Genomic DNA, 111306 nt, shown 5'->3' with positions numbered 1-111306 from the left:
GCCTCACCGATGCAATCGACTTCCCCTATTGCCTGTTCCTGGCCTCCGGCGGCCACACCCAGATCGTCGCAGTCGCCGGCGTCGGCGACTATGTCAGGCTCGGCACCACCGTCGACGACGCGATGGGCGAGGCGTTCGACAAGGTCGCGAAGATGCTGGGTCTGCCCTATCCGGGCGGACCGCAGGTCGAGCAGGCCGCGCGCAACGGCGACGGTCAGCGCTTTGCCTTCCCGCGTCCGATGCAGGGCCGCAGCGATGCCAATTTCTCGCTGTCCGGTCTGAAGACCGCCGTGCGCAACGAGATCGGCCGGCTCGGCAAGGTGAGCGAGCAGGACATCGCCGACCTCTGCGCCAGCTTCCAAGCCGCGGTGCTGGACTCGACCGCCGACCGCCTGCGCGTCGGCCTCGATCTGTTCAAGCAGCGTTTTGGCGCGCCGACCGCGCTGGTGGCCGCCGGCGGTGTCGCCGCCAACCAGGCGATCCGCGGCGCACTCGACGATGTCGCGCAGCAGGCCGGCACCCGCCTGATCATGCCGCCGCCGGCGCTGTGCACCGACAATGGCGCGATGATCGCCTGGGCCGGGCTGGAGCGTTTGGCGCTAGGGATGGTGGACGGCATGGACGCCGCGCCGCGCGCGCGCTGGCTGCTGGATGCCAATGCCAGCGTGCCGGGCAAGTTCGCGAATACGCGGGCGGGGTTTTGAGGGTGGCGGAGTTGCTGGCTGAACTCAGCCATCGGTTGAGCCGTGCTCCTGCACATCGTGACGCAAGCTGGTGCGCAGGACGCGGTGCACTCCCCTCCCCGTTGCGGGGAGGGGTCGGGGGTGGGGGTGGCCCCACAAGGATTGTCGCTCGTGGCACCCTCCTCCCCAGCCCTCCGCCACAAGGGAGGAGGGAGCGCAGCGGCGCTTGCGGCGCATGACCCACGTCCAAACCATTTCCATCGTCGGCGCCGGCGCGTGGGGCACGGCGCTCGCCGCCGTCGCCGCGCGTGCCGGCCGTGATGTCACGCTCTACGCGCGCGACAGCCACCACGCCGCGCGCATCTCTGCTGCCCGCGAAAACCCGCGACTGCCCGGCATTCCGCTCGCCCCCAGCATCGCCGTGACCGCCGATCTCGCCGAGGCCGCCCGCGCCGACGCCGTTCTCATCGTTGTCCCCGCCCAGCATCTGCGCGGCGCCGTCATGCATCTCGCGCCGCTGCTCCGTCCGGGCACGCCGCTCGTCGCCTGCGCCAAGGGCATCGAGCACGGCACCCATAAATTCATGACCGAGGTGATCGCGGAGGCCGCGCCGAACGCGATCCCGGTGATCCTGTCCGGCCCGAGCTTCGCCGACGACGTCGCGCGAGGGCTGCCGACCGCGGTGACGCTCGCCGCGCCCGACGAGGCGCTCGCGGCCGACCTCGTCCATGCGCTGGGTTCGCCGACCTTCCGGCCCTATCATTCGACCGACGTGCGCGGCGTCGAGATCGGCGGCGCCGCCAAGAACGTGCTGGCGATCGCCGCCGGCATCGTTGCCGGCCGCAATCTCGGCGCCTCGGCGCTGGCGGCGCTGACCACGCGCGGCTTCGCCGAGTTGGTGCGGCTCGGCCGCGCCTATGGCGCGCGCAGCGAGACGCTGACCGGCCTGTCCGGCCTCGGCGACCTGATCCTCACCTGCGCTGGTCCGCAATCGCGCAACTTCGCCGCCGGCCTCGCGCTCGGCCGCGGCGAGCCGCTCCCTGCTGGCAAGCTCGCCGAGGGGCAGTACACCGCGCCGGTGCTGGTCGAACTTGCCACCTCGCGCGGCGTCGAGATGCCGGTGGCACAGGCGGTCGCCGCCATTCTCGCCGGCACCGTGACGATCGATGCCGCGATCGAGGCGCTGATGATGCGCCCGTTCAAGGCGGAGGAGTGAGCGGTGTAGCGCGACTCCACGCCGCTGATCATGCAGCCATCTCCGCCGTCTTGCCCGCGCTTGTCGCGGGCATCCATGTCTAAGATAATATGGCTGGCGGTGAGACGTGGATGGCCGGGCCTTTGACGTGCTTCGCACTCTTGCCCGGCCACGACGAATGGAAAGAGAACGGAACTATGAACTACTGGCTGGTGAAATCCGAACCCTCGGTATGGTCGTGGGACCAGCAGGTGGCGAAGGGCGCGAAGGGGGAGGCCTGGACCGGCGTGCGCAACTACACGGCGCGGCAGAACCTGGTGGCGATGAAGAAGGGCGACCTCGCCTTCTATTATCATTCCAACGAGGGCAAGGAGATCGTCGGCATCGCCGAGATCATCAAGGAAGCCTATCCTGATCCGACCGACAAGACCGGCAAGTTCGTCTGCGTCGACATCAAGGCGCACAAGCCCTTCAAGACCCCGGTGACGCTCGCCGCGATCAAGGCCGACAAGATGCTGAGCGAGATGGCGCTGGTGAAGCAGTCGCGGCTGTCGGTGCAGCCGGTCACGCCTGCGGAATGGAAGCACGTCTGCAAGCTGGGCGGCGTGTAGGGGCGCAAGGGCTTGTGAGACGCGCAAGGCGTTAGCGCCATTCGTGGTAGCTCCGGACCCGCGGCTGCCATGGGTAGGCTGCGTCCTTTCAGACGCCGCGCGATGATGCTACGTTCAGTTGTGGCAGGGAGCACCTGCTTCCTGCTCCATACCGAACAGGAGACCGGCATGTCGGACAGCGTCTACAAAGTCATCGAGCTGATCGGTACCAGCAGCGAATCGTGGGAAAAGGCGGCCGCGAACGCGGTCGAACAAGCTGCGAAAACACTCCGGGACCTGCGCGTTGCAGAAGTCGTCAAGCTCGACATGCAACTCGATGCGAAGGGGAAAGTCGAAGCCTATCGGGCCAAGCTCAACGTGTCGTTCAAGTTCGAAGGTTCGTGAGTTGAATTGACCCTCGACTTCCGTCGAATCTTCCGTCGGCCGATGGACGGGCAGCGGGATCGAGCTTCCGAGTCCGGCGTCATGCCCCGCACGAGGGGCATGACCTTGTTCCGTGATTTCGGTTCGGCGTCCCGGAACGCCGCGCGGCAGACGGCTGCCGCCGCAAGCCTGTCATGCGCGAATTGCCCGTCGTGTTAGTTTGTCGCACGCTGCCGGCATTGCACCGTCGGGCAAATCACCTGCACATTTCCGCACGTCCCTGCTGCCGCATGAGGGACGTTTCGCGACCGTCACGGATCGTTGGCAGTGGGATGCGATGGGCGTGGGTCGACGCAGCGTGAGCTGATCGCGCGGACGAACGGCGATGCACGCACGGTCAAGTCGCGCGGTCCTGATATCCCGACGCTGATATCAAGCGGGTGCCGATGCCCTCAGCGTGTCGCGCTCGTGATGGTGGCCAGCAAGCCGGCGCACCAGGGAGAACGCGAAGCAGCCGTTAAAACCAATCGCGCAGGGAGGGCCGGGTGTGTTCGGCCAGACCTGTGGTACCTGCCGCCAGCATTTTCTTTCGCTGGCGGGCCACGGGCGCGGCCAGCGCCCGGCCTTCCCTGCGCCCTCTGTTTGAGGAGGGCGGTAGTTTCAGCACAGCTCGGGCGCATCGTGTCGCGAGAACGAGATCGTTCGCCTTCGAGCTGCTTGTCGAGGCAACGCCGGGACCGCCAACCACAGCTGTCGTCCCGGGCAAGCGCGAAGCGCGCCGACCCGGGATCCATAACCACAGGGTTCAGTTGTCTTGCACGGGACTCGCAGCCTGCCTCTTACAAACATCACGCGGTATGGATCCCTGCGTTCGCAGGGACGACATCGGCTATTTGGCGCGCGCTCGGCCCTCACGATCCAAACAAAAAGAAAGGGGCCCCAGCTTGCGCTGGAGCCCCTCAACGGTCAGGGCATTGCCGGGTATTTGCCCGAACCGAAGTTGCGGACCTGGTCGCGTACGACCAAGTCCCGGGAGAACTCAGTAGTTGTAGGCGCGCTCGCCGTGGTCGGTGATGTCGAGACCCTCGCGCTCCTGCTCCACGGTCGGGCGCAGGCCGATAATCACGTCGACGACCTTGTAGAGGATCGCCGAGCCGACACCCGACCACACCAGCGTGGCGAGGACGGCCTGGATCTGCGCCAGCATCTGCGTGGCGAAGTCGTAGGTGCCGGCGTTGTTGCCGGTGATGTTGGTGTAGTCGGTGATGCCGACGCCACCCAGAGCCGGGTTGACCAGGATGCCGGTGGCCAGAGCGCCGATGATGCCGCCGATGCAGTGCACGCCGAACACGTCGAGCGCGTCGTCATAGCCCAGCGCGTTCTTCACGGTGGAGACGAAGAACAGGCAGACCGGGGAGACGATCAGGCCGAGCACCAGCGCGCCGATCGGACCGGCATAACCGGAGGCCGGGGTAACGGCGACGAGACCGGCGACCGCGCCCGAGCAGATACCGAGCAGCGACGGCTTGCCCTTGACGGCCCATTCGCACAGCAGCCAGGACAGCGCCGCACCGGCGGTCGCGACCATGGTGTTGACGAAGGCCAGCGCGGTGACGCCGTTCGATTCCAGGTTGGAGCCGGCGTTGAAGCCGAACCAGCCGACCCACAGCAGCGCGGCGCCGATCATGGTCATGGTCAGCGAGTGCGGAGCCATCAGCTCCTTGCCGTAGCCGGTGCGCTTGCCGATCAGGACGGCGCCGACGAGGCCCGCGATGCCAGCGTTGATGTGCACCACGGTGCCGCCAGCGAAGTCGAGGGCACCCGCCTGGAACAGCCAGCCGGCGTTGCTGCTAACTTCGTCGAGCTTGGCCTGGGCGGCGGTCTTGGCGGCAGCGTCGCCAGCGGCAGCGAGAGCCTTGGCGGCGGCAGCAACGTCATCCGGCGCGGGCACGTACCAGACCCAATGCGCGATCGGGAAGTAGATGAAGGTCACCCACAGCAGCACGAACAGCATCACTGCCGAGAACTTGATGCGCTCGGCGAAGGCGCCGACGATCAGGGCCGGGGTGATCATCGCGAAGGTCATCTGGAACACGAAGTAGGCGAACTCCGGAATCACGACGCCGTTCGAGAAGGTCGCGGCGGTGGAGTTGGCATCGACCCCGTGCAGGAAGGCCTTGGCGAAGCCGCCGACATATTTGGTCATGCTGCCGCCGTCGGTGAAGGCGAGCGAGTAGCCGTAGAGCGTCCAGACCACGCCGACCATGGCGACGATCGCGAACACCTGGGTGAGGACCGAGGCCATGTTCTTGGTGCGGACGAGGCCGCCATAGAACAGCGCGAGGCCGGGGATGGACATCATCAGGACGAGCGCGCTGGACACGAGCATCCAGGCGACGTCGCCCTTGTTGGGAACGGGGGCGGCTGCGGCAGCGGCGGCAGGCGCGTCCTCGGCGAACGCCACATCGACGAGGCCTGCGACGCAGAGCCCTGCAATTGCGAGCGTAACCCATCCCGCGCTGGTTGGACGCTTGAACGTCATTTTATTGTACTCCGTAAGTGTTCTGGTTTGAGCGCGAAATCAAAGGGCCGCAGCGTCCGCTTCGCCGGTGCGGATACGCACGGCGTGGTCGAGGCTGATGACGAAGATCTTGCCGTCGCCGATCTGGCCGGTCTTGGCGGCCGAGCTGATCGCATCGATGGTCTTGTCGACCTGGTCGGAGGGGATCGCGACCTCGATCTTGATCTTGGGCAGGAAGCTCACCGCATATTCGGCGCCGCGGTAGATTTCCGTATGACCTTTCTGACGGCCGTACCCCTTCACTTCCGTCACCGTGAGACCATGAACGCCGATGGCGGTCAGGGCGTCCCGGACTTCTTCGAGCTTGAATGGCTTAATGATCGCCATAACAATTTTCATGGGTCCTATCCCCGCTTGGGCCCGGCACGGACGTTACCGAGCGCTTCCTGTCGACTGAGGTTCACCACGCGGAGAAATCTTCACGACGCGGGCACAGCCGGGAGCGATAGAATCAAATGCCGTGCCAGACGGCTGGTCAGGGCTAACGAGCGGTGAATCCTGGCCTTTTCACCCCTCGGGAGGGGCAGCAGGGGCTGCGCTATTCCGTCGCGCTCAAGGAATGGGCAGGCATGCGCAAAAGTTGCGCATGTCAGGCTCAAGACACAATGCTGCTCAGCGCGCGGGCAGAATCCTGCGGCGCCGAACAGGTCAATTGGCGTCAATTGCTGCAGCTATTGCAGCGCCTCGCCATGCTGGGAGATGTCGAGTCCTTCCAGCTCGTGCTCACGCGACACCCGCAGCGGCACGAAGGCGCTGACCAGCTTCAGGAGCCCCCAGGTGACGCCGCCCGACCACACCAGGGTGACGGCGACGCCGTAGAGCTGGGCCGTAAGCTGCTTCGGGTTGCCCTCGATCAGCCCCGTCGTGCCGCCGATCGCGGCGGTCGCGAACACGCCGGCCAGCACGGTGCCGGTGAGGCCGCCGACGCCGTGGACGCCGAACACGTCGAGCGAATCGTCATAGTTGAAGCGGTGCTTCAGCGAGGTGCAGGCCCAGTAGCAGATGATACCGGCGAGCGCGCCGATCACCAGCCCATGCCAGGGGGCGACGAAGCCGGACGCGGGCGTGATGGTGCCGAGGCCGGCCACCGCGCCGGAGATCATGCCGAGCACAGACGGCTTGCGCCGCGTCGACCATTCCAGCGCGCCCCAGGTGACGGCGCCGGCGCAGGCGGCCAGATGCGTCGTCAGGATCGCCATCACCGCATGCGCATTCGCGCCCAAAGCCGAGCCGCCATTGAAGCCGAACCAGCCGACCCAGAGCAGGCCGGTGCCGACCACCGCGAGCGACAGATCGAACGGCGAGAGGTTCTCGCTGCCGTAGCCCTGGCGCCGTCCCATCACCAGCGCCGCGACCAATCCCGCGGTGCCCGCGGAGAGATGCACGACGAGACCGCCGGCGAAGTCGACCACGCCGGCCTGCGCGAGAAAGCCGCCGCCCCAGATCCAATGCGCCAGTGGCACATAGACGAAGATGAACCATGCGATGCTGAACAGGAGGTAGGCGGAGAAGCGCATGCGGTCGGCGACCGAGCCCGCCACCAGCGCCACCGTGATGATCGCGAACGTCATCTGGTACAGCATGAACAGCGACTCGGGGATCGTCTTGGCGCCGGGATGGACGCTGTCCATGCCCATGCCGGCGAGGAAGGCGCGGTCGAGCGAGCCGATCCAGGTGCCGTCGCCGACGAAGGCCAGCGAGTAGCCGAATGCGACCCACAGGATCGAGATCAGCATCACGGCTGCGAGGCTCTGCGCCATCGTCGCCAGTACGTTCTTCTTGCGCACCATGCCCGAGTAGAACAGCGCCAGACCCGGAATGGTCATCATCAGCACCAAAGCGGTGGCGACGATCATCCAGGCGGTGTCGGCCGGTTCGATCGTGGACGGCGCTGCGGCCGCTGCTGGCGTGGTGAAGGCAATCGCTCCCGCTGCAGCCAATGCTGCAGACGCGCGCAGGCTACGAGACGCGCTGGTCTCCATGACAGTCCCCCCGGCATGTCAGATGTTAGGATTTTGCAGTCCGCCGCGCCGTTGCGGCGGGCGTGCAGCCGTTGCGGCTGCTTGACGGGCTTAGAGTGCGTCGGTGTCGGTTTCGCCGGTGCGGATGCGGCGGGCATGATCGATCGGCGTCACGAAGATCTTGCCGTCGCCGATCTGGCCGGTGCGCGCGTGCGTCGTGATCACCTCGACCGCCTTCTCGGCGATGTCCGAGTTGACCGCGATCTCGATGCGCAGCTTGGGCAGGAAGTTCACGATATATTCGGCGCCCCGGTAGATCTCGGTATGGCCCTTCTGGCGGCCGTAGCCCTTGACCTCGGTGACGGTCATGCCGTGGACGCCGATCGCGGTGAGGGCCTGGCGCACCTCGTCGAGCTTGAAGGGTTTGATGATCGCGACGACGAGCTTCATGGGCGGGCCTTGGTTTCCTCAGGTAGAAGCCGCCTGTTTCGGAGGCAGGCTTGGGATGGCCGTTTTGGCCTGTTCCTAGGCAAATGGCACAAAATCAGCGCAGCGTTAAGCGAAAACGTCAAGGAGTGACGGATATCACTGAACGGAACGCGACATCGCCCGACAGACTGAAGACGTTTTCCTGCCATCCTCCATTCAAGGACATCCCATGTCGAATCGTTCCTGGTATTACGCGGCGCAAGGCCAGCAACAGGGCCCCATTTCGGAAGACGAACTGCGCGACCTGATCGCCCGGGGTGTCGTCACGGCCGAGACGCTGCTGTGGAGCGACGGCATGGCCGGCTGGGAGAAGGCCGGGCGCATTCCCGGCCTGATGTCGGGCGTGCCGAGCATCTCCCCCGGCGTCCCGCCCGCGTTCGAGGCCGGCGTGCCTGCGTCGGGCGGCGCGCTCTCGGTCAAGCTCGACACCTGGTCCTATCTCGGCTGGACGCTGCTGTATGTCGTCGGCCAGTTCCTGGTGGTGATCACGCCCTGGACCGCTGTCTATCTCTACCGCTACGTGATCGAGCGGATGCGGGTGCCCGGCCGGCCGAACCTCACCTTCACCGGCCAGCCGCTCGACATCTGGTACGTCTTCATCGCCATGGGCGTGCTGGCCTATGTCGGCCTCAGCGACCGGCCGATCCTCAACCTGATCTCGCTGGTTGCCCCGGCGTTCCTGGGCTGGATGGTGCTGCGCTGGCTGCTGAGCAACCTCGCCTCGAATGGCGAGCGGTTGCCGATCCATTTCGAAGGCAGCCCCGTCGTCTATGCCGGCTGGTACCTGCTGATGATCGTGTCGGGCATCACCGTCATCGGCTGGGCCTGGGTGCTGACCGCCTGGATGCGCTGGGTCTGCCGCAACATCCAGGGGACGCGGCGCGAGGTCGTGTTCACCGGCTCGGGCCTGCAGGTGCTGTGGCGCACCTTCGCGTTCGTGCTCGGCTGCTCGGTGATCATTCCGATCCCGTGGCTGCTGCGCTGGTACAGCGCCTGGTACGTGTCGCAATTCGCGGTCGTCCCGCGGACGGCACAGCCGGTGTGATGCGGCTAGGCGCGGCGCTCGCGGATCGAGCCCTCCTGCGCCACGGAGGCGACCAGCGTGCCGTCGGGCTTGAAGATCGAGCCGCGGGTGAGCCCGCGGCCGCCCTGCGCGCTCGGCGAATCCTGCGCATAAAGCAGCCATTCGTCGGCGCGGAACGGCCGGTGAAACCACATCGCGTGATCCAGCGAGGCCGGCATCATGCGCTTGTCGAACAAGGTGCGGCCATAGCGCGCCATGACCGCGTCGAGCAGCGAGAAGTCCGAGGCATAGGCCAGCGCGCACATGTGCAGCGCCGGATCATCGGGCAGCTTCGCCGCCGTCTTGATCCAGACGTTGATGCGGCCATCCTCGATCTTCTGGCCGAAGTACCGGTTCAGTTCGACGGGGCGCAGCTCGATCGGCCGGTCGGATTCGTAGTAGCGGCGGATGAAGTCCGGCATCCTTTGGAAGACTTCCTGAAACATCGGCTGCTTGGAGATCTCCTCCGCCGTCAGCTTCTCCGGCGGCGGCACGTCCGGCATCTTGTCCTGGTGGTTGAACGCGCTCTCCTCGTCGCTGTGGAACGACACCATGATCGAGAAGATCGCATTGCCGTGCTGGATCGCGGTGACGCGCCGCGTCGCATAGCTCTTGCCGTCGCGCAGACGCTCGACCTGGTAGATGATCGGCACCTGCGGGTCGCCGGGCAGGATGAAGTAGCAGTGCAGCGAATGCGGCAGCCGGCCCTCGACGGTGCGGCAGGCCGCCATCATCGCCTGGCCGATCACCTGGCCGCCGAACACGCGCTGCCAGCTCGTCTTCGGGCTGTTGCCGCGGAACAGGTTCACCTCGATCGGCTCGAGATCGAGGATCGAGATCAGGTCGATCAGTCCCTTGGACATGGCGTGGTGCTTTCGCTGGCTCGGCCGGCCGCTCCGGTCCCGTTCTCGCGGGATCAGGCATCCGGAATTGATGGCCTCGGGGGGCAGCCCTTGGTTCACGCCCCTGTTTCGCCCAGCTATAATCCTCCCGCAAGAGTAACTGTGAGCAGGGTGGCATGACGACACAGCGAAGCATTGTCATTTGTGGCGGGGCCTTTGCCGGCCTAGCGCTCGCGCTCGCGCTTCGGCAGGGGCTCGGTCCCGAAGTGCCGGTGATCGTGGCCGATCCGGCGCTCGCCAACCGGCCGAGCCGCGATCCACGCGCCAGCGCCATCGTCGCGGCGTGCCGCAAGCTGTTCGATGCGATCGGGGTCTGGGCGGACGTGGCGCCGCAGGCGCAGCCGATCCTCGACATGGTCATTACCGATTCCAAGCTCGAGGACGCGACCCGCCCGTCGTTCCTGACGTTCGCGGGCCAGGTCGAGGCCGGAGAGCCGTTCGCGCACATGGTCGAGAACCGGCTCTTGATCGACGCGCTGGTGCGGCATGCGGAGGCCGCAGGCGTCGAGCTCAAGGCGATGCCGGTGACCGGCTTCGTGACGCGGGCCGACGGCATCGCGGTGACTCTGGGCGACGGCAGCCAGCTCGAGGCGAGCCTGCTGGTGGCCGCTGACGGCGCGCGTTCGAAGCTGCGCGAGCGCGCGGGCATCCAGACCCATGGCTGGGACTATGACCAGTCCGGCATCGTCGCGACCATCGGTCATGAACGCGACCATGGCGGCCGCGCCGAGGAGCATTTTCTGCCGCCCGGACCATTCGCGATCTTGCCGCTGACCGGCAAGCGCTCCTCGCTGGTGTGGACCGAGCGGCGCGCCGAGGCGAAGCGCCTCGTCGCGCTCAGCGCGGATGAATTCCATGCCGAGCTGGAGAAGCGCGCGGGTCTGCATCTCGGCGAGTTGAAGGTGCTCGACCAGCCGCGCGCTTTTCCGCTGTCCTACTTCGTCGCCCGCTCGTTCATCGCGCCGCGGCTGGCGCTGGTCGGCGACGCCGCCCATGTGATCCACCCCATCGCGGGGCAGGGGCTCAATATGGGGCTGAAAGACGTCGCCGCACTGGCCGAGGTCGTGGTCGATGCGGCAAGAATGGGGATCGATCCGGGGCAGGTCGATGTCCTCGAACGCTACCAGCGCTGGCGCCGCTTCGACACGATGGCGATGGGCGTTGCCACCAATTCGCTGAACTTCCTGTTCTCGAACAAGTCGACGCTGTTGCGGGCCGTGCGCGACATCGGCCTTGGCATCGTCGATCGCGCGCCGCCGTTGAAGGAGCTGTTCATCAAGCAGGCCGCGGGCCTCACCGGAGAGATGCCACGGCTGCTGAAGGGTGAGGCGCTGTAGAGCATGATCCGGAAAAACGGGAACCGGTCTTCCAAAAAGATCATGCTCGAACAAAGAGCTCAGCGCGGGCCTGCGGCGGCGATGAAGCCGGCGACGGCCTCGACCATGTCGGGGTCGAGCGGACGGTCGGGGTCGTTGTAGGAGGCGAGGTTCTCGTCCTCGTTGGCGACGTCGACCAGGACGTGGTTCATCTCCGGCAGCCACAGCGACTTGGCGGCCGGCGCGGCGGCGGCGAGCGCGACCATGTCGAGGCGTGCGATCTGGTGGTCGCGGGCGCCGCCGACGATCAGAATCGGGATCGTGAGCTGCTTCAGTGGATCGATCGGGTCCTCGGCAAAGGCGGAGCCGATGCTGGGCTGCATGCTCGGTGCGACCGGCAGCTCGGGCGGTGGCGGGTCCACGACCTGCCCGGCCATGATGGCGTCGATCGCCTTGGCGACCGGCTCCATCTTCGCGGCCGGCAGCTTCTTCTCGAGCTGCGCCTTCAACAGGTCGCCCTGCCGCCGCGCCGATGTGGTGAGCAGCACGAGGCGGTCGACCGGGGTGCGGCGGGCGGTGAGGATGGCGACCAGGCCGCCCTCGCTGTGGCCGACGAGAACGATGCGGGCGAACTTGCCGCGCAGGAAGTCGACCAGCGCGGCGGCGTCGTCGACGTAGTCCTTGAAGCGGAAGTCCTCCGGCTTGCCGAACTCCGCCTTCCAGCCGCGTGCGCCGCGCTTGTCGTAGCGCAGGCTGGCGATGCCTTGGGTGGCGAGCTGCTCGGCGAGCTTCTTCAAGGTCGCCGGCTTGAGCTGCGGCCCATTGCCATCCCGGTCCGTCGACCCGGAGCCGGCGATCAGCAGCGCCACCGGCGGGCGCTCGACACCCGCTGGCGTCGTCAGGACGGCGTCGAGTGCGCCGACGCGAACGGCGCTCTCCTCGGCCGAGACCCCCGAAGCGAGGGCCATCAGCGCCACGGCGAGCGCACAGCGGATCACGACGGGCCGCATCGGTCAGTCGATCTTCCGCGCTTCCTCGGGCAGCATGATCGGGATGCCATCGCGGATCGGGTAGGCGAGCTTCGCCGACCGCGAGACCAGCTCCTGTTTCGCCGCGTCGTATTCCAGTGGGCCCTTGGTCATCGGGCAGACCAGGATCTCGAGCAGCTTGGGATCGACGGAATTGGCGGGGCGTTCGAGCGGGGCGTTCATGGCAAGGGTCTCCGGCGGGCGCCTCTGTAGCATAACGTCCGCTCGCTTGTCGTGCTTCAAGGCTTGTGCCGGGCGATCCGGATCAGCTCGTCGATGACCGCGTCCAGTTGCTCGGCCGGCAACGGCCGATCCGACAGCGCGTGGCCGAGGAAGGTCCAGTACAGCACCTGGGCGCGTGCGCGCGCGATCGCCGGCACTAGTCCCTCGGCCGCAAGCAGGCTCTCGACATAGCCCAGCCGGCGCCTGTCGATGGCTTGGACAGCCTGCCGCGCGGCGGGGTCGGATCCGGCCCAGTTGCGCACGGCGCGCTCCAGGGTGAGCTTGACGTTGAACGCGCGGCGGAGGAGCACGGCAATGGCCGGCTGGTCGCCGGCGTTCGCCTCCACCCCGGTGATGATCTGCTCGGCCGCAATCTCCCGCCACTTCTTGAGGAGGGCCGCGTGAAACCCGGCCACATCGGCGAAATGCCAGTAGAAGCTGCCGCGCGACACGCCCAAGGCTTTTGCCAGCGGCTCCGCCTTCAGCGCGGTGAAGCCCCGGCTGGCCAGTACCTTCAATCCCTGTGTCAGCCAATCGTCGGCCGAGAGCTGATCGGTCATGTCGTCACCATGAGACGACCATACACAGCTGTATTGACGACTGCCAGGGCTTCGTGCATTGTCCATACATAACTGTATGGAGGCGTGCCATGCGCGATGCGCTGCTCGTGACCGCGGGGCTGATGGCGATCACCGTCGCCGTGATCCACGGCGTGCTCGGCGAGACGACGGTTTTCGCGCGTGCCACCATCTCGCCGGAGCGGCTGCGAACCCTGCTGCGGCTGGTCTGGCAGACTGGCACGGTGGCGTGGATCGGCTGTGGCGTGCTGCTCGCCGTCGCCCCGCAAATGGCGTCGGAGTCGGCGCGGCATTGGACGGTGACCACGGTCATCGTCGTGTTCGCTTTCGCCGCAGGCGCCAATGCGCTGGCGACGCGCGGGCGGCATTTCGGCTGGGTCATGCTCGCCGGCGTGGTCAGTCTCGCCATCGCCGGCTACTGACGCGGCGAATCCCGGTCCACCGCAGCGCCGCCACGTACCCGGCGAGAGGAAGGCATCGCGACGCTCCGTAACCGCCGCGTCGCCTCAACTGCTGTTCGGCCGCACTCCGTACACCGCGAGGCCACTGCCACGACACATTCGCCAAGAATGGTTCCAACTTAGAAGGAGTCTCTTTGCAGACACGGCGACGAGCCGCTTAGCTGTTCGTCGTCGCGAACGGGTGCCCGGCGTCGACATCGATCCGGGCGCGCAACCGTTCTCCGATTTGCTTGTCTGGATAGGAGAGGGGACGGATCGATGTTGGTCGACGTGGTGCGGAAGTTGGTCGTCGTAGGTGGAAGCGTCGGCGTGCTGCTGATGGCAGCGCAGGCGCACGCCGGGGGATCGAGCGAGATCTGCCTCACCTATGCCAATGGTCAATTCGAGCCCAAGGAGCCGACCGTTCCTGCGGACGCGCCGCTGACCATCCGCGTCAGGAACATGGAGGGCAAGGCCATCGAGTTCGAGAGCGAGACCCTGAAGGTCGAGAAGGTGATCGCGGCCAACAGCGAGGCGGTGCTCAACGTCCGCGCCATGAAGTCCGGGCGCTACGAGTTCTATAACGACTTCAACGAAAAGGCCCGCGGCTTCGTCAACGTCCAATAGGTCCAGATCCCATGCTCGCCGCCCTGATCATCGTCTTCCGCGAAGTGTTCGAAGCCGGCCTGATCGTCGGTATCGTGCTTGCCGTCACCAGCGCGGTTCCGCATCGCCTGCGCTGGATCGGCGCGGGGTTGTTCGCCGGCCTGGTCGGCGCATGCATCGTCGCGGCGTTCGCGGGAACGTTGACTCAGCTCTTTGAAGGCATGGGGCAGGAATTGTTCAATGCGGGGATCCTGTCGGCTGCCGTGATCATGCTGACTTGGCACAATGTCTGGATGGCCCGGCACGGCCGCGAGATGAGCACCGAGCTGCGGACGATGGGCCAAGCGGTGGCCGAAGGCGCCAAGCCGCTGGTCGCGCTGGCGACCGTGATCGCCATCGCCGTGTTGCGCGAGGGCAGCGAGGTCGCGCTGTTTCTCTATGGGGTGGCGGCCTCCGGCGACGGCAGCGGGCGGGCGTTACTCGGTGGCGGCGTCCTTGGCCTGCTGCTCGGCGTTGCCGTCTGTCTCGCGACCTATCTCGGCCTGATGCGCATCCCGCCGCGCGCGCTGTTCAAGACCACCACCGTGCTGATCACCCTGCTGTCGGCGGGAATGGCCGCGCAGGCGGTGTTCTTTCTCGCCCGCGCCAACTGGCTGACAACGTTCGACCATGTGGTGTGGGATTCGAGCGCGGTTCTGCCCGAGCGTGGCGTCGCCGGGCGGACGCTCAAGGCTCTGATCGGCTATACGGATCAGCCTACCGCGATGCAGCTCGCAGTCTACATCGGGGTGATCGTCACCACCATCGCACTGATGCGCCTGACGGCGGCCCCGCCAGCGCCGCGCGCGGCTCCCGCCGAGTGATCATTGCAGCGGCGGATCGCCCGAGGTCCGCTTCTTGGCGAGATCCATCTCGGTCACGGCGATGAGGATTTCGGCGCGGGTCTTCAGGTCCGGCGCCTCGAGCATCGCCTGCTTCTCCGCCGGACCATAGGGCGACATCATCGCCAGCGCGTTCACGAGCGCTTCGTTCGGCGCCGCTTCGATGCCGGCCCAGTCGACCTTGAGATTGTTCGCCTTGAGGAAGTCGGTGAGAACCGCGAGCAGCGCTTCGCGGTCCACCGCGTCTTCACCCTTGCGCGCCGTGAAATCATCGACGAACGGGAAATAATCGACCTTGCACTGCCGATAGGGCGTGAGCACCGTCATTTCCTCGACCACCTTGAAGCGGGACACGCCGGTGAGCTCGAGGATGTAGCGGCCATCGCCGGACTCGGCGAGCTGCGTGATCCGGCCGACGCAGCCGACCTTGAACAGCACCGGGCGCTCCTCGCTGGAGGAGTGCGTGACGTCGGGCTGGATCATGCCGATGAGCCGATGGCCGTCACGAAGCGCATCGTCGACCATCGCGAGATAACGCGGCTCGAAGATGTTGAGCGGCATTTGGCCGCGCGGCAGCAGCAAGGCTCCCGCCAACGGAAACACCGGAACGATCTCCGGCAGCTCGGCGGGACCGCGATATTCGGCATTGATCGGCATGCGATACCTCGTGTCCGCTGGAACGAGCGCGCGTCCCGTCCAGCCGGGTTACGAAAACAGGATCGTCGACAGCCGCTTGCGGCCCTCGATGGTGGCCTCGTCGGCGCCGCCCCAGGCTTCGAAGAACTGCACGAGCTGCTTACGCGCGCCGTCTTCGTTCCATTTGCGGTCACGCTTCACGATCTCGAGCAGCTGGTCGGTGGCTTCCTTCCGCTTGCCCGCGGCGTTCAGTGCGGTCGCCAGGTCAAAACGCGCCTGGTGGTCGAGCGGATTGGCGGCGACCTTCTGTTCGAGCTCGCCGACCGGCCCGAGCGACTGGGCCTGCTCTGCCAGATCGATCGCGGCCTGCACGGCGGAGACCGCCGAATCGCTGCGCTTGGAGTCCGGGACCATCGCAAGCGTCTGCTTGGCCTCGTCGATCGCGCCGAGCTCGACCTGGCACTTCGCAAGCCCGGCGATCGCGGGGATGTTGGCGGCATCGATCGCGAGCACCTCGGCATAGATCTCAGCCGCGCCGGCCGCATCGCCTTCAGCGAGAACCGCTTCGGCTTCCTTGAGGATTTCGGCGATGTCGGGCTCGCCGGCGCCGGGAACGCCCTTGGTGATCTTTTCGATGAAGGCGGCGACCTGGCTCTCGGGCACCGCACCCATGAAGCCATCGGCGGGTCGTCCGCCGACGAACGCGATCACGGCCGGAATCGACTGGATTCCCATCTGGCCGGGAATGGCCGGATGCTCGTCGATGTTCATCTTGACCAGCTTGACCTTGCCCTTGGCGGCCTTGACGGCTTTTTCCAGGATGGGCGTCAGCTGCTTGCACGGTCCGCACCACGGCGCCCAGAAGTCGATGAGGACCGGCTGCCGCTTCGATTCCTCGATGACGTCCTTCACGAAGCTCTGCGTCGTGGTGTCCTTGATCAGATCCGGCACCTGCGGCGCCGGTCCGCCGCCCTGCTCAACAATGGTCACGGGGTCCCTCGTCCGAAAAATTCCGATGGACGGCGACCGGGAACCGGCCGCCGCCGCGCCTCAATACACGTTTTCTCTCACTTTAAGTGGCGGTCCAGCTGGAAATTTCAATCAGCGCCCATCGCGGCCCGGTGATGGGCAGGTTTGGGCCCGGTTCGGCCGGCCCCGACCGCAAAAATTTGAACGTCGTCGGCGTACGAAACCTGTCGCAGACCTGTTGCATTCGTCCGCGGCATTTGGCATAGGTCTGCCCGTCGCTGGCGGCCACGCCGCCAAGGCGTCACGGATGCGGGTGTAGCTCAGTGGTAGAGCACGACCTTGCCAAGGTCGGGGTCGAGGGTTCGAACCCCTTCGCCCGCTCCAAAAATTCCGCTCCGTTCCCCTCTCGCCTTATGCCTCATCATTTCGTCGGCGGGGATTTGTCCCAGGCCGCGAGCGCGTCGGCGAATACCCGATCTCCACTGGGACCTTTGCCGATTGCGAGGATGCCGCGGCGCTGGTTCGCATAGACGACCGGGATGTCGAACCATTCGCGCCGTGCGAGCAGCTCCTCGTTGCGCGCGCGATCGGCCTCGACGTTGGACAAGCCCACCAGGAACGAATCTTCGGTGATCTTGACGGAAAGCCCGGCAAGCGGCGTCCCGCGCGACTTCTCATCCGCCTTCATCAGCATTCCTGGGACGCTGCTGATGCCGCCACCGACGAAATCGGCAGCGGGCCTGAATGTGAGCTCGGCGACATGGCTGGCCGGCAGGCTGGGATCGTCGTTGCGGCGCAACTGCAGGCTGACCTTCAGTTTGCGCTCGGGAATGTCGATCTCGCCACGGATCACCGGCGTGGGCCGTCCCGATTGTGCGTTCTTGACCGTCTCCGTCCGCCAGGTGACCGAGCCGGAATAGCGCTTACCCTTGGGGTCGGAGAGATCCTCATCATACAGCACGGCAAGTCCGGGCGTCCGCGCATCTGCCGCGTCGGACGATGCGGTCGGGCTCGAAACGGGAGCGCTGCTCCGGGCGGCGGCGGGGCCAGCGGGCTGCGCTGGCTTCGCCGCAGCGGCGCTCAGTTGAGCGCCGCCGTCGATCGACGTGAACATCACGAGCGGCTGCTGCGCTCCGCCCGTGGCACGCTCCACCGCCGCATTGGTCTGGTTGAAGGTCTCGATCAGGCGTTGGCCTGGCTGCTGCAGCGCCTCTGCAAGGGCGGCGGCGAACACGCCGTGACCGTCCGGGCCGCGCTGTCCCGCCGTCCCGGCCTGTGCGGCAAAGGAGATCACGGTCCGTGCGGAAACGTCGACCGGGACGAGGCCGGCGGCAAGACCGGCGATGCCGCGCCCGGCGAACGGATTGGAGCGGAAGGCGTCGAGAATGATCACGTTCTGCCGGGGGCCCGATCCGCCCAGCTCGCGCAGAATCGCAGTCAGGTCGCGCAGTTCGGTGCTGAGATCCGCAGCTTTCGCCGGCGCCGCGTCGACCGGGACGAGATAATCGGCGCCGCCCAGGTTGAGCCCATAGCCGGCATAATAGATCAGCGCGACATCGGCGTCGGCGATCCGGCCCTTGAACTCGGCAAGCGCGCGATCGAAGTTTCGCCTGTCGAGGTCGATCTGCGCGGCACCGCCGCTCAGGGTGAAGCCGAGTCGCGACAGGCTGTCGGCGATCAGCCGGGCATCCGCCGCCGGCTCGTCCAGCAGCGGTGCGTGCTCGTGGATGGCGTTGCCGATCACCAGCGCCACCCGCTTGTCGGCGGCAGCGGGCCCGGTCGAGATCAGGATCGCGCCGACGACAAGGATGGTTGCAGGCAGCAGCTGTCCAACTCGGCCGATCACCCGACGCATGCCAACGATCTCCTGTCACCCGATCTGCGACGATTTTACCGCATTTCGAACAAAGCAGGAACAAGAATCGTGGCAGGAAAGAGAAATTGCCGTGGGCTGTCGGCGGCCTAGACGACCACCGGCGTGCGCACCCGGCCGGCATCGCCGAACACGCGGAGATAACGGGCGATCTCGGCGGGATCGCCGGTCGCCTTCTCCGGGTTGTCGGACAGCTTCACGGCGGGGTGCCCGTCTGCCGACGTCACCTTGCAGACCAGCGAGATGGGATCGAGGTCGACCGAGCCGTCCGGCGAGCAGCCGACGAAATCGTTGGTCAGGTTGGTGCCCCAGCCGAACGACAGCCGGACCTGGTCGGAGAACCGATGATGGATCTGCTCGATCGATTCGACGTCCATCGCGTCGGAGAACACGAGCAGCTTCTGCTTGGGATCGCGCCCCTTCGATTTCCACCAGGCGATGATCTCCTCGCCGGCCTGGATCGGTGGCGCGCTGTCGGGACGGAAGCCGGTCCAGTCGGCGACCCAGTCGGGTGCGTCGCGCAGGAAGGCCTTGGTGCCGAATGCGTCGGGCAGCGCGATCAGCAGGTTGCCTGCGTAGGTCTGCCGCCACTGGTCGAGAATGCGATAGGGCGCGAAGCGCAGCTCGTCATCGTCCTTGGCGAGCGCCGCTGCCACCATCGGCAGCTCGTGGGCGTTGGTGCCGATAGCCTCGAGGTCGTTGTCCATCGCCAGCAGCACGTTGGAGGTGCCGGTGAACGACGGGCCGAGACCTTCCTTGACGGCCTCGACGCACCAGCGCTGCCACAGGAAGCCGTGGCGGCGGCGGGTGCCGAAATCCGACAGCCGCAGCCCCTCGAGCTTGCGCAGCCGCTCCACCTTGGCCCACAGCTTGGCCTTGGCGCGGGCGAACAGCACGTCGAGCGCGAACCGGCCCTGGCCCTTCATGGCCTGGCGCGAGCGCAGCTCGTTGACGATCGCGAGCGCCGGGATCTCCCACATCGTGGTGTGGGTCCAGGGCCCGTGGAAATGCAGCTCGTACTGGCCGTCGGACTTGCGCAGCTCGTATTCGGGCAGGCGGAAATTGGCGAGCCAGGCGATGAACTCCGGCGAGAACATGTGGGTCTTGCCGTAGAAGGTGTTGCCGGCCAGCCAGATCAGCTCCTTCTTGGCGAAGCGGATGGTGCGGGCGTGGTCGAGCTGGGCGCGCAATTCGCCCTCGTCGATGACGTCGCCGAGCCGCACCCGCCGGGTCCGGTTGATGACCGAGAAGGTCACCTGCTGACTCGGGTAGAACTCCCGAATCATCTGCAGCATCAACAACTTGTAAAAGTCGGTGTCGAGCAGGCTGCGCACGATCGGGTCGAGGCGCCAACCGTGATTATAGGTTCTGCTCGCGATGTCTGTGATTGTCATGTGACCGTTTTACAGCGCTGGCCGCAAACCCGCCACTGGGCTTGTCGGAGGAGGCCCTCGTGGCGCGGCGGCATCCTTGCTCGGGGGTCGTGGCGGCGATTAGCGCGCCAGGAGCGGCACGCCGGGATCGAACGCCAGCACCGCTTCGGCCCATTTCGCGACGCGGAGCACGTGGAGGTCGTTGCGATAGGGGCCGGCGATCTGCACGCCCAGTGGCAGGCCGTTGTTGCCGAACCCGGCCGGCAGGGAGATGGCCGGCGCTCCGACGAAGGTCCAAGGGGCGCAATATTCGGCGTCTCCGGTCCAATCCAGGCCGCGCGGCGCTTCGCCGAAGGCCGGCAAGGTGAGCACTGCGTCGAAGCCGTCGAGCTCAGCGGCGAGCGCCTTCTGCCTGAGGGCTTGGGCCGCCTTCGCGGCGAGATATTCCATGGCCGTCTTGCTTCGCCCGCTCTCGACGTGGCCCTTCATGACCTCGCTGACCCGGTCGGGATAGCGCGCGATCAGATCGGAGAAGATCGTGGTCGCCTCGCTGAGCATGATCGTGGTGATCGCATCCCAGTTCACCGCGTCGAGCTCTCTCAGTTCGATCTCGTCGATCGTCGCGCCGGCGCTGCGCAGCTTGTCGACGACCGATTCGAACACCGCCTTCTGCTCGGCCTCGGCGCGCTCCCATTTGGCGAAGCGCACCACCGCAAGCCGTGGCGTGCGGAGCGGCGTGGGGCCGTGGTCGATGTCGACGGTGAAGCCCGGCAGCGGCCGGCCGTGGCGATCATCGGCGCTGGTGCCGGCCAGCAGAGAGAGGGCCAAGGCCACGTCGTCGACGCGGCGGGCGAAGAAGCCGACATGGTCGAGCGACGGGCTGAGGGGATGCACGCCGACGCGTGGAATCGCGCCGAAGCTCGGCTTGAAGCCGACGACGCCGTTGAACGCCGCCGGTCGGATCACCGAGCCGAGCGTCTGTGTTCCCAGCGCCAGCGGCACCAGGCCGGCCGCAACGGCCGCGGCCGATCCGGACGATGAGCCGCCCGGCGTATGCTCGGGGTTCCATGGATTGACGGTCGGACCTGGATGACGCCAGGCGAATTCGGTGGAGACCGTCTTGCCGAAGATGGTTGCGCCGAGATTGCGCAGTCGCTCGACCACCCATGCGTCCGCATCCGGCACGTGATCACGGTAGATCTGCGAGCCGTTGGTGGTCGGCATGTCCGAGGTGGCGATGATGTCCTTGATGGCGACGGGAATTCCACCGAGCGGGCCGGTCTTTGGAGCGACATCCCGCGGCAGATATTCGAATGCTTTCAGCCGCGGCTCGATTGCCTGCGTCTTCTTCAAACAATCTTCACCATAGGCGGTGGCCGCTGTCGGATCGGCTGCAAACCGTCGCAGCAGCTCGAGAACGCCGGCACCGGCCTTTGGCGTGGACACAGGGATACGCTCGGACATTCATCGATCCTGTCGACTTGATCTCATTGCCGCGCGGTGAACGGTCGCAGCCGGTTGTTCCGATCCTATCGGGTGTTCAAGCGCACGCCAATCGTCCGGCCGATCGGAGCATATGAATACAGCGCATGGCGGCAGGCCCGTGCCGCGTGGCGCACAATCGCGGATGCGGCGCAGGCGTGAGCATGGGCATGCGCATCCAGTATGAGATGAGTGGAACGGCATCTCTTGAGCCTCGCGCGAACCTGGCAGCAATCCGCTTCTCACCCGCTCAGGATGTGCTACCATTTTCGAGCAGGACCACTGGTGTGGTCGGCCAAAGGACGTCTTCAGATACGTTCCGAATAGTAGACGCAGCCACATGAGCTGCCTCATGGGAGTGAAGCGATGACATCGGCTTTTCACCGAAGCATTCTTGCGCTTGCAACAATCAGTCTTCTCGCCGGCACCAGCATCGCCGGCGCGCAGCAGCAATCCGATCAGGGCAAGGGCCTGAAGAAATACGAATCAGGCACGAAGGAGTTCTGGACGCATCCGCCGGACGACTGGTTCCTCGGCGACGAGACCGAGGCGCAGAAGGGGCTGGCGCCGCCATCGGGCCCGCCGACCGGCGCCTCCGATGCCGAGCTTGCGAAGATCGTCAAGCAAGTGAAGCTGCCGGACGGCTTCAAGATGGAGGTCTGGGCGTCGGGCGTGCTCGCCGCGCGGCAGATGGCGTGGGGTGACAAGGGCACGCTGTTCGTCGGCTCGTTCGGGCTCGGCAACGTCTATGCGATCAGCGACAAGGGCGGCAAGCGCGAGGTCAAGACGGTCCTCAAGGGCTTGAACATGCCGACCGGCCTTGCCTTCCAGGACGGCAATCTCTACGTCATCGCCGTCGACAAGCTGATCAAATACGAGAATGCCGAGGCCAATCTCGACAATCTCGGCCAGGGCAAGGTCGTCTATGACGACATGCCGTCCTATGCGGCGCATGGCTGGAAATACATCGCGGTCGACAAGGAGGGCTGGTTCTATATTCCGTTCGGCCCGCCCTTCAACATCGGCATTCCGCCGACATCGGTGTCGCAGATCCGCCGCGTCGATCCACGCACCGGCAATGCCGAGATCTGGGCGCTCGGCGTCCGCAACAGCGTCGGCGGCGACGTCGATCCGCGCACCGGCCGCTACTGGTTCACCGAGAACGCGCGCGACTGGGTCAGCGATGAACTGCCGAGCGACAAGCTCAACATGATCTCGAAGATCGGCGAGCATTTCGGCTATCCCTATTGCCATCAGGGTGACATGCCGGATCCGAAATTCGCGATGGGCCACAAGTGCTCGGAGTTCACGCCGCCGGTGCTGAACCTCGGTGCGCACGTGGCGCCGCTCGGCATGAAGTTCTACACCGGTGACCAGTTCCCGGCGGAGTACAAGAACAACATCCTGATCGCCGAGCACGGCTCCTGGAACCGGCACAAGTACCAGGGTGCGCGGATCATGCGCGTCATCGTCGGTCCCGACGGCAAGGACGCCAAGCAGGAGGTGTTCGCTTCCGGCTGGCTCGAAGGCGACCAGGGCTATCTCGGCCGTCCCGACGACATCATCCTCGCCAAGGATGGCTCGATCCTGGTGGCGGACGACTGGGCCGGCGCGATCTATCGCATCAGCTACGAGAAGAAATGAGCTCGTCGTGAAAGCGGGGCTGCGCGCTGCCTTACGGCGGCCGCAGCCCCAACTATTTTGACAGTCGCGCGTTGACCGGGGGCGAGGTACCGCTCATCGACCGAAGGCCGGTCCGCGCGCCATAGCAATGATGGGAGCGAGAACCCCCGCGATGACTCCAGGGACCTCCAGAATGTGCCAGGCAGCAGCGGCCGCGCTGGCGCTCATGCTCGTGCTTGCGGCGCGTCCGGCCGACGCCGCCGATCTCGAGGCGGGCAAGGCCAAGGCACAGCTCTGCGCCGGCTGTCACGGCGATAACGGCATCTCGCAGACCGAGAACATTCCCTCGCTCGCCGGCCAGCAGGATCAGTTCATCCAGTGGCAGCTCGTGTTCTTCCGCGCCGGCACACGCAAGAACGAGGCGATGAAGCCGATCGTCGATCAGCTCACCAACGAGGACATCCGCAATCTCGGCGCCTATTTCGCCTCGCTGCAGCCGGCCAAGGCGCCGCCCGACAATGATCCGGATCTGTCGGCCAAAGGCGCGCAAGCCGCCGCCGGCCGCCGCTGCGCCTCGTGCCATCTCGACAGCTATGCCGGCACCAAGGGCGTGGCGCGGCTCGCCGGCCAGCGCGAGGAATATCTCGTCAAGGCGCTGCACGACTACAAGAGCGGCCAGCGCGTCGGCGGCAGCCAGGCGGCGATGACGGATGTTGCCTATCCGCTGAGCGACGAGGAGATCACGGCGCTGGCGCATTATCTGGCGCATCTGTAGCTGGGACGCCGCCCAGATCACAATTGTCGTCCCGGCCTCGCGCCGGGACCCATACCGCGGAGGCTATCGAGGGACGGCGGTGAGAGTGACCTGCTTCACTACGGGCGGTGGCTATGGGTCCCGGCGCGAGGCCGGGACGACATCGGAGTCTGTGGCGCCGTCGTGCCTGACCAACGGTTCGGCGAACACCGAGGCGACACCAAGAGCTACTTGTCCCGCTGTGCCTCATAGACCTTGAGCTGGGTATAGGCGATGCGCAGCCGTGGCACCGGGACCTTGGCGGCATCGGCGCGGGCGACGAGATCGCCGATGACGTGATCGGCCTCGACCGGCAGGCCGGCGCGGAGATCGCGGAACATCGAGGCGGTCATCGGTGATCCCTCCGCCGTGAGCATGCCGGAGACACGCTGGAAGAAGGCGCCAGCCGGAGGGTAGCCGGCGGCCGCAGCGGTGGCGCTGCATTCGTCGAGCATGCCGAGCAGGAAATCCTTGCCGCCCGGCGCGGTCAGGATCACGCCGACCGGCCCGCGCATCAAGGTGGTCGACGCGGCGAGCGAGGACAGGAACACCCACTTCTCCCACATGTCCTGCATGATGTTCTCGCTGGCCGACGCATTGAAATTGCCGCGCTGGAAGATCTCGAAGATCGCGCGGACGCGCTCCGACGATCCGCCGTCGCGCTCGCCGAAGCTCAGCGACTGCATCGGCTGCAGCTGCACCACCTCGCGCTGCTCGTTCAATGTCGCGGCGATGGCGCAGAGCCCGCCGAGCACGCGCGCGCGCCCGAACCTGGCGTCGAGCACGTCGAGGTGCTTCATGCCGTTGAGCATCGGAATGATCGCGGTGTCAGGTCCCACCGCCGGTGCAAACGAGCCGATCGCGTCGTCGAGATCGAAGGCCTTGCAGCTCAGCAGGACGACGTCGAAGTGCTGCTTCAAACCATCCGCCTGCACCGTCCGCGGATTGGGCAAGGTGACGTCACCGGTCGGACTGCGGATCACGAGGCCGGCGCTGGCGAGTTCAGCCGCGCGCCGCGGGCGGACCAGGAACGTGACATCGGCTCCGGACTGCAGCAGCCGGCCGCCGAAATAGCCGCCGATGGCGCCGGCGCCGACGACGAGGATACGCATGGGGGTCTCTCCGTTAGCAAGGCTGCATCATGACGAAGCGCGTGGCGAATGACGAGTGGTGAATAGGGATGGCCACCATTCGCTACTCGCCACTCCCTATCGCCCCTACCACTTCTCGCCAAACGGCCGGATCTCCATTTCGAAGGTCCAGGCGCTCTTCGGCTGCTGGTAGAGCTGCCAATAGGCGCCGGCAACCGAGGACGGCGGCATCAGCAGGTCCGGATTGTCCAGCGCCTCCTGGCCCCAGAGCTGGGCGCGGCGCTCGCGCACCCAGGCGGTGTCGACGCCGGAATCGATGATCAGATGGGCGACGTGGATGTTCTGCGGCATCAGTTCGCGCGCCATCGCCTGCGCCACCGCGCGCAGGCCGAACTTGGCGGAGGCGAAGGCCGCATAGCCGGAGCCGCCGCGCAGCGAGGCGGTGGCGCCGGTGAAGAAGATCTTGCCGCCACCGCGCGGCAGCATCAGCCGGGCCGCCTCACGCCCGGTGACGAAGCCGGCCCAGCACGCCATCTCCCAGACCTTGCGGAACACGCGGTCGGTGGTCTCCAGGATCGGGAAATTGACGTTGGCGCCGACATTGAAGATCACGACCTCCAGCGGCGCATGCTTGTCGGCGTCGTTGAGGAAGGCGGTGGTCTCGTCCTCCTTGCGGGCATCGAGCGAGCGCGCCACGATCCGCCCGCCGGCGCTCTCGACCTCCGCGACCAGCGGCGCGAGCTTGTCGCCATTGCGGCGGCCGGCGAACACCGTGAAGCCTTCGGACGCGAACTTCTTGACGATCTCGGCGCCGATGTAGTCGCCGGCCCCGACGACCGCGACGGTGGCGTTGCGCTGCTGCATGCTTGCTCTCCGTTCTCCCGAGGCGTCATTGCGAGGAGCGAAGCGACGAAGCAATCCAGTCCTTCGTCGTGGCTCTGGATCGCTTCGCTCACGATGACGGCGATTACCTTCCTAGGATGTAGTCCTCGACGTCGCGCAGCTGTTCCTTGCCGAAGAACATCTCGTTGCCGACGAAAAAGGTCGGCGAGCCGAACGCGCCGCGCTCGACGGCGGCTTGCGTGTTCTCCACGAGCCTCGCCTTGACCTCGGGCTCCTGGGCGCGGGCGAACAGCTTGGCCCCGTCGAGCCCGGAGGATGTGATCGCGGCGATCGCGATCTCGGGATCGTCCATCTTCTTCGGCTCGCGCCACATGTGGTGGAACGCCGCGTCGACATAGGCCTCGAACACGCCCTCGAGCTGGGCGGCGATGGCCGCGCGCATCAAGTTCAGCGTATTCACCGGGAAGTACGGATTCCAGACCCAGGGCTGCACGTGGTAGCGCTTGAGGAAGCGCTGCGTCTCGACCTCGTGGAACTCACGCTTGTTCTTGATGCCGGCGAGCGACTCGGCGGGCGACTTGTTGTTGGTCGCCTTGAAGATGCCGCCGAGCAGCACCGGGACATAGTAGAACTGGACGCCGATCCGCTTCACGATCGCCGGGATCGCCTCGTGGCTCAGATAGGCGTTGGGACTGCCGAAGTCGAACATGAATTCTGGCGCTGGACGGCTCATGGGCGGTCTCCTCGGTTTTTCGCATTGTGGTCCAGCGCAGCAGCCCCGTCCAGGGTTTTATGACGGTCATCATATTCCAGCGGCCGGAAGACGCCGGTGGTGCGTCAGATCATCCGGCGCACCGTCCGCTTGCGCCATACCAGGAGATAATAGCTCATCTGCAGCAGCATCATCGCGGCGAACGTGATGGGATAGGCGAGCCAGACGCCGTCGAGCCCGATGCTGCGGCTGAGCCAGGTGGCGGCGGGCACCTCGATCGCGGCGATCGCAAACGCCGAGATCGCCAGCGGCATCCACACCGTCCCGGAGGCGCGCATCGCCGACGAGAACGTGATGGACATCCCGAACAGCACGGAGCTCCACAGCACGATATGCAGCGAATGCTGCGCCACCTCGATGACGGCAGGGTCGGTGATGAAGAAACCCATCAGCACCCGTGAGAACAGATAGCCGATCGCGACCAGGCCGCCGGTCAGCACCACGTTCATCTCGATGCCCGTCCGCACGATGTCGCCGATCTGCTCGGCCTGCCCGCGGCCGATCGCCTGGGCGCCGAAGATCGAGACCGAGATCGCGATCGACAGCGCCGGAAACTGCACATAGCCCAGCACCTGGTTGACCGCGCCATAGGCCGCCGTCGCGTCCGAGCCGAAGCCGTTGACGAGGCCGATCAGCACCATCTCGGCCAAGGACATCACGATCATGCCGATCGCGGCGGGGATGCCGAGCCGCAGCACCGCCCGCAGCAGCTTCGGATCAGGCAGCATGCCCTGCAGGAAGGCCGCATCGATCGCCAGCGGATGCTTGCGCCGGCGCAGATGAACGTGGAGCCAGGCCAGCGTGGTCAGGGTCGAGATCGCCGACGCCCAGGCGGCGCTGGCGACGCCGAGGACGGGCGCGCCGAGCCAGCCGCGGATGAACACCGGGGTGAGCACCAGCCCGAGCGTCGTCGATGCGGCGAGCGAGGCCAGCGGCGTCACGGTGTCGCCGACGCCGCGCATCTGCGACGACAGCAGGATGTAGGCGAAGGTCAGCGGCATCGTGATCATCATGATGCGGGCATAGCCCGCGGCTGCATCGAGGATGTTGGCGGGCGTGGCGAGCGCGGTCAGCAATTCGCGGCTGAACAGGCCGCCGAGCACCGCGATCAGCCCGCCGAGCAGCAGCGCAATGGTCAGCGTCGTGCCGGCGACCTGCTTCACCTTGGCGGGCTCGCCGGCGCCCCAGGCCTGTCCGATCAGAACGCCGGCGCCCGAGCCGAGGCCCATGACGAAGGAGACGAAGAAGAACATCGCCGGGAAGAACACCGAGACCGCGGCGAGCGCATCGACGCCGATCATCTGGCCGAGATAGACATTGTTGATGGTGCCGAACAGCGATTGCAGGGTGTTGCTCAGCATCATCGGGACGACGAACATCAGGAACGGCTTGCGCAGCGAGGCGGTTGGCGACGACACGGCATGGTTCTCCGTCGACCGCTCTTCATTCGGAGTACGGTCGCGTTGCGAGGAATTGGAATGAGAGCCGCCGCGAACGGCCGCTCTCGCTGGCTGTTGAAATCAGCCGATCTCAATCGGCCCTGTGGCGATGCGCGAGCGCCACCGCATGGTCGCGGATGTCGGCCGGCCAGTTCGCGATCAGCGCGGCGAAGCGGCCGAGATCGCCGGCGAACAGCGCCCGGGAGGCCTCCTCGAATTGCGGCAGGTTGCTGCCGATCCCCGACATGAAGTGATAGGCCGCGTCACGCGCCTCGCGGGCGCGGTCGGTGTCGCCGCTGACGCGGCGGGCGTCGTGGACCAGCTTGCGCAGTGCCACCGAGGCGCCGCCCGGCTGCGCGTTCAGCCAGTCCCAGTGCTGCGGCAGCAAGGTGACCTCGCGGGCGACGACCCCGAGCTTCGGCCGGCCGCGGCCGCGCGGCCCGCTCGGCGGCTGGTCTGCGACCGCGCCGGCGTCGACCGGCAGGCGCGCCAGGATCTCCCGATCGCTGCCGCGCAGATCGAGGTCGATCGGCTGCCCGGTGCGGTCGTTGAAGATCACGATCGGCTCGGTGTTCGGCGCGGCGTGTTTCAGCACCAGCGCCACCTTGGGCAGCGGCCCGGCGGCGACCCGGGTCTGGCCGGCAAACGCGGTGAAAGTGTCCATGGCTTGGTCCCTGTGATGCGCCTAATAAGACCCGGGTGAAATTAAAGTCAATATTACCCGGATAATTATTGTGGCCGCCTCCAGTGCCGAGGACGCCTCGCCGAACCCATCCTGTCCTGCTACGGAACGGCGCCCGCCACCCGATCCGTCCCTGGGAACCCCATGCTGACCGTTCACCACCTCAACAATTCCCGCTCGCAACGCGTGCTCTGGCTGCTCGAGGAGCTCGGCGTGCCCTACGAGATCATTCGCTACGAGCGCCAGCCGGACATGCGCGCGCCCAAGGAGCTGCGCGCCATCCATCCGCTCGGCAAGTCGCCCGTCATCACCGACGACGGCAACACGGTCGCGGAGTCCGGCGCGATCGTCGAATATCTGATCGAGACCTATGGCGAGGGACGGCTGATCCCGCCGCCGAAGACGCCGGAGCGGCTGCGCTATTCGTACTGGCTGCACTACGCCGAGGGCTCGGCGATGCCGCTGCTGCTGCTGAAGCTGCTGTTCAACATCATGCCGAAGCGCGCGCCGGCGCTGCTGCGCCCGATCGTGCGCAAGGTGTCGAACCAGGCCTTGAGCACGCTGGTCAATCCGCAGTTGAAGCAGCACATGGCGTTCTGGGAAAGCGAGCTGCAGAAGAGCGAGTGGTTTGCGGGCGATTCGTTCACCGCGGCCGACATCCAGATGAGCTTCCCGCTGCAGGCGGCGGCATCGCGCGGCGGCCTGGAGCAGGGCCATCCGCGGGCGATGGATTTCCTCGCCCGCATCGAGGCACGGCCGGCCTACAAGATCGCGCTGGAGAAGGGCGGGCCCTACGAGGTCGGCCGCTGAGCGCTATTTGGCGGCCGTCGCCGGCGCCGCGGTCGCCGCAATCACCTCGCGCACCAGCCGGGCGACGCCTTTGATGTCGCCGTCTGGATCCACGGAATCGCCGAGCCGGACCACCACTATGCGCTGGCTCGGCATGATCACGAGCCGCTGGCCGAGCAGGCCGAAGGCGAAGAACGCGTCGGCCGGGATGCCGGCGCGCGCCCGTCCCAGCGCGTGAAAATGCTGGCTGCGGTTCGTCCACAGTCCCGCGCCATAGTCGGTGTCCAGCGTTGCGGTCGCCGACATCGCCACCCAGCCCTCGGGCAGGATGCGCTTGTCCCCGGCGACGCCGTCACCGAGATAGAGCAGCCCCAGCTTCGCCCAGTCGCGCGCGCTCGCCAGCATGTTGCCGTAACCTTGCAGCGTGCCGGTGCCGTCGAACTGCAGCGTCGCGCTGCGCATGCCGAGCGGATGGAACAGCTCGCGCCACGCGAGTTCGATCGCCTGCTCGGGACCGCCGGCGGCATCGCGGATGATGCGTGCCAGGATCTGGGTGCTCGCGCTCGAATAGGCCCAGCGCTGGCCGGGCGGCGCGATCAGCGGCGCATGCACCGCGAACGCCGCCATGTCGCGGTGGATGTCCATCTGGCTCGACGGGTCGAAGCCGGAATTGGTCTCGTCCAGCGCCAGGCCTGATGTCATGCGCATCAGCTGCTCGATGGTGATGTCGTGGCGCGGATCTCCGGCTTCGCGCCATTCCGCGACCGGCGCCGGGACCGACGGGCTCAGTCTGCCCTGCCGGGTGAGGATGCCCAGCAGCGCATTGGTGACCGTCTTGGTCATCGAGAAGCCTAAGAGCGGCGTATCGACGCTGATGTTCGGCGCATAGCGCTCCGCGATCAGGCGACCGTCCTTGACAACGACGACCGCCTTGGTGCGGCGGAACGGCGGGTTGGCCGGCTCCTCGAAGGCGTGATCGAGCGCCGCCTTCAGCGCGGGATCGCCGGGCTCCACTGCAGCGCCTTCCGCCAAGTCGGGCAACGCGGGAGCGGGCGCCGCGGCACGCAGCGCAGCGACGTCGGTGTGAGGCACGTAAGGCGGCTTCTGGCCCTGGAGCGTCACGCAACCGAGACCGTCATGATACGTGGCCCGGGTGGCGTGCAGGCCGAGCAGCGACGCCTCCACCATGCGCATGTCGGGCTCCACCCGGTAGCGCATCACGGCCCGCAGCCGGCGCAGACCGGGCCGTTCCATGGTCTCCGCAAACACCGTTTGCGGATCGAAGCCGGAGACGTAGGTCTTGGCGCAGATCATCTCGGCGACCGCGCTGGTCGCGACGCGCAGCGCCCGGTCAGGCCGATAGGTGAGCCACCCCGCCACCAGCAGGGCCGCAAACACCAGCAGACCGACCACGAATCTTCGCAAATGCACCAGAACGTCCGACACCGTCTCGCGGGCGAGCCTCGCTGCGCCCTGGTATGCTTCTAACGCGCCTCGGTCACCACGCCAACGGAGGGAAGCGCGTGCAGGGCCCCGCCGGGCGGCGGCAAATCGTCATCCGGGGCCGCGATGTCCGACATCGCCTGGGAACCGGCGCCTCAGCGCCCGGCTGCGGTGGAGCCCTTGCTGCGCGGATCCGGCGCGCCGACGAATCCATCCGACGTCACCAGGATGGAGTTGGCCGAGGTCCGTCCCATCGGCTCCTCGAGCTTGTGACCTCGGGCGCGCAGACCGGCGAGCACGTCCTCGGCAAAACCCTTCTCGATTCGGACCTCGTCGGGCATCCATTGGTGATGCAGGCGAGGCGCGGTGACGGCCTGGCGGACGTCTATCCGATAGTCGAGCACGTTGACGATCACCTGCAGCACGGTCGAGATGATGCGGCTGCCGCCCGGCGAGCCGGTGACGAGCACGGGCTTGCCGTCCTTCAGCACGATGGTCGGCGACATCGACGACAGCGGCCGCTTGCCGGGGCCTGGCAGATTGGCCTCGAAGCCGACCAGGCCGAAGGCATTCGAGGCGCCGGGCGCGGCGGTGAAATCGTCGAGCTCGTTGTTGAGCAGCACGCCGGTGCCCTCGGCGACGAGGCCGACGCCATAGGGGAAGTTCAGCGTGTAGGTGTTGCTGACGGCATTTCCGTCATTGTCGACGACCGAAAAATGCGTGGTGTTGCTGCCCTCCCGCAGCGGCGTGGTGTTGAGCACGTCGCCGGCGCTGGTGGCGTGCGCGGGATCGATCCCGGCGCGCTGGCGCGCGGCATAGTCCTTCGACAGCATCGCGCGCACCGGCGCGTCGACGAAGGCGGGGTCGCCGAGATAGCGCGCGCGGTCGGCATAGGCGCGCTTCATCGCCTCGATCAGCAGATGCAGCGAGGCGGGCGAGCCCTGCTTCAGCTCAGCGAGCGGAAAGCCCTCGAGGATGTTCAGCATCTCGACCAGCACGGTGCCGCCCGAGGACGGCAGCGGCATCGACACGATGTCATAGCCGCGATAGGTGCCGCGCACCGGCGTGCGCAGCACCGGCTGGTAGGCCTTGAGATCGTCCGCTGTCATGATGCCGCCGGCATCCTGGATCGCCTTGGCGAGCTGGTCGGCGACCGGCCCTTCATAAAATCCGCGCGGGCCCTGCTCGGCAATGGCGGTGAGCGTCGCCGCCAGATCGCGCTGGATCAGCCGGTCTCCTTCCCTCAGCACCGTGCCATCGGGACGGATGAAGATCGCGGCCGATGATTTCCATTTTGCCAGCCGCGGCGCCATCATCGGCAGGGTGACGGCAACGTCGTCGGCGACGGGGATGCCGTCGCGCGCCAGCACGATCGCCGGATGCAGCACCTGCGCCAGCGTGAACTTGCCCGAGCCGTATTTCTCCAGCGCCAGCGCGAGACCTGCCACCGATCCGGGGACGCCGATCGACAGCGCCGAATCGCGCGACTTGACGTTGTCGGGCTTGCCATCGGCGCCGAGGAAGATGTCGCGCGTGATCGCGGCGGGACCGGTCTCGCGATAGTCGATCGCCACGTCCTCGTTGGTCCTGGCGATGTGGATGACCATGAAGCCGCCGCCGCCGATGTTGCCGGCAACGGGATAGGTGACGGCCATCGCAAAGCCGGTGGCAACGGCGGCATCGACCGCGTTGCCGCCCAGCGCAAGGATGCGCTGGCCGACTTCGGCCGCGATCCGCTCCTGCGCCACCACCATGCCATGTGCGGGCGGCTGCGCCGGCGCGGTGATACCGGGGGGCTGCGGGATATCGAAGGTTTGCGAATCCAGCGCCCGCGCGGGCAGGCAGCCGGCCAGCAACAGCATGAAACCCGCAAGGAGCCGTCGTCGATCAATCGTGAACGTGGTCATCGCAATTCTGCCGTTGCTGACATCCGCCTGGGATCGTCAGATGTTATAGGGCCGCGTCGCCGGCGTAAAACGCAACGCCGTGATCGTCGCGAGATGCGACGCTGTGATTGCAGAGGATTTTCGAATGGCCGTCATCACGATCGAGACCTCTGGTCCTGCCGACGGCCGAATCTATCCCGGGCGCGCGGCCGTCGTCAGCTGGATCTTCTTCGATTGGGCGGCGCAGCCCTACTTCACGCTGATCACGACCTTCGTCTTCGCGCCCTATTTCGCGGCGCATGTCGCGCCGGACGCGGCGAGCGGCCAGGCGCTGTGGGGCTTTGCGACCGCCGCGGCCGGCATCGTCATCGCGCTGCTGTCACCGGTGTTCGGCGCCATCGCCGATGCCACCGGGCGCCGCAAGCCGTGGATCGCGGCGTTCGGCGCGATGCTGGTGATCGGCGCCTCGCTGATGTGGATCGGGCGTCCCGGCGCGCCCGAGCTGATCCCGCCGCTGCTCGCGGCCTATGTGATCGCCACCATCGGTGTCGAGTTCGCCACCGTGTTCAACAACGCGATGATGCCGACCCTGGTGCCGCCGGAACGCATCGGCCGGCTGTCCGGCACCGGATGGGCCACCGGCTATGTCGGCGGCATCCTCTCGCTCGTCATCGTGCTCGGCTTTCTCGCCGCCAATCCCGACAGCGGCCGCACGCTGTTTGGATTCAAGCCGCTGTTCGGGCTCGATCCCGTGAGCCATGAAGGCGACCGCATCTCCGGTCCGCTCACCGGGCTCTGGTTCATCGTGTTCGTATTGCCGATGTTCCTGTTCACACCGGACTTTCCGGCGCGGCACCGGCTGCGCGCGGCCGTGGGCGAGGGGCTTGGTCAACTGAAGCAGACGCTGCGCAGCCTGCCGCAGCAGCGCGACGTTGCGCTCTTTCTCCTCGCCAACATGATCTACACCGATGGGCTGGTGTCGCTGTTCGCTTTCGGCGGCATCTATGCCGCCGGCACGTTCGGCTGGAACACGATCCAGATCGGCACCTTCGGCATCATCCTCGCCGCCGCCGGCACGTTCGGCGGCTGGCTCGGCGGCAAGCTGGATGACTTTCTCGGGCCGAAGCGCGTGATCGCCGGCAGCATGACGCTGCTGCTGCTCGCGATCATCGCGATTCTCATGGTGAGCCGTGATTCGGTTCTGTTCATTTCGGTTACGCCGGCCGTGCCGGGCGGCCCGCTGTTCGCCTCGCTGCCGGAGCGCGCCTATCTCTTGCTCGGCTGCGTCATCGGCGCCTGCGGCGCGCCGCTGCAGGCGGCCTCGCGCTCGCTGCTGATCCGCATGGTGCCGAAGGAGCGCGTCGCGCAGTATTTCGGTCTGTTCGCGCTCACCGGCAAGGTGACGTCGTTCATCGGCCCGCTGCTGATCGGCACCATCACCGCGGTCACTGCGAGTCAGAAGGCCGGCATGGCCGTGCTGGTGCTGTTCTTTGCGGTGGGGCTAGTGTTGCTGGCGCGGGTGAATGCAGGTGGTCGTGCGGGGCAGGGCGCCTGAAACTTGCTCCGCCGTCATTCCGGGGCGCCCGCAGGGCGAGCCCGGAATCCATACTCACGATCGTGGTTATGGATTCCGGGCCTGCGCCTTGCGGCGCATCCCGGAATGACGGCGGAGATTGTGGGCGCAATCAGTGCCGGAAGTGCCGCACGCCGGTCAGCACCATGGCGATGCCGTGCTCGTCAGCCGCCTTGATGACCTCGTCGTCCTTCACGGAGCCGCCGGGCTGAATGACCGCGGTGGCGCCGGCCTCGATGCAGGCGAGCATGCCGTCGGCGAACGGGAAGAACGCGTCGGAGGCGACCACCGATCCCTTGGTCAGCGGCTCGGCGAGCTTGAGCGCGCTGGCCGCATCCAGCGCCTTGCGCGCGGCGATGCGCGCCGAATCGACCCGGCTCATCTGTCCCGCGCCGATGCCGACTGTCGCCGACTCCTTGGCGTAGACGATGGTGTTCGACTTGACATGCTTGGCGACGCGGAAGGCGAAGCGCAGGTCGCGCAGCTCGGCTTCGGTGGGGGCGCGCTTGGTCACCACCTTCAGCTCCATGTCATCGACGACAGCATTGTCGCGGCTCTGCACCAGCAGGCCGCCGGCCACGGTCTTGGCGGTGAGGCCGGCTTCGCGCGGATCGGGCAGGGCGCCGGCGAGCAGCAGCCGCAGGTTCTTGCGCGCTGCGATCACCGCGATCGCCTCCTCGGTCGCGTCGGGCGCGATGATCACCTCGGTGAAGATGCCGGTGATCGCGTGCGCCGTGGCGGCATCGAGCTTGCGGTTCATCGCGATGATCCCGCCGAACGCCGAGGTCGAGTCACAGGCCAGCGCCTTCTGGTAGGCGGTGACGAGATCGGGCCCTTCGGCGACACCGCAGGGATTGGCGTGCTTGACGATGACACAGGCGGCGGTGCGCGCCGGGTCGAACTCGGCGATGCACTCATAGGCCGCGTCGGTGTCGTTGATGTTGTTGTAGGACAGCTCCTTGCCTTGCAGCTGGCGCGCGGTGGCGACGCCGGGACGGCGGCCGGGCAGCGCGTAGAAAGCGGCGTGCTGGTGCGGGTTCTCGCCATAGCGCAGCGACTGGATCAGCTTGCCACCGAAGGCGCGGTAATCGGGCGCGTCGTTCTGGATGGTGGCGGCGAACCAGTTGGAGATCGCGGCATCATAGGCGGCGGTGCGCGCATAGGCCTTGGCGGCAAGCCGGCGGCGCAGCAGCAGCGTGGTCGAACCCTCATGCCGCGCCAGGTCGTCCAGCACGGCGTGATAGTCGTTGACGTCGACGACGACGGCGACGTCCTCGTGGTTCTTCGACGCCGCGCGGATCATCGCCGGGCCGCCGATGTCGATGTTCTCGATGCAGTCGTTGAACGGGGCGCCGCGTTCGACCGTGGCCTCGAACGGGTAGAGATTGACGACGAGCAGATCGATCGGCGCGATGCCGTGGGTCTTCATCGCCTCGGCATGCTCATCATTGCCGCGGATCGCGAGCAGTCCGCCATGCACCTTCGGATGCAGCGTCTTGACGCGGCCGTCCATCATCTCGGGAAAGCCGGTGAGGTCGGAGACGTCCTTCACCTTGAGGCCGGCATCGGCAATCGCCTTGGCGGTGCCGCCGGTCGAGACCAGCTCGATGCCGCGCGCGGCGAGCGAGCGGGCGAAGTCGACCAGGCCGGTCTTGTCGGATACGGAAAGCAGGGCACGGTGAACGCGACGAAGCTGATTGGTCATGGGCAGAGTCCTTGTGCAGGAGTTCAAAATGCCCAGGCGCACGGCGTCAAATCCCGCGCTCCCCGATGGTGCTCCATCCAAAGTCGCCAGTCGCGCGAGAGCGGGCCTCATATCAGCTTTTGCCGCCCGCGACAACGGGTGGCCGATCGAACGATCACCTTGGCCGCACGTCTCACGATGAGCCGCCCGAACGTCGGCCGCGTTCCGAGGGCCCGCCGAAGGCGGACGTCTCGACGGACGGTGATGTGAGATGATCTGAGAAGCGAGAGCCAGGGTGTTACAGCGGCAGCTCAGGCTCTCTCCGCCCGTTGCGGCGCCCGTTGGTCTCGGTCGGGGACGTCGACGAGCGGACGAAGCTCCAGCGGATCGACGGGGCCTGCTGCGCGTCCTGCCGGATCACCAGTTGCGTGGTGCGGCGCGGACCGTCATTGCCGGCGAGAAACACGCTGTCCTCGAGGTCGACGCGATCGTCGAACGTCTCGAACGTCCAGACCTCGCGATTGGGTAGCACCAGCATGGCGCCGCGGCCGTCGCTGAGCCGGCTGGCCTTGACGGCCGGGTGCAGGTGGAAGCGCAGCGCGTAGTCCGATCCGCCGCCGCGGAGCCGCGCGCCCTGCGCCGGCGTCACGGTGTCCTCGCCGTCGAGCCGCGAGCCGTCCTCGGCCGCCACCAGCACGCGACGATGGATCAGGCCGAATTTCGCCGCGTAGCCGTTGTGCGAGGTCGACAGCACGGTGCCGTCGGGCACGATCTCGCGGAAGTTCTCGACCCGCGTCGGACCCGATACGATCGGCGCGCCGTGCAGCAGGCGCTTCATCGCCGACATCTCGACGAAGGTGCAGGACGAGGTGTTGTGGTAGGTCAGCGTCGAATGTGCCACCGTGCTGCGCGCAAAGGCGCGCCAATTATCGCGGCCGGTCGACGGCATGCCGCAATTGATCACGATGCGGCACGGTCCGGAGGACATCTCGAAGGCGAGGCAGCCGGCATGGGCCTCATGGCTCAGATGCGGTGGCGGCGGCGGACCGGTATCGACGATCACCGTCATCGGTCCGGCGTCGAGCCGCTGGAAACCGGAATGCGGCATGCTCGCCATCGGCGTGCCGTGGGTGTCGTCGTAGGCGAGCAGGGTCGCCAGCAGGTCGGACGGGGTGCCGCCCATGCCATTGAACAGCGCCATGTTGCCGTCGCCGTGGCGGAAGAAGCGCAGCATCGGCATCATGCGGTCGATGGCGTTGAGCAGCGCCGGCGGCGGGGCGATGTTGCGGGCCGCAAACGTCTGCCGCAGCGGCAGCAGGTCGATCAGCAATTCGATCAGCGCGCCCGGGTTGCGCGAGACGTGGCCGCCATCGGGCAGGATCTGCCGCTGCAATTCGTCGGAGAGTTTCCGGGTCGCGCTGCGGATGTGCTTGGCCTGGTTGGCGAGGCACAGCGCGGCGTAACACAGTGCGATCAGCACCTGCAGCCGCGGCGCGCCATCCGGGATGTCGATCGTCGAATAGCGCAGATAGCGGATCTCGCGGGTCAGCCCGCGCAGATAGCGGCGGTAGAACTTGCCGTCGGAATCGGCCAGCACCAGCGGCGCCTGCGACAGCAGCGAGATCACCCGCCGCGCCAGCACGTCGGCGCGCCGGCTCAGCGGATGGCGGCCGATCTGGTTGGTGATCCAGTCGTCGACCAGAGCACGGGCATTGGCGCGGGTCAGCGCGGTGTCGGCTGCGCGCAGATGTCGCAGCCAGCCGAAGCCGAGCAGGGCCACCTCCCAGTCCTCGGACGGCGGCTCCAGGTCGAAGATCGAGCGGCCATGGCAGGTCACGATCTTGCCGGCGAAGACGAAGCGGCCGGCGTAGATCTCGGCCGCCCGCGTCGCGTCCGACGTGCGCAGGTCATGCGGCGCAATGATGAGTCGGTCGGCGCGACCGGGCCACAACCCGGACACGGATACCGATACACCGCTGACGTTGGACATCAGGCTGCGCGCAAAGCGGCCCATCACCAGCGTCGATATGCGTCTGCGTTGAGCGGCGGACACGCCAAGCCTTGGATTCAGAGGGGGATTCGGTTGCGCATCCTTCATAGATCGCAACTGCCGCCGATACACCATTTTTGGCCCCGGTGCAGCACCATCGCGGGACCAGAATCTGGTGCAAAATCAGGATTTAACGGACTAACGCAACGCCGACGCCCTTAAAGCCCGGCCGACGCAGGGCCGGCGCACGGCGCACGATGACACGCTCACGGCCGCCGCTCCAGTCTCGCCGCATAAAAACCATCGAGACCGCCGAGCCGGGGGTCCTGGTGCGGCAAATGGCAGGGCAGCGTGCGCAAGTCGCCGGCCGGGGTGACCAGCTCTGCCAGTCCCGCCACCTCGCCGGCGGTGACGGGGACGCGGCGCAGCTCGGTGGTTTGGGCCAGCACGCGCTCGACCACCTGCTCGCCCTCCTCGGGCTCCAGCGAACAGGTGCAGTAGACCAGGGTTCCGCCCGGCTTGATCAGGCTGCCCGCCCTGGTCAACAGCCGCGCCTGCAAGCCCGACAACGCGGCGATGTCGGCCTCGCTGCGCAACCAGCCGACGTCGGGATGACGCCGAATCGTGCCGGTCGAGGTGCAGGGCGCATCGAGCAGCAGGCCGTCGAAGCCGCCGCTGTCGGCGGGCTGCCATTCGGCGGCGTCGGCCACGACCGTCTCGGCGGTCAGCTGCAGCCGGGTCATGTTGTCCTTCAGCCGGTTCATCCGGGCCGGCGACCGGTCGACCGCGGTGACGCGGGCGCCGGCATGGGCGAGCTGAGCCGTCTTGCCGCCTGGCGCCGCGCAGAGGTCGGCGACGGCCTTGCCGCTGATGTCGCCGAGCAGGCGCGCAGGCAAGGCGGCGGCGGCGTCCTGCACCCACCATTGTCCCTCGGCGAAGCCCGGCAGCACCGTCACCGAACCATGCAGCACGGTGCGCACGGTGCCGGTCGACAGCACCTCGCCATGCAGCCGCGACGCCCATTGCGCCGGGTCCGACTTCACCGTGAGGTCGAGCGACGGCTCCTGGCCGAGCGCCGCGGCGATGTCCCTGGCGGTCGCTTCGCCATAATGATCGATCCAGCGCTTGAGCAGCCAGGGCGCGATGTCGAGCGGCTGACCGGCGGCATCGTCGAGCAGGGTTGCGCCCTCGCGCGCGCAGCGCCGCAGCACCGCGTTGACGAGCCCGGCATATTTCGCTGCGCGGCGGTCGGCCTGCACCAGGCGGACGGAGAGGTCGACGGCAGCGTGGTCAGGAACGTCCATCCAGAGGATCTGGGCGGCGCCGATCAGCAGCGCGCTCTGCGCCCGCGGCGCGTCGGTCGGCACGCCGCGATCCAGCAGCCGCGACAGCACGTGACCGAGCGTTCCAAGCCGCCGCAAGGTGGTGGCGACCAGCCGGCGCATCAGCGCGCGGTCGCGGTCGGCCAGATGCTTCAGTCCGGGATGTGCGCCGGTCCCGTCGAGCTGATCGTCGAGGGTGCGATGCTTGTGCAGCACGCCGTCGACCACGTCGGCGGCGATGCGCCGTGCCGCCAGGCCTGGGACTTCGGAAGGGGTCGCAAAACGCGGCGGAGGCATGCCTGGGAATTACTCGCGAAAGAAGAAAGGCAGTTCCGCGACCATCGGGTGCATGCCATCAGCTTGCGGGTCCTCTGTCACCGGAATATGCCAAATGTAAGAATCGGCTCTGCTTTTATTAGCCCTGTTTTTTCATGGGTGGGCACACGATCTGATGAGGTCGGGAACGAACCGGTTCAATGGTGGAATGGTACGATGAGCAACGAGCCCGAGAATGAGCCCAGGAGTGAACCGAAGGGCAAGGCCGCTTTGGCCGTGGTCGCCAGCAATGAGTCGCCGCGCAAGCCGCTGACGCCGGCCGCGCAGCGCGCGCTGGCCGAGGCTGAGGAACGCCGCCGACTGGCAGCACAACAGACGAAGCCGATGCCGACGGAGTTGCAGGGGCCGAAAGGGCCGGAGCCGACCCGGTACGGCGACTGGGAGAGAAAGGGACTCATCTCGGACTTCTGACGGGATCTCGGCGCGCGGCTTGCGTTGTTCGGCGCCGGGGTTGCCGGTCCCGCGTTCTCCGCACTCGCGTATCGCAGCGGTGACTCAGCGCGTGACCACCACCGTCGTGCCGATCGACACGCGCTCGTAGAGGTCGGTGATATCCGGGTTGAGCATGCGGATGCAGCCGTAGGACACGTAGCCGCCCACCGAATTCGGCACGTTGGTGCCGTGGATCGCATATTCGCCGCCGGCGAGCGTCAAGGCGGCAACGCCCATCGGATTGCGCGGCGAGCCGCCGGGAATGACGTCCGGCAGCTCCGGCTTGTCGCGCTTGACGTCGGCGGGCGGAGCCCAGGCCGGATTCTTGTACTTGCCGTCGATCTTGGTGGTGCCGGCCCATTGCCGGCCGGCCTTGCCGACGCCGACCGTGTAGCGCAAGGCGTGGCTGCCATCGAGCACGAGATAGAGTTTCCGCTCGCCGGTCCTCACGACGATGGTGCCCGGCGAAAAGTCGCCGGCGACGGCGACCAACTCGGGACGGGCCGACGCAGAGCCGGCCGTCGTGACCATGGTTCCGATCACCGACGCGGCCAGCATCGCCGCCTTCATTGTCAGCCTGACCGCCCCAGTCCGCATGGTCATCCCCTCAGCCGGTTCCGCGGCGCCTGCTCCCCGGCCGGGAGCACGCAGATCGCATGAGGAAAGGAAAACTCCGTCTGCGAGTAAATGACCTGAAAACAACACTCCCGCGGAATCAGCCGCGGGAGTGCGATGAGACTTGACGATTGCGGCGAACGCGCTTGGCGCCCGCGGGGCACGGCGTGCTTACGCCTGCTTCTCCTTGCGGTTCTGCCGGTGCTGGACGAGATCATCGACCACGCCGGGATCGGCAAGGGTCGAGGTGTCGCCCAGCGCGCCCGGCTCGTCCTCGGCGATCTTGCGCAGGATGCGGCGCATGATCTTGCCGGAGCGGGTCTTGGGCAGGCCGGGGGCGAACTGGATCTGGTCGGGCGAGGCGATCGGGCCGATCTCCTTGCGCACCCAGGCAACGAGCTCCTTGCGCAGCTCCTCGGTCGGCTGCTCGCCGGCCATCAGGGTGACATAGGCGTAGATGCCCTGGCCCTTGATGTCGTGGGGATAGCCGACCACGGCGGCTTCCGACACCTTGGGATGGGCAACCAGCGCGCTTTCCACCTCGGCCGTTCCCATGCGGTGGCCGGAGACGTTGATGACGTCGTCGACGCGGCCGGTGATCCAGTAATAGCCGTCGGCGTCGCGGCGACAGCCGTCGCCGGTGAAGTACTTGCCCTTGTAGGTCGAGAAGTAGGTCATCTCGAACCGGGCATGGTCGCCATACACCGTGCGCATCTGGCCCGGCCAGGACCGGGTGAGGCAAAGATTGCCCTCGGTCGCGCCTTCCAGCGTCTTGCCGTCGGCATCGACGATCTCGGGCACGACGCCGAAGAACGGCCGCGTCGCGGAGCCCGGCTTCAGTCTGGTCGCGCCCGGCAGCGGCGTGATCAGGATGCCGCCGGTCTCGGTCTGCCACCAGGTGTCGACGATCGGGCAGCGGTCGTCGCCGACGACGCGGTGATACCACTCCCAGGCTTCCGGATTGATCGGCTCGCCGACCGAGCCGAGCAGGCGCAGAGACGCGCGCGAGGTCTTCTTCACCGGCGCGTCGCCGCTCTGCATCAGCGCGCGGATCGCGGTCGGCGCGGTGTAGAAGATGTTGACCTTGTGCTTGTCGATGACGTTCCAGAACCGCGAATTGTCCGGATAGTTCGGCACGCCTTCGAACATCAGGGTGACGGCGCCATTGGCCAGCGGCCCATAGAGGATGTAGCTGTGACCGGTGACCCAGCCGACGTCGGCGGTGCACCAGTAGACGTCGCCCTCGTGGTAGTCGAACACGTATTGATGCGTCATCGCGGCGTAGACGAGATAGCCGCCGGTGGTGTGCAGCACGCCCTTGGGCTGGCCGGTCGAGCCCGAGGTGTAGAGGATGAACAGCGGATCCTCCGCATTCATCGGCTCGCACGGGCATTCGGTGGTCACCATCTCGGCGGCCTCGTGGTACCAGAGGTCGCGGCTCGGATTCATCTCGATCTTGCCGCCGGTGCGCTTGACCACGACGACCCAGTCGACATTGTCGACCTTGTTCAGCGCTGCGTCGACATTGGCCTTGAGCGGCACCTTGCGGCCGCCGCGCAGGCCCTCGTCGGCGGTGATGATGATCTTGGAATCGCAGTCCTTGATGCGCTGGGCGAGCGAGTCCGGCGAGAAGCCGGCGAACACCACCGAGTGGATGGCGCCGATGCGGGCGCAGGCCAGCATCGCATAGGCGGCCTCCGGGATCATCGGCAGATAGATGGTGACGCGGTCGCCCTTCTTGACGTTGCGGTTGCGCAGGATGTTGGCCATCCTGCACACCTCGTCGTGCAGCTCGCGATAGGTGATGTGCTTCGACTGCGAGGGGTCGTCGCCTTCCCAGATGATCGCGGTCTGGTCGCCGCGGGTGGCGAGATGGCGGTCGATGCAGTTATAGGCGGCGTTGAGGACGCCGTCCTCGAACCATTTGATCGAGATGTTGCCGGGTGCGTAGGAGACGTTCTCGATTCTCGTCGGCGCCTTGACCCAATCGACGCGCCTGGCCTGCTCGGCCCAGAAGCCGTTGGGGTCCTTGATCGAGCGCGCGTACATCTCCTGGTACTTCGCGTCGTCGACAAAGGCGCGTTTCGCCCACTCGGCCGGAACGTCGTAGATCTTCTCGGACATTTCACACCCTCCACATGCGGCCTGCCGTCGATCCCGCGCAGGCCATCGTTGTTCCCACTATGCGTCCGCGTAACCGGCGGCGACAAGGCAAGACAAGTAGGACCTTCGGCGGGGAGGCGGTCTGAGCAGGATCAAAGAATTGTGCGCGGAGGTTGCGTGCGCCGGCCGCGCCTCGGAGATCGCTACAGTCTGCAGCATCAAGGTTACCCGGAATCGGGGCGGGTACCGGTATTTTGAAACCGCTTTGCCCAAAATTAGGGACTCGCTATCCGGCCCGTCACGCCCTAAATCGCCTTGAAGCTGTGGATAACCCGGCCGGAACCAAACCGGACTCCGGGGCATTGAGCGGATGAAAACGACGGCAGGGCGTCTAAAGCAATGATGGACCAGCAGAATTTCGAGAGCCCGCGGGTCGGCCCGGCCGATCCCGAGGTCGCGCTCGCGAAAGCGCTGGGCCAGTGGCCGCCCAAGCCGCCGCGCCGCAAGCTGAGCTTGAAGGATCTGGCCCACGCCAAGACCGCCGACGCGCAAGGCAATGCCAAGACCTCGGTCGAGGAGCTCGCCAAGCGCATCGGGCTGAAGCTCGGCGACCAGACCGCGCTGACCATCCGCCGCATCAGGCGGGGCAAGAGCTATACCTTCATCCGCGCCAACGGCACCCCGATCCGCCACGCCGGCACCATCCGCCGCCTGCATGCGATGGCGGTGCCGCCGGCCTATCGCGAGGTGCGCTACGCCCCCGATCCGAACCTGCATCTGCAGGCGGTTGGCGTCGATGCCGCCGGCCGGCTGCAATACCGCTATCACGCCGACTGGGAGAAGGTGCGCGAGCATCGCAAGGCGCATCGCCTCGCCAAGCTGGTCGGCGCGCTGCCGCGCATCCGTCGCGCGGTGTCGAAACATCTCGCCGGCGACCAGCCGACGCGCGAGTTCGCGCTCGCTGCTGTCATCGAGCTGATCGCGCGCACGGCCATTCGCCCCGGCAACGAGTCCTATGCCCGGCTGAACGGCACGCGCGGCGCCACCACACTGTTGAAGTCGAACGTCACGCTCGAGGATGACTCCCTGGTGCTGACCTTCAAGGCCAAGGGCGGCAAGGCCGTGCGCAAGGAATGCGACGCCGCCAAGCTGGTGCGGGCCGTCGGCATTTTGCGCGGCGTGCCCGGCCGTCGCATGTTCCAATACCGCGACGCCCAGGGCGTGGTGCGCGCGGTCTCGACCACACAGGTCAACGCCTTCCTGCGCGAGATCGCCGGCATCAAGATCTCGCTGAAGGATTTCCGCACGCTGATGGCCTCCGCCGTGGCGCTGGAGACCTTGTCGCGGATCACGCCGGCGGCGAGCGCGCGCGGCCGCAAGAAGCAGATCCTGGAAGCGATCCGCGCCGCCGCCGACGAGCTCACCAACACGCCGGCGATCTGCCGCAAGAGCTACGTGCACGACACCATCGTCACGGCGTTCGAGGACGGCATCCTCGAACGCTTCGCCGCCACCATGAAGGGCCAGCGCTCGCAGACGCGGCGCGAGCAATTGCTGGCGCAGGTGGTGACGGCGGTCTCGGCCTGACGCCGCAATTCATCAAGCCTGGCAGCGCGGCCCGATCTTGGCCGACGCAAGGAAGCGGGCGATCGGATCGAGCTGCCGGCACGGCGCCGCCGCGCTCTTCACCGGCGCGGCCTCGCGCTTGGCCGGCCGCAGCACGGTCGACTTGCTGGCCGGCTTGGCGCGGCGGGCAGCCGACGCACCACGTCCCTCCGCGCGCACGGCCCGCGAGAGCAGCGGCAGCCGTGCGCCTTCGTTGAGATCGAGCGGCGGTGTTTCGAAACTGCGATCGGACTCGTTCAACGTATCAACGCCGGGAATGGGCTCGCGGATCAGCGACGACGTCGCTTCGCCCGCGATGTCGCCGGGCGATACCGCGGCAAGCACCATCTTCGTTGCAAGCAAGCAGCAGATTATCACGAGGCAGAACCCCGCAATCCAGATCGTTCTGTTCACTGTAGGAAACCCCCGCCGATCGCGCCGGACAGTGCGGGACATCCCCTTCCCGCAGCCGGCGCCGTGCCGACCAATCAACCTTAAGAAAGTCTTACTCGCAATGTTTTCGGCAGGTTCGGCCGGGCTCGGCTCGCATTGTAGTTAATGGCGACGATGATCGGTCATCGGCGTCGGCCAATGACCGACAGAGAGCTGATCAGTTCGCAGCAGGCTGCGACATTGCGGCGCGGATCTCGTTCAATGAGTCGGCGAGACGATCTCGATCGCCGCAGGTTTCACGGATCACGTTAAATTATGCGCCGAAACTCGCTTCCGAACGTGGCGTAGCTCGGCCTGACACGACGCAAGAGCACATCCGCTCAAGATCAGCATCGGTGTCGCAGTCGAACTCATCACGCGGCTCTGCCGCCGCCTTTCATAGGGAGCTACCCATGTCCAAGCGCATTGCCTTTCTCGCTGCCGCCGCCTTCAGCGCGCTGTCGCTGACCTCGACCTTCGTCGCGCCGGCGCGCGCCGAGGAGAAGACCGTGATGGTCGGAGGCGCGGCGATGTATCCGTCGAAGAACATCGTGCAGAACGCGGTCAACTCGAAGGATCATACGACGCTGGTCGCCGCGGTGAAGGCCGCCGGCCTCGTGCCGACGCTGGAAGGCAAGGGACCGTTCACGGTGTTCGCGCCGACCAATACCGCGTTCGGCAAGCTGCCGGCCGGCACCGTCGACAGCCTCGTCAAGCCGGAGAACAAGGCGACGCTGACCAAGATCCTCACCTATCACGTCGTGCCCGGCAAGCTCGAGGCGTCCGACCTGAAGGACGGCCAGATGCTGAAGACGGTCGAGGGCGAGCAGCTCACCGTCAAGCGCGAGGGCAAGAACGTCATGATCGTCGACGCCAAGGGCGGCACCTCGATGGTGACGATCCCGAACGTCAACCAGTCGAACGGCGTCATCCACGTGGTCGACACCGTGCTGATGCCGGCTTCCTGAGGCCCGGCGCGACACCGGACACATCCGTTTCTTCCTCCTCCTCCTCGCGGATGTGACCAGGAGCGAGCCGGGCCGCCCCCGGCTCGCTTTTTTGTGAACGCGATAGTTTCTGCGTATCGTTTTGATCGGCGCCGCGGTGTAACGGAGCCCGCCGAGCCGGCGTATAATTGGCGTGACGAATGCAAGCGACGTAAATGCAAGCGACGGAGCCGACCGCCATGACGAGCGCCACCACCAGCGCCCCTTCGACCCTCGCGGCGACCGGGGGACCTGTAACCGGAGTCGCGACCAAGGTCGTTCAGCCGGCCTGGGTGCGCGTCATGCATTGGATCAACGCCGTCGCGATGATCATGATGATCATGTCGGGCTGGCAGATCTACAATGCCTCGCCGCTGTTCGACTTCCGCTTCGACCGCAGCTTCACGCTCGGCGGCTGGCTCGGCGGCGCGCTGCTGTGGCACTTCGCGGCAATGTGGCTGCTGATGCTGAACGGCCTTGCCTATCTCGTCACCGGTCTGGCCACCGGCCGGTTCCGCCGCAAGCTGCTGCCGATCTCGCCGGCGTCCGTCATCGCCGACCTCAAGGCCGCGCTGACCTTCAAGCTCGCCCATGACGACCTCACCGTCTACAACGCGGTGCAGAAGCTGCTCTATCTCGGCATCATCTGCGTCGGCATCGTCGTCGTGCTCACGGGCCTGTCGATGTGGAAGCCGGTGCAACTGCACTGGCTGGTGAGCCTGTTCGGCGACTATCCGGCGGCGCGCTACGTCCATTTCGTCTGCATGGCGCTGATCTGCGCCTTCCTGGTGATCCATATCCTGCTCGCGCTGCTGGTGCCGAAGAGCCTGCGCGCGATGATCATCGGCCGCTGAGAGGAGAGACAGCCATGGCGAAACGTCCGTTCTTCATTCCCGGCGTCGACAAGCGGCTCCTGATCAAGGACTCGCTGAAGGTGATGCCCGATCTCACGCGGCGCCGCTTCATCACCGGTGGCGCCAGCCTCGGCGCGCTGACCTTGCTCGCCGGCTGCGACGTCGTCGACGGCGACACCGCCGAGGAGCTGCTCAAGAAGGTCTCGAAGTTCAACGACGCGGTGCAGGCCTGGATGTTCAATCCGGATGCGCTGGCGCCGACCTTCCCGGAGAGCGCGATCACCAAGCCGTTCCCGTTCAATGCCTACTACACGCTCGACGAGGCGCCGGAGATCGACGCCGCCGACTGGAAGCTCGAGGTGCGCGGCCTCGTCGACAACAAGAAGTCGTGGACGCTGGATGAGCTGCAGGCGCTGCCCCAGGTGACGCAGATCACGCGCCACATCTGCGTCGAGGGCTGGAGCGCGATCGGCTCCTGGACCGGCACGCCGCTGCGCGACTTCCTCAAGCTGATCGGCGCGGATATCAGTGCGAAATATGTCTGGTTCAACTGCGCCGACAAGGACGGCTACAACTCGCCTTTGGACATGCGCACCGCGCTGCATCCGCAGACCCAGATGACCTTCAAGTTCGCCGACCAGATCCTGCCGCGCGCCTACGGCTACCCGATGAAGATCCGCGTGCCCACCAAGCTCGGCTTCAAGAACCCCAAATACGTCGTCGCGATGGAAGTCACCAACGACTACAAGGGCGGCTACTGGGAGGACCAGGGGTACAATTCGTTCAGCGGGAGTTGATCTCCCGCCAATCGAGCCCGGATGGCAGCCGCAATCTCCGCTGTCGTCCCTGCGAACGCAGGGACCCATAACCACCGGCCGTGATGAGGCAGGCAACTACCAGCCAGATCCCTCGATAGCGTCCGCGGTAGGGGTCCCTGCGTTCGCAGGGACGACACCGTCGATCAGGCTCGATCGGCGCGCTTCAACTTACCCTGCAGCGCCGCCATTGCCGCGCCCAACAGCAACAGCGCCGCCGACACATTCAACGCATAGGTCAGGCTCCCCATCGCATCGGTGATCGCGCCGACCGCGAACGGACCCAACGTCTGGCCGACGCCGAACGAGATGGTCAGCGCCGCGATCGCGCGCGGCCAAGCGGCTTGCGGCAGGTTGAAGCGCACGAAGGCCGTCGTCGCGGTCGTCACCGTCGAGAACGCGATGCCGAACACTGCGGCCGACAAGGTCAGCATGACGGGCGAATGGCTGAGCGAGGGCAGGGCGGCGCCGATCGCGTTGATGGTGAGGATGAGGGCGGTGGGCCAGCCGCCGCGATCGAGCGCCAGCACGCGCCGCCACACCCAGGGCGTGGTGAAGCCGGCGAGGCCAATGAGGCACCAGAAGCCGGATTGCGCCGCGGCGCCGCCGCCGAGGTCGCGGACATAGGCAATCATGAAGGTAAGATAGGCGATGTAGCCCGCGCCATAGAGGAAGTAGCCGAACAGATAGATCGCCATCGGCCGCAGCGAGACGCGGTCCGCGCGCGTCTCCGGCATGGCGGCGTTCGCTGGAAGCCGCATCAGCAGCAGCGGCACGATCAGCATTGCGCCGGCGCCTGCGAGCACCGCCCACACGATCCACCATGAGCCGGGCCCGAACGCCTGCAGCACGAACGGCGCGATCAGGCCTGAGATGACGATGCCGAGCGGCGGCCCGGCATAGAACAGGCTCAGCACGAAGCTCGCCTGCGCCGGCCGCGCCAAGGCGACCCGCGCCGCCACCGCGCCGCCGGCCACCAGCGCCACGCCGGCGCCGATGCCGGTCACGAGCCGCGCCAGGCTGAGCGCAATGAAGTCGCCCGTCATGGCGCAGACGACGAGAGAGACCAAAGCCGCCAGCGTGCCGCCGCGCACCGCGGTCAGCCCGCCGAACCGCCGGGCCGTCTGCGCGGCGATCAACGCCCCGATCAGATAGCCGGCGGCATTGACCGTGTTCATGAAGCCGGCCGCCGAATACGACCAGTGCAGCGTGTCGCGCATGTCCGGCAGCACCAGCGCATAGGCGAAGCGGCCGATGCCGAGACCGATGATGGGACCGAGCGACAGCGTGAGGTTGGTCAGCGCCGGGTGGGCCGGCGGCGGATCGGAACGGGAGATCGGCAAGACATGCTCCGGCGTGGCGCATATCCGGCAAATCATGCTGCTCGGCCGCCAGTTTCGAGCACAGTACAGCCTTGCCCGGCGCGACAGAAGGCGGGCGGCGGCAATGGTGGCTTGCCAACCGCGCAGGAGCGCTTTAGCACTCCGCCGATTTTGCAACTCTCGTCATTGCCGGGCTGCTGTCCCCGACCCATCGGGGCGAGCCGGCAATCCAACCAAAAGATGACGGATGTCCGGGCTCAGGCCCCGGCATGACAAGCCCCGTGAGGACAACGACCATGGCGACCCAGAAGCTCCTTTTGCTGCCCGGCGACGGCATCGGCCCCGAAGTGATGGCGGAGGTGAAGCGGCTGATCGGCTGGCTCAACGCCAAGGGGCTCGCCTCGTTCGAGACCGAGGACGGGCTGGTCGGCGGCGCCGCCTATGACGCCCACGGCGCCTCGATCTCGGAGGCCGACATGGACAAGGCCAAGGCGGCGGACGCCATCATCTTCGGCGCCGTCGGCGGTCCGAAATGGGACGGCGTTCCCTATGAGGTCCGCCCCGAGGCGGGCCTGCTGCGCCTGCGCAAGGATCTCGGCCTGTTCGCCAATCTGCGTCCTGCCGTGTGCTACCCGGCGCTCGCCGATGCCTCCAGCCTGAAGCGCGAGATCGTCGAGGGCCTCGACATCATGATCGTGCGCGAGCTCACCGGCGGCGTGTATTTCGGCGAGCCCAAGACCATCACCGATCTCGGCAACGGCCAGAAGCGGGCCGTCGATACCCAGGTCTACGACACCTATGAGATCGAGCGCATCGCCCGCGTCGCCTTCGACCTCGCGCGCAAGCGCCGCAACAAGGTGACGTCGATGGAGAAGCGCAACGTCATGAAGTCGGGCGTGCTCTGGAACGAGGTCGTCACCGCGGTTCACAATCGCGAATACAAGGACGTCACGCTCGAGCACCAGCTCGCCGATTCCGGCGGCATGAATCTGGTCAAGTATCCGAAGATGTTCGACGTCATCGTCACCGACAATCTGTTCGGCGACATGCTGTCGGACATCGCGGCGATGCTGACGGGATCGCTCGGCATGCTGCCGTCGGCTTCGCTCGGCGAGGTCGACGCCAAGACCCACAAGCGCCGCGCGCTGTACGAGCCGGTGCACGGCTCGGCGCCGGACATTGCCGGCAAGGGTCTCGCCAACCCGATCGCGATGCTGACGTCGTTCGGCATGGCGCTGCGCTACTCCTTCGACATGGGCGCGCTCGCCGACAAGCTCGACGCCGCCATCGCCGCCGTGCTCGCCTCCGGCCTGCGCACCGCCGACATCAAGGCCGAAGGCTCGACCCCGGCCTCGACCGCGCAGATGGGCGAGGCGATCATCAAGGAGCTGGAGAAGCTCACGGCGTAGTTGGAGCCGAGGTTCCGCCGCGCCGAAGGTGCACTCCCCTCCCCCTTGCGGGGAGGGGTCGGGGGGTGGGGGCCCGCACCCAGTGAGCCCCGCTTGAGGCACCGTCTCACCTGCCCAGACGATTACTTTTCGTCGTTGCACGTCTCGACCCGAACTCATCACATCAAGTATCGCCCGGGGACCCCCACCCCCGACCCCTCCCCGCAAGGGGGAGGGGGGCTCACCGTCGTTGTCGAGATAGCGCAAATTCAACGCACGACGTGTTCGATCGCGCCACCGGGCGCGTCGTCGCTATTCCGCGGTCGCGTCCTGCAGGCGCATCGCAAGGCCTGTCGATTTTACCTATAGACTTTCATCCCCGGATGAATAGCCTGACCCCAACGCCGCGCCATTGAATGGACGCGGGCTCGCACGCGTTCGACATGATGCGTGCGAAGGCCGGGGAGGATGAATGTGATCGCGCTTGCGATGCGATATGTCGCTCGCCGTGCATGGTGTCGTCGCCAATGTCGCGACCACCGCCCCGTGGCGATTCTACGCAACCTCCCTCACCACAAACGCTGACGCATGACTGCGCCGCTCATCTCCGTTCACGGGCTGTGCAAGAGCTTCCCCGGCGTCCGGGCGCTGCACAATGTCAGGTTCGAGCTGCGCGCCGGCGAGGTCCATGCCGTGATGGGCGAGAACGGCGCCGGCAAGTCGACCCTGATGAAGATCCTCGCCGGCGTCTACCGCAAGGACTCCGGCGAGATCATCTACGACGGCGCCAGCGTCGATTTTGCAGGACCGCGCGAGGCGCAGGCCGCCGGCATCGGCATCATTCATCAGGAGCTGCAACTGATGAACCACCTCACGGTGGCGCAGAACATCTTCATCGGGCGCGAGCCGATGAAGGCGTTCGGGCTGCTGCTCGATGAGGACAGGCTCAACCGGCAGGCGGCCGAGCTGCTTGCCCAGCTCAATCTGTCGATCGACCCGCGCACGACAGTCGGCGGGCTGACGGTGGCCAGGCAGCAGATGGTGGAGATCGCCAAGGCGCTGTCCTTCAACTCGCGCGTCCTGATCATGGACGAGCCGACCGCCGCGCTGAACAATCGCGAGATCGCCGAGCTGTTCAAGATGATCCGCGCCTTGAAGGCACGCGGCGTCGGCATCGTCTACATCTCCCACAAGATGGACGAGCTGAAGCAGATCGCCGATCGCGTCACCGTGCTGCGCGACGGCGAGTATGTCGCGACGGTGCCGGCCGAGACCACCACGATCGAGACCATCATCGGCATGATGGTGGGCCGCACCTTGGGCGACGCGCGCGTCGCGGGCACGCAGCCCGCCGGCGCGATCGCGCTGGAGGTGCGCGGGCTCAACTGCGGGCCGCTGGTCCGCGACGTCAGCTTCACCCTGCGCAAGGGCGAGATCCTCGGCTTTGCCGGCCTGATGGGGGCCGGCCGCACCGAGGTCGCGCGCGCGATCTTCGGCGCCGACGCCGTTCCGTCCGGGGATATTCTCGTCGACAATCGCAAGGTGACGATCCGCTCGCCGGCGCATGCGGTCGCCCACGGCATCGGCTATCTCTCCGAGGACCGCAAGCGCTTCGGCCTCGCCACCGGCATGGACGTCGAGTCCAACGTCGTGATGTCGAACCTCGCGAACTACCTTGCAATGAAGTTCATGCTCAGGAAGCGCGCGATCCGCGATACCGCCGGCCGCTTCATCCGGATGCTGAACATCCGCACGCCTTCGGCGTCGCAGCAGGTTCGCCTGCTTTCCGGCGGCAACCAGCAGAAGATCGTGATCGCCAAATGGCTCGATCGCGATTGCGACATCCTGTTCTTCGACGAGCCGACCCGCGGCATCGACATCGGCGCCAAGAACGAGATCTACCGCCTGCTGCGCGCGCTGGCCGACCAGGGCAAGGCGATCGTGATGATTTCCTCGGAGCTTCCCGAGGTGATCAGGATGAGCGATCGCATCGTCGTGATGTGCGAGGGCCGCATCACCGGCGAATTGTCGCCGGACGAGGCCACGCAGGAGCGGATCATGCAGCTGGCCACCCAGCGCGAAACCATGAAGGCAGGCTGACGGCATGAGCGACCCCGCATTGGTCAAGGATCAGGTCAAGGATGGCCTCGCGCCGAGTGGCGCGATGGCGGCGCTGCGGCGCCGTCTGCTCGGGCCCGCAGCGCTGCAGAAGCTGCTGGCGTTCGCGAGCCTCGTGCTGCTGCTAGCCTATTTCAGCTTCGCGTCGCCGGCGTTCATGCAGACCGACAACATGATCAACATCCTGCAGGCGACCGCGGTCAACGGCGTGCTGGCGATCGCCTCGACCTTCGTGATCATCACCGCCGGCATCGATCTGTCGGTCGGCACGCTGATGACCTTCTGCGCGGTGATGGCCGGCGTGTTCCTCACCTATTGGGAGCTGCCGATGTGGACCGGCATCGTCGCGGCGATCGTGACCGGCGCGCTCAGCGGCGCGCTGTCGGGCACGGTCATCACCAAGATGAAGGTGCCGCCGTTCATCGCGACGCTCGGCATGATGCTGGTGCTGAAGGGGCTGGCCCTGGTCGTCTCCGGCAGCAAGCCGATCTATTTCACCAACACCGAGAACTTCTCGATGATCTCGCAGGACTCGCTGCTCGGCACGCTCGTGCCGGCGCTGCCGATTCCCAATGCAGCCCTGATCCTGTTCGTGATGGCGGTGCTGGCCTCCGTCGTTCTCAACCGCACCGCGCTCGGCCGCTACACCTTCGCGATCGGCAGCAACGAGGAGGCGGTGCGGCTCTCCGGCGTCAATGTCGACCGCTGGAAGATCATCATCTACGGCCTCGGCGGCGCCATCTGCGGAGTCGCGGGACTGCTGATCGCGTCGCGCATCAACTCCGCCCAGCCGGCGCTCGGCCAGGGCTATGAGCTCGATGCGATCGCTGCCGTCGTGATCGGCGGCACGTCGCTGAGCGGCGGCACCGGCACCATTCTCGGCACCATCATCGGGGCCTTCATCATGAGCGTTCTGACCAACGGCTTGCGCATCCTCTCGGTGGCCCAGGAATGGCAATTCGTCGTCACCGGGGTCATCATCATTCTCGCTGTTTACGCCGACATGCTCCGTCGAAACCGCGCCTGACCCTTCAAGGAGGACCAGCGACCAGCACCGCTCCGACGTCGCGCTGAAGACTGCGCTGCCCGCCGACAGCGAGCGGCGACGACCACGATCATCACTGTAACGACAAGGTCACTGAAGAGAACAGAGGAAACACCAATGTTGAGCAAGCATCTCCTCGGCGTCGCGCTCGGCGCCCTCATGGTCGCGGGAGTGTCCGCGAGCGCGCGTGCCGATGATGTCTACATCCCCCTCGTCTCCAAGGGCTTCCAGCACCAGTTCTGGCAGGCGGTGAAGCTCGGCGCCGAGCAGGCCGCGAAGGCCGCCAACGTCAAGATCACCTTCGAAGGGCCGGAAACCGAGGCCATGGTCGACAAGCAGATCGACATGCTCTCCGCGGCGCTCGCCAAGAAGCCGCAGGCGATCGGCTTCGCCGCGCTCGATTCCAAGGCCGCCATTCCGCTCCTGAAGAAGGCGCAAGCCGCCAAGATCCCGGTGATCGCCTTCGACTCCGGCGTCGACAGCGACATTCCGCTGACCACCTGCACCACCGACAACCTCGCCGCGGCGGGCCTCGCCGCTGACAAGATGGCCGACATGATCGGCGATGCCGGCGACGTCGCCGTGGTCGTGCACGACCAGACCAGCCGCACCGGCATCGACCGTCGCGACGGCTTCCTCAAGCGCATCAAGGACAAGCATCCGAACATCAAGATCGTCAGCGTGCAGTATGGCGGCGGCGATCAGCTCAAATCGACCGAGATCACCAAGTCGATCCTGCAGGCCAATCCGAACCTCAAGGGCATCTTCGGCGCCAATGAGGGCTCGGCGATCGGCGTGCTCAACGGCGTCAAGGAGATGAAGAAGAAGATCGTCGTGATCGGCTACGATTCCGGCAAGCAGCAGAAGGCCGCGATCATGTCGGGCGAGATGGCCGGCGCCATCACCCAGAACCCGATCGGCATCGGCAGTTGCACCGTGGAGTCAGCGGTCAAGGCGTTGAAGGGCGAGAAGCTGCCGAAGGTCACCGACACCGGCTTCTATTGGTACGACAAGTCCAACATCACCGACGCGAAGATCGCGGCTGTGCTGTACGATTGAGACCGGTGCGAGGTCGGGCCGGGCGATCGCATATGATGATCTGAGTTTGCGGCGGTCCATCTCCGCGTCGTCATGGCCGGGCTCGTCCCGGCCATCCACATCGCGAGGCATCCTGGGAAGGACGTGGATGCCTGGGACAAGCCCGGGCATGACGGAGTAGCCAACTCGCACGCTTGCTTGTCGCGACTGCTCGTCGGGCAAATCAGATCAGCTCTCGGGTGCGATCGATGGCGATTGACGGAGGTTGCCGCTCGTCCCGTGGCTCTATTCCCTTCGCGGCGAAGAACTTATTTCGCCCGCGATTTCAATCTCCTCCGCTTGATCAGTCGGCCTCCGCCAAAAATTCCACTTTCGTTTTTCCAGAATCCATGGTCTTCTCCCTCCATCCCGCTTCGCTTGCGAGGGACGTTTCGCGATCGTCACGAGGCGTGAGGCGGGAATGCGGTGGCCGCGAGGGCTCGCAGCATGTCCTAGGGGCATGCGGACGAACGAGACTCTTGCGGACGTGAAGCTGCGTGGTCCTGGCGCCCCGATGCTGGCGCCAAGTCGGAAGGGCGATGATCCCGACGACGACGGTGGCTAACAGGCCGGACACCGGGGAGAGCGTAGAGTAAGCGTGAAAACCATCGCGCAGGGAAGGCCGGGTCGATTCGGCTGTACCTGTGGTTCCTGCCCCGTGCATTTTTTCCGCACGGGGGCCACGGGCCTCAGCCGAGGCCCGGCCTTCCCTGCGCCCTCGCTTCCGATGAGGGCGGACATCAATGCATCACTCGGACGCATCAGCGCCGCGAGAACATAGCTGCATGTTTCCTGATCGCCATGCTCGTGCCCCGTGGGTAGCCAGCACGCTCCGGCGCCTTGGCCACTCCTCACAAACAAAAGGCCGGGCGGGGCCCGGCCTTGATGATCTGACGATGCGGCCGCCCTCAGTAGGGGATCGGAATCCGGGTCGGATAGCCACCGAGATCGGACGGCGCCATCAGCGGCTGACGGTCGATCGGGCGGTTCAGGTTCTCGCGGGCGAACGACGGATAGCCGACGGCCGGCGGGAACGCGTAATCCGAGAACTTGCGGTCGCCCGGCAGCACCTCGGTGCCGCCGTCGAGGAACGAGCGGCGGGTGATGTAGATGCGGGTGCGCGGGCCGGACTGGTAGGAATAGTTCGGATTGCCGCTGCTATAGGTGGTCGTCACGCGGCGCTTGGTGGTGGCGGCATCCGCCGAGGTGGCGGCAAGAGACGTGACGGCAAGGCCCGTCGCGGCGATCACCGCCAAGGCCATGACCCGGGTCGCAGCAGGAAATTCGATCATCACGTCCTCTTCCTCGCGCCAAAAGGGGCGGGCGCTCGCCATGCGCATGATTTGGCCCGCACAATATCTGGGTCGGCTGTGGCATCACAAGGTCATTCCCGCGGCCGCATCGAAGATAAATTCCCGCTGTGGCGGGAAAGTTGCATCAAAATCCGTCACTTGGCTGCCGATGTGGACGCCCGAATTGGGCGCGGTCACGCCCAGCAACATCCGGACGCAGGCAGACATTCACAAGGCGCCGCGCAGCCTCGGATTGGCGGTCGACGTCACCCAATCGGCGCTGCCGCTGGCGATGGCGGGTTCGTCGCAGCCGCCGTGCCGCTGATCGGACCCCATGAACAGCTGGCTCAGGGCCCGGTGCTGGTCGGGCGCCAGCAGGGTCAGCCGGTTGAGCATGCACCCGACCATGGCGCGGCGCATCGGCATCGTCACGCCCTGGCACGACCAGCCGGAGATCCGCAAGCTCGGCTCGGCGATGGTCTTGAGAAAGCCGAGGCAGGCTCCGGCGCCCTCGGGAGCCCCAGCCCGGCGAACCAGACTGACGGGGCCGAACCGGCTGTCGATCACGCCGGCGGTCTCGAGCTCGGAGGCGGAGTTGCGCCCCATCCGGACCGCGAGATCGGCCCGGGGATCATGCCTTGCATCGCGCTCCGATCCGAACCGGTAGACCTCGAGCTCGGCAGCGGGGCGATCGGCGGGTTCGCCCCAGCGCAACACGTCCTTGCGGCCGCCTTCCGGGTGGATGAGCACGGTGTAGGTGGCGGTCCTGTCGGGCTGGTCGGTGAGACGAAGCGAGAACGCCGGCACTGCGGCGTCGGCCAAGGTCCAGCCGGCACGGCCGGGCAAAGCGTCGCCGTCGTCGAGATGATTCCAGCCGGCCACCCCGAGCATGGCGATCAGCGCCAGAGCCCCCACATAGGCGAACAGGCGCGCAAATGTGCCGCAGACCTCGTCCGCGAAGCCCTGGAGCCCCTGCAGGACGGACGCGGATCGGGGCGCTGCGGCTGTTCTGGCCGAATCGGACTGCATCGGATGCGAGACATCGTGGTAACGTTGTGTCAGGGACGTTTCTCGCATAGAAGCGCTGCCGCTTCGGTTTCCGCTGACACGCGCGGCCGGCCAAATTTCTTCGGAGAGTGAACGATGGGTTACAAAGTCGCAGTGGTCGGCGCGACCGGCAATGTCGGACGGGAAATGCTCAATATTCTCGACGAGCGGCAATTCCCGGCGGACGAGGTCGTCGCGCTGGCCTCACGCCGCAGCGTCGGCGTCGAGGTGTCCTATGGCGACCGCACGTTGAAGGTCAAAGCGCTCGAGCACTACGATTTTGCCGATGTCGACATCTGCCTGATGTCGGCCGGCGGTTCGGTGTCGAAGGAGTGGTCGCCCAAGATCGGCGCCGCCGGCGCTGTCGTGATCGACAACTCGTCGGCTTGGCGCATGGATCCCGACGTGCCGCTGATCGTGCCGGAGGTGAATGCCGACGCCGCCGCCGGCTTCAACAAGAAGAACATCATCGCCAATCCGAACTGCTCGACCGCCCAGCTCGTCGTCGCGCTGAAGCCGCTGCACGACAAGGCCAAGATCAAGCGCGTCGTGGTGTCGACCTATCAGTCGGTGTCCGGCGCCGGCAAGGATGCGATGGACGAATTGTTCTCGCAGACCAAGGCCGTCTACACCAACGACGAGCTGGTCAATAAGAAGTTTCCCAAGCGCATCGCCTTCAACGTCATTCCGCAGATCGACGTCTTCATGGAAGACGGCTTCACCAAGGAAGAGTGGAAGATGATGATGGAGACCAAGAAGATCCTGGATCCGAAGATCAAGCTGACTGCGACCTGCGTGCGCGTGCCGGTGTTCGTCGGTCACTCCGAAGCCGTCAATGTCGAGTTCGAGAATCCGATCACGGCGGACGAGGCCCGCAACATCCTGCGCAATGCGCCGGGCTGCCTCGTCATCGACAAGCACGAGCCGGGCGGCTACGTGACGCCCTACGAGGCGGCCGGTGAGGACGCGACCTATATCAGCCGCATCCGCGAGGACGGCACGGTCGAGAACGGCCTCGCCTTCTGGTGCGTGTCCGACAATCTGCGCAAGGGCGCGGCGCTGAACGCGATCCAGATCGCGGAGGTCCTGATCAACCGCAAGCTGATCACGGCCAAGAAGAAGGCGGCCTGAGCGGAGACGTCGTCAGGGTGAGGCGCGGAACGCAATGAGCGAGAAGACGACGCCGGACGCCGCCAGGCACGCGCCGGGTCCGCTCGAGCGCGGGCTCGAAGGCTTCCTGTTCAAGAGCCGCTGGCTGATGGCGCCGTTCTATGTCGGCCTCGTCGTCAGCCTGGTCGTCCTGCTGTTCAAGTTCGTGCTGCTGCTGTGGGAGAACATCGTCCATCTGCCGACCGCCAAGGAGAGCGACATCATCCTCGGCGTGCTCAGCCTGATCGACGTCTGCCTGACCGGCAACCTGGTGCTGATCGTGGTGTTCTCCGGCTATGAGAACTTCGTCTCGCGCATCGATCCCGGCGGCCATCCCGACTGGCCGGAATGGATGACCAAGGTCGATTTCGCCGGACTGAAGCAGAAGCTGCTCGCCTCGATCGTCGCGATCTCGGCGATCCAGCTCTTGAAGGCGTTCATGAATCTCGACGCCGGCTACGACTCGACCAAGCTCGCCTGGCTGGTCGGCGTGCACATGACCTTCGTGGTGTCGACCCTGATGTTGGCGCTGTCGGACCGCTGGTCGGGTGACCATTGATGGGCGGCGAATAGCGAGGCGCGAATGGCGAATAGGGCAGGTGAACTACTCGCTACTCCCCATTCGCTATTCGCCAGCGCGCGCGCTCTTGAATTCCTTGCTGGCCTTGTCGAGCACGAACAGCGAGCCCTCGGAGACGCCGAAATAGGCGCCGTGGAGCTGCAAATCACCGGCCTCGACGCGGCTGCGCACGAATGGGAAGGTCATCAGGTTCTCGAGGCTGCGGAACACCGCGGCCTTCTCGATCCGGGTGACGAAGTCCTGGAAACTCTCATGCGTGCGCTGTTCGACGACCTCGCCGGGCTTGATGAACATCGACATCCAGCGGCCGATGAAGTCGCCCGGGGACAGCGGCGCCGCCTTGTCGACGAAGGCGCGGATGCCGCCGCACTGGGCGTGGCCCAGGATGACGATGTGCTTCACCTTCAGCACGGTGACGGCATATTCCAGCGCCGCCGACACGCCGTGCGCGTTGGCGTCCGGCTGATAGATCGGCACCAGGTTTGCGATGTTGCGCAGCACGAACAATTCGCCGGGGCCGACGTCGAAGATCACCTCGGGCGAGACGCGCGAGTCGCAGCAGCCGATCACCATCACTTCGGGCGACTGGCCGCGCTCCGAGAGTTCGAGGTAACGGCTCTGTTCGGTCGGCAGGCGTTGGGTGGCGAAGGCGCGATAGCCTTCGAGCAGGCGTTGCGGAAACGAGATCATGGGCCTTGCCTAAACACATGCGGCTTCCGGGAACAAGCCTTTCGGGCCGGCCCCCGAAATGGTATCGCGGGCCGCGTCGATAAACCAAGGGAAACGCCGAAATGATCCGCCCGCGCCGCAGTCTCCTGTTCATGCCCGGCTCCAATGCGCGCGCGCTGGAGAAGGGGCGGAACCTGCCGGCCGACGGGCTGATCCTCGATCTCGAGGATTCGGTGGCGCCGGACGCCAAGGCCGCCGCCCGCGACCAGATCGCCAAGGCGGTGGCGGCCGACGGCTACGGCAAGCGGGAACTGCTGATCCGGATCAACAGCCTGGATACGACGTGGTGGCGCGACGACGTCGCCATGGCCGGACAGGCGGCGACCGACGGCATCCTCGTCCCCAAGGTGTCGACCGTCGAGGACCTTCGCCTGGTCACGGATCGCTTGGCCGAGGTCGGCGCCGATCCCGCGCTGAAGGTATGGGCGATGATCGAGACGGCGCGTGCCGTGCTCGATGCCGATCTGCTCGCGGCCACCGTGCACGAGGAAGGCTCGCGGCTCGCCGGCTTCGTGTTCGGACCCAACGACATCTCGCGTGAGACTCGCATCCGGATGCTGCCGGGCCGCTCCACGATGCTGCCGATGATCAGCCACTGCATCCTGGCGACGCGCGCCCATGGGCTGGAGATTCTGGACGGGCCTTACAGCGATTTCGCCAACACCGACGGATTCGCTCAGGAATGCATCCAGGCCCGCGATCTCGGCTTCGATGGCAAGACGCTGATCCATCCCGGCCAGATCGACGCCTGCAACGCGATCTTCACGCCGCCCGCCGACGAGGTCGCTGCGGCACGCAAGATCATTGCTGCGTTCGAGCTGCCGGAGAATGCCTCGCGCGGCGCGATCCAGATCGACGGCCGCATGGTCGAGCGGCTGCATGCCGAGATGGCGCGACGCACGATCGCGATCGCCGATGCGATCGCGGCGGTGGCGAAGTGAGGCGTCAGGTGCGGCGGAGACTGAGGATGTAGTTGACGAGGTCGCCGCGCTGCTCGGCCGTCAGAATGACGTTCGGCATCGTCGGGTGGCTGCTCTGCAGGAACACCTTGAGCGATAGCTCGGTCGTCGACGGCATGTTGGCGACCGCGACGAAATCGGGGGCGGCCGTGGTTTGGGCTCTCGCCCCGCTGGTGTCGATGGCGTGGCAGGTGCTGCACCAGGCCTCCGCCAGTTTGCGTCCCGCCTGCACGCTGTCGGCGGCCGGCGTCACGCCGCCGGCATTGTGCAGCCGGATCAGCAGCATCGCGCCGAGCGCGAGCAGGATCGCGGCGCCGACATGGAGCCAGGTGTTGCGGTGCAGATTCGGCAGGCTCATCGCATTGCTCCGCGGGGTGGGAGGGAGGCGGCGATCAGTGCTTGACCGCGGCGCTGCCCAGGCGGTCGATGGTCGGGGCGTTGAGGCAGTATTCCTCGTAGTGCTCGGCACTCGTCCCGGCGGCAAGATCGCGATGGCAGCGCGGCTTGTCCTTGCACATGGCGCAGACGCGCTCCATGTCGCGCAGCACCAGCGGCTCGGCGCGCCCCAGCGCGGCCTCGTCGATGCCGAGCGCCTTCAGCATCTGCGGCAACTCGTCGGCGGCGTGCTCGCCATGGCGGACCAGCTCGTCGAGATCCGCCGGCGTGACCTGGAGGTCCATCGCGATACGCTCGAAATCGTCACGGTCGAGCTGCCGGATCTCGCTCAGCTCACGCCGGTGCCGGAGCCATTGCGCGAACGTATCGATCAGGAACTGAACCCGCGGATAAGGCTTGGCGTCTACGGTCATGACACGTCTCCGATGATTGTTCGCAATCAATCACCGGGTGGACGCGCGGACGTTGCGGTAGATCAAGCAGCAAATCGGTCCTGCGCCGGCCGCAAAGCTGCGTGGCGAAAGGTCAGCGCGGGGCAAATCGTGCGGCCGCCCAGGCATAGAGGCTGCCCGGGATCGGCGCTTCGCCGCCGCGGCCCTTCGGCGAGATGTGCAGGCCGATGACACCGGGATCGCCGATCAGGCCGGAGAAGTCGGAAGGGTCGAAGAACGCCTTCGGCTCGGCATGCACCGCGTAGAAGCTGCGCTTCGGCAGCGCATGGTGCAGCGAGCCATGGCGGCGGGCCAGCGCCGTCAGCGCGGCAGGGCCGAAGATGGCGACGCGGATGTCCGAGAGGCGGTCGGAGCCGCCGCGCAGGCGGCGCAGCGCAAAGGTGAGGCGGTGACGCAGCGAAAGCCAGTTCGGCGTCAGCGCGTCCTGCGCCATCAGCGCGGCGAACTCGGCGACGATCGGATCCTCCGGCGGCAAATAGAGCACGGAGTTGCCGAGCTGCCGCGGCCGCTCCCAGGCGAAATAGGGCACGGCGGGGTCGATCTCGACCGGCCTGAGCAGCAGCACGTCGGCATCGAGCCAGAGGCCGGCGCGCTGTGCCATCAGCCGCATCCGGAAGAAGTCGCTGAACTGCAAGGTGGTCCAGTCGCGCCAGCCGCCGTCGGGCTGCGGCGGTCTCAGACGCTCGGAGAACGCATAAGGCAGGACGGCCTCGGCCTCGGCATTGCCGACGCCGTCGGGCAGGCCGGGCAGCGGATCGAAGCTGTAGACCGTCACCTTGTGGCCGGCGGCGAGTTGCGAGCGCAGGCAGGTCTGGCGCAGCCGGTCGAACGGCCCCCGCCAGAAGGTGACGACCTCGGGCAATACGCGCGTCAACGGCGGACCTGCTGGGCTGCTCTCGAAACAGGACCCCGGACGAGGTCCGGGGCCCGCGAACTCACCATCCTTCGGCGGGCCTCAGGCCCAGGCGCGCTCGGCCAGCTTGGCCTCGTAGCTGTCGATCGACGCCTTCTTCTCCAGCGTCAGGCCGATGTCGTCGAGCCCGTTGAGCAGGCAATGCTTGCGGAACGGGTCGATGTCGAACTTGACGGTGCCGCCGTCGGGGCCGCGGATCTCCTGCTTGGCGAGATCGACCGTCAGGGTCGCGTTGGCGCCGCGCTCGGCGTCGTCGAACAGCTTGTCGAGATCGGCCTGCGACACGCGGATCGGCAGAATGCCGTTCTTGAAGCAGTTGTTGTAGAAGATGTCGCCGAACGAGGTCGAGATCACGCAGCGGATGCCGAAATCGAGCAGCGCCCAGGGCGCATGCTCGCGGCTCGAGCCGCAGCCGAAATTGTCGCCGGCGACCAGGATCTTGGCGTTGCGGTACGCCGGCTGGTTGAGCACGAAATCCGGGTTCTCGCTGCCGTCGTCCTTGTAGCGCTGCTCCGAGAACAGGCCCTTGCCGAGGCCGGTGCGCTTGATGGTCTTCAGGTACTGCTTGGGGATGATCATGTCGGTGTCGACATTGATGATCTTCAGCGGCGCGGCGACGCCTTCCAGCGTGGTGAACTTGTCCATCGGGGCACCTTCGAGAATACGGGCAGGCCGCTGTTTAGCCCGAACGGCAGGGCGGATAAAGTCAAAATCCCGGTGCTCTCGGCCGGGTCGTCAGTCGACGGACGCCTCGATCGCCTCCATGTCGTCGTCGGACATTCCGAAATGATGGCCAATCTCGTGGATCAGGACATGGCGGACGATGTGGCCGAGGCTCTCGTCGTGCTCGGCCCAGTAGTCGAGGATCGGTCGGCGATAGAGCCAGATCATGTTGGGCAGGCGCGGCAGGTCGTCGTTGCTGCGAAACGGCAGTCCCGTGCCCTGGAACAGGCCGAGCAGGTCGAACTCGCTTTCGGACTGCATCTCGTCGAGCACCTCCTCGGTCGGAAAGTCGTCGACCCGGATGATGACGCCCTCGCACATCTTGCGAAAATGCTCGGGCAGACGCTCGAAAATCTCGTGCGCCATGACTTCCATGTCGGTGAGCGAGGGGGCTTTCAGATCTGTCCACATTGCCGCCTTCTAGCCCGGCTTTGATCATCTTGCATCTTGGTTCTATGACATGTGTGGCGGAGCTGGTTGACGCAGGGGATGAAACCGGCGACCGTGACGCGCGAACTGGGGGTTGGGGAACAGATGAGGCAGATGTCGATGGTGCTGGCCGGAGCGGCGCTGGCTGCGGCGGTCGTGGTCTCGATCTCGGTGGCAGCGCAAGCGGAGCAAGCCGCCGGCGCGCGCGGCGCCGTGCAGAGTGAGGTGAGCACGGATCTCTCCGCACAGCGCCGGCAACGACGAATCCAGATCTATCCGCGCTACGAGGGTCATTGGCAGCCCGACGTGGTGCCGCGCTTCAACCCGGGTCCGAACGCAGTTCGTGTATGCGATGCCACCTATGTTCCGGAGCATCGGCCGAGCGGCACCGTGATCGTCCCGCATATGAGTTGCGTCTGGCGACGCGGCTGACTCCTGGGTCCCGCGCACTGATCGGCTCGGCAAGCGCGCACGTGATTCGGTCGCGATCGCGACGTTGCCTGATGTTACCGTCCGGACACAGTGCCGATATGTCGCGCACTGCGGCGGAACCATGCGCGACATATCGGCATTCTGCTCCTGCGCAGGTCTTCATGTCCCATTCACGTCGCTCGTTCGAGACTGGTCTGCGTCGCGCTGCTGCGGCCGCCATTCAGGCAACTGACAAGGCGGAAGTTACGGTGCCGGACGTGATGTCAGGCGATCGAGGGAGAAGTTCATGACTGTGATGAAGCTGTTGGGCATCGCGGCGGTTGGCGCCGTTCTCGCGATGGCTGCCCCCGCCGAACGCGCGCAGGCGCTGTCGCTGATCAATCCGGGCGCTGCGACCGCGGTGCAGCAGGGCACGGCGCAGGAGACCACGCAGGCGCATTGGCACGGCCGCCGCCATTGGCATCCCCGGCGCCACTACTATCCTCGGCATTACTACCATCCGCGTCATCACTGGCGGCCGCATCACTACGGATATCGCCATCACGGCCGCTGGTAAGCCGCGCTTTCCGGCCGACCGAGACAATGACCGAAATCAAACAGGCCCGCTTTGCGGGCCTGTACGTTGATGGGGGGCTGGCAACGAGGTTCGCCATGAAACCATCAGTCAACAGAACCTGGCTCGGGATCAGCGTTGTCACGGTGGCGATGCTGCTCGCAAGTTCCGCCGCCACCGCTCCTGTGGCCGCAGCTCCAGCCGTTACGCAGGCGCGTCAGACCGTAACGGATGCTGGCCCGCGTCGGCAGGGCCGCCGATCGAAGCTCGTGGTGTCGACGGCAGAGGTGCCGCACTATCTCGACCGTCCCACGGACTACACGCCGGCCTATCCGCCGGGCCCCTTGGTTCTGTTCACGCCGTTCTACCATTGAGGCCATGTCCGCGAGGCGCGCTGCGTTTCCTGCGTGTCGTTAGTTGCGAAGTCCCCGCACGAGCAGCACGTGAGCCGTTGCGTCGGCATCCGTGATCCTGAGTTGCAGGACGACTTAGAGGCTCACTTGCATCTCCTCTGCCGCGACGCCACGCCGCAGATGCGTGTGCACCGTGCATCACTGACGAGCATCATTCATGCCGCATTCACGTCGCTATCTCTACGTTCATGTTGGGGGTGCGCCAATCCACCGATCGGACGACCAGCATCGGCGCTGCATGGGTCCATCGTTGCACAGCATTCAGGGAGAAGGGACCATGATGAGGATGAAGGACCAGCGCGCTGGTCTTGCTCGTCGCCTCAGTCTTGCGGCGGCCACACTGTTTGTCTTGGCGGGCGCGTCCGGACGGCCTGCGCTTGCGATGTCGCCGGTGAGTCCCGGTGCCGGCTCCGCCACGCAGACGCCTTCGGACGTATTGACCGTTCAGGTCCGAGGCCCCGGCGGCCATGGCGGCGGTGGTGGCGGGCATCCCGGCAGTGGTGGATTTCACGGCGGAGGCGGTGGCCCGGCGTTCCATGGCGGCGGCAGCCCCGCGTTTCATGGGGGAGGACATGCCTTCGGCGGCGGTGGCCCGCGTCCTGTCTTCCACGGTGGCGGCCCCGCATTTCATGGCGGATTCGGCCCGCGGCCGGTGTTCCATGGCGGCGGCTATCATCATCGTCCGTACTATGCCTACCGGCCGTACTTCCACCATCACCGCCGGCACTTCTACGGCTATCGCAGTTATTACGCGCCGGTCTATACCTCGGGCTACTACTATCCCTATCGCCGCTGCCGCGTCGTCTGGACCCATTACGGGCCGCGCCGCATCTGCCACTATCGGCATTGGCGGGGTCATCACTGGCGCCATTATCACCGGTGGCATCATCGCCACCGCCACCATTGGCGCTACTACTGACGGGACCTGAAGTTCGACAAAGCAGGAAGGGCGCCCAACGGCGTCCTTCTCTCATTTCAAGGGGATGGAGTGGGGCGCGGCGGTCAGAGCCAATCCTTGAACTGCCAATTCCTCACACTCAGCTTCCAAGGCACCAGCGTCTCCAGGCGCCATTTGGCAAAGCGGCCGGGCGGCCAGTTCGACAACCGCCGCTCCTCCTTCGGAGCCTCGGGCTGGGCAATGATCTTGGCGGGCGGTGTCTTGCGGCGTTGGCGCGTCGCATCACGGATGAGGTCGACGTATTCCGGCTTGTCGGCCATGTCAGGCTCCTCGGCACGTTCCTCTGCAGACGCAGCGCGTCCGGCGGTAGGATTGTGCGCGACGAGACTTAAGAAGCCCTTGCCGAACTGTGTCGATGTTGAGGTGAAATGAAAAACGCGATGGCTTGGTGAAGCCATCGCGTTCGTTTGTAGACCTGCCGCCGTGCCGGATCTGAAGCAGCGAGATGACGTCAGCGCCAGTCGCGTACGTCGACGAAGTGTCCTGCGATTGCGGCCGCCGCGGCCATCGCTGGCGACACCAGGTGGGTGCGGCCCTTGAAGCCCTGGCGTCCCTCGAAGTTGCGGTTCGAGGTCGAGGCGCAGCGCTCTTCTGGCGCCAGCTTGTCCGGGTTCATGGCGAGGCACATCGAGCAGCCTGGCTCGCGCCATTCGAAGCCGGCCTTGATGAAGATCTTGTCGAGGCCCTCGGCTTCCGCCTGCTCCTTGACGATGCCCGAGCCCGGAACGACCATCGCGTTGACGTGGCCGCTGACGGTCTTGCCTTCGGCGATCTTGGCTGCGGCGCGCAGATCCTCGATGCGACCGTTGGTGCACGAGCCGATGAAGACGCGGTCGAGCTTGATGTCGGTGATCTTCGTGCCCGCGGTCAGGCCCATGTACTTCAACGCGCGATGCTTGGAGATGCGCTTGGCCTCGTCTGCGATCTGGTCCGGATCGGGCACCACGCCGGTCACCGAGATCACGTCCTCGGGCGAGGTGCCCCAGGTCACGATCGGCGGCAGCTTGGCGGCGTCGAGCCGGAGCTCGTGGTCGAAATGCGCGCCCTCGTCGGAGCGCAGCGTGTCCCAGTAGCGCATCGCCGCATCCCAGGCGGCGCCCTTCGGCGCCTTGGGACGGCCGCGCAGGAAGTCGAACGCCTTCTGGTCGGGCGCCACAAGGCCAGCACGGGCGCCGCCCTCGATTGACATGTTGCACACGGTCATGCGGCCTTCCATCGACAGCGCGCGGATCGCCTCGCCGGCATATTCCAGCACGTAGCCGGTGCCGCCGGCGGTGCCGATCTCGCCGATGATGGCGAGAATGATGTCCTTCCCCGTCACGCCGTCCGGCAGCACGCCGTCGACCGTGACGCGCATGTTCTTCGCTTTCTTCTGGATCAGCGTCTGTGTCGCCAGCACGTGCTCGACCTCGGAGGTGCCGATGCCGTGCGCCAGCGCGCCGAACGCGCCATGCGTCGAGGTGTGGCTGTCACCGCAGACGATTGTGGTGCCGGGCAGCGTAAAACCCTGCTCGGGGCCGATGACGTGGACGATCCCCTGGCGGCGATCGAACTCGTTGTAATATTCGATGCCGAATTCCTTGGCGTTCTCGGCCAGCGTCTTGATCTGCTCGATGCTCTCCGGATCCGGATTCGGCTTGGAGCGGTCGGTGGTCGGCACGTTGTGATCGACCACGGCCAGCGTCTTCTCAGGCGCGTGCACCTTGCGGCCGGTCATGCGCAGGCCTTCGAAGGCCTGCGGCGAGGTCACTTCATGGACCAGATGGCGGTCGATGTAGAGCAGGCAGGTGCCGTCCTCGGCTTCGTGGACCAGATGGTCGTTCCAGATCTTGTCGTACAGGGTGGTCGGCTTCGACATGAGCGAATGCTCCCGGGAATTGAAGGTTGGAAACTGAGCGCGTGCCGGGCACGCGTGAACAATCAGCAATGAGGCGCTGCGGCTTACAGCGCGCGCCTAAGCTCAGATGTTGCCGAGGTGGCGAAGCGTCCGAAGAACCGCCCGGGCAGCCGGCGGCGATCGTCGATGACGACGCGGCGACAGGCCATGCTGGTGCGATCTAGAACCATTTCAGGGGGTATATAGCACGCGTGCCGTGGAGTGCGAGATGCGTTTGCGCCCGCCGTCATTGCGAGGAGCGAAGCGACGAAGCAATCCAGGGGCCGGGGCAAGGACTCTGGATTGCTTCGCTTCGCTCGCAATGACGGCAGCGCAAAAACAAAAAAGCGCGGGGCCAGCCCGCGCTCTTCGTCAATCCAATGAAAGCAACGACTACTCGTTGACGGCGGTCTGCTGCCGGTCCTGCTTCTCGACGATGCGGGCCGACTTGCCGCGCAGCTGGCGCAGGTAATACAGCTTGGCGCGACGCACCTTGCCGCGGCGCACGACCTTGATCGAATCGATCATCGGGGAGAGGATCGGGAACACGCGCTCCACGCCCTCGCCATAGGAGATCTTGCGCACGGTGAAGCTCTCGTTGATGCCGCCGCCGGACCGGCCGATGCAGACGCCCTCATAGGCCTGCACGCGCGTGCGCTCGCCTTCGACCACCTTCACGTTGACGATCACGGTGTCGCCCGGGCCGAACTCCGGAATGGTCTTGTTGGCGGACAGCTTGTCGAACTGCTCTTTTTCGAGCTGCTGAATCAGGTTCACGGGTAAATCTCCATCGGCGGCGCGCCCAGCCGGGTCACGCGGGGGCTGCGCTTGTTCCTGCCGTCACTTGCGGAATTGGGCGCTCCTATAAGCCAAAGCGCGAGGCTTGTCACCCGTCTGTCGTGCTTTTTGGCTCTTTTTGGCCGGTCCCTCTTTGTTCTCGGCCGTCGCGCCCCTGCCATTCGGCCCACAAATCCGGCCTTCGCGCTTCAGTCAGCGCCTCGGCCTGGGCGCGGCGCCAAGCGGCGACCTTGGCGTGGTCACCCGAGGTGAGCACATCCGGAATGGTCCGGCCTTCGAATAGTTGGGGCCGGGTGTATTGCGGGTATTCAAGTAGGCCATCGGAAAAACTCTCGTCGGTGCCCGATTCGAGCTTGCCCATCACGCCCGGAAGCAGCCGGACGCAGGCGTCGATCAGCACCAGGGCGGCGATCTCGCCGCCCGACAGCACGTAGTCGCCGATCGAGACCTCGGTCAGCGAGCGGGCATCGATGACGCGCTGGTCGACGCCTTCGAAGCGACCGCAGACGATCAGCGGGCCCGGACCGGCCGCGAGCTCGCGGACGAAGGCCTGGGTCAACGGCCGGCCACGCGGGCTCATCAGCAGCTTCGGCCGCTCGGGATCGATCGCCGCCGCGTCGATCGCGGCTGCCAGCACGTCCGCGCGCAGCACCATGCCGGGGCCACCGCCGGCCGGCGTGTCATCGACGCTACGGTGCTTGTCGGTGGCGGAGGCCCTGATGTCGCGCGCCTCCAACGACCAGATGCCGGAGGCCAGCGCGCGGCCGGCCAGGCTGACGCCGAGCGGCCCGGGAAACATCTCCGGGAACAGCGTCAGCACGGTGGCGCGCCAAGGTGCGACTGGGGATGGGGGCGAAGTCGTCATGATGCTCTGTGTTAAGGTACCCAGGTTGCGAGATCGAGCCCTGGATGCATTGCCGGCTCTTGCGACCTCGACACCGGTGTCGTCCCGGACAAGCGTGACGCGCGTCAGCGCGTCGCGGCGCCGATTCGGGACCCATACCGCGTGATGTCGAAACGAGGCATGCGGCCAGTCCCGCGCAAGCCAATCAGCTGCGGTGGCTATGGGTCCCCGCTTTCGCGGGGACGACGAGCGGAGGGTGCGGCGGCAGCGTCATCTTCAGCGGAAGCCGGTTCATCCGCGGCTTCATCCTCGCCCTCGATCTCCGCCGGCAGCTCGATGATCACGCGGCCGCCGGCAAGATCGACCGTCGGCACCACGGCATTGGTGAACGGCAGCAGCAACGTGCTGCCCGAGGGCGGGGCGATCTCGATGATGTCGCCGGCGCCGAAATTATGGATCGTGAGCACGCGGCCGAGCTGCGCGCCGTCAGCGGTCTCCGCGGCGAGGCCGATCAGGTCGGCGTGGTAGTATTCGTCGTCAGCCGTCTCGGGCAGGCGGTCTCTGGGCACGTAGAGCTCGAGCCCGTTGAGGCGTTCGGCCGCATTGCGGTCGGTGACGCCCTTGATGGCTGCGACCAGATGGTCCTTGGCCTCGCGCGCCTTCGCGACCTCGAACGAACGGCTGCCGTCCTTGGTCGTGAGCGGGCCGTAATGCAGCACGGCCAGCGGATCCTCGGTGAAGGTCCATAAGCGAACCTCGCCGCGCACGCCATGCGCGGCGCCGATTCTGGCGACACAGATGAGCTTGGACATCAGCGTGCCTCGTCCTTCGAGACGCGCTCGAACGCGCGCTCCTCAGGAGGAGGAGCCAGTTCCTCATGCAAGGGAGCACGGCGCAAGCCGTGCATCTCGAAGCATGAGGCCGCGCTCGTCAACGACCTTAGCCCTTGGCGGCGGCTTCGGCCTGCGCCTTGCGCTCCTTGCGCGGCACGGCCTTGATCGGGTTCTGGCGGGCTTCGCGCTTCTTGACGCCGGCGGCGTCGAGGAAGCGGGCGACGCGGTCGGACGGCTGCGCGCCCTTGGCGAGCCAGCCCTTCACCTTCTCCATGTCCAGCTTGAGGCGTGCCTCGTTGTCCTTCGGCATCAGCGGATTGAAGTAGCCGAGACGTTCGATGAAGCGGCCGTCACGCGGGAAGCGCGAGTCGGCGACGACGACGTGATAGACCGGGCGCTTCTTGGTGCCGGCACGAGCGAGACGGATGACGACGGACATGTAGGTTCTCCTGAGTGTCTTCTGATGAGTTGATGTCAGCTAAGCCGTCATTCCGGGGCACCGCGAAGCGGTGAGCCCGGAATCCATAACCACGATCGTGCGTATGGATTCCGGGCTCGCGCTGCGCGCGCCCGGAATGACGAATGGAAAGAGGAGCGGATGATCCTCATTATTTCTTCTTCCCCGGAGGAAGGCCGAGGCCCGGCAGAGTCGGCTTGCCGCTGAGACCGGTGAGGCCGGGGAGGTTCGGTAGGCCGCCGCGCAGGCCGGCGGGCAGATCCTTCGGCAAATTCGGCAGTCCGCCGGGCATGCCACCCGGCATCTTTTCCGCAAGCGCCTTGAGCTGATCCGGCGAGGGCATGCCGCCACCGCCGCCAAAACCCATCGCCTGGGCGATGCCGGCCAGCGGGCCGCGCTTGCCTGAGCCCATGGCCTTCATCACGTCGGCCATGTTCCGGTGCATCTTGAGCAGCTTGTTGACGTGCTCGACGCTCTGGCCGGAGCCGGCCGCGATGCGCTTCTTGCGGCTGGCCTTGAGCAGGTCGGGATGCTTGCGCTCCTCGCGCGTCATCGAATCGATGATCGCGACCTGGCGCTTGAGGATCTTGTCGTCGATGCCGGCGGCCGCGATCTGGTTCTTCATCTTCGAGATGCCGGGCATCATGCCCATCAGCCCGCCGATGCCGCCCATCTGCGCCATCTGCTGCAGCTGCTCGCGCATGTCGTTGAGGTCGAACTGGCCCTTGCGCATCCGCTCGGCGGCGCGCGCGGCCTTCTCGGCGTCGATGTTCGCCGCGGCCTTCTCGACCAGCGAGACGATGTCACCCATGCCGAGGATGCGGCCGGCAATGCGCGAGGGATAGAAGTCTTCCAGCGCGTCGGTCTTTTCGCCGGTGCCGAGCAGCTTGATCGGCTTGCCGGTGACCGCGCGCATCGACAGCGCCGCACCGCCGCGTCCGTCGCCGTCGATACGGGTTAGCGCGATGCCGGTGAGGCCGACGCGCTGGTCGAAGGCGCGGGCGAGATTGACGGCGTCCTGGCCGGTCAGCGAATCCGCGACCAGCAGCACCTCGTGCGGGTTGGCGACCGCCTTGATCTCGGCGGCCTCCTTCATCATGTCCTCGTCCAGCGTGGTGCGGCCGGCGGTGTCGAGCAGCACCACGTCGTAGCCGCCGAGCTTGGCGGCCTCGATGGCGCGGCGTGCGATCTGCGGCGGCATCTGGCCGGCCACGATCGGCAGCGTCGGGATGTCCAGGTCGCGGCCGAGCACCGCGAGCTGCTCCATGGCGGCCGGACGGTAGACGTCGAGCGAGGCCATCAGCACCTTGCGCTTGTCGCGCTGGACCATGCGGCGCGCGAGCTTGGCGGTGGTGGTCGTCTTGCCGGAGCCCTGCAGGCCGACCATCATGATCGGCACCGGCGGCACGGCGTTGAGGTCGATGGTCTGGCCGTCGTCGCCGAGCGTCTTGACCAGCTCGTCATGGACGATCTTGACGACCATCTGGCCGGGGGTGACCGACTTGACGACGGTGGCGCCGATCGCCTGCTCGCGCACGCGCTCGGTGAAGCTGCGGACAACCTCCAGCGCGACGTCGGCCTCGAGCAGCGCCCGGCGGACTTCGCGCATCGCGGCGTCGACATCGGCTTCCGAGAGCGAACCACGCCCCGTCAGCCGATCGAGAATGCCGCCAAGCCTTTCCGACAGATTGTCGAACAATGCCGTTATCCTTTGCCCTTGCGGGCGCTCGCTTCATTGCCGCCCGTCATCGCCGCTTGCTGCGGCCCATGACGACCATATAGACCTCGGCCCGTCGGCCGAAACCGTCAGTCCAAACACGTTTGCGCCCGAGGGCGCACAGCGCTGTCGGGCGGTGACCTCCGGCCTCCAGGGCCGGGCGGTGGCTCGAAAAGACGAAACTTTCCGAAATTCGGCCGGGTTAAACCCTCAGCAGCCGCAAAAGTCAAGGAAACTTGCTTCTCGCCGTCCCGTTGCCGGACCCTGTGGGGGCGCTTACCTCTTGCGCCAGTTCAGCTTTCCCTTGCGAGGACGACCTTGCTGCGCCGTTCCAGGACCTATTCCGGCCCCGTCACCGACCATTTCGACGGCAAGCGCTTCTACGATCCCGACGGCGTTCCGCCCAAATCCCTGTCCCAGGTGCTGCGCTGGCAGTTCGACCGCAACCGCAAGCGTTCCCGCTGGCCGTCCTGGGCGGCGAGCCCGCACGCCGACACGCCGCCGCACCGGATCGACGGCGAGACAGTGCGGCTGTCCTTCATCGGCCACGCCAGCTGGCTGATCCAGACCGGCGGGCTCAACATCCTGGTCGATCCTGTCTGGTCGGAGCGGGTGTCGCCATTCGCGTTCGCCGGTCCCCGGCGGCACAATGATCCCGGCATCGCCTTTGAGGGGCTGCCGCATATCGACGTCGTGCTGGTGTCGCATGGGCATTACGATCATCTCGACATCCGGACGTTGTCGAAGCTGACCGCGCGATTTTCGCCGCGGGTCGTCACGCCGCTGGGCAACGACCTTACGATGATCGACGCTGACTCCAAGATCCGCGCCGAGGCCTATGACTGGCACGATCGCGTGACGCTGAACGAGGAGGTCGCCGTGACCCTGGTGCCGACGCGGCACTGGACGGCGCGCGGCCTGTTCGACCGCAACAAGGCGCTGTGGGCGAGCTTCGTGCTGGAGACGCCGCGCGGCAGGGTCTACATCGTCTGCGATTCCGGTTACGGCACGGGCAAGCATTTCCGCCGCGTGGCGGAGCAGCACGCGCCGATCAGGCTCGCGATCCTGCCGATCGGCGCCTACGAGCCGCGCTGGTTCATGCGCGACCAGCACATGAACCCCGAGGATGCCGTGCAGGCGCTGCAGGATTGCGGCGCGGAGGCCGCGCTGGCGCATCACCACGGCACGTTCCAACTGACGGACGAGGCGATCGACGCGCCGGTGCGCGCCCTGCACGCCGCGCTCGACCAAGCCGGCATCCCGCGCGAGCGGTTTGGTGTGCTCAAGCCAGGGCAGGTGGTGGAGATCTAAGCAGGCCGCCGCCACAAAACAGATGTCGTCCCGGCCTTGAGCCGGGACCCATAAACACCGAATTCAATGTTGTGAAGGCTGGCAGCTCCATCTCGCGCGACAATTACCGCCGCGGAGTATGGGTCCCGGCTCAAGGCCGGGACGACACCGAGTTTGTAGCTACGTTGTCGGCTGCCACGACGCACAATGCGTCGCGTGGGCGTGAGGCCGACCTACTGCCCCGGCTTGATCGCCCAGGTCACGTTGACCGTGATCGACAGCGTCTCCTCGCCCTGCGCCACCGGTGTCGGCGTCGCGGCCATCGGTGCGGCGAAGGTCTTGGCGCGGAACACCGGGGCGGGCGCGCCGTCCTCGGAGATGCTGAGCGGCTGACCCAGCGTCACGCCGGCGGCCTTGGCATAGATCTCGGCCTTGCGGCGGGCGTCTGCGACGGCCTTCTCGCGCGCCTGGTCGAGCAGCCTGGATGGCTCGGCGACGCTGAAATAGATGTTGCCGACATCGTTGGCGCCGGCCGCGACCAGCGTATCGATCACGCTGGCGACCTTGGCGACGTCGTGCAGCTTGATGGTGACGCGATTGCTGGCGCGATAGCCGGTCACCGCCGGCTGGGCCGGCCGGTTCTGCGCATATTGCGGCTGCAGCGACAGCCGCGATGTCTGATAGTCCTTGTCGGCGATCCCGGCCGCCTTCAGCGCCTGCAGCACCTTGGCCATGGCGGCGTTGTTGGCCTCGGCGGCCTCGCGCGCGGTCTTGGCGTCGGATGCCACGCCGGCGTCGATCTGCGCCAGATCCGGCGGCGCCGACACGCTGGCCTCGCCGCTGACGGTGATCGCCGGCGTGTCCTGCCGGGCGATGTCATCCGCGAGGGCGGGCATTGCGAAGCTGGTCGCGAGCACGACCGCGAGGATGGGTCTGATGATCATGGTGCTCACTTCAGCGGCACGTAGACGTTGATGACGAGCTTGTCCTCGGCCGTCTTCAAGGGGTCGGTCAGGTACTCCTCGATGAAGGTGTCCTTGGCCTCCAGCCGGCGCTCGTCGAGGTGGTTGGTGATCGCCTCGTAGGTGTTGTCCATGTTGTCGTAGGAGCCGCGATGGACGAACTTCAGCGCCTTGCCCTCGGGCGACTGGCCGATGCTCATCCCCTTGCCGAGCGTCTTCGGCTCCTGCTCGACCGGCATCTCGGCCAGGAAGGTGAAGCCGGTGTCGTCGGTCGAGGTGTAGACGATCATGCCGTTGCCGGCGGGCTTGATGCCCTGCTTGTCCAGCGTGGCCGACAGCGATTTGAAGGAGTCGATCAGCGTGTCGAACGCATTGTCCCAATTCGCGGTGCCCTTGACGAGGACGACCTTCTTCGCCTCGAGCTTGATCTCGTCGCCGAAGGCGTCGGCCGCCTGGGCCGGCGCCGCGGCCTGCGGCGGCGTCGTGGCCGGGGACTGGGCCGCGGTCGGAGATGACGACGGCGAGGGGCTCGCGCTGGCGGCCGGCGTCGGGCTGGTCGCGGGCGCCGGACTGGCCGACGCGGCAGGCGCAGGAGAGGCCGGCGCCACCGGCGCCGGTAGCGCGCTCGGGGCCGGTGCGGGCGTGGCTGAGGCCGCCGGAGCCGGCGAGGCCGACGGCGCCTGGGCCCGGGCGAACGTGCCGCCGAGCAGGAGCGCGACCGAGCTCACGGCCAGAACGAGGCGGAAAGTGCTGAGATTCATTCGACTATTCTCCAGTGGCCGTGCTGCTTTGCCCGGTTCGTGCCGGCGAATGAACCGGTCCTAACATGCTCGGCGGCGCGGCGTCCCATGACAGATGCGTCATGTCGCTCTGCAGGCTGGTCAATGCCGCGCCATTCGCCATATAAGGCGGACACAATTTGGATATTTTCATGAGCGCACTGGCCAACCACAGCTTCGTCAAGATGAACGGGATTGGCAACGAGATCGTCGTGGTCGATCTGCGCGACGTGAAGCATGTCGTCACGCCGGACGAGGCGCGGGCGGTGGCATCCCGGGTGCCCTACGATCAGCTGATGGTGCTGCAGCCGCCGCGGCTCGACGGCACCGAAGCGTTCATCCGCATCTACAACAATGATGGATCGGAGTCCGGCGCCTGCGGCAACGGCATGCGCTGCGTGGTGCGCCAGGTGTTCGGCAAGACCGGCCAGACCAGTGCGACGTTCGAGACCCGCGCCGGGTTGTTGAACTGCTGGCAGGGGCCGGCGCCCGACCTCTACACTGTCGATATGGGCGCGCCGAAGTTCGGCTGGCAGGACATTCCTCTCGCCGAGGAGTTCCGCGACACCCGCTACATCGAGCTGCAGATCGGGCCGATCGATGCGCCGATCCTGCATTCGCCCTCGGTCGTCAACATGGGCAACCCGCACGCGGTGTTCTGGGTGGACGACGTCAATGCCTATGATCTGGAGCGCTTCGGGCCGCTGCTGGAGAACCATCCGATTTTCCCGGAGCGTGCGAACATCACGCTCGCCCACATCGTCGATCGCGACCACATCACGATGCGCACCTGGGAGCGCGGCGCGGGGCTGACCAAGGCCTGCGGTTCGGCGGCCTGTGCGACAGCGGTCGCGGCCGTCAGGCTGAAGCGTGCCAACCGGATCGTGCAGATGAGGCTGCCCGGCGGCGAGCTCACGATCGAGTGGCGCGAGCGCGACGATCACGTGCTGATGACGGGCACCGCGACGTTCGAGTTCGAGGGACGGTTCGAGCCGTCGATGTTCGCCAGCGTCGCATGAGCGTCGACGTCGTTACCTTCGGCTGCCGCCTCAACGCGTTCGAATCCGAGCTGATCGCGAAACATGCCGAGGCGGCCGGTGCCGACGACACCATCGTCATCAACAGCTGTGCCGTCACCAACGAGGCGGTGGCGCAGGCCCGGCAGTCGATCCGCAAATTGAAGCGCGAGCGCCCCGCGGCGCGCATCGTTGTGACCGGCTGCGCCGCGCAGACGCAGGCCGGCATGTTCGCTGCCATGCCCGAGGTCGACCGCGTCATCGGCAATGACGACAAGCTGCGGCCCGATGCGTGGCGTGCGACGACACAGGCGTTGGCGGTGCCACGGTTCGGCATCGATGCGTCCGAGAAGGTGGCCGTCTCCGACATCATGGCGGTGATGGAGATGGCGCCGCATCTGGTCGACGGCTTCCAGCGCGGCCTGCCGCGCGTGTTCGTGCAGGTGCAGAACGGCTGCGATCATCGCTGCACCTTCTGCATCATCCCGTTCGGTCGCGGCAATTCGCGCTCGGTGCCGATGGGCGCTGTGGTGGATCAGGTCCGCGCGCTGGCCGATCGTGGCCATGCCGAGATCGTGCTCACCGGCGTCGACCTGACGAGCTATGGCGCCGGCCTGCCCGGCACGCCGAAGCTCGGCCGGCTTGTGAAGCAGATCCTCCGCCACGTGCCGGAGTTGAGACGCCTGCGCATCTCCTCGATCGATTCGATCGAGGCCGATGCCGACCTGCTCGATGCGCTCGCGGATGATGCCAGGCTGATGCCGCATCTGCATCTGTCGCTGCAGGCGGGTGACGATCTGATCCTGAAGCGCATGAAGCGACGGCATGCGCGCGCCGATGCCATCGCATTCTGTGCTCAGGTGCGCCGGCTGCGGCCGGACATCACGCTTGGCGCCGATCTGATCGCGGGATTTCCGACCGAGACCGAGGAGATGTTCGCGCGCTCGCTCGACCTGGTCGAGGAATGCGGCCTGACCTTCCTGCACGTGTTTCCCTATTCGCCGCGCCCGGGCACGCCGGCGGCGCGCATGCCGCAGGTGGACGGCGCCGTCATCCGTGATCGGGCCCGGCGGCTGCGGGCCGCGGGAGAGGCGGCGTTGCGGCGGCGGTTGGAGCAGGAGATCGGCTGTCAGCGTGAGGTGCTGATCGAGAGTGAGACCCAGGGACGGACGGAGCATTATCTGCCGGTCGCCACGACCACTGCGTTGCCAGGCACCGTGCAGCGGCTCACGATCACGGGGCATCATGGGGCCCGGCTGTTAGTCCAGAATTCCGTCATGCCCGGGCTTGACCCGGGCATCCACGCTGTCCCCAAGAACTAAGACGTGGATGGCCGGGACTTCGCCCGGCCATGACGGTGCGGAAAGAGATGGGCTCACGCCCCGTTCCACCCGCACATCTTCAGCCGCTCATGCATGTGCACCGGCGCCGGCGCCACCACGTGTACCGGTGGCTTGTTTTTCGACAGCGGAATCGAAATCTCGCGTGCGTGCAGATGCAGCCGCGGCTCGCCGAAGCGCGGGCCGTTGCCATAGATGTTGTCACCGACGATCGGCCATCCCGACGCTGCCGAATGCACGCGCAGTTGATGCGTGCGGCCGGTGACCGGTTCCATCGCCAGCCAAGTGAGTCGCGGACTGCGATTGGAGTGCACCGACTCTCCCTCTCCGGTTGGCAGCTGCGCTCCCTCCCCCCTTGTGGGGGAGGGTTGGGGAGGAGGGTGGCTCCAAGCGACACTGCCCGTGGGGACCCCCACCCCCGACCCCTCCCCGCAAGGGGGAGGGGAGTCGTTGCCACGAGTGGGAGGGGAGTTCAGGGATAGACTGGCAAGAGAGTACGACCTCCCCAGCACCCGCCATTTCGTCACCGCTGGCTGCCCGTTCGGATCCGGCTTCTGCCACCAGCCGCGCTCGGCGTTCAGCTTGCCGAGCGGGAGCTCGATCACGCCCTCGTCAGCGTCAGGTCCGCCCTCGACGACGGCCCAATAGGTCTTCGAAATCTTGCCATGCTTGAACAAAAGCCCGAGTGACGCCGTTGCCTTGCGATGACGGCCGAGCACCAGACAGCCCGAGGTTTCCTTGTCCAGCCGATGCGCCAGCACCGGCGGGCGCGGCAGGCCGAAGCGCAGCGCGTCGAACGAGGCTTCGAGGTTCGGTCCGCCCTTCGGTCCCTTGTGCACGGGAATGCCGGCCGGCTTGTCGATCACCAGCATCAGCCCGTCGCGGTGGAGCACGCGGGCGAGCATTTCCTCGTCGGTGGGTTGGTTAATGTCCATGGAAACCGTAACGCGGGTGTGAGCTTTCGTTTGGGAATGGAAAGGGCTAACACCACGCCATGAACGATACCACCTCCGAAACACCCAAGCTGTCGTGGTGGCGGCGGCTGTCGGCCGGCCTGAAACGCACGTCCGGCGCGCTCGGCACGGCCGTCGCCGATCTCGTCACCAAGCGCAAGCTCGACCGCGCGATGCTCGACGACATCGAGGACGTGCTGCTGCGCGCCGATCTCGGCACCCAGGTCGCCGCGCGAATCGCCGACGCCGTCGGGACCGGCCGCTACGACAAGGCGATCAGCGCCGACGAGGTCAAGGCGGTGGTCGCGACCGAGGTCGAGAAGGTGCTGTCGCCGGTGGCGAAGCCGCTCGAGATCGCGCCGGGCCACAAGCCGTTTGTCATTCTCGTCGTCGGCGTCAACGGCTCCGGCAAGACGACCACGATCGGCAAGCTGGCGCAGAAATTCGCCTCCGAAGGCAGGCAGGTGATGCTGGCCGCGGGCGACACGTTCCGCGCCGCCGCGATCGAGCAGCTCAAGGTCTGGGGCGAGCGCACCAAGGCGCCGGTGATCGCCGGCGCGCAGGGCTCGGACTCCGCTAGCCTTGCGTTCACCGCCATCACCGCGGCCAAGGAGCAGGGCCGCGACATCCTGTTGGTCGATACTGCCGGCCGTTTGCAGAACAAGGCCGAGCTGATGAACGAGCTCGAAAAGGTGGTGCGTGTCATTCGCAAGGTCGACGCGTCGGCGCCGCATGCGGTGCTGCTCGTGCTCGACGCGACGGTGGGACAAAATGCGCTGTCGCAGGTCGAGGCGTTTCATCGTACGGCAGGCGTCACCGGCCTCGTGATGACCAAGCTCGACGGTACGGCGCGCGGCGGCATCCTCGTGGCGCTGTCGGAGAAGTTCAAGCTGCCGGTGCACTTCATCGGCGTCGGCGAGGGGGTCGATGATCTCTCACCGTTCGCCGCGAGAGATTTTGCGCGGGCGATCGCCGGCATCGAGGATTGACGTCGCCACGCTCGGGCTCCGGCCCACCGCCAGATCGAGACGACCGGATCAACCGCTGCCGTGGCTGCAGCCAACAGGACATGGAATGGACAAGACCCAGCCGCACCCGCTGTTCAAGCTCGCGACCGAGCTCGGCCCGCTGATCATCTTCTTCGTGGTCAATGCCAAGTTCAACCTGTTCGCGGCGACCGGCGCGTTCATGGTCGCGATCATCGCGGCGCTGATCGCGTCCTACGTGGTGACGCGGCACGTCCCGCTGATGGCGCTGGTGACCGCCGTCGTCGTCATCGTGTTCGGCACGCTGACCCTGGTGCTGCACGACGAGACCTTCATCAAGGTCAAGCCGACCATCATCTACGGACTGTTCGCGGCCGTGCTCGGTGGCGGGCTGCTGTTCAATCGCTCCTTCATCGCGATCATGTTCGATCAGATGTTCAACCTGACGCCCGCGGGCTGGCGCATCCTCACCTTCCGCTGGGCGTTGTTCTTTGCCGCGATGGCGGTGCTGAACGAGATCATCTGGCGCACGCAGAGCACCGATTTCTGGGTCGGCTTCAAGGCGTTCGGCGTCGTGCCGCTGACCATGATCTTCGCCATCGCCCAGATGCCGCTGATCAAGCGCTACCACCAGGACCCGGCGTCGCTCGAAGCCAGCGATGCGGCGGAAGGGGATGTGAGCAAGGGGTAGCTGCCCCGAACGCGGTCATCGCGAGGAGCGTAGCGACGAAGCAATCCAAGGCCCGTAGGTGCTCCGGATTGCTTCGCTTCGAGGTTCTCCGCGCCGTCATTCCGGGGCGCGCCGCGCAGCGGCGTGAGCCCGGAATCCATAACCACGACAAGGCGTGTGACGCGAGATGGCTGTGGCGCCCGTCTTCGCCAAACGACCGCTCGTGAGTATGGATTCCGGGCTCGTCGCTTCGCGCCGCCCCGGAATGACGACGCAGAGAGAGGAGCGTGTTTGCCGCTGAAGCTCCGATGGCTGCGCGAGGCTTACGAACCCGCCTTCAGCGCCTTCTCGATTTCCGGTTTCAACACCGCATCGATGTTCTGCGCCGTGATCGGGCCGACCAGCTTGTAGACGATGGTGCCCTCGCGGCCGACGACGAAGGTCTCGGGCACGCCATAGACACCCCATTCGATGCCGGCGCGGCCGTTGCCGTCGACGCCGACGACGTCATAAGGGTTGCCGTAGCGGCCGAGGAAGCGGCGGGCGTTGTCGGCGCCGTCCTTGTAGTTGATACCGATGATCTGGAAGCGCTTGTCGCGGCCGAGCTCGACCAGCAGCGGCGCCTCGTCGTGGCAGGGCACGCACCACGATGCCCAGACATTGATGATGCTGACCTTGCCCTTGAGTGCAGCCGGGTCGAGGCCGGGCACCGGCGTGCCGTCCCTCGCCAGTTCCGGCAGCGCCGGCAGCGGCGTGGCCGGCGCGGGGCGGCCGATCAGCGCGGATGGAATGCGCGACGGGTCGCCGTTGCCCAGGCGCGACCAGAACAGCGCCGCCAGTCCGAGGAACACCACGAGCGGCAGCAGCATGAGGAATGAGCGGCGCCGCGGCGCCGGCTCTGTCGCAGCCTGTTCGGTCATTGGATATCCGTCGCGGCGCGGCCGGAACGGCGGCTGATGCCGCTGTCGTCGAGCGCGCGCAAACGCGCCTTCTGGGTGCGGTAGTCGATGGCGATCCAGCCGATCAGCAGCATCACGACCAGCGCCGCCGCAAGATAGGAGGTGGCGATGAAGGAGGTATAGGGGCCGAGGTCCATGTCAAGCCGCTCCCGCGATCTGGCCTGCCGCATCGTCGGCTGGTGCGGCCGTGGTGTAGGCGCGGGCCTGCATCATCTGCAGGCTGCGGACGCGCCGGCGCAGGATCTCGTTGCGCATCGCCGCGACATGCAGGGTAATGAACAGGAACGAGAACCCGACGGCCATCACCAGCAGCGGGATCAGGAATGATTTGTCGAGCGCCGGACCGCCCATCCGCATCACCGACGCCGGTTGATGCAGCGTGTTCCACCAGTCGACGGAGAACTTGATGATCGGCAGGTTGATCGCGCCAACCAGCGTCAGCACGGCGGCAGCACGGGCGGCGCGGGTCGGATCCTCGACCGCGCGCCACAGCGCCATCAGGCCGAGATACATCAGGAACAGAATCAGCACCGAGGTCAGCCGCGCATCCCACTCCCAATAGGTGCCCCACATCGGCCGGCCCCACAGCGAGCCGGTGAGGAGAGCGAGGAACGTGAAGCTGGCGCCGATCGGGGCGGCGGCCTTGGCAGCGACGTCGGCGAGCGGATGCCGCCACACCAAGGTGCCGAGCGAGGCGATGCTCATGATGCTCCAGACGAACATCGACAGCCAGGCATTGGGCACGTGGATGAACATGATCTTGACGGTCGCGCCCTGCTGATAGTCGTCGGGCGCCAGCGCGGAGAGGTACAGGCCGGCAGCCAGCAGCGCGGCCGTGACCAGCGCCAGCCACGGCAGCAGCCGCGCCGCCAGCGCAAGGAACCGGGTGGGATTGGCGAGGTCGATCAGCGACATGAGACCCTTGTTAAAGGCGGAAGCGGTTGCAGGCAATCAGCACGACGCCGCTAGGTAAGAGTTGATCATGGTCAAACCCCGGCGGGCGGCGGGTCAATCCAGCCCGTTCCGCAAGCTTGTCGCGGCGGCGAACGGGCCGATCACGAAACTCACCAGCGACAATGCGCACAGGATCGAGAACGGCGCCCCGAACGGCAGCGGGCCGACGATGGCCGCCTGCGACGCCGCGACGCCGAAGATCAGCACTGGGATCGAAAGTGGCAGCACCAAGACCGCCAGCAGCAGCCCGCCGCGGTGCATCGTCACAGCCAGTGCTGCACCGATCATGCCGATGAAGGTCAGGGCAGGCGTGCCCGCCAATAACGTCAGCGCGACGGCGCCGGTCGCTGTGGCGTCGAGGTTGAGCAGCAGGCCGAGCACGGGCGTCGCGATCACCAGCGGCAGGCCGGCGGCGAGCCAATGCGCCAGCGCCTTGGCGGCGCAGGCCAGCTCCAGCGGTGTCCGGCTCATCACGACCAGGTCGAGCGAGCCGTCCTCGTGGTCGGCGGTGAACAGCCGGTCCAGGGTGAGCAGGCTGGAGAGCAGGGCACCGAGCCAGAGGATGGCGGGGCCGAGCCGGGTCAGCAGCGCCAGATCCGGCCCGACCGCGAATGGCATCAGCACCACGACGGTAAGAAAGAACAGCACGCCGATCAACGCGCCGCCGCCGATACGCAGCGCGATCTTGATGTCGCGGCGGATGAGGGCACCGAGGGCGGTCATGCGGATAGGGCCTCGGCTGATTGCTTGATGGCAGATGGTGAGCCGCGCTCCCTCGACCCGCAAACTGCGCTCCGTCCCCCCTTGTGGGGGAGATGGGGGAGGGCTGGGGAGGGGGGTGGCTCCAGGTGACGCTGCCGTTGCGGACCGCCGGCTCCTCCCCGCAGGGGGGAGGGGTCGGCGCGCCGATGGGACGTTGGTTGGTGCAACCGAATCTCGTCAAACAAGTTAGAGCGCGTCGTGGGGCACCCCCGTCCCTGATCCTCCCCCACAAGGGGGGCGGGAACGGAGAGAGCGGTGGGTGGGACTGCGAAGAGGCGAGAGGGAATCATCGAGCCTCCCCGATCCGCAGCTCGCGTGTGTCGATGCCGAGCGGGCCGTGCGTCGCCGCGACAATCAGCCCACCCCCGGCGAGATGCTCCCGCATCAGCCCCGCGAACATCGCCTGCCCGGCGACGTCGAGCGCCGCGGTCGGTTCATCGAGCAGCCAGAGCAGGCGGGGCACCGCGAGCAGGCGGGCCAGCGACAGCCGGCGGCGCTGGCCGGCGGACAGATAGGCGGCGGGCAGGTCGATGGCGTGGGCGATGCCGACGGCCGCGAGGCAGTCGGGGATCGGCCGCGTGATGCCGCCGCCGAGGAATTCGGCCCAGAAGGTCAGGTTTTCGCGCACGCTGAGCGCCGGCTTCAGCGCGTCGCGGTGGCCGAGATAATGCGCCTGCTCGGGCACCGTGAGCTCGCTCTCACCGCCCTCGATCGCGATGGAGCCGCCCGCCGGCAGCAGCAGACCGGCAATCAACCGCAGCAGTGATGTCTTGCCCGCACCATTGTGTCCGGTCACCGCCAGCGCCTCGCCCGCGACCGCTTCGAAGGCTAGTCCTGCGAACACCTCGCGGCCGCCGCGCACGCACCTGACGTCGCGGCCGAACAGCTTCGGAGACAGTGTTGAAGTCGCCTGCATGGCCCGTCGTGACAGCCCCTAGGGAATTGATGGCTAGCGCGTGAGAATTTGTGGGTGATGCCACGTCGGGACTTGCTTGTCTCTGTGGCGGCGCAGTTAGAAAGCTTCTATAAGCCCGACCTTGATGCAGCACACAATCGCCCGCTGCAAGCCATCCGGCGCCTCGCGCTGACGGTTCTTAAATACCCCCTCCGGGTATACAGATCAATTGGGATTTCCACGCATGACCTCGCTCGACAGCTTCAAGTGTCGCAAGACCCTCAAGGTCGGAACGAAGAGCTACATCTATTACAGCTTGCCCACAGCCGAGAAGAACGGTCTCAAGGACATCTCCAAGCTGCCGTATTCGATGAAGGTGCTGCTCGAGAACCTGCTGCGCAACGAGGACGGCCGCACCGTCACCAAGGACGACATCGTCGCGGTGTCCAAATGGCTGCGCAAGAAGTCGCTGGAGCATGAGATCGCCTTCCGCCCGGCGCGCGTGCTGATGCAGGATTTCACCGGCGTGCCGGCGGTGGTCGACCTCGCGGCGATGCGCAACGCGATGCAGAAGCTGGGCGGCGATGCCGAGAAGATCAACCCGCTGGTGCCGGTCGATCTCGTCATCGACCACTCGGTGATCGTGAACTACTTCGGTGACAACAAGGCGTTCGGCAAGAACGTCGCCGAGGAGTACAAGCAGAACCAGGAGCGTTACGAATTCCTGAAATGGGGCCAAAAGGCGTTCTCGAACTTCTCCGTCGTGCCGCCCGGCACCGGCATCTGCCACCAGGTCAACCTCGAATACCTGGCGCAGACGGTCTGGACCAAGAAGGAGAAGATGACGGTCGGCCGCACCAAGGGCACCTTCGAGGTCGCCTATCCGGATTCGCTGGTCGGCACTGACTCCCACACCACCATGGTCAATGGTCTCGCCGTGCTCGGCTGGGGCGTTGGCGGCATCGAGGCCGAGGCCTGCATGCTCGGCCAGCCGCTGTCGATGCTGCTGCCAGACGTCGTCGGCTTCAAGCTGACCGGCGCGCTGAAGGAAGGCGTCACCGCGACGGATCTCGTGCTGACCGTCACCCAGATGCTGCGCAAGCTCGGCGTGGTCGGCAAGTTCGTCGAGTTCTTCGGCCCCGGCCTCGACCATCTCTCGGTCGCCGACAAGTCGACCATTGCCAACATGGCTCCGGAATACGGCGCGACCTGCGGCTTCTTCCCGGTTGACGCCGCCACCATCGACTATCTCAAGACCTCGGGTCGCAAGGCGCCGCGCGTCGCGCTGGTCGAGGCCTATGCCAAGGCGCAGGGTCTGTTCCGCACTGCCAAGTCGCCGGACCCGGTGTTCACGCAGACGCTGACCCTCGATCTCGCCGACGTCGTGCCGTCGATGGCCGGTCCGAAGCGTCCCGAAGGCCGCATCGCGCTGCCGGCGGTGGCCGAAGGCTTCGCGACCGCGCTGGCTGGGGAGTACAAGAAGCCCGACGCTGCGCAGCGCTTCCCGGTCGAGGGCAAGGACTTCGACATCGGCCATGGCGACGTCGTCATCGCCGCCATCACCTCCTGCACCAACACCTCGAATCCGAGCGTGCTGATCGGCGCCGGCCTCTTGGCCCGCAACGCCGCCGCCAAGGGCCTCAAGGCCAAGCCGTGGGTGAAGACCTCCCTCGCTCCCGGCAGTCAGGTGGTTGCCGAATACCTTGCCAACTCGGGCCTGCAGAAGGACCTCGACAAGGTCGGCTTCAACCTCGTCGGATTCGGCTGCACCACCTGCATCGGCAATTCCGGCCCGCTGCCGGAGGAGATCTCGAAGTCGATCAACGACAACGGCGTGGTCGCGGCGGCCGTGCTGTCGGGTAACCGCAACTTCGAAGGCCGCGTCTCGCCGGACGTGCAGGCCAACTATCTGGCCTCGCCGCCGCTGGTCGTGGCCTATGCGCTGGCCGGCACCGTGACCAAGGATCTTTCGGTCGAGCCGATCGGCATCGGCAAGGACAAGAAGCCGGTCTACCTGAAGGACATCTGGCCGACGACCAAGGAGGTCAACGACTTCGTCAAGAAGTTCGTCAAGGCGTCGATCTTCAAGAAGCGCTACGCCGACGTGTTCAAGGGCGACACCAACTGGCGCAAGATCAAGACGGTCGAGAGCGAGACCTATCGCTGGAACATGTCGTCGACCTACGTGCAGAACCCGCCGTATTTCGAGGGCATGAAGAAGGAGCCCGAGCCGATCAAGGACATCGTCGAGGCTCGCGTGCTGGCGCTGTTCGGCGACAAGATCACGACCGACCACATCTCGCCGGCCGGTTCGATCAAGCTGACCTCGCCCGCCGGCAAGTTCCTCAGCGAGCACCAGGTCCGCCCGGCTGACTTCAACCAGTATGGCACGCGCCGCGGCAATCACGAGATCATGATGCGCGGTACCTTCGCCAACATCCGCATCAAGAACTTCATGCTCAAGGGTGCTGACGGCAACATTCCAGAGGGCGGCCTGACCAAGCACTGGCCCGACGGCGAGCAGATGTCGATCTACGACGCCGCGATGAAGTATCAGGAAGAGGGCGTGCCGCTGGTGGTGTTCGCCGGCGCCGAATACGGCAACGGTTCGTCGCGCGACTGGGCCGCCAAAGGTACCCGGCTGCTGGGCGTCCGTGCCGTGATCTGCCAGAGCTTCGAGCGCATCCATCGCTCCAATCTGGTGGGTATGGGCGTGCTGCCGCTCACCTTCCAGGAAGGCACGTCCTGGTCCTCGCTCGGCCTCAAGGGCGACGAGAAGGTTACCATCAAGGGCCTGCAAGGCGACCTGAAGCCGCGCCAAACCCTGACCGCCGAGATCGTCTCGGCCGACGGCGCGGCGCAGCAGGTGCCGCTGCTCTGCCGGATCGATACGCTCGACGAGCTCGACTACTACCGCAACGGCGGCATCCTGCACTACGTGCTGCGCAAGCTCGCCGCTTAACCAACGCGCGATGCGACAGTTTGGCTCACTCTGAAGTGAGTAGCGGGTGATGAAGGAGGCGGCCTATGACAAAGGCCGCCTCTTTTGCATTTTCGGTTTGTTAACTACGAGGACGGCATCGCGGATGCAGTGATGCACAGGGCGCAGCGGACGGTGGTCCAGACGGGACAGTGGCGATGAGTGGACAGATGTCGTGGTGGTCGCGCGCAGCGCTGAGTGTCTGTGCGGTCATCGCTTTCGTCCGGCCAGCTGCGTCCGATCCCCGTGCGGTGATCGAACTCTTCACCTCGCAAGGCTGTTCGTCCTGCCCGCCGGCTGACAAGATCCTCGGCGAGCTCGCCAGAGATCCTTCGGTCATCGCGCTGTCGCTGCCGATCGACTACTGGGACTATCTCGGCTGGAAGGACACGCTGGCCGACTCCCGCTTCACGGCCCGGCAGCGGGCCTATTCTCGTGCGCGCGGCGACCGCGAGGTCTATACGCCGCAGGCGGTGGTCAACGGCTCCGTGCATGTGATCGGCAGCGACCGCGAGGCGATCGAGGGTGCCATCGAGGAGACCGTCCAGGGTGGCAGCGTGATGTCGGTGCCGGTGAGGCTGTCGGTCGACGGCCAGGACCTTACTGTCTCCGTGGCCGCGGCCAACGACCAGATGCCGCGCAAGCACGGCGAGGTCTGGGTCTGCTCGATCTCGCGGGTGGTCCCGATCTCGGTCGGCCGCGGCGAGAACAGCGGCCGTGATCTGACCTATTACAACGTCGTTCGCGGTCTTCAGAAGCTGGGTGACTGGAACGGGTCGCCGGTCAGATGGAGCGTGCCGCTGGAGAAGATCGCCCGCGAGGGCGTCGATGGCACCGTCGTCTATGTGCAGGACGGCAGTCGCGACCGCCCTGGGCCGATGCTCGGGGCCGCCTTTTCCGAGTTGCCGTTGGGCGGACGGGCTTCAGCAACGGCGCGCGGTCCCGAGCGCTGATCTTCCGTCGTCCTGATCTTCGTTTTCGCTGACCTGCGTTGGGCGCGTCACGTCCGTGCGACGGCGCGTCCCGACAATCTTACGTGCAGCTCACGCCAGAAAAGCAAAAGGACCAACTTGCGTTGGCCCTTTGCCTTACTTGTGAATAGACCCGATCCTGACGACCCCGGGGGGCTGGGGGCTGAGGAATCCGGAACCGAAAGGACCGGGCCAACGCACACGAATCTTATGCCGAAGGTCGGGGGCGGTCGGTGGGCGGAAAGACGGCGCGATTATGATTCTGCTAACGATCCCGTGACGCTTGCGTGTTCGCGGAACCGACGGCCTCGCAGGCTCGGTCGAACTTCAACAACGAAAACGGCCCCTTGCGGCTTCTGCCGGATGGCGCGATCATGTCACACGGATGACAGGAGGACGCCAATGAACCTCACGCCGGAGGACGCCGACCCCAGCGAGAACCGCGCGGCGGCGCGCAGTGCGGCCGCAGCGCCGAGCCGGGTGACGTTCGACCGCCTGGAGCTGAACCGCATCCTGAACCTCTACGGCCGCATGGTCGCCGACGGTGAGTGGCGCGACTATTCAATCGACTTCCTGCGTGACCGGGCCGTCTTCTCCGTGTTTCGCCGGGCGTCCGAGGTGCCGATCTACCGCATCGAGAAGGATCCGCGTCTCGCACGCAAGCAGGGCATGTACAGCGTGATCTCGGCCACCGGGCTGATCCTGCGCCGCGGCCACGAGCTCGAGCGCGTGCTGCTGGTGATCGCGCCCAAACCAGCCCTGGTCTGATCCCACGCGTTCCGGCTTGATCATGACATTCCGACTGGCGCTGCCTTACGCCGGGACGTCGCTGCTCCCGGCCCCGAGCGGGCGCTGCATCATCACAGTATCGAGCCAGCGGCCGAATTTCAGGCCGACGCTCGGGTGGGTGCCGATCATCTGGAAGCCGCAGGCGGTATGCAGCCCGACCGAGCCGGAATTGGCGGAGTCGCCGATGACGGCGATCATCTGGCGAAAGCCTCCCTCCTCACAGGCGTCGATCAGCCGCCGCATCAGGCGCATCCCGATGCCGCGACGCTGGCTGGCCGGAGCGAGATAGACCGAGTTCTCCACCGTGAAGCGATAGGCAGGGCGGGGCCGGTAGGGCCCGGCATAGGCATAGCCCACCACCTCTCCGTCCAGCAGGGCAGCGAAATAGGGGAAGCCGCCGTCGCGGAGCGCCCGGAAGCGGCGCGTCATCTCCGCCAGATCCGGAGGGTCGAGCTCGAAGGTGGCCGTGCCCTCGCGGACGGCTTGGCCGTAGATGGCGGTGATGGCGGGAAGGTCGGCCTCCTGGGTGGGCCGGATTTCAATGTCGGACATGAAGGGAAGCATACCCGGGCGGACGCGGCGATCAATCCGGCCTCGCGGCATGGCTGCCGCTGCGGCTTTGCGCCGGTCGCAATCGGGGTTTGTGCAAACGAAAAGCCCCGGCGGTGAGGCCGGGGCTTCGAAGGTCGCTCGTTCGAGCGCTTGGATCAGTCGCGCTGTCCGAGCAACTGCAGCAGCAGCGTGAACAGGTTGATGAAGTTCAAGTACAGCGACAGGGCGCCGGTGATTGCCGCGCGCTCCGCGATGTCGCCGCCCGCGGAAGCGTAGCCGTAGATGTACTCGTTCTTCAGACGCTGCGTGTCCCAGGCGGTCAGGCCGGCGAACACGAACACGCCGATCACCGAGACGATGAACTGCAGCATCGAGCTCGCCAGGAACAGGTTCACGAGGCTCGCCAGCACGATCCCGATCAGGCCCATGAACAGGAACGAACCCATGCCCGTCATGTCACGCTTGGTCGTGTAGCCGTAGAGGCTCAGCGCGCCGAACGTCGCCGCGGTGATGAAGAACACCCGCACGATCGAGGTGTGGGTGTACACCAGGAAGATCGACGACAGCGAGATGCCCATCAAGGCCGAGAACACCCAGAACAGGATCTGCGCGGTCGACGGCGCCAAGCGGTTGATGCCGGCCGAGATCGCGAACACCATGACCAGGGGGGCCAGGATGAACAGCCACTTCAGCGGGCTCACGAACATCGCGTAGCCGAACTGCGTCAGATAGGCGTTGCCGAACTTGAACACGCCGGCCGCCGGATCGCCGGTCACCGACGCCATGTAGACGCCCAGTGCCGCAAGGCCGGTGATGGCCAGGCCGATGCTCATGTAATTGTAGATGCGCAGCATGTAGGCGCGCAGACCGGCGTCGACGGTCGCGGCATCGGCGCGCCCGGCCACCCGGCCAAAGGGTGAAGCATAGTTGCGGTCTAGGTCCGACATGGTCGATTCCCGTTGGTTGCCCGGCAGCCCGGTCCTGACAGGACCTTCGGCCGGTTCTCGAAAAACCCTATCTCATACCCGCTGCTGCAGATATTAAATTTGCGTCATCGGCAAATTCGCCATCTTTTGGCAGGTCTCTGAGCCCATTCCCTAGATGGGAAACTAGCATATCCGCCGCAAGCTTCCACGCGCGGCTGAATGTCGCTCCGCGCGCGTCCCAGCCGCAGAAATCGCGTTAACCGTGCGGCATGAGCGCGCAAGCCGCTACAGATTCCGAAGAACCGTCGCGGGCTTCTGGTTGAGCGCCAGCAGCGTGCCGGCCAGACCGAGGCCGACCGTCACGATCAGCGCGGCTACGACGACCAGCGCGGCGCTGCCGGCCTGCCAGGCGAAGCTCAACGTCATCAGCCGGGTCACGATCAGCCAGGCGGACACCGAGCCGGCGATGACGCCGAACGCGGCGGTGGCAAACCCGATCATCAGATATTCCAGCGCGTAGGCGCCGAGCAGCCGCAGCCTTGTCGCGCCCAGGGTCTTCAGGATGACGGCATCGTAGACCCGGTGGCGGTGGCCGGCTGCCAGCGCGCCGCCCAGCACCAGGATGGCCGAGATCAGCGTCACCGCACTGGCGCCGCGGATGGCGAGCGCGAGGTTGGAGACCACCGAGCCCACCGTCTCCATCACCTCGCGGACCCGCACGCTGGTCACCATCGGGAAGGCGTCGGCCACCTTGCGGATGACACGGGCATCCTCGGCGGTATCGGAGCGCGCTTCGGTGAGGGTGGCGACATGGGTGTGCGGCGCTCCCTTGAAGGCATTCGGGGAGAACACCAGCACGAAATTGATGCCGAGCCCCTGCCAGTCGATGGTGCGCATGTTGCCGATCCGCGCCGTGATGTCGCGTCCGAGCACGTTGACCACGATGTCGTCACCGAGCTTGAGGCCGAGACCGTCGGCGATCCGCTTCTCGATCGAAACCAGCGGCGGGCCGCTGTAGGTCTCGCCCCACCACTCACCCTCGACGACCTTGGATCCTTTGGGAACCTCGGCGGTATAGGTCAGGCCCCGGTCGCTCTGCAGCACCCATTCGGTGTCAGTTGTCGCCTTGAGGTCCTCGGCGCGCACGCCGCGGGCGGAGACGATGCGCCCGCGCAGCATCGGCACGTCTTCGACAGTGGATTGAGGGGCGAGGTCCTTGAGGAAGTCGCGGAAGCGGTCGGCCTCGCCGGAGGGGACGTCGATGAAGAAAAAGGACGGCGCCTGTTCCGGCAGTTGAGCCAGGAACTGGCGTCGCAGATTGCCGTCGATCTGGGTAATCGTGACCAGCACGGCGAGTCCCAGCCCGAGCGACAGCACCACGGACGGTGTCAGCGCGCCCGGGCGATAGATATTGCTGACCGCCAGCCGCAGCATCGGGAAGCGGCTGCGCGGCAGGGCGCGCGCAATCGCCATCACCGCGGCGGCAATGCCGCGCAACAGCACGAACACCAGCGCGGCGGCGACGACGAACACGGCTGCGATGCGCTTGTCGTAGGACAGGCCGATCACGACTGCGATCAGCAGCGCGACGGTGCCCGCGATCAGCACCAGATAGCTCCAGCGCGGACGGTGCCATTCGGCGATAACCGCCTCGCGGAACAACGCCGCCACCGGCACGTCGCGTATGCGCCCGAGCGGCCACAGACCGAACGCCAGTGCGGTGAGCAGACCATAGACGAAGGACAGCACCAGCTCGTCCGAATGAATGGCCGGGATCACGGGCAGCGGCAGGATGTTGCCGAACAGCCCGACGATGGCAAACGGCAGGGCCGCCCCGGCGCTGAGGCCGATGATCGAACCGATCGTGGCGAGCACCATCACCTGCACGAGGTAGATGCCGAACACGTCGCGGCTGGTGGCGCCGAGGGCCTTGAAGGCCGCGATCACCTCGGTCCGACGGTCGACATGGCTCTTGACCGCATTGGCGACGCCGACGCCGCCGACCAGCAGGGCGGCGAGACCGACCAGGGTGAGGAACTGGGTGAAGCGGCCGATCGTCCGCTCCAGTTGCGGCGAGGCGTTGCTGCGGCTGCGGATCTCCCATCCGGCCGAGGGCAGCGTCAGGCGGGTATCGGCGATGAAGGACGCCGCCGCGTGGTCGTCCTTGGCATTGTCGGGCAGCCGGACCCGGTAGGTCCAGCGCACCAGGCTGCCCGGCTGCAGCAGCGGCGTGGCCCGCAGGCCCGCCTCGCTGATCAGGAAGCGCGGCCCGAGGCCGATGCCGCCGGACAATTTGTCGGGCTCGGCCTGCAGCGCGCTGCGAATCTGGAAGCGGACCGTGTCGATGGTGACGGTGTCGCCGATCCTCAGATCGAGCCGAGCCAGCAGCGCCGGATCCGCCGCAGCTCCGTAGACGCCGTCGCGCTCGGCCAGGATGTCGGCCATCGGCAGATCTGGCTGGAGCTCGGCCTTGCCGAGCAGCGGATAGGCGTTGTCGACCGCCTTCAGCTCGACCAGCGCCAGCTTGGCGTCGCCCGAGCGCACCATGGCGCGCAGGGTCGCAGCCAGCGACAGCGTTCCACGCGAGCGCAGGAAGTCGATCTCCTCCGGCTTGGCCTCGCGCTGGAACAGTGAAAAGGCAACGTCGCCGCCGAGCAGCGTGCGTCCTTCGCGAACCAGGCCGTCGTTGAGGCTCGCCGCCACCGAGCCGACACCGGCAATGGCGAGCACGCCGAGCGCGATGCAGGCGATGAAGACGTAGAAGCCGCGCAGGCCTCCCCGCAGCTCGCGCAGCGCGTAGCGCACGGGCAGTGCGGCCATGCGGCCGCCGGCGATCGGTTCAGCGACGGTGGTCATGCGAGGGCCGGCTCGTGCGCGCCGCCGTCGGCTTCGATCCGCCCCGAGCGCAGCCGGACCACGCGGTCGCAACGATGCGCAAGCCCGCTGTCATGGGTCACCAGCACCAGCGTCATGCCGCGCTCGGCATGCTTGGTGAACAGCAGGTCCACGATCTGCCGTCCGGTGGTCTCGTCGAGATTGCCGGTCGGCTCGTCGGCCACCAGAATGGCCGGGTCCGGCGCAAGTGCCCGCGCCAGCGCCACGCGCTGCTGCTCGCCGCCCGAGAGCTGGGTCGGATAGTGGTGCAGCCGGTGTCCGAGTCCGACCGAATCCAGCTCGCGGGCGGCGCGCTCGGCGGCGCCGGAATGGCCCGCCAGCTCCAGCGGCACCGCGACATTCTCCAGCGCCGTCATGGTCGGGATCAGATGGAAGGACTGGAAGACGATGCCGACCTGGCGGCCGCGGAACCGCGCCAGAGCGTCCTCGTCCAGGGCATTGAAAGCGGTCCCGTTGACCACCACCTCACCCCCATCAGGACGTTCCAGCCCCGCCATCACCATCAGCAATGTGGACTTGCCAGAGCCCGACGGTCCGATCAGACCGATCGTCTCGCCCTGTCCCACCCGCAGGCTGATGTCCTTGAGGATATGGACCCGCGCCGCGCCGGTGCCGAGCGAGAGGTTGACGTTCGAGATGGTAATGGTGTCCGGCGCAAGGCCGGCCAAAGGCGAGGTTTCGATGAGACTGTCCATGGCTCGGTCATATGGCAACTCCGCAAGCCGGGTCGAGAGGCGCGGACATATCTTCGTGCACATACTCGTGTTGATGCTCGCCTTGATGACAGTCGGGCCCGCGTTCGCGGGTGCCGAGGCCGTCAAGCCGATCAAGCTCGTCGTTCTCGGCGATTCCTTGAGCGCGGGACTCGGCCTGTCCGCCTCGGATGCGTTTCCAGCCAAGCTGCAGAAGGCGTTGCAGGCCAAGGGGCTGCCGATCGACCTCACCAATGCCGGCGTGTCCGGGGACACCTCGTCCGGCGGCCGCGACCGGCTCGACTGGTCGGTGCCGGAGGGGACCGAAGCGGTCATCGTCGAGCTCGGCGCCAATGACGCGCTGCGCGGCATCGATCCCGCCGTGACGCGCAAGGCTTTGAGCGAGATCGTGGCCCGGCTGAAGGCTAGGGGCATCGCCGTGATGCTGTGCGGCATGCTGGCGCCGCCGAATTTCGGCAGCGACTACGCCGCGAAATTCAACGCGATCTACCCCGATCTCGCCAAGCAGTTCGACGTGCCGCTGTATCCATTCCTCCTCGATGGCGTCGCCGCCGACGCCAAGCTGAACCAGGCCGACGGCATCCACCCCACTGCGGCGGGCGTCGACATCATCGTGTCCAGGCTGTTGCCTACGGCGGAAGCATTCCTGCGTCCGCTTCGTGGGCAATGACGGAACGAAGCGCCGCGTCGATCATTTGCGATAACCTTAAGGACCGGGTTTTCCGCAGCTTTTACCGGCGTTAACCCGCCTTCCGTCGCGGAGTCATATAAGTTCGGTAGGAATGATGCATTGGCGATTCGTCGTCGATCATTTCTCGAAGGCATGATCTCGTCAATTTTCGAGATCAGCCTCCAGCATCGGGAGTCCCGAAACGATGCCGCGTTTGTTTACTGGACTGGAAATCCCGGCCGAGGTTGGCCACACGCTTTCCGGTTTGCGGGGTGGCCTCCCCGGCGCCCGCTGGATCGATCCCGAAAATTACCATGTGACGTTGCGTTTCATCGGTGACATTGACGGCGCCTCCGCCAACGAGATCGCCTCGATGCTGTGGCGGGTGAACCGCAAGCCGTTCGAAGTGACGGTGCAGGGTCTTTCCAGCTTCGGCGGCCGCAAGCCGCGCGCCGTCGTTGCCAACGTCGCGCCGAGCCGCCCCCTGATCGAGCTGCAGGCCGAGCTCGAGCGGCTCATGCAGCGGATCGGGCTCGATCCGGAGGGCCGCAAATTCGTGCCCCACGTCACGCTGGCGCGGCTGCACGATGCGTCGAGCCAGGACGTCGCCGACTATCTCTCCGTCCGCGGCTATTTCCCGAGCCGCGTGTTCATGGCCGAGCGCTTCGTGCTGTTTTCGTCGCGTGCCTCGACCGGCGGCGGGCCCTATGTGGTCGAGGACGCCTACGACCTCTCGCCGGGGGTGAGGTCTGCAGCGGGGTCGTTCAAGCCAGCCGTTCGCTGAGGCCGGGAGCGAAGACGAACGTCGTTAGCCCCGGACTAACGATCACGGCGGCGTTTGCGTGCCATATACCACGACCACACGGCTCCGACGCATGGCGGCTTCCACCATTTGCGGATTGCATTTTGCGTAAGTCTCATGACCTAGAGTGGGCTCATGCTGTCCACTCCGTCAGACGCGTTCCGCGCGCAATATCAGTCTTTGGTCGATACCGGTGCGATCGAGGCCGACCTCGCCCAGGCCGAGGTCGCCGACGCCCTGGCGGCGCTGGAGCGCCGGCTCTCCACCTACAAGCCCACGCGCAAGCAAGGCTTGTTGGGCCGCCTTTTTGCCGACAAGAGCGAGCCGCCGAACGGCCTCTATGTCCACGGCGAGGTCGGGCGCGGCAAGACCATGCTGATGGACCTGTTCTTCCAGAACTGTCCCGTCGAGCACAAGCGCCGCGCGCATTTTCACGAATTCATGGCCGAGGTGCATGAGCGCATCTACGGCTACCGCCAGAACATCGCGCGCGGCGAGCTCGCCGATGCCGATGTGATCGGTCTCACGGCGCAGGCGATCTTCGATCAGGCCTGGCTGCTCTGTTTCGACGAATTCCATGTCACCGACATCGCCGACGCGATGATCCTGGGACGTCTGTTCGCCAGGCTGTTCGAGCTCGGCACGGTGGTGGTGGCGACCTCCAACGTCGCGCCTGAAGACCTCTACAAAGGCGGCCTCAACCGCGCGCTGTTCCTGCCCTTCATCAAGCAGATTGCCGACCACATGGACGTGATGCGGCTGGACGCGCGCACCGATTTCCGGCTGGAGAAGCTGGCCGGCGTGAAGATGTGGCTGGTGCCGGCCGATGTCGACGCGCGAGCGGCGCTCGACAAGGCCTGGGCGCGGCTCACGGGCCATGCCAAGTGCAAGCCGCGCGACATGACGATCAAGGGGCGCATCCTGCACGTCCCGTGCTCCGCCAACGGCGTCGCCCGCTTCGATTTTGCCGATCTCTGCGAGAAGCCGCTGGCGGCCTCGGACTATCTGCGGCTCGCGCACGACTATCATACGATCCTGATCGATCACGTTCCGGTCATGGATCTGGCCGAGCGCAATGCCGCCAAGCGGTTCATCACCCTGATCGATACGCTCTACGACAACGCCGTGAAGCTGATCGCCTCCGCCGAAGCCGACCCGATTTCGCTCTACGTCGCGACCGAGGGCATCGAGGCCATGGAGTTCAAGCGGACCACCTCGCGCCTGATCGAGATGGGTTCGGACTCCTATCTGGCCCTGCCGCACGGGCGGAAGGACTCGGCGGCATCTGGGACTTCCACGGGGTTGGTCGAAACCTGACAAATACTGGAGTTTTGGCGAACGCCAGCCGCCGGGCACACAGCCGCGAAAAGGCCACGCCAATCATGCTGAAAGGATCATCAGCAGCCGTCGCCCGGTCCTGATCGAAATCAAGGCAGGCCCGTCAATTGGCCATAGCTTGACTTGAACGGCCGGGGCGAAAGGGATAACCACCAGTCGACTTTTCAACCTCCCTCACTCCTTCGGGTTCAAAGGAAAATTTGCCATGGCGCGCGACAAGATTGCTTTGATTGGCTCCGGTCAGATCGGCGGAACGCTGGCTCACCTCGTCGGCCTCAAGGAGCTCGGCGACGTCGTGATGTTCGACATTGCCGAAGGCGTTCCGCAGGGCAAGGCGCTCGACATCGCCCAGTCATCGCCGGTCGACGGCTTCGACGCGCACTACACCGGCGCCAACTCCTATGAGGCGCTCGACAACGCCAAGGTGTGCATCGTTACCGCGGGCGTACCGCGCAAGCCGGGCATGAGCCGCGACGACCTCTTGTCGATCAACCTGAAGGTGATGGAGCAGGTCGGCGCCGGCATCAAGAAGTACGCGCCCGACGCCTTCGTCATCTGCATCACCAATCCGCTCGACGCGATGGTCTGGGCGCTGCAGAAGGCCTCGGGGCTTCCGGCCAAGAAGGTCGTCGGCATGGCCGGCGTGCTCGACTCGGCGCGTTTCCGCTACTTCCTGGCTGATGAGTTCAACGTCTCGGTCGAGGACGTCACCGCCTTCGTGCTCGGCGGTCATGGCGACACCATGGTTCCGCTGACCAAGTACTCGACCGTTGCCGGCATTCCGCTGCCCGACCTCGTCAAGATGGGCTGGACGTCGCAGGCCCGCATCGACGAGATCGTCGATCGCACCCGCAACGGCGGCGCCGAGATCGTCAACCTGCTGAAGACCGGCTCCGCCTACTACGCTCCGGCGGCGTCGGCGATCGCAATGGCCGAGAGCTATCTGCGCGACAAGAAGCGGGTGCTGCCCTGCGCGGCGCATCTCAACGGCGAATTCGGCGTCAAGGACATGTATGTCGGCGTGCCCGTCGTGATCGGCTCCAAGGGTGTCGAGCGCATCGTCGAGATCGAGCTCGCCGGCAAGGACCGCGAGGCGTTCGACAAGTCGGTCGCCGCCGTGCAGGGCCTGGTCGACGCCTGCAAGAAGATCGCGCCCGACCTACTCGGCCGCTGATCAGGGGTCATTCACGGGGCGTAATCTCGCCCACATCGAGTTGCAGGATGTTTGGTATATGGTATACCAGACATCCTAACAACAATTCTGGTCGTCACCCCATCGCGGGTTCGGGGAGCAAGCGCTTATGAACATTCACGAATATCAGGCCAAGGCACTGCTGCACGAGTTCGGCGTGCCGATTTCCAAGGGCGTGCCGGTTCTCCGTCCGGAGGACGCGGATGCGGCGGCGAAGACGCTCGGTGGCCCGGTCTGGGTCGTGAAGAGCCAGATCCACGCCGGTGGCCGTGGCAAGGGCAAGTTCAAGGAGGCCTCGGCCGGCGACAAGGGTGGCGTCCGCCTCGCCAAGTCGATCGACGAGGTCAACACTTTCGCCAAGCAGATGCTGGGCGCGACGCTGGTGACCGTGCAGACCGGCCCCGACGGCAAGCAGGTCAATCGCCTCTACATCGAGGACGGCTCGGATATCGACAAGGAGTTCTATCTGTCGCTGCTGGTCGACCGCGAGACCTCGAGGGTCGCCTTCGTGGTGTCGACCGAAGGCGGCGTCAACATCGAGGACGTCGCCCACGAGACCCCCGAGAAGATCGTGACCTTCTCGGTCGACCCGGCCACCGGCGTCATGGGCCATCACGGCCGCGCCGTCGCCAAGGCGCTGAAGCTCTCCGGCGACCTCGCCAAGCAGGCCGAGAAGCTCACCACCCAACTCTACAATGCGTTCGTCGCCAAGGACATGGCGATGCTCGAGATCAACCCGCTGGTCGTCACCAAGCAGGGCCAGCTGCGCGTGCTCGACGCCAAGGTGTCGTTCGACTCCAACGCGCTGTTCAAGCACCCGGAAGTCGTCGCGCTGCGTGACGAGACCGAGGAAGATGCCAAGGAGATCGAGGCCTCCAAATACGACCTCAACTACGTTGCGCTCGACGGCACCATCGGCTGCATGGTCAACGGCGCCGGCCTTGCCATGGCGACGATGGACATCATCAAGCTCTACGGCATGGAGCCCGCCAACTTCCTCGACGTCGGCGGTGGCGCCAGCAAGGAGAAGGTCGCGGCGGCGTTCAAGATCATCACCGCCGACCCGAACGTGAAGGGCATCCTGGTCAACATCTTCGGCGGCATCATGAAGTGCGATGTCATCGCCGAGGGCGTCGTGGCCGCGGTCAAGGAAGTCGGCCTGAAGGTGCCGCTCGTGGTGCGCCTCGAAGGCACCAATGTCGATCTCGGCAAGAAGATCATCAGCGAGTCCGGTCTGAACGTGCTGCCCGCCGACAATCTCGACGACGCCGCGCAGAAGATCGTCAAGGCCGTCAAGGGAGGCTGAGCGCCGGTCCAGGCGCTCGCTCATTCCTCACCGCAACGCTTTTAGAGAAAGCACGATGTCCATCCTCATCGACAAGAACACCAAGGTCATCTGCCAGGGCTTCACTGGCAAGAACGGCACCTTCCACTCCGAGGCGGCGATCGCCTACGGCACCAAGATGGTCGGCGGCACGTCGCCGGGCAAAGGCGGCTCGACCCACCTCGGCCTGCCCGTGTTCGACACCGTCAAGGAGGCCCGCGAGGCCACCGGGGCCGACGCCTCGGTGATCTACGTCCCGCCGCCGGGCGCCGCCGACGCGATCTGCGAGGCGATCGACGCCGAGGTCCCGCTGATCGTCTGCATCACCGAGGGCATCCCGGTGCTGGACATGGTCCGCGTCAAGCGCTCGCTGCAGGGCTCCAAGTCGCGCCTGATCGGGCCGAACTGCCCGGGCGTGATGACCGCCGGCGAGTGCAAGATCGGCATCATGCCGGCCAACATCTTCAAGCCCGGTTCGGTCGGCATCGTGTCGCGCTCCGGCACGCTGACCTACGAGGCGGTGTTCCAGACCACCTCGGAAGGTCTCGGCCAGACCACGGCGGTCGGCATCGGCGGTGATCCGGTCAAGGGCACCGAGTTCATCGACATGCTCGAGATGTTCCTCGCTGACCCCAAGACCACCTCGATCATCATGATCGGTGAGATCGGCGGCTCGGCCGAGGAGGACGCGGCGCAGTTCATCAAGGACGAAGCCAAGCGCGGTCGCAAGAAACCGATGGTGGGATTCATCGCCGGCGTCACCGCGCCTCCCGGCCGTCGCATGGGTCATGCCGGCGCGATCATCTCCGGCGGCAAGGGCGATGCCGGCTCGAAGACGGCCGCGATGGAAGCGGCTGGTATTACCGTGTCGCCGTCGCCTGCGCGGCTCGGAAAGACGCTTGTCGAAAAGTTGAAATCCTGATTCAGGACTTAGTGCTTTTCGGCGCGAATATTTACAATAAATAAGGTAAACGGTCCTAACCCGAGCCTGATCCGCGTCCCCCGCGGGTCAGGCATTGCGCCGTTTTGATTGGGCGCATCGAAATTACCAGGACGCCACCATGTCTCGCCAAGATGCGAACGTCGCCTTCGCCCTGTCGTCTTTTCTGCAGGGCACCAATGCCACCTACATCGATGAGATCTACGCCCGCTACGAGAAGGATCCCGCTTCGGTCGACCCGGAATGGCAGGAGTTCTTCAAGAGCCTGAAGGATGCGCCGGCCGACGTGCAGAAGAATGCGTCGGGCCCCTCCTGGGCGCGCAGCAACTGGCCGGTCTCCCCCCGGGACGAATTGACCTCGGCGCTGGACGGCAACTGGGCCGTCGTCGAGAAGAAGGTCGGCGAGAAGATTGCGCAGAAGGCTCAGGCCAAGGGCGTCGAATTGTCGGCGGCCGACGTCAACCAGGCCACCCGCGACTCCGTCCGCGCGTTGATGCTGATCCGCGCCTACCGCATGCGCGGCCACTTCCACGCCAAGCTCGATCCGCTCGGCATCGAGGCGCCGCGCAACCGCGAGGAGCTGGACCCGCGTTCCTACGGTTTCACCGAGGCCGACTACGACCGCAAGATCTTCCTCGATCACGTGCTCGGCCTCGAATACGGCAGCTTGCGCGAGATCGTCGCGATCTGCGAGCGCACCTATTGCCAGACGCTTGGCGTCGAGTTCATGCACATCACCAACGCAGCGCAGAAGGCCTGGATCCAGGAGCGCATCGAGGGGCCGGACAAGGAGATCTCGTTCACCCGTGAGGGCCGTCGCGCGATTCTGCAGAAGCTGATCGAATCCGAAGGCTTCGAGAAGTTCTGCGACGTCAAGTTCACCGGCACCAAGCGCTTCGGTCTCGACGGCGGCGAGTCGCTGATCCCGGCGCTGGAGCAGATCATCAAGCGCGGCGGCAATCTCGGCGTGAAGGAGATCGTGCTGGGCATGCCGCATCGCGGCCGCCTCAACGTGCTGACCCAGGTCATGGGCAAGCCGCATCGCGCGCTGTTCCACGAGTTCAAGGGCGGCTCGGCCAATCCCGACGCGGTCGAAGGCTCCGGCGACGTCAAGTACCACCTCGGCGCCTCCTCGGACCGCGAGTTCGACGGCAATCGCATCCACCTGTCGCTGACCGCCAACCCCTCGCATCTCGAGATCGTCGACCCCGTGGTGCTCGGCAAGGTCCGCGCCAAGCAGGACCAGCACGGCGATCCGCCCGACATGCGCATCTCGGTGCTGCCGCTCTTGATGCATGGCGACGCTGCGTTCGCCGGCCAGGGCGTGGTGGCGGAGTGCTTCGCGCTGTCGGATCTGAAAGGCTACCGGACCGGTGGCTCGATTCATTTCATCGTCAACAACCAGATCGGCTTCACGACCTATCCGCGCTATTCGCGCTCGTCGCCCTATCCGTCCGACGTCGCCAAGATGATCGATGCGCCGATCTTCCACGTGAACGGTGACGATCCTGAAGCGGTGGTGTTCGCGGCCAAGGTCGCGACCGAGTTCCGGCAGAAGTTCCACAAGCCGGTCGTCATCGACATGTTCTGCTACCGCAGGCATGGCCACAACGAAGGTGACGAGCCGGCTTTCACCCAGCCGGTGATGTACAAGAAGATCGCCGGCCATCCGTCGACCTTGGAGATCTACTCCAAGCGGCTGGTCGCCGAAGGCGTGATGACCGAGGGCGAGGTCGACAAGGCCAAGGCCGACTGGCGCGCCCGTCTCGACGCCGAGTTCGAGGCCGGCACGAGCTATCGTCCGAACAAGGCCGACTGGCTCGACGGCAAGTGGGCGGGTTTCAAGTCCGCCGACCAGGAGGAGGAGGCGCGCCGCGGCGTCACCGGCGTCGAGATCGACCGCCTCAAGGAGATCGGCCGCAAGATCACCAAGGTGCCGGACGGCTTCCGCCTGCATCGGACGATCCAGCGTTTCCTCGAGAACCGCGCCAAGGCGATCGAGAGCGGCATCGGGCTCGACTGGGCGACCGGCGAGGCGCTGGCGTACTGCTCGCTGCTGCTCGAAGGCCACAAGGTTCGCCTCTCCGGCCAGGACAGCGAGCGCGGCACCTTCTCGCAGCGCCATTCGGTGCTGATCGATCAGGAGGACGAGAGCCGCTACACGCCGTTCAACCATCTGGCGCCGGAGCAGGGCCACTTCGAGGTCATCAACTCGCTACTGTCCGAAGAAGCCGTGCTCGGCTTCGAATACGGCTATTCGCTCGCAGAGCCGACCGCGCTGACCCTGTGGGAGGCGCAGTTCGGCGACTTCGCCAACGGCGCTCAGGTGTTGTTCGACCAGTTCATCTCGTCGGGCGAGCGCAAATGGTTGCGCATGTCCGGCCTGGTCTGCCTGCTGCCGCACGGCTATGAGGGCCAGGGCCCCGAGCATTCCTCGGCACGCCTCGAGCGCTATCTGCAGATGTGCGCCGAGGACAACATGCAGGTGGTCTATCCGACCACGCCGGCAAACTACTTCCACGTGCTGCGCCGGCAGCTGCATCGCGAGATCCGCAAGCCGCTGATCGTGATGACGCCGAAATCGCTGCTGCGCCACAAGCGCGCGGTGTCGCGGCTCGAGGAGCTCGCCAAGGGCACCACGTTCCATCGCATCCTGTACGATGACGCCCAGATGCAGGCGGACGACAAGACCAAGCTGGTGCCGGACGACCAGATCCGCCGCATCGTGCTGTGCTCGGGCAAGGTATATTACGATCTCTACGACGAGCGCGAGAAGCGCGGGCTCAACGACGTCTACCTGATGCGCGTCGAGCAGCTCTATCCGGTGCCACTCAAGGCGCTGGTCGCCGAGCTCGGCCGCTTCAAGAACGCAGAAGTCGTGTGGTGTCAGGAAGAGCCGCGCAACATGGGCGCGTGGCACTTCATCGAGCCGTATCTCGAGTGGGTGCTGAACCAGACCGGCGGCAAGAGCAAGCGTCCGCGCTATGCCGGCCGTGCTGCGTCGGCCGCGACCGCCACGGGCCTGATGTCCAAGCATCTCGCCCAGCTGAAGGCGCTGCTCGACGAAGCCCTGAACTGAACCTGCCTTTTTTGACGCGCCCCGCAATCTGCGGGGCGCAAGTACATCGCGTTGATCGTCCGTCCCGCATCGCTTGCTCGCCGCAAGGCGATGGCGGACCGGCTTTATGACCGCACGGGTTATTGAGGATAAAGACCATGACTGAAATTCGCGTTCCGACGCTGGGTGAATCCGTCACCGAAGCCACCATCGGCCGCTGGTTCAAGAAGGCAGGCGACGCCGTGGCGGTCGACGAGCCCCTCGTCGAGCTCGAGACCGACAAGGTCACGATCGAGGTGCCCGCGCCTTCGGCCGGCACCTTGGGCGAGATCATCGCCAAGGATGGTGAGACGGTCGCCGTCGGCGCGCTGCTCGGCCAGATCACGGATGGCGCCGTGGCTGCCAAGCCCGCCGCTGCTGCTCCGGCTCCGGCGAAGCCGGCTGCCGCTGCGCCGCCGGCTGCGGCTCCCGCCCCTGCCAAGGCGCTGCCCGCCGATACCCCGCAGGCGCCGTCGGTTCGCAAGCTCTCGGCCGAGAGCGGCGTCGATGCGACCACCGTGCCGGGCTCCGGCAAGGACGGCCGCGTCACCAAGGGCGACATGCTGGCCGCCATCGAGCGCGCAGCGTCCGCGCCGACCCCGGTCAATCAGCCCGCCGCCTCGGTCCAGGTGCGTGCGCCGTCGCCGGCCGACGACGCCGCGCGCGAGGAGCGCGTGAAGATGACGCGGCTGCGCCAGACCATCGCGCGCCGCCTCAAGGACGTGCAGAACACCGCGGCGATGCTGACGACCTTCAACGAGGTCGACATGACCAACGTCATGGCGCTGCGCAGCCAGTACAAGGACGTGTTCGAGAAGAAGCACGGCTCCAAGCTCGGCTTCATGGGCTTCTTCACCAAGGCCGTGGTGCAGGCGCTCAAGGACATCCCGGCGGTCAACGCCGAGATCGACGGAACCGACCTGATCTACAAGAACTACTATCACATCGGCGTCGCCGTCGGCACCGACAAGGGCCTGGTCGTGCCCGTCGTGCGCGACTGCGACCACAAGTCGATCGCCGACATCGAGAAGGGCATCGCCGATTTCGGCCGCCGCGCCCGTGACGGCCAGCTCAAGATCGACGAGATGCAGGGCGGCACCTTCACCATCACCAATGGCGGCATCTACGGCTCCCTGATGTCGACCCCGATCCTGAACGCGCCGCAGTCCGGCATCCTCGGTATGCACAAGATCCAGGAGCGCCCGGTGGTGGTCGGCGGCAAGATCGAAGTCCGCCCGATGATGTATCTGGCGCTGTCCTACGATCACCGCGTCATCGACGGCAAGGAAGCCGTGACGTTCCTGGTGCGCGTCAAGGAAAGCCTGGAGGATCCAGCACGGCTCGTGCTGGATCTCTGAGGGCACGCGACGACTTGAAGACATGAGGCGCGCTTCATGAGCGCGCCTCAGACCTAACGGGGGCCATCATGACCGACAGGGTTGCAGTGATCACCGGCGGCAGCCGCGGCATCGGCCGCGCCACCGCCATCGCCGCCGCATCGCGCGGCTTCAAGATCGTGGTCGGCTACGCCTCCAACGAGGCCGCGGCACAGAGCACGGTGGCCGCGATCGAGGCCAAGAACGGCAAGGCCATCGCAGTCAAATGCGACGTCGGCCGCGAGCACGACATCCTCGCTCTGTTCAAGGCGGCGGACAAGTTCGGCACGCTCGGCGCGCTCATCAACAATGCCGGCATCGTCGGTCCGACCACGCGCGTCGACGAGATGAGCGCGGAGCGCATCGAGCGTTTGATGGCGGTCAACGTCACCGGCAGCATCCTGTGCGCACGTGAGGCGGTGAAGCGCATGTCGACGCGGCATGGCGGACAGGGCGGCGTGATCATCAACCTGTCCTCGGTCGCCGCCAAGCTCGGCTCGCCGAATACCTACGTCGATTATGCGGCGTCGAAGGGCGCGATCGATTCCTTCACCGTCGGCCTCGGTCATGAGGTCGCCAATGAAGGCATCCGCGTCGCCGCCATTCGCCCAGGGCTGATCGACACTGATATTCACGCCTCCGGCGGCGAGCCCGATCGCGCCCATCGTCTCGCCCCGCTGGTGCCGATGAAGCGCGTCGGCACCGCGGAGGAAATCGCCAATGCCATCGTCTGGCTGCTGTCGGACGAGGCTTCCTATGTCACTTCGGCCATTCTCGACGTGTCGGGCGGACGCTGACGACCGTCGCTATCTCTGACTTGCAAGCTTACGGAACATTCGATCATGGCATCCTACGATCTCGTCGTCATCGGCACCGGACCCGGTGGTTATGTCTGCGCCATCCGCGCAGCACAGCTCGGCATGAAGGTGGCCGTGGTCGAGAAGAACGCCACCCTCGGCGGCACCTGTCTCAATGTCGGCTGCATGCCGTCGAAGGCGCTGCTGCACGCCTCGGAGCTGTTCGAGGAAGCCGGGCACTCCTTCGCCAAGATGGGCATCAAGGTGCCCCAGCCCGAGATCGATCTGCCGGCGATGATGAACTTCAAGCAGCAGGGCATCGACGGCAACGTCAAGGGCGTCGAGTTCCTGATGAAGAAGAACAAGATCGACGTGCTCGTGGGCAAGGGCAGGATCCTCGGCACCGGCAAGCTGCAGGTCACCGGCAATGACGGCGCCGTGCAGACCGTCGAGACCAAGAACATCGTGATCGCGACGGGCTCGGACATCGCGCGGCTCAAGGGCATCGAGATCGATGAGAAGCGCATCGTGTCCTCGACCGGAGCTCTGTCGCTGGACAAGGTGCCTTCGACGCTCTTGGTGGTCGGCGCCGGCGTGATCGGGCTCGAACTCGGCTCGGTGTGGCGCCGCCTCGGCGCCAAGGTCACCGTGGTCGAATTCCTCGACCGCATCCTGCCCGGCATGGATGGCGAGATCGCAAAACAGTTTCAGCGCATCCTCGAGAAGCAGGGCTTTGCGTTCAAGCTCGGCGCCAAGGTCACTGGTGTCGATACGTCCGGGGCTACGCTCTCGGCGACCATCGAGCCCGCCGCGGGCGGAGCGGCTGAAAAGATCGAAGCCGATGTCGTGCTGGTCGCGATCGGTCGCGTGCCCTACACCGAGGGACTCGGGCTGCAGGAGGCCGGCGTCGCGCTCGACAACCGCGGTCGTGTCCAGATCGATCACCATTTCGCGACCAGCGTGCCCGGCGTCTACGCCATCGGCGACGTCGTTGCGGGCCCGATGCTCGCGCACAAGGCGGAGGACGAGGGCGTCGCGGTGGCCGAGATCCTCGCGGGCCAGGCAGGGCACGTGAACTACGACGTCATTCCGGGCGTGGTCTACACGACGCCCGAAGTGGCCTCCGTCGGCAAGACCGAGGACGAGCTGAAGCAGGCCGGCGTCGCCTATACCGTCGGCAAGTTTCCGTTCACCGCGAATGGCCGTTCCAAGGTCAACCAGACCACTGACGGTTTCGTGAAGATCCTAGCCGATGCGAAGACGGATCGCGTGCTCGGCGCCCATATCATCGGCCGCGAGGCCGGGGAAATCATTCACGAGGCCGCCGTATTGATGGAGTTCGGTGGCTCTGCCGAGGATCTCGCGCGCACCTGCCACGCGCATCCGACACGGTCGGAGGCCGTGAAGGAAGCCGCGCTTGCGGTGGGTAAGCGGGCCATCCATATGTGATGGACGCCCGGAGGCGCCTTCGGTGGGTGCGACAAAACGCCCGCTTATGACGCTGAACCGAACGGCAAGGCGCGAGGTCGTATCGTCATAGCGGCCTCAACCCCCGGGGCCTGGCGGAGATGGAGTCCGATGCTGCGCCGCCTGCTTCAGCCGTTCTGGGTTCTGCTTGCGATCATCTTCCTGATCGAAGCCTGGCTGTGGGACCATCTCGAGCCGATCGTGGCGCGCATCGTCGCCGCGATCCCACTGCGTAGCTTCAAGCACTGGCTGGCCGCGCGCATCGAGACCCTGTCGCCGGCGCTGACCCTGATCGTCTTCGTCGTGCCGGTCGTGCTGCTGTTTCCGCTCAAGCTGATCGGCATGTGGCTGTTGATGCACCAGCAGTGGAAGCTCGCGCTGGCCACGATCGTGTTCGGCAAGATCGTCGGTGTCGGCGTCACCGCCTTCATCTTCGATGTGACGCGCAGCAAGCTGCTGCAGATGTCCTGGTTCGCGTGGCTCTACGAGGCCGTGCTCGCGCTGCGCAGGAAAGCCGCGGCGCTGGTCGATCCTATCAAGCAGCGCATCCGCGAGATCATCCACGGCAATGCCGATGGCTGGTCATCGCGCGTGCTGCGCGTGATCATGCGCTTCCGCAGGAGCGTGCAGCAGGCGCGCTGACCTCGGACGTCATCACGCAGCTTCGTTCGACCGGGCCACATTCTTCGTCATTCCGGGGCAATCGGCTGCGTGCAGCCGCAACGCGGCTGCGCGCTGACGATTGAACCCGGAATCTCGAGGTGAAAGAGAACGAACGCAAGCCAAGCTCGAGATTCCGGGTTCAAGGCATGCGGCCTTGCCCCGGAATGACGGCCCTCGTGACTAATGCAGATGCAAGAGATGCGGCTGGAACAGGCCGAGCAACGTCATGGCAATGCCGATCAGCGCGAGTCCTCCGGAGGCCCAGGCCAGAACGATCATTCCCGTGATGATCGTCGCCGACGCCAGCACGATGCCGATCTGGAAGGCGGCCGACGCGAGCTCATAGTGGTGGTACTTTGCCGTCGCCTCGTCGCGTTCGTGCTCGGCATGCTTGGCGCGCTCGGCGAGTTGCTCGCTGCCTTCGCCGGTTTCGGGCTCGGAGCGATAGCGCGCAGCATTCTTCTGCCAATCGTCGATCTGCTTCTGCAACGCCGCCTTGGCCGCCTCGTCAGGCAGCGCCGGCAAGCTCAGTTTGCCCTGCTCGGCGGCGGTCTGCACCACGGTGCGGCGAACGGTCTTGGCCTGGAAGAAGGCCCAGAGGTTGGAGGCCTCGACGTTCTTGCTGATCGATTCGGTCTGCGCGCCCTTGCCGAGCGTTTCGGACAGCGCCAGGAACAGGGCGATGACGGCGATCAGCAGCGCGATCTTCTTGTTTTCGCCGGACGCGTGCTCGGCATGCTCCGCATGCTCCATGCTCTCATGTGCGCTCATCTGTCCCCTCCGGATCAAGCAGCCAAGACGATTGCCGGAACCGGGGGGACAGCGCAAGCGAAACGATATGAACGAAAAATGTCACCGTCGCGGATGCGCTGACGCGTAGACCTGCAGCAGGCGCTCCGAATCGATGCCGGTATAGATCTGCGTCGTCGACAGCGAGGCGTGGCCGAGCAGCTCCTGGATCGCGCGCAGATCGCCGCCGCGCGACAGCAAGTGCGTGGCGAAGGAATGGCGCAGCGCGTGCGGCGTGGCGCTGTCGGGCAGGCCCAGCGCGCCGCGCAGCCGCTCCATCGCGAGCTGGATGATGCGCGGGCTCAACGGACCGCCCTTGGCGCCCAGAAACATCGGCCCCTCCGCAGGCAGCGGGTACGGGCAAAGCCTGGCATACTCGTCGATCAGCTGCAGCACGTTCTGCAGCACCGGCACCATCCGGGTCTTGTTGCCCTTGCCGGTCACGACCAGCACGTCGCCTTCGCCGGGGCGCGGCACTTCGCGGCGTTTCAGCCCGAGCGCCTCGGAGATGCGCAGGCCGGAGCCATACAGCAGCGCCATCACCGCGGCGTCGCGTGCCAGCACCCAGGTCTCGCGGGCCTCGCCGGCGCGCTCGTCGGCATCGGCGAGGCGCTTGGCGGCGTCCATCGGCAGCGGCTTCGGCAGGCTCTTGGCGATCTTTGGCGCGCGGATTCCTGAGAGGGCGCCGACCTTGCCCTTGCCCTCGCGCTCCAGAAAGCGCCCGAACGAGCGCAGGCCCGCCAAGGTTCGCATCAGGGAACGTCCGGCGATGTCGTCGGCGCGGCGCATCGCCATGAAAGCGCGGATGTCGGCGGCCTCCAGCCCCGCGAAGCGCACCAGCGTCACCGGCTCGCCCCAATGGATGCAGAGGAATTGCAGGCACTGCCGGAGGTCGCGGGCATAAGCCTCCACGGTCTTCGGAGATAGCCGGCGCTCGCTACGCAGATGCGCCAGCCACTGCATCATGGCCTGGACGACGCCCTCGTCGGCGCCGAGGAGGGCGGTGGCCTCAGACTCTTCGTCCGTGTCCGCGTGAGTCGGCTCTGTTTGCTTTGCCATGGCGTCCGTGCCCACGGATGGGTCGCTGTGAAGCGTTGTCGATCGCCGCGAACTCGGTTTGCGCCTCTCCCCGCAAGAGCGGGAAGAGGGAGTGCAATGGCGCTCGCGGGAACAGCTCGATCTCATCTCGTCGAGTCATGTATATCGCACTGTCGTCCTTTACCGTTCGCTAACTTTGCCGGGCGGCTTTCGCTTCAGCCAGAGCAAGGCTATCTCCGCCCTCATGGACCGCGCGACCGACCTCTTTCCAGGTGCAGCCAGCACGACCGGCGTGGTCGACGTGCTGGTTCCGGTCGCGCTCGACCACACCTATTCCTACCGCGTGCCGCGCGGCATGGATCTGAAGCCGGGCGATATCGTCGGCGTGCCGCTCGGGCCGCGCGAGGTATTGGCGGTGGTGTGGGCGGAGAATGCCAATCCGGATCCGCGGCTGCACAACCGGCTCAAGGACGTCAGCGAGAAGCTCGAGGTGCCGCCCCTCAAGCCGGAGCTGCGCTCGCTGGTCGACTGGGTCGCCAATTACACGTTGTCGCCGCGCGGCATGGTGCTGCGGATGTGCCTGCGCATGGGCGAGCATCTCGGCCCGGAGCGTGTCCGGCTCGGCGTCCGCCTGGTCGGCGAGCCGCCCAAGCGGCTGACGCCGGCGCGGCGGCGGGTGATCGAGGCGGTGTCCGACGGTCTGCTGCATGGAAAGTCCGACCTCGTCCGCGAGATCGGCGTCTCCAGCAGCGTGATCGACGGCCTGGTCGACGAGGGGACCCTCACGGTCGAGGCGATGCCGCGTGCGCTGCCGCCGCCGGCGCCCGATCCGTCGTTCGCGCAGCCCGAGTTCTTCGACGCGCAGCTGGCCGGCGTCGCGGCGATGCGGGCGCTGGCCGCCGATGGCGGCTTCCAGGTCGCGCTGCTCGACGGCGTCACCGGCTCCGGCAAGACCGAAGTCTATTTCGAGGCGGTCGCCGAGACCGTCCGCCGCGGCCGGCAGTCGCTGATCCTGATGCCTGAGATTTCGCTCACCGGCCAGTTCCTCGACCGCTTCTCGCGCCGCTTCGGCGTGCGGCCGCTGGAATGGCATTCCGAGCTGACCCCGCGCACGCGCCAGCGCAACTGGGCGGCGATCGCCGCCGGCGAGGCGCCGGTCGTGGTCGGCGCCCGCTCGGCGCTGTTCCTGCCCTATGCCGATCTCGGCCTGATCGTCGTCGATGAGGAGCACGATCAGGCCTACAAGCAGGACGAGGGCGCGCATTACCACGCCCGCGACATGGCGGTGGTGCGCGGCCACATCGCCAAATTTCCGGTGGTGCTGGCTTCGGCCACCCCCTCGGTCGAGACCGAGGTCAATGCTCGCAAGGGCCGCTATCAGCGCGTCGCGCTGCCGTCGCGGTTCGGCGGCCAGCACATGCCGCATATCGAGGCCATCGATCTCCGGCGCGAGCCGCCGCCGCGCGGCCGCTACATCTCGCCGCGGCTGGCGGGTGAGATCCGCACCGCGATCGAGCGCGGCGAGCAGGCGCTGCTGTTCCTGAACCGCCGCGGCTATGCGCCGCTGACCCTGTGCCGCGCCTGCGGCCATCGCTTCGCCTGCACCATCTGCGACGCGTGGCTGGTCGATCATCGTTTCCGTCAGCGGCTGGTCTGTCACCATTGCGGGTTCTCGATGCCGCGGCCGCCGACCTGCCCGCATTGCGCGGCCGAGGAATCGCTGGTCGCGGTGGGGCCCGGCGTGGAGCGGCTGCAGGAGGAGGCGGCGGCGCTGTTTCCTGAGGCGCGCAGCATGGTGCTGTCGAGCGACCTGATCACCTCGATCGAAACCATGCGCGCCGAGCTGACCGAGATCGCCGAAGGCCGCGTCGACCTCATCATCGGCACCCAGCTCGTCGCCAAGGGCCACAACTTTCCGCGGCTCAATCTGGTCGGGGTGGTCGATGCCGATCTCGGCCTCGGCAATGGCGATCCGCGCGCCGCCGAGCGCACCTGGCAGCTCTTGAACCAGGTGATCGGCCGCGCCGGCCGCGAGCAGGGGCGGGGTCGCGGCTATCTGCAGACCCACCAGCCCGAGCACCCCGTCATGAAGGCGCTGGTCGCCTGCGACCGCGAGGCGTTCTACACCAGCGAGATCGACGCGCGCGAGCGCACCGGCTATCCGCCGTTCGGCAGGCTGGCGAGCCTGATCATCTCGGCGGGGGATCGGCCTACTGCCGAAGGCTTCGCCCGCCGGCTGGTCGCGTCAGCGCCGCGTGAGGAGGGCGTGCTGCTGCTCGGCCCGGCTGAGGCGCCGCTCGCGGTGATCAAGGGCCGCTACCGCTTCCGGCTGCTGCTCAAGTCGGCGCGCAATTTCGACCTGTCGGATTATCTGCGCCACTGGCTGGCGCATGCCGAGAAGCCCAAGGGCAATCTCAAGCTCGAGGTCGACGTCGACCCGCAGAGCTTCTTGTAGCGCTCTCTCCACCGTCATTGCGAGCGCAGTGTTCAGCCCGGGGACATAGCTGACGGGTGTTCGGGGAGATGGTTGACACTTCAAAATCGGCTCGATTCGTCAAGCA

At 66.2% G+C, this 111306-nt stretch carries 105 protein-coding genes, 1 tRNA gene and 1 riboswitch (1 of these 107 only partly in view); of the genes, 50 read left to right on the top strand and 56 right to left on the bottom strand.

Annotation, left to right across the window (positions count from 1 at the left end; all coding sequences use genetic code 11):
- The 4 genes from tsaD to ACQR0U_RS00515 form a co-directional block, all read left to right on the top strand.
- On the top strand, positions 1 to 704 hold the 3' portion of the coding sequence (gene tsaD, locus ACQR0U_RS00530; protein WP_315715842.1) for a tRNA (adenosine(37)-N6)-threonylcarbamoyltransferase complex transferase subunit TsaD. 364 nt of this gene lie to the left of the window's left edge; only the last 704 of its 1068 coding nucleotides appear in the window; the start codon falls outside the window, past its left edge; it ends in the stop codon at positions 702 to 704.
- A gap of 214 nt (positions 705 to 918) precedes the next feature.
- Positions 919 to 1899 carry an NAD(P)H-dependent glycerol-3-phosphate dehydrogenase gene (locus tag ACQR0U_RS00525; protein ID WP_316193747.1) on the top strand — a complete coding sequence of 327 codons (981 nt, stop codon included), beginning with the start codon at positions 919 to 921 and terminating at the stop codon, positions 1897 to 1899.
- Between the two features lie 176 nt (positions 1900 to 2075).
- Entirely contained in the window at positions 2076 to 2489 is a 414-nt protein-coding gene (locus ACQR0U_RS00520; protein ID WP_315750837.1) for an EVE domain-containing protein, read from the top strand.
- Positions 2490 to 2657: 168 nt separating this feature from the next.
- Positions 2658 to 2873, top strand: a complete 216-nt coding sequence (locus tag ACQR0U_RS00515) for a dodecin family protein (protein WP_316186421.1) — start codon at positions 2658 to 2660, stop codon at positions 2871 to 2873.
- Between the two features lie 1018 nt (positions 2874 to 3891).
- Here ACQR0U_RS00515 and ACQR0U_RS00510 read toward each other — a convergent pair.
- From ACQR0U_RS00510 to ACQR0U_RS00495, 4 genes are all read right to left on the bottom strand, one after another.
- Positions 3892 to 5394 (bottom strand): ammonium transporter, encoded by a 1503-nt coding sequence (locus ACQR0U_RS00510; protein WP_316186420.1) that lies wholly within the window; start codon positions 5392 to 5394, stop codon positions 3892 to 3894.
- Between the two features lie 39 nt (positions 5395 to 5433).
- Positions 5434 to 5772 (bottom strand): P-II family nitrogen regulator, encoded by a 339-nt coding sequence (locus ACQR0U_RS00505; RefSeq protein ID WP_006611147.1) that lies wholly within the window; start codon positions 5770 to 5772, stop codon positions 5434 to 5436.
- A 332-nt stretch (positions 5773 to 6104) separates the two neighbouring features.
- Positions 6105 to 7415, bottom strand: a complete 1311-nt coding sequence (locus ACQR0U_RS00500) for an ammonium transporter (RefSeq protein ID WP_434842433.1) — start codon at positions 7413 to 7415, stop codon at positions 6105 to 6107.
- Between the two features lie 90 nt (positions 7416 to 7505).
- On the bottom strand, positions 7506 to 7844 hold the full coding sequence (locus tag ACQR0U_RS00495; protein ID WP_172112996.1) for a P-II family nitrogen regulator: 339 nt from the start codon (positions 7842 to 7844) through the stop codon (positions 7506 to 7508).
- A gap of 208 nt (positions 7845 to 8052) precedes the next feature.
- Between ACQR0U_RS00495 and ACQR0U_RS00490 the strand changes: the two genes are divergently transcribed.
- A complete protein-coding gene (locus ACQR0U_RS00490; protein ID WP_315750571.1) occupies positions 8053 to 8928 on the top strand; it encodes a DUF4339 domain-containing protein in 876 nt (291 codons plus the stop codon).
- Between the two features lie 5 nt (positions 8929 to 8933).
- On the opposite strand, the gene tesB is transcribed toward ACQR0U_RS00490, so the two are convergent.
- Positions 8934 to 9809, bottom strand: a complete 876-nt coding sequence (gene tesB, locus ACQR0U_RS00485; RefSeq protein ID WP_315715848.1) for an acyl-CoA thioesterase II — start codon at positions 9807 to 9809, stop codon at positions 8934 to 8936.
- Positions 9810 to 9964: 155 nt separating this feature from the next.
- Between tesB and ACQR0U_RS00480 the strand changes: the two genes are divergently transcribed.
- Positions 9965 to 11185, top strand: a complete 1221-nt coding sequence (locus tag ACQR0U_RS00480; protein ID WP_315715849.1) for a ubiquinone biosynthesis hydroxylase — start codon at positions 9965 to 9967, stop codon at positions 11183 to 11185.
- 59 nt (positions 11186 to 11244) lie between these two features.
- Here ACQR0U_RS00480 and ACQR0U_RS00475 read toward each other — a convergent pair whose 3' ends face one another.
- The 3 genes from ACQR0U_RS00475 to ACQR0U_RS00465 are packed head-to-tail and all read right to left on the bottom strand — an operon-like array spanning position 11245 to position 12974.
- Entirely contained in the window at positions 11245 to 12174 is a 930-nt protein-coding gene (locus tag ACQR0U_RS00475; protein WP_434842432.1) for an alpha/beta hydrolase, read from the bottom strand.
- A 3-nt stretch (positions 12175 to 12177) separates the two neighbouring features.
- Entirely contained in the window at positions 12178 to 12375 is a 198-nt protein-coding gene (locus ACQR0U_RS00470) for a Trm112 family protein (protein ID WP_006613415.1), read from the bottom strand.
- Positions 12376 to 12431: 56 nt separating this feature from the next.
- A complete protein-coding gene (locus ACQR0U_RS00465) occupies positions 12432 to 12974 on the bottom strand; it encodes a TetR/AcrR family transcriptional regulator (protein WP_315750575.1) in 543 nt (180 codons plus the stop codon).
- An 89-nt stretch (positions 12975 to 13063) separates the two neighbouring features.
- On the opposite strand from ACQR0U_RS00465, the gene ACQR0U_RS00460 reads away from it, so the two are divergent.
- From ACQR0U_RS00460 to ACQR0U_RS00450, 3 genes are all read left to right on the top strand, one after another.
- Positions 13064 to 13414: a hypothetical protein gene (locus tag ACQR0U_RS00460; protein WP_315715852.1), complete on the top strand. Its 351-nt coding sequence runs from the start codon at positions 13064 to 13066 to the stop codon at positions 13412 to 13414.
- Positions 13415 to 13711: 297 nt separating this feature from the next.
- Positions 13712 to 14059: a cupredoxin domain-containing protein gene (locus ACQR0U_RS00455; protein ID WP_315750576.1), complete on the top strand. Its 348-nt coding sequence runs from the start codon at positions 13712 to 13714 to the stop codon at positions 14057 to 14059.
- Positions 14060 to 14070: 11 nt separating this feature from the next.
- Positions 14071 to 14901 (top strand): FTR1 family iron permease, encoded by an 831-nt coding sequence (locus tag ACQR0U_RS00450; RefSeq protein WP_315715854.1) that lies wholly within the window; start codon positions 14071 to 14073, stop codon positions 14899 to 14901.
- On the opposite strand, the gene ACQR0U_RS00445 is transcribed toward ACQR0U_RS00450, so the two are convergent.
- Together ACQR0U_RS00445 and trxA are read right to left on the bottom strand one after the other, a co-directional pair.
- Positions 14902 to 15576, bottom strand: coding sequence for an LON peptidase substrate-binding domain-containing protein (locus ACQR0U_RS00445; RefSeq protein ID WP_315715855.1), 675 nt, complete (start codon positions 15574 to 15576; stop codon positions 14902 to 14904).
- Between the two features lie 48 nt (positions 15577 to 15624).
- Positions 15625 to 16545 (bottom strand): thioredoxin, encoded by a 921-nt coding sequence (trxA, locus tag ACQR0U_RS00440; protein ID WP_315825740.1) that lies wholly within the window; start codon positions 16543 to 16545, stop codon positions 15625 to 15627.
- 288 nt (positions 16546 to 16833) lie between these two features.
- On the opposite strand from trxA, the gene ACQR0U_RS00435 reads away from it, so the two are divergent.
- A tRNA-Gly gene (locus ACQR0U_RS00435) sits at positions 16834 to 16908 on the top strand.
- Between the two features lie 37 nt (positions 16909 to 16945).
- Here the strand turns inward: ACQR0U_RS00435 and ACQR0U_RS00430 are convergent.
- From ACQR0U_RS00430 to ACQR0U_RS00420, 3 genes are all read right to left on the bottom strand, one after another.
- On the bottom strand, positions 16946 to 18379 hold the full coding sequence (locus ACQR0U_RS00430; protein ID WP_434842431.1) for a caspase family protein: 1434 nt from the start codon (positions 18377 to 18379) through the stop codon (positions 16946 to 16948).
- Positions 18380 to 18486: 107 nt separating this feature from the next.
- The gene (gene pncB / locus ACQR0U_RS00425; protein ID WP_315715858.1) at positions 18487 to 19791 is read right to left on the bottom strand and encodes a nicotinate phosphoribosyltransferase; all 1305 of its coding nucleotides are present in this window, start codon (positions 19789 to 19791) and stop codon (positions 18487 to 18489) included.
- Between the two features lie 99 nt (positions 19792 to 19890).
- Positions 19891 to 21234, bottom strand: a complete 1344-nt coding sequence (locus ACQR0U_RS00420) for an amidase (protein WP_434842430.1) — start codon at positions 21232 to 21234, stop codon at positions 19891 to 19893.
- Positions 21235 to 21618: 384 nt separating this feature from the next.
- On the opposite strand from ACQR0U_RS00420, the gene ACQR0U_RS00415 reads away from it, so the two are divergent.
- Positions 21619 to 22896, top strand: coding sequence for a PQQ-dependent sugar dehydrogenase (locus ACQR0U_RS00415; protein ID WP_315715860.1), 1278 nt, complete (start codon positions 21619 to 21621; stop codon positions 22894 to 22896).
- Positions 22897 to 23068: 172 nt separating this feature from the next.
- On the top strand, positions 23069 to 23650 hold the full coding sequence (locus tag ACQR0U_RS00410; RefSeq protein ID WP_316169966.1) for a c-type cytochrome: 582 nt from the start codon (positions 23069 to 23071) through the stop codon (positions 23648 to 23650).
- Positions 23651 to 23856: 206 nt separating this feature from the next.
- On the opposite strand, the gene panE is transcribed toward ACQR0U_RS00410, so the two are convergent.
- The 5 genes from panE to ACQR0U_RS00385 form a co-directional block, all read right to left on the bottom strand.
- Positions 23857 to 24780 (bottom strand): 2-dehydropantoate 2-reductase, encoded by a 924-nt coding sequence (gene panE / locus ACQR0U_RS00405; protein WP_315715862.1) that lies wholly within the window; start codon positions 24778 to 24780, stop codon positions 23857 to 23859.
- Positions 24781 to 24885: 105 nt separating this feature from the next.
- The gene (locus ACQR0U_RS00400; RefSeq protein ID WP_434842429.1) at positions 24886 to 25623 is read right to left on the bottom strand and encodes an SDR family oxidoreductase; all 738 of its coding nucleotides are present in this window, start codon (positions 25621 to 25623) and stop codon (positions 24886 to 24888) included.
- Positions 25624 to 25726: 103 nt separating this feature from the next.
- Positions 25727 to 26335: a 2-hydroxychromene-2-carboxylate isomerase gene (locus ACQR0U_RS00395; protein ID WP_434842428.1), complete on the bottom strand. Its 609-nt coding sequence runs from the start codon at positions 26333 to 26335 to the stop codon at positions 25727 to 25729.
- A gap of 104 nt (positions 26336 to 26439) precedes the next feature.
- Positions 26440 to 27753, bottom strand: coding sequence for an MATE family efflux transporter (locus ACQR0U_RS00390; protein ID WP_315716177.1), 1314 nt, complete (start codon positions 27751 to 27753; stop codon positions 26440 to 26442).
- A gap of 151 nt (positions 27754 to 27904) precedes the next feature.
- The gene (locus tag ACQR0U_RS00385) at positions 27905 to 28477 is read right to left on the bottom strand and encodes a DUF2239 family protein (protein ID WP_434842427.1); all 573 of its coding nucleotides are present in this window, start codon (positions 28475 to 28477) and stop codon (positions 27905 to 27907) included.
- A 162-nt stretch (positions 28478 to 28639) separates the two neighbouring features.
- Here ACQR0U_RS00385 and ACQR0U_RS00380 point away from each other — a divergent pair, with 162 nt between their 5' ends.
- Complete coding sequence (locus ACQR0U_RS00380; protein ID WP_315715866.1) at positions 28640 to 29305, top strand: glutathione S-transferase family protein; 666 nt, start codon at positions 28640 to 28642, stop codon at positions 29303 to 29305.
- Positions 29306 to 29308: 3 nt separating this feature from the next.
- Here the strand turns inward: ACQR0U_RS00380 and ACQR0U_RS00375 are convergent, their stop codons facing one another.
- Positions 29309 to 30715, bottom strand: a complete 1407-nt coding sequence (locus ACQR0U_RS00375) for a serine hydrolase domain-containing protein (RefSeq protein WP_316169962.1) — start codon at positions 30713 to 30715, stop codon at positions 29309 to 29311.
- A gap of 167 nt (positions 30716 to 30882) precedes the next feature.
- Positions 30883 to 32589, bottom strand: a complete 1707-nt coding sequence (gene ggt / locus ACQR0U_RS00370; protein ID WP_316170086.1) for a gamma-glutamyltransferase — start codon at positions 32587 to 32589, stop codon at positions 30883 to 30885.
- 169 nt (positions 32590 to 32758) lie between these two features.
- Between ggt and ACQR0U_RS00365 the strand changes: the two genes are divergently transcribed.
- Positions 32759 to 34168 carry an MFS transporter gene (locus tag ACQR0U_RS00365; protein WP_316194679.1) on the top strand — a complete coding sequence of 470 codons (1410 nt, stop codon included), beginning with the start codon at positions 32759 to 32761 and terminating at the stop codon, positions 34166 to 34168.
- Positions 34169 to 34298: 130 nt separating this feature from the next.
- Here the strand turns inward: ACQR0U_RS00365 and purH are convergent, their stop codons facing one another.
- The 3 genes from purH to ACQR0U_RS00350 all read right to left on the bottom strand — a co-directional run bounded on the left by purH (position 34299) and on the right by ACQR0U_RS00350 (position 39479).
- Positions 34299 to 35891, bottom strand: coding sequence for a bifunctional phosphoribosylaminoimidazolecarboxamide formyltransferase/IMP cyclohydrolase (gene purH / locus ACQR0U_RS00360; RefSeq protein ID WP_316194680.1), 1593 nt, complete (start codon positions 35889 to 35891; stop codon positions 34299 to 34301).
- 23 nt (positions 35892 to 35914) lie between these two features.
- Positions 35915 to 35995: riboswitch (ZMP/ZTP riboswitch) on the bottom strand.
- Between the two features lie 173 nt (positions 35996 to 36168).
- Positions 36169 to 37884 (bottom strand): heparinase II/III family protein, encoded by a 1716-nt coding sequence (locus ACQR0U_RS00355; protein WP_315825829.1) that lies wholly within the window; start codon positions 37882 to 37884, stop codon positions 36169 to 36171.
- Between the two features lie 242 nt (positions 37885 to 38126).
- On the bottom strand, positions 38127 to 39479 hold the full coding sequence (locus ACQR0U_RS00350; RefSeq protein ID WP_316169960.1) for an RsmB/NOP family class I SAM-dependent RNA methyltransferase: 1353 nt from the start codon (positions 39477 to 39479) through the stop codon (positions 38127 to 38129).
- Positions 39480 to 39734: 255 nt separating this feature from the next.
- Here ACQR0U_RS00350 and ACQR0U_RS00345 point away from each other — a divergent pair, with 255 nt between their 5' ends.
- Positions 39735 to 39929, top strand: a complete 195-nt coding sequence (locus tag ACQR0U_RS00345; RefSeq protein WP_316167822.1) for a DUF1674 domain-containing protein — start codon at positions 39735 to 39737, stop codon at positions 39927 to 39929.
- An 84-nt stretch (positions 39930 to 40013) separates the two neighbouring features.
- Here ACQR0U_RS00345 and ACQR0U_RS00340 read toward each other — a convergent pair whose 3' ends face one another.
- Together ACQR0U_RS00340 and acs are read right to left on the bottom strand one after the other, a co-directional pair.
- The gene (locus ACQR0U_RS00340; RefSeq protein WP_409998633.1) at positions 40014 to 40508 is read right to left on the bottom strand and encodes a L,D-transpeptidase; all 495 of its coding nucleotides are present in this window, start codon (positions 40506 to 40508) and stop codon (positions 40014 to 40016) included.
- Between the two features lie 228 nt (positions 40509 to 40736).
- On the bottom strand, positions 40737 to 42689 hold the full coding sequence (acs, locus tag ACQR0U_RS00335; RefSeq protein WP_434842426.1) for an acetate--CoA ligase: 1953 nt from the start codon (positions 42687 to 42689) through the stop codon (positions 40737 to 40739).
- Positions 42690 to 43067: 378 nt separating this feature from the next.
- On the opposite strand from acs, the gene ACQR0U_RS00330 reads away from it, so the two are divergent.
- Positions 43068 to 44255 carry a DNA topoisomerase IB gene (locus ACQR0U_RS00330; protein WP_315750595.1) on the top strand — a complete coding sequence of 396 codons (1188 nt, stop codon included), beginning with the start codon at positions 43068 to 43070 and terminating at the stop codon, positions 44253 to 44255.
- 12 nt (positions 44256 to 44267) lie between these two features.
- Here ACQR0U_RS00330 and ACQR0U_RS00325 read toward each other — a convergent pair whose 3' ends face one another.
- The gene (locus ACQR0U_RS00325) at positions 44268 to 44636 is read right to left on the bottom strand and encodes a hypothetical protein (RefSeq protein ID WP_316167795.1); all 369 of its coding nucleotides are present in this window, start codon (positions 44634 to 44636) and stop codon (positions 44268 to 44270) included.
- Between the two features lie 482 nt (positions 44637 to 45118).
- Between ACQR0U_RS00325 and ACQR0U_RS00320 the strand changes: the two genes are divergently transcribed.
- The 3 genes from ACQR0U_RS00320 to ACQR0U_RS00310 all read left to right on the top strand — a co-directional run bounded on the left by ACQR0U_RS00320 (position 45119) and on the right by ACQR0U_RS00310 (position 47342).
- Positions 45119 to 45673, top strand: coding sequence for a fasciclin domain-containing protein (locus ACQR0U_RS00320; protein ID WP_315750597.1), 555 nt, complete (start codon positions 45119 to 45121; stop codon positions 45671 to 45673).
- Between the two features lie 218 nt (positions 45674 to 45891).
- Positions 45892 to 46545, top strand: coding sequence for a cytochrome b/b6 domain-containing protein (locus tag ACQR0U_RS00315; protein WP_316169959.1), 654 nt, complete (start codon positions 45892 to 45894; stop codon positions 46543 to 46545).
- A 14-nt stretch (positions 46546 to 46559) separates the two neighbouring features.
- On the top strand, positions 46560 to 47342 hold the full coding sequence (locus ACQR0U_RS00310; protein ID WP_434842425.1) for a molybdopterin-dependent oxidoreductase: 783 nt from the start codon (positions 46560 to 46562) through the stop codon (positions 47340 to 47342).
- Between the two features lie 164 nt (positions 47343 to 47506).
- On the opposite strand, the gene ACQR0U_RS00305 is transcribed toward ACQR0U_RS00310, so the two are convergent.
- Positions 47507 to 48703: a YbfB/YjiJ family MFS transporter gene (locus tag ACQR0U_RS00305; RefSeq protein WP_315825753.1), complete on the bottom strand. Its 1197-nt coding sequence runs from the start codon at positions 48701 to 48703 to the stop codon at positions 47507 to 47509.
- A 275-nt stretch (positions 48704 to 48978) separates the two neighbouring features.
- Between ACQR0U_RS00305 and leuB the strand changes: the two genes are divergently transcribed.
- The 4 genes from leuB (at position 48979) to ACQR0U_RS00285 (ending at position 54292) form a co-directional block, all read left to right on the top strand.
- Entirely contained in the window at positions 48979 to 50091 is a 1113-nt protein-coding gene (gene leuB, locus ACQR0U_RS00300; protein ID WP_315750601.1) for a 3-isopropylmalate dehydrogenase, read from the top strand.
- A gap of 567 nt (positions 50092 to 50658) precedes the next feature.
- Positions 50659 to 52170 (top strand): sugar ABC transporter ATP-binding protein, encoded by a 1512-nt coding sequence (locus ACQR0U_RS00295; protein WP_434842424.1) that lies wholly within the window; start codon positions 50659 to 50661, stop codon positions 52168 to 52170.
- Between the two features lie 4 nt (positions 52171 to 52174).
- Positions 52175 to 53215, top strand: a complete 1041-nt coding sequence (locus ACQR0U_RS00290; protein WP_315825755.1) for an ABC transporter permease — start codon at positions 52175 to 52177, stop codon at positions 53213 to 53215.
- A gap of 135 nt (positions 53216 to 53350) precedes the next feature.
- On the top strand, positions 53351 to 54292 hold the full coding sequence (locus ACQR0U_RS00285) for an ABC transporter substrate-binding protein (protein ID WP_315715882.1): 942 nt from the start codon (positions 53351 to 53353) through the stop codon (positions 54290 to 54292).
- Positions 54293 to 55218: 926 nt separating this feature from the next.
- Here ACQR0U_RS00285 and ACQR0U_RS00280 read toward each other — a convergent pair.
- Together ACQR0U_RS00280 and ACQR0U_RS00275 are read right to left on the bottom strand one after the other, a co-directional pair.
- On the bottom strand, positions 55219 to 55602 hold the full coding sequence (locus ACQR0U_RS00280) for a hypothetical protein (RefSeq protein WP_315715883.1): 384 nt from the start codon (positions 55600 to 55602) through the stop codon (positions 55219 to 55221).
- Positions 55603 to 55830: 228 nt separating this feature from the next.
- Positions 55831 to 56631 carry a hypothetical protein gene (locus tag ACQR0U_RS00275; protein WP_434862524.1) on the bottom strand — a complete coding sequence of 267 codons (801 nt, stop codon included), beginning with the start codon at positions 56629 to 56631 and terminating at the stop codon, positions 55831 to 55833.
- Positions 56632 to 56745: 114 nt separating this feature from the next.
- Between ACQR0U_RS00275 and ACQR0U_RS00270 the strand changes: the two genes are divergently transcribed.
- On the top strand, positions 56746 to 57780 hold the full coding sequence (locus ACQR0U_RS00270) for an aspartate-semialdehyde dehydrogenase (RefSeq protein ID WP_315715885.1): 1035 nt from the start codon (positions 56746 to 56748) through the stop codon (positions 57778 to 57780).
- Positions 57781 to 57814: 34 nt separating this feature from the next.
- Positions 57815 to 58357, top strand: coding sequence for a TIGR00645 family protein (locus ACQR0U_RS00265; RefSeq protein ID WP_315715886.1), 543 nt, complete (start codon positions 57815 to 57817; stop codon positions 58355 to 58357).
- A 66-nt stretch (positions 58358 to 58423) separates the two neighbouring features.
- Here ACQR0U_RS00265 and ACQR0U_RS00260 read toward each other — a convergent pair whose 3' ends face one another.
- Positions 58424 to 59068 (bottom strand): carbonic anhydrase, encoded by a 645-nt coding sequence (locus ACQR0U_RS00260; RefSeq protein WP_315715887.1) that lies wholly within the window; start codon positions 59066 to 59068, stop codon positions 58424 to 58426.
- A gap of 101 nt (positions 59069 to 59169) precedes the next feature.
- Here ACQR0U_RS00260 and ACQR0U_RS00255 point away from each other — a divergent pair, with 101 nt between their 5' ends.
- Complete coding sequence (locus ACQR0U_RS00255) at positions 59170 to 60048, top strand: HpcH/HpaI aldolase/citrate lyase family protein (RefSeq protein WP_315715888.1); 879 nt, start codon at positions 59170 to 59172, stop codon at positions 60046 to 60048.
- Between the two features lie 4 nt (positions 60049 to 60052).
- Here ACQR0U_RS00255 and ACQR0U_RS00250 read toward each other — a convergent pair whose 3' ends face one another.
- The 5 genes from ACQR0U_RS00250 to ACQR0U_RS00230 all read right to left on the bottom strand — a co-directional run bounded on the left by ACQR0U_RS00250 (position 60053) and on the right by ACQR0U_RS00230 (position 62961).
- Entirely contained in the window at positions 60053 to 60424 is a 372-nt protein-coding gene (locus ACQR0U_RS00250) for a c-type cytochrome (protein WP_316204017.1), read from the bottom strand.
- Positions 60425 to 60458: 34 nt separating this feature from the next.
- The gene (locus ACQR0U_RS00245; RefSeq protein WP_315715890.1) at positions 60459 to 60875 is read right to left on the bottom strand and encodes a DUF6455 family protein; all 417 of its coding nucleotides are present in this window, start codon (positions 60873 to 60875) and stop codon (positions 60459 to 60461) included.
- A 112-nt stretch (positions 60876 to 60987) separates the two neighbouring features.
- The gene (locus tag ACQR0U_RS00240; RefSeq protein WP_434842422.1) at positions 60988 to 61788 is read right to left on the bottom strand and encodes a hypothetical protein; all 801 of its coding nucleotides are present in this window, start codon (positions 61786 to 61788) and stop codon (positions 60988 to 60990) included.
- 81 nt (positions 61789 to 61869) lie between these two features.
- Positions 61870 to 62472 (bottom strand): 3-isopropylmalate dehydratase small subunit, encoded by a 603-nt coding sequence (gene leuD / locus ACQR0U_RS00235; RefSeq protein WP_315800737.1) that lies wholly within the window; start codon positions 62470 to 62472, stop codon positions 61870 to 61872.
- Positions 62473 to 62562: 90 nt separating this feature from the next.
- A complete protein-coding gene (locus ACQR0U_RS00230; RefSeq protein WP_434842421.1) occupies positions 62563 to 62961 on the bottom strand; it encodes a metallopeptidase family protein in 399 nt (132 codons plus the stop codon).
- A gap of 141 nt (positions 62962 to 63102) precedes the next feature.
- Here ACQR0U_RS00230 and ACQR0U_RS00225 point away from each other — a divergent pair, with 141 nt between their 5' ends.
- From ACQR0U_RS00225 to ACQR0U_RS00210, 4 genes are all read left to right on the top strand, one after another.
- Positions 63103 to 63411: a hypothetical protein gene (locus ACQR0U_RS00225; protein WP_316170085.1), complete on the top strand. Its 309-nt coding sequence runs from the start codon at positions 63103 to 63105 to the stop codon at positions 63409 to 63411.
- A 286-nt stretch (positions 63412 to 63697) separates the two neighbouring features.
- Positions 63698 to 63967 (top strand): hypothetical protein, encoded by a 270-nt coding sequence (locus tag ACQR0U_RS00220; RefSeq protein ID WP_315715894.1) that lies wholly within the window; start codon positions 63698 to 63700, stop codon positions 63965 to 63967.
- A gap of 95 nt (positions 63968 to 64062) precedes the next feature.
- Positions 64063 to 64338, top strand: a complete 276-nt coding sequence (locus tag ACQR0U_RS00215; protein WP_315715895.1) for a hypothetical protein — start codon at positions 64063 to 64065, stop codon at positions 64336 to 64338.
- Positions 64339 to 64654: 316 nt separating this feature from the next.
- A complete protein-coding gene (locus ACQR0U_RS00210) occupies positions 64655 to 65296 on the top strand; it encodes a hypothetical protein (RefSeq protein ID WP_316169951.1) in 642 nt (213 codons plus the stop codon).
- An 83-nt stretch (positions 65297 to 65379) separates the two neighbouring features.
- Here the strand turns inward: ACQR0U_RS00210 and ACQR0U_RS00205 are convergent, their stop codons facing one another.
- The 7 genes from ACQR0U_RS00205 to ffh all read right to left on the bottom strand — a co-directional run bounded on the left by ACQR0U_RS00205 (position 65380) and on the right by ffh (position 71842).
- The gene (locus ACQR0U_RS00205; RefSeq protein ID WP_315715897.1) at positions 65380 to 65595 is read right to left on the bottom strand and encodes a hypothetical protein; all 216 of its coding nucleotides are present in this window, start codon (positions 65593 to 65595) and stop codon (positions 65380 to 65382) included.
- A gap of 191 nt (positions 65596 to 65786) precedes the next feature.
- On the bottom strand, positions 65787 to 67193 hold the full coding sequence (leuC, locus tag ACQR0U_RS00200; RefSeq protein WP_315715898.1) for a 3-isopropylmalate dehydratase large subunit: 1407 nt from the start codon (positions 67191 to 67193) through the stop codon (positions 65787 to 65789).
- Positions 67194 to 67604: 411 nt separating this feature from the next.
- A complete protein-coding gene (gene rplS / locus ACQR0U_RS00195; RefSeq protein WP_015663536.1) occupies positions 67605 to 67988 on the bottom strand; it encodes a 50S ribosomal protein L19 in 384 nt (127 codons plus the stop codon).
- A 109-nt stretch (positions 67989 to 68097) separates the two neighbouring features.
- Positions 68098 to 68874, bottom strand: a complete 777-nt coding sequence (gene trmD / locus ACQR0U_RS00190) for a tRNA (guanosine(37)-N1)-methyltransferase TrmD (RefSeq protein WP_315750614.1) — start codon at positions 68872 to 68874, stop codon at positions 68098 to 68100.
- A 197-nt stretch (positions 68875 to 69071) separates the two neighbouring features.
- A complete protein-coding gene (gene rimM, locus ACQR0U_RS00185) occupies positions 69072 to 69665 on the bottom strand; it encodes a ribosome maturation factor RimM (RefSeq protein WP_315750615.1) in 594 nt (197 codons plus the stop codon).
- A gap of 127 nt (positions 69666 to 69792) precedes the next feature.
- Entirely contained in the window at positions 69793 to 70125 is a 333-nt protein-coding gene (gene rpsP / locus ACQR0U_RS00180) for a 30S ribosomal protein S16 (RefSeq protein ID WP_008964221.1), read from the bottom strand.
- A 169-nt stretch (positions 70126 to 70294) separates the two neighbouring features.
- Positions 70295 to 71842, bottom strand: a complete 1548-nt coding sequence (ffh, locus tag ACQR0U_RS00175) for a signal recognition particle protein (protein WP_315715903.1) — start codon at positions 71840 to 71842, stop codon at positions 70295 to 70297.
- A gap of 336 nt (positions 71843 to 72178) precedes the next feature.
- Here ffh and ACQR0U_RS00170 point away from each other — a divergent pair, with 336 nt between their 5' ends.
- Positions 72179 to 73171, top strand: a complete 993-nt coding sequence (locus tag ACQR0U_RS00170) for an MBL fold metallo-hydrolase (protein WP_315750616.1) — start codon at positions 72179 to 72181, stop codon at positions 73169 to 73171.
- Positions 73172 to 73383: 212 nt separating this feature from the next.
- On the opposite strand, the gene ACQR0U_RS00165 is transcribed toward ACQR0U_RS00170, so the two are convergent.
- Positions 73384 to 74094 (bottom strand): SIMPL domain-containing protein, encoded by a 711-nt coding sequence (locus ACQR0U_RS00165; RefSeq protein WP_316226820.1) that lies wholly within the window; start codon positions 74092 to 74094, stop codon positions 73384 to 73386.
- Positions 74095 to 74099: 5 nt separating this feature from the next.
- A complete protein-coding gene (locus ACQR0U_RS00160; protein WP_315715906.1) occupies positions 74100 to 74873 on the bottom strand; it encodes a GyrI-like domain-containing protein in 774 nt (257 codons plus the stop codon).
- 170 nt (positions 74874 to 75043) lie between these two features.
- On the opposite strand from ACQR0U_RS00160, the gene dapF reads away from it, so the two are divergent.
- On the top strand, positions 75044 to 75910 hold the full coding sequence (gene dapF, locus ACQR0U_RS00155) for a diaminopimelate epimerase (protein WP_316167777.1): 867 nt from the start codon (positions 75044 to 75046) through the stop codon (positions 75908 to 75910).
- On the top strand, positions 75907 to 77229 hold the full coding sequence (gene mtaB / locus ACQR0U_RS00150) for a tRNA (N(6)-L-threonylcarbamoyladenosine(37)-C(2))-methylthiotransferase MtaB (protein ID WP_315750620.1): 1323 nt from the start codon (positions 75907 to 75909) through the stop codon (positions 77227 to 77229). The genes dapF and mtaB overlap by 4 nt, the downstream gene beginning before the upstream one ends.
- A gap of 53 nt (positions 77230 to 77282) precedes the next feature.
- On the opposite strand, the gene ACQR0U_RS00145 is transcribed toward mtaB, so the two are convergent.
- A complete protein-coding gene (locus ACQR0U_RS00145) occupies positions 77283 to 78182 on the bottom strand; it encodes an RluA family pseudouridine synthase (protein WP_315750621.1) in 900 nt (299 codons plus the stop codon).
- Positions 78183 to 78241: 59 nt separating this feature from the next.
- Between ACQR0U_RS00145 and ftsY the strand changes: the two genes are divergently transcribed.
- The gene (ftsY, locus tag ACQR0U_RS00140; protein WP_434845002.1) at positions 78242 to 79189 is read left to right on the top strand and encodes a signal recognition particle-docking protein FtsY; all 948 of its coding nucleotides are present in this window, start codon (positions 78242 to 78244) and stop codon (positions 79187 to 79189) included.
- 85 nt (positions 79190 to 79274) lie between these two features.
- A complete protein-coding gene (locus tag ACQR0U_RS00135) occupies positions 79275 to 79877 on the top strand; it encodes a septation protein A (protein WP_315750623.1) in 603 nt (200 codons plus the stop codon).
- Between the two features lie 302 nt (positions 79878 to 80179).
- On the opposite strand, the gene ACQR0U_RS00130 is transcribed toward ACQR0U_RS00135, so the two are convergent.
- The 5 genes from ACQR0U_RS00130 to ccmA form a co-directional block, all read right to left on the bottom strand.
- Entirely contained in the window at positions 80180 to 80776 is a 597-nt protein-coding gene (locus ACQR0U_RS00130; protein ID WP_316191883.1) for a DsbE family thiol:disulfide interchange protein, read from the bottom strand.
- Positions 80773 to 80952 carry a heme exporter protein CcmD gene (gene ccmD / locus ACQR0U_RS00125; protein ID WP_315825771.1) on the bottom strand — a complete coding sequence of 60 codons (180 nt, stop codon included), beginning with the start codon at positions 80950 to 80952 and terminating at the stop codon, positions 80773 to 80775. The genes ACQR0U_RS00130 and ccmD overlap by 4 nt, the downstream gene beginning before the upstream one ends.
- 1 nt (position 80953) lies before the next feature.
- Positions 80954 to 81730, bottom strand: coding sequence for a heme ABC transporter permease (locus ACQR0U_RS00120; protein ID WP_315750625.1), 777 nt, complete (start codon positions 81728 to 81730; stop codon positions 80954 to 80956).
- A 93-nt stretch (positions 81731 to 81823) separates the two neighbouring features.
- A complete protein-coding gene (ccmB, locus tag ACQR0U_RS00115; RefSeq protein WP_315715915.1) occupies positions 81824 to 82492 on the bottom strand; it encodes a heme exporter protein CcmB in 669 nt (222 codons plus the stop codon).
- A gap of 325 nt (positions 82493 to 82817) precedes the next feature.
- Positions 82818 to 83447, bottom strand: a complete 630-nt coding sequence (ccmA, locus tag ACQR0U_RS00110) for a heme ABC exporter ATP-binding protein CcmA (RefSeq protein WP_315715916.1) — start codon at positions 83445 to 83447, stop codon at positions 82818 to 82820.
- 223 nt (positions 83448 to 83670) lie between these two features.
- On the opposite strand from ccmA, the gene acnA reads away from it, so the two are divergent.
- The 3 genes from acnA (at position 83671) to ACQR0U_RS00095 (ending at position 88145) form a co-directional block, all read left to right on the top strand.
- Positions 83671 to 86388, top strand: a complete 2718-nt coding sequence (gene acnA / locus ACQR0U_RS00105; RefSeq protein ID WP_316169945.1) for an aconitate hydratase AcnA — start codon at positions 83671 to 83673, stop codon at positions 86386 to 86388.
- A gap of 188 nt (positions 86389 to 86576) precedes the next feature.
- Positions 86577 to 87359: a DUF1223 domain-containing protein gene (locus tag ACQR0U_RS00100; RefSeq protein ID WP_315716182.1), complete on the top strand. Its 783-nt coding sequence runs from the start codon at positions 86577 to 86579 to the stop codon at positions 87357 to 87359.
- A gap of 420 nt (positions 87360 to 87779) precedes the next feature.
- Positions 87780 to 88145: a DUF2794 domain-containing protein gene (locus tag ACQR0U_RS00095; protein WP_315750627.1), complete on the top strand. Its 366-nt coding sequence runs from the start codon at positions 87780 to 87782 to the stop codon at positions 88143 to 88145.
- Positions 88146 to 88190: 45 nt separating this feature from the next.
- Here the strand turns inward: ACQR0U_RS00095 and ACQR0U_RS00090 are convergent, their stop codons facing one another.
- The 4 genes from ACQR0U_RS00090 to ACQR0U_RS00075 form a co-directional block, all read right to left on the bottom strand.
- Positions 88191 to 88718, bottom strand: coding sequence for a GNAT family N-acetyltransferase (locus ACQR0U_RS00090; RefSeq protein ID WP_315716183.1), 528 nt, complete (start codon positions 88716 to 88718; stop codon positions 88191 to 88193).
- Positions 88719 to 88873: 155 nt separating this feature from the next.
- Positions 88874 to 89665, bottom strand: coding sequence for a Bax inhibitor-1/YccA family protein (locus ACQR0U_RS00085; protein ID WP_250172563.1), 792 nt, complete (start codon positions 89663 to 89665; stop codon positions 88874 to 88876).
- Between the two features lie 264 nt (positions 89666 to 89929).
- Positions 89930 to 92500 carry an ABC transporter permease gene (locus ACQR0U_RS00080; protein ID WP_434842419.1) on the bottom strand — a complete coding sequence of 857 codons (2571 nt, stop codon included), beginning with the start codon at positions 92498 to 92500 and terminating at the stop codon, positions 89930 to 89932.
- The gene (locus tag ACQR0U_RS00075) at positions 92497 to 93234 is read right to left on the bottom strand and encodes an ABC transporter ATP-binding protein (RefSeq protein ID WP_315750630.1); all 738 of its coding nucleotides are present in this window, start codon (positions 93232 to 93234) and stop codon (positions 92497 to 92499) included. Before ACQR0U_RS00075 ends, ACQR0U_RS00080 begins: the two co-directional genes overlap by 4 nt.
- A gap of 55 nt (positions 93235 to 93289) precedes the next feature.
- Between ACQR0U_RS00075 and ACQR0U_RS00070 the strand changes: the two genes are divergently transcribed.
- The 11 genes from ACQR0U_RS00070 (at position 93290) to ACQR0U_RS00020 (ending at position 106897) form a co-directional block, all read left to right on the top strand.
- On the top strand, positions 93290 to 93922 hold the full coding sequence (locus ACQR0U_RS00070; protein WP_315750842.1) for an arylesterase: 633 nt from the start codon (positions 93290 to 93292) through the stop codon (positions 93920 to 93922).
- A gap of 205 nt (positions 93923 to 94127) precedes the next feature.
- The gene (thpR, locus tag ACQR0U_RS00065; protein WP_315715923.1) at positions 94128 to 94706 is read left to right on the top strand and encodes an RNA 2',3'-cyclic phosphodiesterase; all 579 of its coding nucleotides are present in this window, start codon (positions 94128 to 94130) and stop codon (positions 94704 to 94706) included.
- A 153-nt stretch (positions 94707 to 94859) separates the two neighbouring features.
- Complete coding sequence (gene zapE / locus ACQR0U_RS00060; protein ID WP_315715924.1) at positions 94860 to 96041, top strand: cell division protein ZapE; 1182 nt, start codon at positions 94860 to 94862, stop codon at positions 96039 to 96041.
- Positions 96042 to 96267: 226 nt separating this feature from the next.
- The gene (mdh, locus tag ACQR0U_RS00055; protein ID WP_009031546.1) at positions 96268 to 97236 is read left to right on the top strand and encodes a malate dehydrogenase; all 969 of its coding nucleotides are present in this window, start codon (positions 96268 to 96270) and stop codon (positions 97234 to 97236) included.
- A 127-nt stretch (positions 97237 to 97363) separates the two neighbouring features.
- Entirely contained in the window at positions 97364 to 98560 is a 1197-nt protein-coding gene (gene sucC, locus ACQR0U_RS00050) for an ADP-forming succinate--CoA ligase subunit beta (protein WP_315715925.1), read from the top strand.
- 55 nt (positions 98561 to 98615) lie between these two features.
- Entirely contained in the window at positions 98616 to 99500 is an 885-nt protein-coding gene (gene sucD, locus ACQR0U_RS00045; protein WP_172184319.1) for a succinate--CoA ligase subunit alpha, read from the top strand.
- Positions 99501 to 99639: 139 nt separating this feature from the next.
- Positions 99640 to 102597 (top strand): 2-oxoglutarate dehydrogenase E1 component, encoded by a 2958-nt coding sequence (locus ACQR0U_RS00040; protein WP_434842418.1) that lies wholly within the window; start codon positions 99640 to 99642, stop codon positions 102595 to 102597.
- A 137-nt stretch (positions 102598 to 102734) separates the two neighbouring features.
- Positions 102735 to 103973: a 2-oxoglutarate dehydrogenase complex dihydrolipoyllysine-residue succinyltransferase gene (gene odhB / locus ACQR0U_RS00035; protein WP_315715927.1), complete on the top strand. Its 1239-nt coding sequence runs from the start codon at positions 102735 to 102737 to the stop codon at positions 103971 to 103973.
- 68 nt (positions 103974 to 104041) lie between these two features.
- Complete coding sequence (locus tag ACQR0U_RS00030) at positions 104042 to 104788, top strand: SDR family oxidoreductase (RefSeq protein WP_315715928.1); 747 nt, start codon at positions 104042 to 104044, stop codon at positions 104786 to 104788.
- Positions 104789 to 104833: 45 nt separating this feature from the next.
- Positions 104834 to 106237 (top strand): dihydrolipoyl dehydrogenase, encoded by a 1404-nt coding sequence (gene lpdA, locus ACQR0U_RS00025; protein ID WP_316200556.1) that lies wholly within the window; start codon positions 104834 to 104836, stop codon positions 106235 to 106237.
- Between the two features lie 129 nt (positions 106238 to 106366).
- Positions 106367 to 106897 (top strand): hypothetical protein, encoded by a 531-nt coding sequence (locus ACQR0U_RS00020; RefSeq protein WP_316200557.1) that lies wholly within the window; start codon positions 106367 to 106369, stop codon positions 106895 to 106897.
- A gap of 201 nt (positions 106898 to 107098) precedes the next feature.
- Here ACQR0U_RS00020 and ACQR0U_RS00015 read toward each other — a convergent pair whose 3' ends face one another.
- Both ACQR0U_RS00015 and ACQR0U_RS00010 read right to left on the bottom strand, forming a co-directional pair.
- On the bottom strand, positions 107099 to 107689 hold the full coding sequence (locus ACQR0U_RS00015; RefSeq protein WP_315715931.1) for a DUF4337 domain-containing protein: 591 nt from the start codon (positions 107687 to 107689) through the stop codon (positions 107099 to 107101).
- An 81-nt stretch (positions 107690 to 107770) separates the two neighbouring features.
- On the bottom strand, positions 107771 to 108673 hold the full coding sequence (locus ACQR0U_RS00010) for a tyrosine recombinase XerC (RefSeq protein ID WP_316226844.1): 903 nt from the start codon (positions 108671 to 108673) through the stop codon (positions 107771 to 107773).
- Between the two features lie 316 nt (positions 108674 to 108989).
- On the opposite strand from ACQR0U_RS00010, the gene ACQR0U_RS00005 reads away from it, so the two are divergent.
- On the top strand, positions 108990 to 111200 hold the full coding sequence (locus ACQR0U_RS00005; protein ID WP_315750634.1) for a primosomal protein N': 2211 nt from the start codon (positions 108990 to 108992) through the stop codon (positions 111198 to 111200).
- Positions 111201 to 111306: the final 106 nt, after the last annotated feature.

The organism is Bradyrhizobium sp. HKCCYLRH3097 (assembly GCF_051167875.1).
GTDB lineage: Bacteria > Pseudomonadota > Alphaproteobacteria > Rhizobiales > Xanthobacteraceae > Bradyrhizobium.
The sequence above is the reverse complement of the archived record's forward strand: the minus strand, read 5'-3'. Positions and strand labels throughout refer to the sequence as shown.

Bases quoted from the DNA above. Each gene is read 5' to 3' on its own strand.
- ACQR0U_RS00525 (WP_316193747.1), top strand. From the start codon at position 919: ATGACCCACGTCCAAACCATTTCCATCGTCGGCGCCGGCGCGTGGGGC.
- ACQR0U_RS00520 (WP_315750837.1), top strand. From the start codon at position 2,076: ATGAACTACTGGCTGGTGAAATCCGAACCCTCGGTATGGTCGTGGGAC.
- ACQR0U_RS00515 (WP_316186421.1), top strand. From the start codon at position 2,658: ATGTCGGACAGCGTCTACAAAGTCATCGAGCTGATCGGTACCAGCAGC.
- ACQR0U_RS00510 (WP_316186420.1), bottom strand. From the start codon at position 5,394: ATGACGTTCAAGCGTCCAACCAGCGCGGGATGGGTTACGCTCGCAATT.
- ACQR0U_RS00505 (WP_006611147.1), bottom strand. From the start codon at position 5,772: ATGAAAATTGTTATGGCGATCATTAAGCCATTCAAGCTCGAAGAAGTC.
- ACQR0U_RS00500 (WP_434842433.1), bottom strand. From the start codon at position 7,415: ATGGAGACCAGCGCGTCTCGTAGCCTGCGCGCGTCTGCAGCATTGGCT.
- ACQR0U_RS00495 (WP_172112996.1), bottom strand. From the start codon at position 7,844: ATGAAGCTCGTCGTCGCGATCATCAAACCCTTCAAGCTCGACGAGGTG.
- ACQR0U_RS00490 (WP_315750571.1), top strand. From the start codon at position 8,053: ATGTCGAATCGTTCCTGGTATTACGCGGCGCAAGGCCAGCAACAGGGC.
- tesB (WP_315715848.1), bottom strand. From the start codon at position 9,809: ATGTCCAAGGGACTGATCGACCTGATCTCGATCCTCGATCTCGAGCCG.
- ACQR0U_RS00480 (WP_315715849.1), top strand. From the start codon at position 9,965: ATGACGACACAGCGAAGCATTGTCATTTGTGGCGGGGCCTTTGCCGGC.
- ACQR0U_RS00475 (WP_434842432.1), bottom strand. From the start codon at position 12,174: ATGCGGCCCGTCGTGATCCGCTGTGCGCTCGCCGTGGCGCTGATGGCC.
- ACQR0U_RS00470 (WP_006613415.1), bottom strand. From the start codon at position 12,375: ATGAACGCCCCGCTCGAACGCCCCGCCAATTCCGTCGATCCCAAGCTG.
- ACQR0U_RS00465 (WP_315750575.1), bottom strand. From the start codon at position 12,974: ATGACCGATCAGCTCTCGGCCGACGATTGGCTGACACAGGGATTGAAG.
- ACQR0U_RS00460 (WP_315715852.1), top strand. From the start codon at position 13,064: ATGCGCGATGCGCTGCTCGTGACCGCGGGGCTGATGGCGATCACCGTC.
- ACQR0U_RS00455 (WP_315750576.1), top strand. From the start codon at position 13,712: ATGTTGGTCGACGTGGTGCGGAAGTTGGTCGTCGTAGGTGGAAGCGTC.
- ACQR0U_RS00450 (WP_315715854.1), top strand. From the start codon at position 14,071: ATGCTCGCCGCCCTGATCATCGTCTTCCGCGAAGTGTTCGAAGCCGGC.
- ACQR0U_RS00445 (WP_315715855.1), bottom strand. From the start codon at position 15,576: ATGCCGATCAATGCCGAATATCGCGGTCCCGCCGAGCTGCCGGAGATC.
- ACQR0U_RS00430 (WP_434842431.1), bottom strand. From the start codon at position 18,379: ATGCGTCGGGTGATCGGCCGAGTTGGACAGCTGCTGCCTGCAACCATC.
- pncB (WP_315715858.1), bottom strand. From the start codon at position 19,791: ATGACAATCACAGACATCGCGAGCAGAACCTATAATCACGGTTGGCGC.
- ACQR0U_RS00420 (WP_434842430.1), bottom strand. From the start codon at position 21,234: ATGTCCGAGCGTATCCCTGTGTCCACGCCAAAGGCCGGTGCCGGCGTT.
- ACQR0U_RS00415 (WP_315715860.1), top strand. From the start codon at position 21,619: ATGACATCGGCTTTTCACCGAAGCATTCTTGCGCTTGCAACAATCAGT.
- ACQR0U_RS00410 (WP_316169966.1), top strand. From the start codon at position 23,069: ATGTGCCAGGCAGCAGCGGCCGCGCTGGCGCTCATGCTCGTGCTTGCG.
- panE (WP_315715862.1), bottom strand. From the start codon at position 24,780: ATGCGTATCCTCGTCGTCGGCGCCGGCGCCATCGGCGGCTATTTCGGC.
- ACQR0U_RS00400 (WP_434842429.1), bottom strand. From the start codon at position 25,623: ATGCAGCAGCGCAACGCCACCGTCGCGGTCGTCGGGGCCGGCGACTAC.
- ACQR0U_RS00395 (WP_434842428.1), bottom strand. From the start codon at position 26,335: ATGAGCCGTCCAGCGCCAGAATTCATGTTCGACTTCGGCAGTCCCAAC.
- ACQR0U_RS00390 (WP_315716177.1), bottom strand. From the start codon at position 27,753: ATGTTCGTCGTCCCGATGATGCTGAGCAACACCCTGCAATCGCTGTTC.
- ACQR0U_RS00385 (WP_434842427.1), bottom strand. From the start codon at position 28,477: ATGGACACTTTCACCGCGTTTGCCGGCCAGACCCGGGTCGCCGCCGGG.
- ACQR0U_RS00380 (WP_315715866.1), top strand. From the start codon at position 28,640: ATGCTGACCGTTCACCACCTCAACAATTCCCGCTCGCAACGCGTGCTC.
- ggt (WP_316170086.1), bottom strand. From the start codon at position 32,589: ATGCTGTTGCTGGCCGGCTGCCTGCCCGCGCGGGCGCTGGATTCGCAA.
- ACQR0U_RS00365 (WP_316194679.1), top strand. From the start codon at position 32,759: ATGGCCGTCATCACGATCGAGACCTCTGGTCCTGCCGACGGCCGAATC.
- purH (WP_316194680.1), bottom strand. From the start codon at position 35,891: ATGACCAATCAGCTTCGTCGCGTTCACCGTGCCCTGCTTTCCGTATCC.
- ACQR0U_RS00355 (WP_315825829.1), bottom strand. From the start codon at position 37,884: ATGGGCCGCTTTGCGCGCAGCCTGATGTCCAACGTCAGCGGTGTATCG.
- ACQR0U_RS00350 (WP_316169960.1), bottom strand. From the start codon at position 39,479: ATGCCTCCGCCGCGTTTTGCGACCCCTTCCGAAGTCCCAGGCCTGGCG.
- ACQR0U_RS00340 (WP_409998633.1), bottom strand. From the start codon at position 40,508: ATGCTGGCCGCGTCGGTGATCGGAACCATGGTCACGACGGCCGGCTCT.
- acs (WP_434842426.1), bottom strand. From the start codon at position 42,689: ATGTCCGAGAAGATCTACGACGTTCCGGCCGAGTGGGCGAAACGCGCC.
- ACQR0U_RS00330 (WP_315750595.1), top strand. From the start codon at position 43,068: ATGATGGACCAGCAGAATTTCGAGAGCCCGCGGGTCGGCCCGGCCGAT.
- ACQR0U_RS00320 (WP_315750597.1), top strand. From the start codon at position 45,119: ATGTCCAAGCGCATTGCCTTTCTCGCTGCCGCCGCCTTCAGCGCGCTG.
- ACQR0U_RS00315 (WP_316169959.1), top strand. From the start codon at position 45,892: ATGACGAGCGCCACCACCAGCGCCCCTTCGACCCTCGCGGCGACCGGG.
- ACQR0U_RS00310 (WP_434842425.1), top strand. From the start codon at position 46,560: ATGGCGAAACGTCCGTTCTTCATTCCCGGCGTCGACAAGCGGCTCCTG.
- leuB (WP_315750601.1), top strand. From the start codon at position 48,979: ATGGCGACCCAGAAGCTCCTTTTGCTGCCCGGCGACGGCATCGGCCCC.
- ACQR0U_RS00295 (WP_434842424.1), top strand. From the start codon at position 50,659: ATGACTGCGCCGCTCATCTCCGTTCACGGGCTGTGCAAGAGCTTCCCC.
- ACQR0U_RS00290 (WP_315825755.1), top strand. From the start codon at position 52,175: ATGAGCGACCCCGCATTGGTCAAGGATCAGGTCAAGGATGGCCTCGCG.
- ACQR0U_RS00285 (WP_315715882.1), top strand. From the start codon at position 53,351: ATGTTGAGCAAGCATCTCCTCGGCGTCGCGCTCGGCGCCCTCATGGTC.
- ACQR0U_RS00280 (WP_315715883.1), bottom strand. From the start codon at position 55,602: ATGATCGAATTTCCTGCTGCGACCCGGGTCATGGCCTTGGCGGTGATC.
- ACQR0U_RS00275 (WP_434862524.1), bottom strand. From the start codon at position 56,631: ATGCAGTCCGATTCGGCCAGAACAGCCGCAGCGCCCCGATCCGCGTCC.
- ACQR0U_RS00270 (WP_315715885.1), top strand. From the start codon at position 56,746: ATGGGTTACAAAGTCGCAGTGGTCGGCGCGACCGGCAATGTCGGACGG.
- ACQR0U_RS00265 (WP_315715886.1), top strand. From the start codon at position 57,815: ATGAGCGAGAAGACGACGCCGGACGCCGCCAGGCACGCGCCGGGTCCG.
- ACQR0U_RS00260 (WP_315715887.1), bottom strand. From the start codon at position 59,068: ATGATCTCGTTTCCGCAACGCCTGCTCGAAGGCTATCGCGCCTTCGCC.
- ACQR0U_RS00255 (WP_315715888.1), top strand. From the start codon at position 59,170: ATGATCCGCCCGCGCCGCAGTCTCCTGTTCATGCCCGGCTCCAATGCG.
- ACQR0U_RS00250 (WP_316204017.1), bottom strand. From the start codon at position 60,424: ATGAGCCTGCCGAATCTGCACCGCAACACCTGGCTCCATGTCGGCGCC.
- ACQR0U_RS00245 (WP_315715890.1), bottom strand. From the start codon at position 60,875: ATGACCGTAGACGCCAAGCCTTATCCGCGGGTTCAGTTCCTGATCGAT.
- leuD (WP_315800737.1), bottom strand. From the start codon at position 62,472: ATGGACAAGTTCACCACGCTGGAAGGCGTCGCCGCGCCGCTGAAGATC.
- ACQR0U_RS00230 (WP_434842421.1), bottom strand. From the start codon at position 62,961: ATGTGGACAGATCTGAAAGCCCCCTCGCTCACCGACATGGAAGTCATG.
- ACQR0U_RS00220 (WP_315715894.1), top strand. From the start codon at position 63,698: ATGACTGTGATGAAGCTGTTGGGCATCGCGGCGGTTGGCGCCGTTCTC.
- ACQR0U_RS00215 (WP_315715895.1), top strand. From the start codon at position 64,063: ATGAAACCATCAGTCAACAGAACCTGGCTCGGGATCAGCGTTGTCACG.
- ACQR0U_RS00210 (WP_316169951.1), top strand. From the start codon at position 64,655: ATGATGAGGATGAAGGACCAGCGCGCTGGTCTTGCTCGTCGCCTCAGT.
- ACQR0U_RS00205 (WP_315715897.1), bottom strand. From the start codon at position 65,595: ATGGCCGACAAGCCGGAATACGTCGACCTCATCCGTGATGCGACGCGC.
- leuC (WP_315715898.1), bottom strand. From the start codon at position 67,193: ATGTCGAAGCCGACCACCCTGTACGACAAGATCTGGAACGACCATCTG.
- trmD (WP_315750614.1), bottom strand. From the start codon at position 68,874: ATGACGACTTCGCCCCCATCCCCAGTCGCACCTTGGCGCGCCACCGTG.
- rimM (WP_315750615.1), bottom strand. From the start codon at position 69,665: ATGTCCAAGCTCATCTGTGTCGCCAGAATCGGCGCCGCGCATGGCGTG.
- rpsP (WP_008964221.1), bottom strand. From the start codon at position 70,125: ATGTCCGTCGTCATCCGTCTCGCTCGTGCCGGCACCAAGAAGCGCCCG.
- ACQR0U_RS00165 (WP_316226820.1), bottom strand. From the start codon at position 74,094: ATGATCATCAGACCCATCCTCGCGGTCGTGCTCGCGACCAGCTTCGCA.
- ACQR0U_RS00160 (WP_315715906.1), bottom strand. From the start codon at position 74,873: ATGAATCTCAGCACTTTCCGCCTCGTTCTGGCCGTGAGCTCGGTCGCG.
- dapF (WP_316167777.1), top strand. From the start codon at position 75,044: ATGAGCGCACTGGCCAACCACAGCTTCGTCAAGATGAACGGGATTGGC.
- mtaB (WP_315750620.1), top strand. From the start codon at position 75,907: ATGAGCGTCGACGTCGTTACCTTCGGCTGCCGCCTCAACGCGTTCGAA.
- ACQR0U_RS00145 (WP_315750621.1), bottom strand. From the start codon at position 78,182: ATGGACATTAACCAACCCACCGACGAGGAAATGCTCGCCCGCGTGCTC.
- ftsY (WP_434845002.1), top strand. From the start codon at position 78,242: ATGAACGATACCACCTCCGAAACACCCAAGCTGTCGTGGTGGCGGCGG.
- ACQR0U_RS00135 (WP_315750623.1), top strand. From the start codon at position 79,275: ATGGACAAGACCCAGCCGCACCCGCTGTTCAAGCTCGCGACCGAGCTC.
- ACQR0U_RS00130 (WP_316191883.1), bottom strand. From the start codon at position 80,776: ATGACCGAACAGGCTGCGACAGAGCCGGCGCCGCGGCGCCGCTCATTC.
- ccmD (WP_315825771.1), bottom strand. From the start codon at position 80,952: ATGGACCTCGGCCCCTATACCTCCTTCATCGCCACCTCCTATCTTGCG.
- ACQR0U_RS00120 (WP_315750625.1), bottom strand. From the start codon at position 81,730: ATGTCGCTGATCGACCTCGCCAATCCCACCCGGTTCCTTGCGCTGGCG.
- ccmB (WP_315715915.1), bottom strand. From the start codon at position 82,492: ATGACCGCCCTCGGTGCCCTCATCCGCCGCGACATCAAGATCGCGCTG.
- ccmA (WP_315715916.1), bottom strand. From the start codon at position 83,447: ATGCAGGCGACTTCAACACTGTCTCCGAAGCTGTTCGGCCGCGACGTC.
- acnA (WP_316169945.1), top strand. From the start codon at position 83,671: ATGACCTCGCTCGACAGCTTCAAGTGTCGCAAGACCCTCAAGGTCGGA.
- ACQR0U_RS00100 (WP_315716182.1), top strand. From the start codon at position 86,577: ATGTCGTGGTGGTCGCGCGCAGCGCTGAGTGTCTGTGCGGTCATCGCT.
- ACQR0U_RS00095 (WP_315750627.1), top strand. From the start codon at position 87,780: ATGAACCTCACGCCGGAGGACGCCGACCCCAGCGAGAACCGCGCGGCG.
- ACQR0U_RS00090 (WP_315716183.1), bottom strand. From the start codon at position 88,718: ATGTCCGACATTGAAATCCGGCCCACCCAGGAGGCCGACCTTCCCGCC.
- ACQR0U_RS00085 (WP_250172563.1), bottom strand. From the start codon at position 89,665: ATGTCGGACCTAGACCGCAACTATGCTTCACCCTTTGGCCGGGTGGCC.
- ACQR0U_RS00080 (WP_434842419.1), bottom strand. From the start codon at position 92,500: ATGACCACCGTCGCTGAACCGATCGCCGGCGGCCGCATGGCCGCACTG.
- ACQR0U_RS00075 (WP_315750630.1), bottom strand. From the start codon at position 93,234: ATGGACAGTCTCATCGAAACCTCGCCTTTGGCCGGCCTTGCGCCGGAC.
- thpR (WP_315715923.1), top strand. From the start codon at position 94,128: ATGCCGCGTTTGTTTACTGGACTGGAAATCCCGGCCGAGGTTGGCCAC.
- zapE (WP_315715924.1), top strand. From the start codon at position 94,860: ATGCTGTCCACTCCGTCAGACGCGTTCCGCGCGCAATATCAGTCTTTG.
- mdh (WP_009031546.1), top strand. From the start codon at position 96,268: ATGGCGCGCGACAAGATTGCTTTGATTGGCTCCGGTCAGATCGGCGGA.
- sucC (WP_315715925.1), top strand. From the start codon at position 97,364: ATGAACATTCACGAATATCAGGCCAAGGCACTGCTGCACGAGTTCGGC.
- sucD (WP_172184319.1), top strand. From the start codon at position 98,616: ATGTCCATCCTCATCGACAAGAACACCAAGGTCATCTGCCAGGGCTTC.
- ACQR0U_RS00040 (WP_434842418.1), top strand. From the start codon at position 99,640: ATGTCTCGCCAAGATGCGAACGTCGCCTTCGCCCTGTCGTCTTTTCTG.
- odhB (WP_315715927.1), top strand. From the start codon at position 102,735: ATGACTGAAATTCGCGTTCCGACGCTGGGTGAATCCGTCACCGAAGCC.
- ACQR0U_RS00030 (WP_315715928.1), top strand. From the start codon at position 104,042: ATGACCGACAGGGTTGCAGTGATCACCGGCGGCAGCCGCGGCATCGGC.
- lpdA (WP_316200556.1), top strand. From the start codon at position 104,834: ATGGCATCCTACGATCTCGTCGTCATCGGCACCGGACCCGGTGGTTAT.
- ACQR0U_RS00020 (WP_316200557.1), top strand. From the start codon at position 106,367: ATGCTGCGCCGCCTGCTTCAGCCGTTCTGGGTTCTGCTTGCGATCATC.
- ACQR0U_RS00015 (WP_315715931.1), bottom strand. From the start codon at position 107,689: ATGAGCGCACATGAGAGCATGGAGCATGCGGAGCATGCCGAGCACGCG.
- ACQR0U_RS00010 (WP_316226844.1), bottom strand. From the start codon at position 108,673: ATGATGCAGTGGCTGGCGCATCTGCGTAGCGAGCGCCGGCTATCTCCG.
- ACQR0U_RS00005 (WP_315750634.1), top strand. From the start codon at position 108,990: ATGGACCGCGCGACCGACCTCTTTCCAGGTGCAGCCAGCACGACCGGC.